We start from the raw sequence: 107,475 nt of genomic DNA on the forward strand, positions 1-107,475 counted from the left end.
TCTTCTTGGCTTGCGCAACCGGCAAGTAAAGCAACCAAAAGCCATGCTATTTTTTTCATTATTGGATAAGCCTTGTACAGTGTATGCGCACTAGTCTATCAAAAATACAACAACAGAGTAAAAATTCGATCATTTTAAAAAAAATACTTGACCAAAAATGCAAAAATATTTAAAGTTCACCCCGCTTGAGACGCAAGACTTAAGCATCCTGTATTTTAGGAATGTGGGGCTATAGCTCAGCTGGGAGAGCGCCTGCCTTGCACGCAGGAGGTCAGCAGTTCGATCCTGCTTAGCTCCACCACCTTCCTACTCTTCTTTAGGCAATCTGCCGAATCTTTAATAAAAACCAATACATTCTAAGTTAAAGCAATTTTATTTGTCTTTCTGTCGTCTTCGTTTTATAACAGACACAAAAAAACCGAGCAAAGCCTGGGCTAATACTTTATTAGGGATCTGAATACTCAGATCCCTTTTTTATTTCAACGTGAAATCAAATGCTTAGCCATCAAGATATGTCGAAAATTACATTCGAGAGCAGGTATATCCTCATTAAAAACAATAGGTTAGTAGGTCTACTGTAATTAATGGTGTGAGGTGTAGTACCAATTGTCTGCGTATTTTATTATTTGAGTTACATCTTCTTCATCTAAATCCGCATAGCTCCTTGGGTCGCCGCCGTCAGGGACATATAAAAAACCAGAATAGTTGTCCAATATCCCTCTAAAGGTGTAGAAGAAAACGTATTTCGAACCGTCGATATCTTGAACCACAATCTCATTTCCGCCCATTGATATTTTTGAATACTCAGAGCCTAGTGCTATTAACGATGAATTATGTTGTACATTAGAGACAAGCTCGCCAGAGTAAACCCTTGCGACGACTTCTTGACGTTGAGATTCATATAAGTGGAAATCTGCATTTATCCAGAGCTTCGTAAACGGAACAAACTCTAGTACAGCAAGGGCAACCAATTGGACTGCTAAGGGAATTGTTGCCAACCACCTAATTTCTTTGAACTTAAAAAGACATGAAATGCTAAAACCGAGTCCCGTTAAAAAGACAATAAATACCACAAGCATCAACGGCATCATCAAGAAAGGAGTTATCCAATCAATGATTGACCATTGAAATGCCATTATTAATATAGCGAATGCCGACACCCCGACAGCTAGCTTAGCTCTGTTCTCTATTCCTTTAATCATTGACTTCCTTATTGTAAGTTTTTAATTTTGCTCGCGACTGTAAAGTCTAGAATATCTTCTATTGTATATTTCTTATCTGTAATGCCAAGCTTTTGAGCTGGTGTTGTTGCTTCCTGATACAGTCCTTTGTTTTTAAGTGACTTTTCGTCGGTCAATACGTAGTTGTTGTAGACCCTCAATATCTCAATAATCATAACCGCCCATTTAGGGTTGTATGAAGCGTAGCCATTCCATCGTTTACTGTTTGTGGCTGATGTTATTGGTCGCTCGAACATATTGATTCGGCGGCGTATCATTTGAAAGTAGTTATCAACTCCATATGTAGATACATCTAACAAATTCTCAGATAGCGTTTGGCTAACAGATATAGCGCCATGAAAGCCTACTAATGGTTTTACTTGAACAGAATGTCTAGATTTAGGAAATGGATGAACTAACCACTCTGATTTAGCCGATCCTGATTCAATAGTACGTTTGTGCATCTCGGCAGCCCAATATTGTTGCGATATTTGAGCTAGTTTTTCTCTATCAACTTTGGCCCTCTTTATGTCGCTCATAGTAATCCCATGCTTAAGAAGAACTTGTTCTGACCAGGCACGCTTGTCTTGCATTTGGCTGGCATTGTTCCTTTCTGCTTTTACAAGCACAGGGTAGAGTTTGCTGGCCGCAATCTGTTCTTTCATCACTAACCCAATACCAAGTTCAAAGCCTTCGTCGGCATCTGCGAATAAACGAGTGTAACGCGCCTCATTTACGTACTGTTTTATCACTTCAAGGTGTGCCATGAGAGAATAAGTTTGTTGCACTAGTAAATTTTTATTTGGTGCTTTCAGAGGCAGGGTATCATCAACGTCATCAGTTTCGACTTCTTGATTGGATAGAACGTACTGACCATACCTTCTCTTGTGTTCAGGCTTCTTAAGATCACTACATCTGCTAATGTCTCTTTTAATTACTTCCCAGTCTGAGGTGGTGTCGAAGTTAACTGTACTAGCAAATACAAATCGAGTTTTATTGTCTACCGTTGAAGTATTTACCAGTTTCGTAGGGCGACTGTCCTTCTTATCACTCCAGTTAGACAGGTAGTGCTGCCTGTCCATACTAACTTCTAGGGTTTTGCCTTTTAAAGCCTGAATGTTGTTCTGTATGTGCCAACGGTCAAACTCAACACACTGGTTAAAGAAAAACTCGATACGGTGGTAAATTAAAGTGATAGGCACATCCAAAATTTCTTCCATTCTGTTGACGATACCTTTGTTAATAAGCATTCTGAACAATATTCCATTGATATCAGCTCTCTTTTGACCATACTCAGCGTTCAACGGTACGTTGAAAGGATTGTGACAGGCATTGCATTCAATCCTTTGGGCTTCTCGATACTTCAATGACTCTACTGTTGACGGTACTGTGCCTCTTAAGGTGTAACGCTTAGGCTTATCTAACCAATTTACCACCGCATTTCGACATGGCCTAGTTCGTCGTCGTGATGTTTCAAGTTTCTTATCAGGGCAACAAATCTCTTTATTGGAAAATATTTGCTTTTGCCTATTTGACTCTTCAACGAAAGCTTTGTTGTTTATCAGTTTTGTACTTGTGCCGCAGATGATGCAAGTTAACACGCGACCTATCTTTGTTTTAGTAAACCTATAATCATTACCTAACCCTCGCATTATAGAGCCATCAGCTTTGCGTTTGGGATTAAGTGCGGCTACACCATAGTTTCGGCAGTTTGGGTTCTTACAGTAGTTAAGCTGAATAGCTTTACCAGTGATAGGATCTTTGTAGGCTCTTGGGATTGGAAAGGCTGTAGGCTCGACACGTTCATTTTGATGCGGTGTCTTCGCAAGTGGTTTGTCACTCGAATAATGAAACTTCAGGTACAGCTCCGCTGTAATAAAGGCATCTATTGCGGCACCGTGTGATTTTCTTTCAGTAATGTCTATACCATAACGTATGCAAGCATTATCTAATTTGACCCATTTCCCATAGTTTTCCCTATTGGCAAAATCCCTCATCAAGCAAGATACGTCGTAATCTCTATTGAAGACAATATCTAGTCCACATCGATCAATTTCTGATTGCAGGAAATCAACATCAAATTCTGAATTGTAAAAGGAAAGTCGTGCACCATCTATGAACTCTAGAAATTCTTCAGCTATTTGGCAGAACGTTGGCTTATCAAGCAAAAATGAATCTTCAATTTGGTGTACCGCGTGGGCTTCCGACGTACTCTTCTTACCTTCAGGGTTTTAGAAGTAGTGGAAGATGCTGCCTGTGATATCGCCATCAATTATTTCTACGGCAGCAAGGTTAACAATGCGATGCTTGCCCTTGCGTGGAGACAAGCCAGTTGTCTCTGTATCTATTATTACTACTCTGTCCATTGATCCCCCTAGCGATCAATTCTAGTAATAATTAGAAAAATTTCAATTAACTACTTAAGCTATTGAATATATAGAAAATACATCTGCTCGCGAATGTTTTTTTTGCGTAAGTTTTAATGTTAACCCTATGATTTTATGTACATAAATAAAAAGGGATCTACATATGTAGATCCCTAATAAAGTATCAGCCCAAGCAAAGCCCGGCTTTTTAAACAATTTTTTAGCGATTACTCACGAATTTGACCTTCACCATTCACTAAGTATTTTTCAGTTGTCAGCGATTCTAAGCCCATAGGGCCATAAGCATGTAACTTCGTTGTCGCGATACCAATCTCAGCACCTAAGCCTAATTGTGAGCCATCAGAAAAACGCGATGATGCATTAACCATCACCACAGACGCATCTACACTACGTTGGAATAATTGCGCCGCAGCTTGGTCTTTAGTACAAATCACTTCAGTGTGGTTTGAACCAAATTTAGCAATATGATCAATCGCACCTGCAAAATCAGGCACAACCTTAATTGCGATTTCTAAATCTAAGTACTCTTCACCAAACTCGTCGTCAGCAAGTACAGTGGCATTATCAAAATACTCGGCAGCATTCGCATCTGCATTTACTTTTACGCCTTCTTGACGAAGAACAACTGCACACAGGTTTAAAAACTCATCAGCGATATCTTGGTGAACCACTAAACCTTCTAAGGCATTACACACACCTGTGCGCTGAGTTTTACCATTTAATAGTAAATTGATTGCGACATTCAGATCAGCGTCTTTATCAACATAAAGGTGACATACACCTTTAAAGTGCTGAATGACTGGGATAGTGCTGTTTTCTGTCACAAAGTTAATTAAGCCTTCACCACCACGTGGGATGATTAAATCAATTGTGTCGCGTTGTTGCATCAGCTCCATAAGTAGACCACGGTCTGGATCTGGGATCACCGAAATTAACGCAGCAGGTAAACCATGCTTTTCAAGCACTTTGTGCATCACACTCGCAATGGCTTGTGAACTACGCAGTGCTTCTTTACCACCACGTAAAATCACACCATTACCCGATTTAAAACATAACGCACCAGCATCAGCCGTCACATTCGGGCGTGCTTCATAAATCATACACACAACACCAAGTGGTACGCGCATCTTGCTGATCTTAATACCGTTTGGGCGCTCTGAAATTTCGCGTAATTGACCAACAGGATCATCAAGGCTAACAATTACTTCAATGCCTTCAGCCATTGCTTCAATACGCTCATCGTTTAGCGTTAAACGGTCAATCATAGACGCAGCAAGGTTGTTATCACGCGCTACTGCCAAATCGCTTTCGTTTTCTTTGATGATAAAGGCTTTATTTTCTCGCAATGCCTGTGCCATCTCAGTTAACACTTGATTCTTAGTAGCAGTATCAAGTAAAGCTAACTGGGTTGCAGCTTTTGCAGCCTGACTCGAAATATCCGTAATTAAACTCATGACTTCTCCAATAATGCGATATCTTTCTCTGAAACAACTGGGCCGATTGAATCTTGCATTTTTTCGCTAAATTCACTTTGCTCGTTGTCAGCAATAAAATTCAATAAACAGCTACTGTAATTCGCTGTTGCTTTTGCTAGACGCGTACCATCATCACTGCGGACTAAAATAGTATCGCCTACGCCAAATTCCCCATGTACCGCAACGATTTCATCGCTACGAATACAGCCATCTTCGGTTGATTTATCAATCGAACCTTCTACGACAACCTCACCTTGCTCATTTGCTGTGTGAGTCATCCAATGCACAGCTTCTTGCATTGGTTTGTCATATGGTTTGAAGATAGTACCCGGGTTATCACCCTCTAACAGTCGGTTAAACGTCTGTTCTTTAAAACCATTTAAGATAAAGGTTGTAATACCATGTGAAGTGGCTTTTTCTGCCGCTTCGATCTTCGTTTTCATACCACCTGTGCCAACTGCGCTGGTTGCACAGCCGGCCATGGCATAAATAGATTCATCAATGCTATCTATTTCAGGTAGCAGCACTGCATCCTCATGTAAATTCGGGTTCTTGTCATAAAGACCATCTACGTCCGAAAAGATCATCAATGCGTCTGCGTCCGCAGCGGCTGCAACCATTGCCGACAAGTTATCGTTGTCGCCAACTTTTAAATCATCGGTTGTTACCGTGTCATTCTCATTAATGATCGGTAACACACCATGCTCTAGTAAGGTGAAAACTGTTTCACGAATACTGGTGTAACGCTCACGGTCACGTAAGTCACCGTGGGTTAATAAAATTTGTGCCGATGGAAAATCAAAGAAACGATCCCACATTGCCATCATTTCTGTTTGACCAGCAGCCGCCATAGCTTTTTTCATCGTTACTGAACGTTTTTCTTGTTCAGGGAATAAATGCGAACCAGCAGCTACCGAACCCGATGATACTAAAATAACTTCGATACCTTGCGCTCGACAACGAACGATGAACTGTGCAATGGTCAGTAAATAACGTGAACGACACCCATCTTGCTCTGGTGCGATTAACGCGCTACCTACTTTTAGTACTATACGTCGCCATTTAAACTTTTGCATAACTGTTCAACTTTCCATTTTACTATCTGTTCAGTGCCAATTTGCCACTGATTAAAAGACTCGCGTTTAGTGTTACTAAACGCACTGACTATTATCACTTTGTCAAACCACTTATCTATGCACACGACTACGCCACGCAAGTACTGCGATTAGATATAGCACAACTTTTATTCAGTCAGTAGACCAAACGGTTATAAACCATAAGTTGATTAAAAAAGATAAGTGTTGTTTATGTATCGCTGTAAAAAGCTGTGTGCGGCTTTTATTAATCACAACATACATAGAGCCTATACAATCAGGTACACCAGCAGATAGGGTGTAGATTGTATGACCGAGATTTAGCCGCCACGATGGGGGCTAAACATTGACCAGATAATGAACTTATATTCTATTCAACACGTAATAAATACACACTGAACGTTAGCAAGCTCATTTCTATTTAATTAGAAAACAAAGTGTATAAAACACTAAATATGTTACAAACAACTGATTAATTAAAGATAAAACACTAAACAAGTGTAATAACACTCATAAAAACTTAGATATCAAATTGTTTGAACACGAAATATAATACGGGAAATCAGGGGCAAAGATCAAGGGCAAAAAGTAATCATAGCTTTTATACTTGCCATAAATTTTAGAAATAGACACTTTTTAACAATGAGTTAGAGAGCAAGATGCATGGCATAATGATTTTTTACCAATTAATCTGATTTTTGTTCTTAAAAGCACCCCAAAAAGTAGTAATAACGACTAAAATCGTATTTGAAGCAACAAGTTTGCTTGTGTCCATGACGGTGAGTAGGCTTTAATAGGCAAGCATTTTATTTAAAAGTTCAGCGGCTAACTATCGTCTTCAAACGCGATTATCTATGGTGTTGGTATTTTTTAAATAGTAGTAACTAAAGGATAATTCATTCTATGTCAGCAATTTATATAGCAGGGATCGCCTTGTGCTCGGTATTAGCACAATGGGTAGCTTGGGCGTTTCGTGTACCGGCTATTTTATTTTTACTACTAACAGGTCTAGTACTTGGTCCTTTCAGTGGCATTTTAGAACCCGACGCATTATTAGGTGATTTATTATTCCCTGTAGTCTCTCTTAGCGTTGCTGTGATCTTATTCGAAGGCTCACTGACCCTACACTTTAGAGAACTAAAAGGTATCGGCAAGGTTGTTCGTAATCTTTGTTCAATCGGCATGATCACAACTTGCTTAGTAATAAGCCTAAGCGCATATTGGATTTTAGAGCTTAACTGGCGGGTTGCCGCAGTGCTTGGTGCTGTACTTGTTGTTACTGGCCCTACTGTTATTGCACCGCTGTTAAACTCTATGAGACCGACCCAAGATATCGACCGAATTTTGCGTTGGGAAGGCATAGTCATAGATCCCATTGGTGCATTATTCGCGGTACTGGTGTTTGAAGCCGTCATGCTTGTAGGCCAAGGCGAAGTACTCAGTCATACCATTATCGCGCTATTTAAAACCTTAGGTGTTGGTTTAACGATTGGTGTGGTAGCAGGTTGGCTCACTACATTGCTAATACGCCGCGAATGGCTACCGTTCGAATTACATAAATTTGGTATTTTAGCGTTAGTACTGATTAGTTTTACGGTTTCTAACCACCTTAGCCATGAATCTGGTCTTCTCGCTGTTACCGTGTTTGGTATTTGGCTTGCGAACCAAGATGAGCTCGAAATTGACTCAGTGCTAGAGTTTAAAGAAGACCTGTCGATGATCTTAATCTCATCTTTATTCATTTTACTTGCAGCCCGTCTACAGCTCTCTGATTTAATGATGTTACATAGCGATGTGTTTATTTTCTTAGCCATCGTGTTATTTGTAGCCCGTCCTGCGTGTATCGCAATCTCGACCTTTAAAACCGATTTACCACTTAAGTCTCGCTTAGTTCTCTCGTGGATTGCGCCACGGGGTATTGTTGCCGCTGCAGTAGGTTCTGTATTCGCGTTAAGTATGGTGGAAGCCGGCATTGCCGATGCAGAGAAAATCGTGCCACTTATCTTCACGGTGATCATCGTGACTGTGGTATTGCAAAGTCTGACTGCAACGCCCTTGGCAAAGTTATTAAAAGTACGTCAGCCTGCGCCAAATACCATTTTGATTATTGGTGCAAACCATGTAGCCCGTGCTATTGCCTGCGGCTTAAAAGATCAAAATATTCCAGTGCATTTGTCTGATCCGGCATGGGAGAACTGTAAAATGGCCCGTATGGATGGCTTACCTTGTTACTATGGTAATCCCCAATCTGAACATGCTGAGCGTTATTTGCCATTAACGACGATTCGTAGCGTACTCGCGCTTTCGCCTAATCGCCATCATAATGCATTAGGTGTGCAGTACTTCTCGCATTTACTTGACGAAAAAGATGTGTTTTCACTGCGCTCTTCAACTAACCATGCTAAAGCAAACAAAGACAGTGCGACTTTCTTATCACGACAAATTCTATTTGGCGATAATGGGGCTTATGCGCGCTTAAGTAGCTTGATTGCCAAAGGCGGTAAAGTCAGTGCAACGCGTATTTCTGATGAGTTTAGCTGGGAGCAATACAAAGAAGTAAATAGCGAAGCTATCCCACTGTTTATCTTGCATGGCGAAAAGACAGATGATGATGATTCACCTATAAAAATTCGTCCGTTCACTACTAACATGGAGAAAACTCCGCAAGTAGGTGAGCGAATTGTGGCGCTACAACCGCCTAAATTGTCGGTGCTGAAAGACCCTAACAACGGCAAACCAAAAGAAAATAAAGAAGAGAAATAAAAAAAGGCCAGCATTAGCTGGCCTTTTTTATTGCTATGTATTTGTTTCTACATTGGTAAACGTGCGCGTGCTACGACGCTGTCTGGCATTTTCTCTGCAAGCTTTGCCAATAGGTACTCAATTTTTTTGTGGGTGGCTTTATCGGCAACCATTGAGTGGAATAACCATCGGTAGGCGTCTTCATAATCACGCGGACTACCATAGCCTTGATTAAATAGGTTAACCAAACGCATTTGTGCCTTTAAGTTGCCTTGGGCAGATGCTTCTCGTAAATAGGTGACAGCCATCGCTTTATCTTGCTGCACTAATTGGCCAACATCATAGTAACGACCAAGCTGCTCTAAAGCCGCGCCTAGCCCTTGCTGAGCGGCCTGACGCATGTAATAAACCCCTAATTCTACATTGCGGTCTACACACACTGCATACGCTAGCATATCACCATACAGGAACTGATATGAAGGCAGTGCCATTTTATTGGCTCGCGCCTCGATATCTTGCACTAACTGGCAATCATCTGCCTTTACACGTGCTAGATGGGCATTTTTATTGATCAAGCCAATTAACTCGCTCTCTGTGTATAGAGGCACTGCAGTTATGGGCTCTTCAGCCATGCTTAGGCTTGAGAAGAGTAATGTTAAAGGCAATAAAACACGCATCAAAGTCACTTAAATAAAGTCAGTCTTAGCAAATAATATACAATTATCATTCCAGAGTGAATTTCGGGCACAAAAAAAGCTGCCGAGGCAGCTTTTTTAGTCACTATGACAATTATGCAAACGGGCTGCGTAATACCATAGTTTCTACACGGTCAGGACCTGTAGAGATGATATCAACTGGAACACCAGTGATTTCTTCAATACGTTTGATGTAATCAAGTGCCGCTTGCGGTAATTGATCAACTGACGTAGCACCTACTGTGTTTTCTGACCAGCCTGGCATCTCTTCGTATACTGGTGTTACTTTCTCGTAACCTTCAGCCGCTAATGGCGTAACGTTCGTTACTGTGCCATCTTCTAACTGGTAACCAGTACAGATTTTTAATGTCTCTAAACCGTCTAAAACGTCTAGTTTAGTTAAACAGAAACCTGAAATGCTGTTGATTTGAACAGCACGGCGCATTGCCACTGCATCTAACCAACCAGTACGGCGTAAACGACCAGTCGTTGCACCGAACTCATGACCTTTTTCACCTAAGTGCTTACCTACTGGATCTTGTTTATCAAGACCGTCGTAAAGCTCTGTAGGGAAAGGACCAGAACCTACACGCGTTGTGTAAGCTTTGATGATACCTAACACGTAATCAAGGTGTAATGGACCAAAACCAGCACCTGTCGCTACACCACCAGCCGTTGTGTTTGAAGATGTTACGTACGGGTAAGTACCGTGGTCGATGTCAAGTAATGTACCTTGCGCACCTTCGAATAAGATGTGGTCGCCCGCTAAACGCGTTTGATCAAGTAGCTCAGTAACATCAACAACCATTGCTTTTAAGATATCTGCGATAGCCATTGCATCGTCAAATGTCTTTTGGAAGTCAACTGGCTCAACTTTGTAGTAATGCTCTAACGTGAAGTTATGGTATTCCAATACTTCTTTAAGCTTGCTAGCAAACTGTTCAGGGTTGAATAAATCACCTACACGTAAACCACGACGTGCTACTTTGTCTTCATAAGCTGGACCGATACCACGACCTGTAGTACCAATTGGCTTATCGCCACGTGCTTTTTCACGGGCTAAATCTAATGCAATGTGGAAAGGTAAAATTAATGGACATGCTTCGCTGATTAATAAGCGCTCACGTACTGGTACGCCACGCTCTTCTAGCATGCCGATTTCTTTCATTAATGCTTCTGGTGATAAAACAACACCATTACCAATCACACACTTAACATTGTCACGTAATACACCCGATGGAATAAGGTGTAAAACCGTCTTTTCACCGTTGATTACCAAAGTATGGCCTGCGTTATGACCACCTTGATAACGAACTACTAAAGATGCTTTGTCTGTAAGGAGGTCAACTACCTTACCCTTACCTTCGTCACCCCATTGGGTGCCTAGTACAACAACGTTTTTACCCATTGCAAATTCACTTAGAAAAAATTAGGACGAGATTTTATCAGAAAACGAGGTGAAAGATCACCCCGTTTAGCTTATTTTTTCTGCGCCTGAATTTTTATCATCTTATTTAATTAAACAACTACATGCAGAACAGAGGTTTATAAACTAGCTAAGGATAAAAATTAATCACACACAGAAACAAAAAAAGCCCCACACACAGCAGGGCTTTTTATCACACAGCAATTAATTACTGTGCTTTTGTACCTTTCATATAATTAAAGAAATCGCTATCTGGTGAAATCACCATGATATCTTGCTTATCTTTAAAGGTATTTTTGTACGCTTCTAGGCTGCGCATAAAACCAAAGAATTCAGCATCTTTGTTATAAGCGTTAGCATAGATAGCAGCAGCATCAGCATCACCTTGACCGCGAACGGTACGTGCATTACGTTCAGCATCTGCCAGCATAACAGTGACACGACGGTCTACTTCTGCGCGAATTGTTTCAGCTTTTTCTTGACCTTCTGAACGGTGCTCTTTTGCAACCGCAGTACGCTCAGCACGCATACGTTGGAAGATTGAGCTACTCACTTCTTGTGGTAAGTTAATTTGCTTAACACGCACATCAAGTACTTCAATACCTAGTTCTTGTGCACTTTCAGACGCTTGAACTAACGCTTCTTCCATCAGTTCACTACGCTCGCCAGAGACAATCTCTTTGATAGTACGAGAACCAAAGTTAGTACGAAGACCATTGTTCACCTTTTGCTTGAGGAGTGTTTCAGCATATTGCTTATCACCACGAGCACGCAGGTAGAATGCACTAAAATCGTTAATGCGCCATTTCACATAAGAATCAACGATTAAGTCTTTTTTCTCACTCGTAACGAAACGGTCAGGTGCGCCATCTAACGTTTGAATACGCGCATCTAAACGACGTACTTGGCTGAAGAAAGGCACTTTTAAGTGTAAACCTGGGCCATATACTACAGCCTTGTCGTCACTGTCTTTTTCAACTTTGCTGAATAACAGTACGATTGCCTTCTCGCCTTCTTGTACAACAAAAATCGCAGAGAAAGACATCACAACTGCAAGGGCAAGTATTACTAAACTAAAATTTTTCATCTTGCTTATCTCCCCTCATTAAAACGGTCAGTTGCGAAACGGTCATTACTTGAATTTACCGTGCTGTTACGTGATGTGTTTAGCTTATTGCGAAGATCTTGAATATCACTTGAGCTTGGTAGTGCAACACGCGTTGCTGTGCCTTGCTTTTCCATGATTTTATCAAGAGGTAAATACATCATGTTATTACCGCCTTCAACATCAACTAACACTTTAGAGCTGTTACCTAGCACTTCTTCCATCGCATCGATGTATAAACGCTTGCGAGTTACTTCTTTCGCAGCTTGATACTCAGGTAATAGTTTTTCAAAACGTGCCACTTCACCTTGTGCTTCTAGCTTAATACGCTCACGATAACCTTCTGCTTCTTGTGTCATACGGGTCACTTGACCACGAGCACGAGGTTCAATTTCACGAGCATAGGCTTCTGCTTCACGGATGAAACGCTCTTCATCTTCTTGTGCAGCAATCGCATCATCAAATGCGTCTTTTACTTCGCCCGGCGGACGTGAATCTTTAAAGTTCACATCGCTTACAATAATACCTAGATTGTAAGGCTCGATAATTTTGTTTAGCTCATCCCACGTTTGTTGACGCACAACTTCACGACCAGTTGTTAGTACTTGGTCCATTTTCACATGACCAATAACATAACGAAGTGCACTATCAAGGGCTTGTTGTAAGCTGTGATCAGCATCAGTAACGCTGAACTTGTATAGGTGTGGATCGATAACACGGTACTGTACTTCAAACTCTACATTTACCACGTTTTCGTCTTCTGTCAGCATGAAGCCTTTAGCAGATAACGAGCGAACCGCTTCGATATCAACCGGGATCACACGTTCAATGAAGGTCATTTTCCAACGTAAGCCAGGTTCTGCAATGCGATTGTATTGTCCAAATTGTAAAACAATACCGCGCTCAGCTTCTTTTACCGTGTAAATACCACTTAATGCCCATACGATGACGGCAATAATAAGGATGAAAGAAATGCCTGCGCCACCAAGTCCGCCGCCGCTTTTACCTGGCTTATTACCACCAAATAAACCGCCAAACTTGTTGCCGAACTTACGCATTACCTCGTCTAAATCAGGTGGGCCTTGATCTTTTCCGCCTTTATTATTCCACGGATCTTTATCATTGCCATTATTACCCGGTTCATTCCAGGCCATAGCTATACTCCATTGTTATCTAAATGAATTAGGTTAAATCTATCAAATCTACAGCATTTCTCATACTAAAAAAGACAAATGCTGGTGATTTTTAGTTAGTCGCTATGAAAGAGTTGAGATCCTGTCCCATCTCTTTTTTCAAGCGATTCCATTCTGCCATTGGCAAGCGTACCGATAGCAACCAGTTCCCTTGCTCATCAAAACTCTCTTGATGAACTGCGTTTAAGTTAAACAGTGCTGCACGAATACGACCATGTTGAGGTGGTAATTTTAGCTCGTCAGCAAACATTTTTTTAGCAAGTAACTCGTTAATTGCCTCACTCAGCAGCTCACAACCCACACCTGTTCGTGCCGATAACCACACCCGTACTGGTTGGCCTTCGTCATTTCTATCTATACGTGGCGCAACGTCATCGAGCGCATCAATTTTGTTATAAACCAATAATTGCGGCACTTCATCTGCTTCTATCTCTTTTAAAACAGACTGTACTTGCTCAATATTTTCTTTTCGACGTGGATCTGCCACATCGATAACGTGTAACTGTAAATCCGCTTCGCGGGTTTCCGTTAAGGTCGCTTTAAATGCTGCAACAAGGTCATGAGGTAAATGGCGAATAAAGCCTACCGTGTCAGCTAAAATAACTGGCCCAATATCACCTATATCCAACTTACGTAAGGTTGGATCAAGTGTTGCGAATAACTGATCTGCTGCGTACACATCAGAATCTGTAATACGGTTAAATAACGTTGATTTACCCGCATTGGTATAACCAACCAGTGACACAGTGGGTATTTCATTTCGCGTACGCGCACGTCGTCCCTGCTCACGTTGAACAGCAACTTTATCTAAACGAGCACGAATATTTTTAATTCTTGCACGTAGCAATCGTCTATCGGTTTCGAGCTGGGTTTCACCCGGACCACGTAAACCTATCCCCCCTTTTTGTCTTTCAAGGTGGGTCCAACCACGGATCAGGCGAGTAGAAATATGGCGTAACTGAGCTAACTCAACCTGAAGCTTACCTTCGTGAGTACGCGCTCGCTGCGCAAAAATATCAAGGATCAAACTCGTACGATCAAGAACACGGCACTGACAAACGCGCTCTAAATTGCGTTCCTGTGACGGGCTAAGTTGATGGTTGAAAATGATGACATCTGCATTGTGGATTTTGACAGTTTCAGCGATTTCTTCTGCTTTTCCGGTACCGACGAAAAGTTTCGGATGCGGTGCTTGACGACTGCCTTGCACAATCGCCAAACTACTAACACCAGCAGAAGATACCAACAACTCTAATTCGTGAAGATCTTCGCGATCCCCCTCTTTAGGTAAGTCGATATGAACTAAAACTGCCTGTTCGCCGGCTTCATAACGGTCAAACAAGCATTACGCTCCTAGTTTAAAAATTTCCAGATTCTTGCTCTTCTGAATCATCACTTCCTTGAACGCCTTGGAAGTTAACAGAACGCGCTGGAACAACAGTTGAAATAGCGTGTTTATACACCATTTGATTCACGGTGTTTTCAGGTAAAATAACAAATTGGTCAAATGACTGGATTTTACCCTGTAATTTAATGCCATTAACCAAAAAGATTGATACTGGAATGCGCTCACGACGTAACGCATTTAAAAATGGGTCTTGTAACGACTGGCCTTTTGCCATGTTATTTTCCTTCGTTCTAGGTGTTATTATAATTAAGTAGCTGAACTAATTTAACAAAGCTAAAAAACTTCCAGCTACTACTAGCTTAGCGAACTTACTACACGTTGCAAGTTTTCTTCATCACCCGTGGTCAACCAAGTTACTTCAGGCCAACCTCTTAACCAAGTCAATTGTCGCTTGGCTAACTGCCGTGTGGCTGCAATACCACGAAAGACCATCTCATCATAGTCAATTTCGCCAGCAATGTAATCCCACATTTGTCTATAACCCACACAACGAATCGAAGGTAGGTCAGGGTGTAAATCCTTACGTTTATATAGGGATGAAACTTCATTTTCAAACCCCTGATCGAGCATTATTTTAAACCTTTTTTCAATTCGCTGATGTAATTCACTGCGATCATCAGGCGCAATGGCAAATTGATAGAAAGTATAAGGAAGCTCAGGCTGCTTTTGTTTTTGCAGCTCAGTCATTGTTTTACCTGTTATACGATACACTTCTAATGCGCGATTAATACGTTGCGAATCATTTTCGCTCATTTTTTTCGCTGCATCTGGATCGATTTTCACAAGTTCTTTATGCAAATGTGGCCAGCCAAACTGCTTTGCTTCCTTTTCGAGTTCAGCACGTACTTCAGGTGATGCCTCTGGTAGCGGTGATAAGCCATCAATAAGCGACTTAAAATACATCATTGTACCGCCAACCAATACAGGTACTTTACCTTGCTTATGAAATAGATCAATCTTTTCAATTGCATCACGGCGAAAATCCGCCACTGAATAACTTTCTGCTGGGTCAATAATATCAATCAAGTGATGTGGCGCACGAGCAAGCTCTTCGGCATTTGGTTTTGCCGTGCCGATGTCCATATCTTTATAGACTAATGCTGAATCAACACTGATTATTTCTGTGTTTAAATGCTCACACAGCGAAATTGCTAAGTCTGTTTTCCCTGCAGCGGTTGGTCCCATTAAAAAAATGACGGGTAAGTTATTCAAGCCTAAATACCTTGCTTAATTTAAAAACTGAGATAGTTCTATTTTAACCGCTTTTTGACGTAAACGTTGCATAGTTTGTGGATTATTTTCTAACCGAGCCACTTGCTCCATAAAGGCCTGACTTGCGTAATAACGTGTAGGTATTTGCTGAGCTAACCAAGCTAGCCATTCATCGAGTGAACTTGGAGAAGCTTTACAGCCAGTAATAAGCCGCTCAATAGCATCACTTACATCAAGTAAATACACGCAAGGCGGAAGCTTCTTCACCATCACAAACTGTTTTTCTATTACTAAATCAAAACCAAGTAAGGTAAACCAAGACTGCTGAGTATTTAGCGCGCTAATATCATCAGCGCTTGCATTTACTCGCACGGGTAACAATAGAGCTTTGCCATCAAGGCTGCCCGCTTGTTCTACTTGCGCTTGCCAGTCGAGTGCTAATGCATGCTTAAAGTGCGCTGCAAAGAGTTGATTGTCTTCGCTAAATACGCACTCGCCTTCACGTACGTGGATGAGTTTTGCAAGCTTAGCTTGCTCAACAACAGGTGCTGCAATGCTTGGCTCTGGGCGTACTTGGTCAAAATGCGCAGCATGTTGCTCACTGATCCCTTGATAAAAAGCATTTACATCTTGATGCGATGTTTTACTGCGGCCTTGGCTGTCGCCACTAAACCCACTGCCAGAGCGCCCTGATCCTGTTGCCCCTGAATAACTCGCTGAACGTGTTGGCTGTAATTCAGATTTCGGATAATCATACTGCTCTGTTGGCGCTGATTGAATAAAACTTGGCTGCGTGCTGCTGAGGTGTGGCTCATTCAGCGGAACATGCTGAAAAGCAGTGTCATTGTGCTCGGCAAAACTGGCCTCATGCTGAAGCGGTACCACAACTTGTTTTATTGCCTGCAAAATAAAGTCATGCACTAAACGGCCTTGATGAAAACGCACTTCATGTTTAGCCGGGTGCACGTTTACATCGACCTGACGAGGGTCAATATCAATATAAATAACAAAACCGGGCAGCTCTTCTGAGCCTGCGACTTCTTCAAAGGCTTGGCGAATTGCATGCAAAATAAGTTTATCGCGCATCATGCGATTATTCACGTAGGTATATTGTGTGCTATTTGCTGAGCCCACGGGTAATACCCAACCTCGCAGCATCAAACCGGCCTCACCTGATTGAATATGCAGCCCCTGTTCACTAAATGCTTTACCCGCCACTTGTGCAACACGGCTTATCGCTTGCTCAGGGTTTGGCTTAGCACGGTATTGACGCACGACCTTACCGTTATGGGTAAGCGTTATAGACACATCAAAGCGACTCAGCGCAATACGCTTAATAAGCTCATCAATATGTGAAAACTCGGTTTTCTCGGTACGAAGAAATTTACGGCGTGCAGGAGTATTAAAAAATAGATCCTTCACCTCAATGGTGGTGCCGTCAGGGTGTGCAGTTGGCTTAACTTGTACCGCCATGTCACGGCCTTCTGCAAATGCTTGCCATGCCGCTTCTTGTTGTTGTGGTTTTGAGCTCAAGGTTAAGCGAGATACAGAACTAATTGATGCTAACGCTTCACCACGAAAACCCAGCGAGCAAATGTTCTCTAAGTCATCAAGAGATTTTAGTTTGCTCGTCGCATGGCGCGATAACGCTAAGGTCAGTTCATCTTTATTAATCCCTGATCCATTATCGCGAATACGAATTAGCTTATGGCCACCACGTTCAATATCAATTTGAATACGCGTAGCGCCTGCATCTAAACTGTTTTCAACGAGTTCTTTAACAACGGAAGCAGGACGTTCAACCACTTCACCGGCAGCAATTTGGTTCGCCAATCGCGCGGGTAGTATTTCTATGCTCATAGTGTTCCTAACACGAAAATTGACTAACTTTGGGGGATATCAAGCTCTTGACCAATAAACAGAGTATTCGATTTTAAGTTGTTAGCAGTTTTTAATTTACTAACCGAGGTGTTGTATCTGTTTGCCAAAATACTTAACGACTCGCCCGGACGAACTTTGTGTTTAGTCGGAAATTGCGATTTTAATTTCGCAAATAACGAATCATCCGGTGGATTTTGCAGATAATAACTTTTAATTGATGTGAAAATTGCTTTAGCTAAGCGCTCTTGATGCTGTGCTGTTTTTAATAATCGCTCTTCACGTGGATTCGAAATAAACCCGGTTTCGACCAAAATAGACGGGATATCTGGCGATTTTAATACAGCAAGACTGGCCGCCTGCGGCACTTTTTTATGTAGTTTGGCTACTTTCTTTAATTCACTCACCACTTCTTCTGCGACACTAAAGCCCGTTTTCATTGAGTGGTCCATCGACATATCTAATAGCGCTTGAGCTAAATATTTTTCACTCGCAGTATCTTTTAATACCCCAGCTGCACCACCTAAAAGCTCGGAGTGCTTTTCTTTATCCTCGATCCATTTACCGATTTCTGAGTTAGCACGACGAAGCGATAACACCCACACAGAGGCCCCGTTTGGCTGCGGGCTGGTAAACGCATCTGCATGGATCGAGACAAAAAAGTCTGCTTTTTTCTCTCTCGCAATACTGGTGCGCGTATTTAAATTTACAAAGTAATCACTGCGGCGCACCATACGCGAAATCATGCCCTTTTCAGCATCTATCATTCGCTCTAAGCGCTTGGCTATTTGTAGCGTGATATCTTTTTCGTAAGTGCCCGATGGCCCAATTGAGCCAGGATCTTCACCACCGTGACCCGCATCAATCGCAATAACGATATCACGCTCTTGCTGTAGCTCACGCTTTTTAACGCTGGTATTCGTTGCAGCCACAGGCTCAGCTTTCGGTGTTTTGTCTACAAGGTCAACGACTAAACGGTGTTTGTAAGGATCGGTAGGCAATAAGGCAAACACCACTGGTTTAGTGGCTCGCGCTAATTCAAAAACAAACCGTACACTTTTACTATCTTTTGGTTTTGAGTAACGCAGTTTTGAGAGTATCTGATGCTTTTTAGGGATATCAGGCAAGCTATCAAGCTTATCAGTATCTTTTAAGTCAATCACTAAACGGGCTGGGTTCTTCAGCATGAAATAGCTGTAATCTGGCTTGTCATTTAGATCAAATACCACACGGGTGCTATCTGGTGAGGGCCAAACACGTACGCTATTAATCGTATTTTGTGCAAGCGCAATCTGGCTCACAACCAAAAACATTAAAATAGTTAATAGTTTAAACGTACAACGACCCATTTTTACTCGTACACCTTTATTTTTATTTGTTTATTCTTGCGCGCTCTTAAGTTGCTTAACAATTGCCTGACCGCGGTCAGTTAAGCTGTTAATAGTAATCGCACGCGCCTCGCCTTCATAGCGTAGGGTGATATCAAGATCCGGTGTTGGGATAAATTCGCCGCCTTTTTCTGGCCATTCCACAACACAAATAGCCTGTGGTGAAAAATAGTCGCGAATTCCCATATATTCAAGTTCTTCAGGATCACCTAAGCGATACAAATCAAAGTGATAGACATCAGCTTTCGCTAATTGGTAAGGCTCAACCAGTGTATAAGTTGGACTCTTAACCTTACCTTGATGACCGAAACCTTGCACGATACCACGGGTTAATGTTGTTTTACCGGCACCTAAGTCACCGTGTAAATAAATAACAGCTCCTTGCTCCATTAATGCGGCAAGTTGCTTACCCATATTAACCGTTGCTGCTTCATCAGCGAGTGGAAAACCAACACTGTCGGTCATTATTACCTCATGAAAAACGAAAAAACATTACTTTGTTAATCATACCAGAATATTTTTGTAAGGCGAGAATCGCTCTTATGCCTAATTGGACATAAAAAAGCCGGCAAAGTTGCCGGCTTTTTAGCTTAAACAGAATTTTGTTTACAGACCTAGTTTCTTCTCAAGGTAGTGGATGTTTGTACCACCGTTTTGGAAGTTCTCATCTGCCAAGATTTTCTTGTGCAGTGGTGTATTGGTCTTGATGCCATCAATGACTAATTCATTTAACGCATTGCGTGAACGAGCAATCGCTACATCACGGTTCTCACCGTAACAGATCAGCTTACCAATCATTGAATCGTAATGAGGTGGTACTGTGTAATCTGCATAGATGTGGCTGTCCCAACGAATACCTAAACCGCCAGCAGGGTGGAATCGCGTGATTTTACCTGGTGAAGGAATGAATGTTTCTGGGTCTTCCGCATTAATACGGCACTCAATTGCATGACCACGAATAACCACATCTTCTTGTGTGAATGATAATGGCTGGCCAGCAGCAATTTTTAGCTGTTCTTTGATTAAGTCAACGCCAGTGACCATTTCTGTTACTGGGTGCTCAACCTGAATACGGGTATTCATTTCGATGAAATAGAACTCGCCGTTTTCGTATAAGAATTCGAACGTACCTGCACCGCGATAACCGATTTCGATACACGCACGTGTACAACGGTCACCGATAAACTTACGCATTTCAGCTGTAATACCTGGTGCTGGTGCTTCTTCAACTACTTTTTGGTGACGACGTTGCATAGAACAATCACGCTCACCTAAGTGAACTGCATTGCCTTGACCGTCAGCAAGTACTTGAACTTCGATATGACGTGGGTTTTCAAGGAATTTTTCCATGTAAACCATACCGTTACCGAAGAATTGCTTCGCTTCTTGTTGCGTTAGTGCAATTGAATCTACTAATTCTTTTTCGCTGCGCACAACACGCATACCACGACCACCGCCGCCGCCTGCTGCTTTAATGATTACAGGGTAACCAATACGCTTAGCGATTTGAATATTGCGCTCGTTGTCTGCGGTTAATGGGCCGTCAGAACCTGGTACACATGGTACACCCGCTTTACGCATCGCTTCGATTGCAGAAACTTTGTCACCCATTAGGCGAATCGTGTCGCCTTTAGGACCGATAAATACAAAGCCACTTTGCTCAACTTGATCAGCAAAGTCTGCATTTTCCGAAAGGAAACCATAACCTGGGTGAATAGCAACCGCGTCTGTTACTTCTGCCGCTGCAATAATGCGCGGGATATCTAGGTAACTTTCGCTTGCAGCTGGTTTACCAATACAAATTGTTTCATCTGCCAGTAACACGTGCTTAAGATCACGGTCTGCCGTTGAATGCACAGCAACAGTTTTGATCCCAAGCTCTTTGCAGGCGCGCAGTACGCGAAGTGCAATTTCACCTCGGTTTGCAATGACTACTTTATCTAACATAGAGTTGGCCTTTTGTTGCGCTATTATTCAATGATGAATAAAGGTTGATCGAATTCTACTGGCTCGCCATTTTCAACTAAGATAGCTTTAACTGTGCCTGCTTTATCAGATTCGATTTGGTTCATCATCTTCATTGCTTCAACGATACATAACGTGTCGCCAACATTTACTTTTGAACCTACTTCTACATAAGGCGCTGCTTCAGGAGAAGCTGCTGAGTAGAATGAACCAACCATAGGTGATTTAACTTGGTGACCTGTTGGTGCTGCTGGCGCTGCGTCTGCTGCTGGTGCTTCAGCCACTGGAGCTGGTGCTGCCGCTGGAGCTGGTGCTGCAAAATGTTGCGGCGCATACTGCATTGCAGGTGCTGCAGCCATGTTGCTACGATTGATGCGTACTGATTCTTCACCTTCAGTGATTTCTAATTCAGCAATACCAGATTCTTCTACTAGTTCGATAAGTTTTTTGATCTTGCGAATATCCATTGATCGACCCGCCTGTTAGTTATTTAAAAATTAATGTGTGTTTTGCAACCGGCTAACAGCAGCTTCAAGTGCCACCTTATAACCCATTGCTCCTAATCCAATAATGACGCCTTGTGCCACATCCGAAAAATACGAATGATGGCGGAATGCTTCGCGAGCATGCACATTAGTTAAATGCACCTCGTAAAAGGGAATGTTTACACTAAGCAATGCATCCCGTAAGGCTACGCTAGTATGCGTAAATGCAGCAGGGTTAATAATAATTGCATCAACCACTTGCCATGCATCGTGAATACGTTCTATTAATGCTGCTTCACTGTTACTTTGGAAATGCGTTAATTCAACATTGTGACCGGCAGCAACCTGACTAAGTTCAGCTATAATCTCATCAAGAGATTGAGTACCGTACTTTTCTGGTTCACGCTTGCCAAGCATGTTTAAATTTGGCCCATTTAGAACTAAAAGTTTGAATTTTGCAGCCATAATACGCGATATATCCTATAAGTAAGCAGTTTAACCATATTCACCATAAACCCACGCTTAACCTAAGCGTGTTGATGTAAAATAGCAACTATTTCTCACGTTAACCACCTATTATAGATATTTCGACGTAAATAGCAGCAAAATACTGGTCTAATCACTACCTATTCGCGGCAAAGGCAGGCACAGCAAGGCACACAACAAGGTCATTCTGAGCATTTTCCTGCTGATAAATTGAACTTCACCAAGTGAAATTACGACTTTTCATTGAAAACCACCATTTTTTACGAGACAGAAACAAAAACGCCACTCAGATGAGTGGCGTTTCGCTATTTTCTTGCACGTTTGCGTTTATTTAGCGCTATTTCGTACTTTTGCTAAATGCTCAGCAAAGTCTTTGGCATTTAAAAAGCCAGTTACGCGTTGCTCTAAAAGCTCATTACCTTGAGTATCAAAGAACAGAATGCTCGGTAAACCAAAGACTGTGAACTCTTCCATTAGCTCAATTGTTTTTGCATCACTTTCGGTTAAATCGATTTGGATTAACTCAAAGTGAGCAAACTGTGCTTGAACATTCGTATCAGGAAACGTGTAGTGTTCAAACTCTTTACACGCGACGCACCAGTCTGCGTATAAGTCGACCATCACTAAGCGCCCTTCGCTACTTGCAGCTGCAATTTCGTCTTTCAATTCACTTAAATTAGCAACTTGTTTAAAACCATGTGTTTGTGCTGCGGCTTCGGCAACTACCGCTTTACTCGGCCAAAAATAATTTTTCGTTAGGCTCGCCCCCGTCACCACCAGTAAAGTTGCAGCAAACCAGAGTGCTGTTTTTAGCTTGCCTTGTGATTGCGCACTTTGCCAATGGTGTAAATAAAGTGCGGTCGCAAGTGCTAATAAACCCGCCATTAACCAAATGATTTCAATATCAACAATACGCTCAAGCAGAATTAGCGGAACGACCAGCATGATGAAGCCAAATAACGTTTTCACTTGCTCCATCCAACCACCGGCTTTGGGTAGTAATTTACCGCCAGAAGTCCCCAGTAATAATAGCGGTAAGCCCATGCCTAAACTGAGTACATAAAGTGTTAAACCACCGACCAGGTAGTCACCACTTTGCGCTACATAGAGTAAAGCAGCAGACAATGGCGCTGTTGTACAAGGTGACGCAATCAAACCAGACAACACACCCATCATAAATACGCCAACATAGTTACCGCCTTTTTGCTGGTTACTTACCTGAGTAAGCTTATTCATCATGCCGCTAGGCAGCTTAATTTCGTACCAGCCGAACATCGACATCGCCAGCAATACAAACAAAATACTAAAGCTAATTAACACCGTTGGGTGCTGCAAGTACCCTTGTACTTGACCACCTAATGATGCAACCACTAAGCCCAGTGCAGCATAGGTAACGGCCATCCCTTGCACATAAACAAACGACAGCGAAAACGCTTTTTTAGTCGATAAGTTCTGCTGACCCGCTATAAGGCTCGACAAAATCGGAAACATTGGAAATACGCAAGGCGTAAAAGCCAGACCAATACCCACTAAAAAGAAGATTACTAGGTTGGTCAATAAGCCCTGCGATGCCAGTTTATCGGTATATGACTGCTCACCAGCTGGTTTTGCTACTTCTTGAGAAACATTTGTTGATGCCTCATTGGTATCAGCTGCTTGTGTTAATGCCGCTAGCGCATTCCCCGCTGACGCGGTTTGTGAAACTTGCTCGCCAGCAATGACAGATAAAGGAATGGTTCTAACTTCTGGCGGATAACAAAGTCCAGCTTCAGCACAGCCTTGAAAACGCACTTTAACAACCGCCCCTTCCGTAACATTACTAAGCTTAGTTACCACACTCAATGAGTTAAAGAAGACCTCGGTTTTGCCAAAAAACTCATCTTCTATGATTTGCCCTTTGCCAAGATCTGGGATTTCAATATCAGCGCCTTTAGCAATTATTTCGACTTTCTTTTTATAGAGGTAATAATCAGGCGCTATATCCCAGCCGATAAATAAGGTTTTGCCTTGCTGGTCAAAATCAAAAACAAAGGCCTGATCAACTGGCAAAAATGTTTGCTCAGCAGGTTGTAATAGATTTCCAAGTAAATTGTTATTACTTGCACTGGCCGGCACAAGCCACAGTGCGCACAGTAATAAAAGGAACGATCGCATTAATTAAGTACCTCATCCATCCAATTAAAATAGGCTAAATTGCCTGTTGCTACATCAACGACCTGAATTTCTGGTATCTCATAACTATGTAATTTCTTGATAGTTTGGATCACTTCATTCATTTTTTCTGACTTTGTTTTGATCAGTAACTTACTTTCTGTAGCTTGAGTTATCTCGCCATCCCACATGTAAATAGATTCGATTGTAGGCATAATGTTCACACAAGCCGCTAGCTTTTCTTTAACTAGATGTTGTGCCAACTGACGGGCTTCAGCCTCATTCGCACAAGTAGTAAAAATAAGTCGAAAATGCGTAGTCATAAGGAACCTTTGTTTGATTACGTGAGTCGCACCATAGTAGCCGATAGTAACTATAATGTGTAGCGAGCAAGGTGATCCTAGGTTCCACCTTGAAAAATGACCTGCTCACCCCTATTTATATTTCACTGACTCGAAAGAGAATGACATTTTTTAGAGAGCGTTATGTTTAGATTTTTGTTTTTGTTATTTATTTTAGTGCCGATTGTGGAGATTGCGTTACTCATTCAAGTGAGTGAAGTAATCGGCGGCTTTGCCACCATAGCGCTTGTGATTGTGACCGCGATTGTCGGTGCGAAATTAGTGAAGCAGCAAGGCATGGGCGCGATTCAAAACGTGCAATTACAAATGGCACAAGGGCAAATGCCTGCAAAAGAATTATTTACTGGTTTATGTGTGATTATCGCCGGCGTTTTATTAATGACACCTGGCATTATGACTGACTTTTTTGGCTTTTTATTACTCACGCCAGCAATCCGCAACAAACTAGCTGCAGGCCTTGCCAGCCAAGCGACAGTGCGTATGAGTACGCAAGCAAATCAAGGCTCTGCACACTTCCAATATCATAGCAAAGCAGCCGCTCATGAAGAGCCAAACCATCAACCTACAACTATTGATGGTGAATTTGAGCGAAAAGATTAAAATTTTTTAATTTTTGTACTTGGATTTTTTTAAGCCACCCCCATTAATGAAGGCAATGAAACGCAACGGGTGGCTTAGCACTCCCCTGCAATAACATAAGATTTTTTCTGTACTGTTCAGAAACTGTTAGGAGAACTAAATAAATGAACATTCGTCCTTTACATGATCGCGTCATCGTTAAGCGTCTAGAAGAAGAAACTAAGTCTGCTGGCGGTATTGTATTAACTGGCTCTGCAGCTGAAAAATCAACTCGCGGAGAAGTTATCGCTGTTGGTAATGGCCGCGTTTTAGACAACGGTGAAGTAAGAGCATTAGAAGTAAAAGCCGGTGACACTGTGCTGTTCGGCTCTTATGTTGAAAAAGTTGAAAAGATCGAAGGTCAAGAGTACCTGATCATGCGTGAAGATAACATTCTAGGCATTGTAGGCTAATCCTACTTTTCATTTAGCAACCCGTTTACAGAATTTAAGAGGAATTAAATCATGGCAGCAAAAGAAGTACTTTTTGCAGGTGACGCACGTGGCAAAATGCTAACTGGCGTAAACATTTTAGCAAACGCAGTAAAAGTAACTTTAGGTCCTAAAGGCCGTAACGTTGTATTAGACAAATCATTCGGCGCTCCAGTGATCACTAAAGACGGTGTATCTGTAGCAAAAGAAATCGAGCTTGAAGACAAGTTCGAAAACATGGGCGCACAAATGGTTAAAGAAGTAGCGTCGAAAGCGAATGACGCTGCAGGTGACGGTACAACAACTGCAACTGTATTAGCGCAAGCTATCGTAAACGAAGGCTTAAAAGCAGTTGCAGCGGGTATGAACCCAATGGACCTTAAGCGTGGTATCGATAAAGCTGTTGCCGCTGCTGTTCAAGAACTTAAAGCACTTTCTGTTCCTTGTGCCGATGCTAAAGCAATTGCACAAGTAGGTACTATTTCTGCTAACTCTGATAGCGAAATCGGTAACATCATTGCTGAAGCAATGGAAAAAGTAGGCCGTGATTCAGGCGTAATCACAGTTGAAGAAGGTCAGTCGTTAGAAAACGAACTAGACGTAGTTGAAGGTATGCAGTTTGACCGTGGTTATCTGTCTCCTTACTTCATCAACAACGCTGAAAAAGGCGCAGTAGAGCTAGACAACCCATTCATTCTACTTGTAGACAAAAAAGTATCTAACATTCGTGAGTTACTACCTACATTAGAAGCCGTAGCTAAAGCTAGCAAGCCTCTACTTATCATTGCTGAAGACCTTGAAGGCGAAGCGCTTGCAACGCTTGTAGTAAACAACATGCGCGGCATCGTTAAAGTATCTGCAGTTAAAGCGCCAGGTTTTGGTGACCGTCGTAAAGCGATGCTACAAGACATCGCCGTATTAACTGGCGGTACCGTTATTTCTGAAGAAATCGGTTTAGAGCTAGAAAAAGCAACAGTTGAAGACCTAGGTACAGCGAAGCGCGTTGTAATCACTAAAGATGACACAACAATCATCGACGGTGCAGGTGAAGAAGACGGCATCAACGGCCGTGTTGCACAAATCAGAGCACAAATCGAAGAAGCAACGTCTGACTACGATAAAGAGAAACTACAAGAGCGTATGGCTAAACTAGCTGGCGGTGTTGCAGTAATCAAAGTTGGCGCAGCAACTGAAATCGAAATGAAAGAGAAAAAAGACCGCGTTGAAGATGCGCTACACGCAACTCGCGCAGCGGTTGAAGAAGGTGTTGTACCGGGTGGTGGTGTTGCATTAGTTCGCGTAGCTAGCAAACTTGCTGAGCTTGTTGGCGACAACGAAGACCAAAGCCACGGTATTAAAGTTGCACTTCGTGCAATGGAAGCACCACTTCGTCAAATCGTAACGAACGCAGGTGACGAAGCATCAGTTGTTGTTAACTCGGTAAAAGGTGGTGAAGGTAACTACGGTTACAACGCAGCATCTGGCGAGTACAACGACATGATCGAAATGGGTATCTTAGACCCAACTAAAGTAACGCGTTCTGCACTACAGTACGCTGCTTCAATCGCGGGTCTAATGATCACAACTGAAGCAATGGTTGCTGAAATCCCTAAAGATGACGCGGGTGCTCCTGATATGGGCGGCATGGGCGGCATGGGTGGTATGGGCGGCATGATGTAATCATCCCCCTGGTAAAAATCTTTATTTAAAGATATTACCCGAAGGTACCTCCCCTTCAAAAGAAAGCCCCTATAAACAAATGTTTTTAGGGGCTTTTTTACGATTATAGAAACACAGTCTGATTTAAAATTGCTAAACTCTATTTAATTAGAGCTGCTCTTAGCTACTTACCTTTCTTTGGTTTACCTTTATCTGATTTAGCAGCCTCACTGACAATCATGTCTTTTTGCTCTTCGGTGATTAAAGCTTGATCTAAAAGCTCTTCTGCCGCTTTTGCAACACAACTGACGTATTTACCATGGTTAGCAAACTCTGATGATTCTCCACATTGTGCAGCCATATGTTGCTCAACAGAACATCCTTCATAAGTTACCGCTTCTGAAGCTGGGGTATTAGGGCAATAATCAAGATCATTATTCACACCATCGCCGTCAACATCGGCATCACATACATCGCCTTGACCATCCTGATCAAAATCTAGCTGATCAGGGTTTGCAACTTCAGGGCAATTGTCCACAGCATCAGGTATACCGTCTTGATCCATATCTTCATCAACGATACCTATCGGGTCACTGATAGTTGAAACAAGACAGTAATCATCACATGAATAAGTTAATGAAGTTGGCATCTGATCCCATACAGCCAAAATAGTACCGTGCATTGCATCATTTGTGTAAATTAGCCAATATTGCCATCCCCAATACACATCATATGATGCTCCACCATCATTAAGGATTGTATAACTGCTCGGTCTTGGTTGAATATCAAATGCGCCTATGCCTGAGCCATAGTTGAACATTTGCATTGCAAATTTTCCATCTTCAGTCCGAAAACCATCATCATACATTTGCTGCGTAGTGTAAGTTCCAAACGTTCCACCAGATACAACCTGCTCAGACGATACTGAGATTGTCGAACCATTAATACTGCCATTTGTGGGTTGTAAGTGAATAGTTCCAGTCATAGCTGTCACATCTGCAAATGCCACTGCAGACACAAAACACGAGGCCACTCCTGAAATAAGTAAGTGCTTATTCATATTTATATCCTTAAATTTGGTAGGGTTGGAATGTGCATTCCAAACATCACCCAGAAGTTTAGCGAAGCAGTATGAGGCAATTTTATAAGGTGTATAAAACATTCCCGAGACATGGCGAAACGAGCTTTTCTGAAACTGCGGCTTAATATTTGTAGACAATCCCAAAAAAGTCAATTTACAACCAGCAGTAATTTACAAAAAATTTACTGGTGTTACCGCGAAGATTTAAATTTAAAACCAAAAAACAGGATAGAAATAAAAGCAATGAAAATCAACACCTTAATAATCGACAGGATTCGAGAAGTAAGAATTTAAGATAGCATGCGAGTCCAAGTTACTTTGTCTAGATTATTTGTACCATTTAACAGAACAATAAGCTAATAACTAAGTTCACAAGCCCCGCCATACTTCTTTTTCAACGATTGGCATGTTGAATAGGCATATCCACAACGCTTTTCACCTTTAAGTATGTGGCAATATGTTTGCTTATCAGCTCGCTTTTTATTATGGCAGTGATAGCTACCATTGGAATGGTTTGTATGACAGCCTGATGCGTTAGTACGCCCCGAATGCGCACTGAGACCTGAACTTACCAAAAGAGCGACTGCTAACAATACCTTAACCTTATTCAAAACAAACTTCCCTATTACATTTGAACTAAGGTAATAATACTAGCATGAATTCACCAAAAAGCTTAAAAACCAACAAAATAGTAGTAGTTATGATGTTTTTATACTTGCGGCTTAAAACTTACAGCTTAAAAACTTACAGCTTAAAAACTTACAGCTTAAAAACTTACAGCTTAAAAACTTACAGCTTAAAACTTACAGCTTAAAGCTGCCATTAACCAACTCCCTCACTATCGCAAACAAGTCACTCGGCAACATGCCTCTTTCGCCTTCACTCTCTGCCGCTATGTCACCAGCTTTTGCATGTAATGTAACGCCCAAACACGCTGCTTGCTGAGGAGTAAGCCCCTGTGCTATCAGTGCCGCTATGATACCTGTCAATACATCGCCACTGCCGCCAACCGCAAGTGCAGGATTTCCATCTGTACACACCCATGTTTGGTTATTATCAGCAATTAAACTACCAGCGCCTTTGAGTACACAAGTAGTGGTATAGCTGCGCGCAAGCTGTTTTACTGCATGAAAGCGATTTTCTTCAATATCAACCGTGCGGCAATTCAGTAATCTTGCAGCCTCACCGGGGTGCGGTGTGATTACGGTATTCGCTAATGGGAATGACGAAGCATGCTGAGCTATTAAATTAAGTGCGTCGGCATCAATAATCAGTGGCTTGTTATTAGTGAAACAATACTGCATGACAGTTTCAAAGGTTGTTTCGGACCAATCGTCCTGACCAAGCCCTGGACCAATAGCAATACAACTCGCCCACTCTAGCGCACTAATTATATTTGTATCGGTAACCATAAGTTCAGGTCGTCCAATGCTCACTGGCAAAATAGAACTGCTATGGGTATACACTTTGACCATGCCCGCACCAGTGCGAAGAGCGGCCTCTGCAGTTAAACGAATTGCACCTGCGGTGCCAGCATTACCACCAACACACAATAATTTTCCATGACTGGTTTTGTGGCTGTTATTATTGCGCTCAGGAAGCCTCGGCTGCGTCTGATAGTTGATAAGCTCTGCAGCGGGTGATGTCAGTTTTAAAAAGGCATCTTCAATACCTAAATCAGCAAACTCTATGTTACCTGCATGTGCTCGCCCTTGCCCTGTCACTAAACCTTGTTTAATCCCCACAAAAGTCACAGTGAGTGCAGCTTTAATTGCGACTCCCTGTTCGACACCTGTGTCTGCATGAATACCTGAGGGTAGGTCGATAGCAACTATCGGCACTTGGCTTTCGTTGGCAGCTTTAATTAAGGTTGAAAAAGGCTCGCGCACCTTGCTTTGAATACCTGTACCAAGTAAGCCATCAATAATGATGTCTGCTTGCTCAATAACGCTTATATCCGCTGTTATTGCTCCTCCTGCGTCGAGCCAAGCTTGCTGAGCACTAAGGGCATCCCCTTTGAGCGGTTTGTCGGGCATGGCAGCAATAACTCTAACCTGCTTCCCCGCTTGTTTCGCTAAGCGAGCAACAACATAACCATCACCTGCATTATTACCAACCCCCGCTAACACAACGAATACATTTGCATCAGCAAAGTGATTAATAGCTTGTTGGAAAGTAGCCTGCCCTGCTCGCTCCATAAGCTCATACATACTGATACCACAGTGCTTGGCAGCGGGTCCTTCATTTTCACGAACTTGCTCTGCTAAAAATACCGACTGCGAGAGAGGTACTGACATATCAATCCTTAAATTGGCCTTTTAATCAGCATATAAGTACAGCTGAATGCAGTCAATGAGGCATAAAAAAACGGCGCGTAACTTACATTACGCGCCGTTTTTCTGAAGCTATAATAACTTACTCTGTGTCTGGTAAGTTACGACCGTAGAAGATCTCTTGCATCTCACGAGTTAGCTTAGAACGAATTTCTTCTTCTTCGTCTTCAGAAAGATCCGCGGTAGAAACACCGAATAAATAAGTATTCAAGTCAGTTTCTTTTAACATCATCTTCGTGTGGAACAAGTTCTCTTGATACACGTTCACGTCCATCATTTGGTACGCTTCTTTAGTATCTTCAGTCATGTAGTTCTGAATTGAGTTAATTGCATGGTCGATATAGTGCTTAACACCATCAACATCACGGGTGAAACCACGTACGCGATAGTCAATTGTTACAACATCAGACTCAAGGCTGTGAATTAAGAAGTTTAACGCTTTTAATGGCGAGATAATGCCACACGTTGATACTTCGATATCAGCACGGAATGTACAAATACCATCATCAGGGTGTGCTTCTGGGTATGTGTGAACACAGATGTGGCTCTTATCTAAGTGCGCTACAACTGTTTCAGGAAGAGGACCTGGCGCTTCATCAACGTCATACGTTGTTTGTTGCTCAATCGGCTCTTCTGAGATCAAGATTGTTACACTGGCACCTTGCGGATCATAATCTTGGCGAGAAACATTCAAGATGTTTGCACCAATAATATCCACAACTTCACCTAAAATATCGGTAAGGCGATCAGCACTATACTGTTCGTCGATATATTCAATATATTCTTTACGCTGTTGTTCAGTCTTTGCGTAACAAATATCGTAAATACTAAAGCTTAAGCTCTTAGTTAAGTTATTAAAGCCATGAAGCTTAATTTTATCGAAGGGTTTATTCATGCTAAACCAACCTTTAAACGAGTGAAACCTGCACCAGCAGAAATAAAAGTTCGCGGATTTTATACGAAATTTGTGCTCGGAAAAAGCGTTATTTTACCTGTTCTTGCACAACTTCATGACTATGCGTAATTTCTACTGTTTTATCAAGCATTAAGGCAACAGAACAATACTTTTCAGCTGACAGTTGAACAGCGCGAGCAAGGTGCTTTTCAGAGACATCGTTACCGGTAACCACAAAGTGTAGGTTAATCTTAGTAAACACGCGAGGCGCTGACTCTGCACGTTCAGCAGTTAGCTTAACTTGTACGTCAGAAAACGACTGCTTCGCTTTTTTCAAAATGCTAACAACATCAACTGATGAACAACAGCCTGCTGACATTAACACCATTTCCATTGGGCTAGGTGCTGCACTATCGCTACCTGCATCAAAAACTACATTGTGACCTGAATTTGAAAGGCCAATAAACGTATCACCTTCTACCCATTTTACATTCGCTTGCATGTGTTTTATCTCTTAAAGTTATTTTGCTTGATTGTAAGCAAGTCACACACAGATGCAAGGGATAAGAGGTGAGCTATAGAGGAAAGCGAGTCGCTTATTTTAAGCTGCTCGCTTAAGACGAGAGATTGTGTGGTGCTTTATAAACTAGGCGTTTTCTACAACAGCACTGTCGAATAAGTTTTTCACCAATCCGGCAAACTCATCGATAAAAGCATGCTGTTCAACGGTTACTGTGTGATTCGTGACACTACTAAGAACTTCTTGTAGGTCGTAAACAATACCGTCGACTTCGCGGACTATTTGACTACGTTGTTCAGTATTAAGCTCTGTATGTTGCTCGCAAAGTAACATGACGTTTTCTGCTATCACGTCTTCAATCAGCTCTAACACTGTTGGAGCTCCTGGTTTAATTTGACCTGGCTTCTCAAAAAGCGCTAAATTTTGAGTGAGATACATGACAAGATCATCGTACCCTTGCCTATCTAAAACCATACGACTGCACACCTAATAAAAAACTATCTCTTTAGATTTAAGCAGAAAGCGCTTTTAATTGCTACCTTTGCTAGACATCTCATACAAAAAAAGCAGCCTAAGCTGCTTTTTGTAATGATTTACGATTATTAATCGATTTTTAAGCCTGGACTCAATGTCGCTGGCATCGCTACTTTTTCAAGCTCAACTGAAGCGACTGGGTATGCACAATAGTCAGCTGCATAGTAGGCACTTGCTCTGTGGTTACCTGATGCGCCAATACCACCAAATGGTGCAGCACTTGATGCACCCGTGATAGGACGGTTCCAGTTAACGATACCTGCGCGAATACGACGTAAGAAGTGATCGTAATCAGCGGCGCTGTCGCTTAATAAACCGGCTGACAAGCCAAAGCTTGTGTCATTTGCTTTATCAATAGCGGTATCAAAATCAGTAAAACGGAATACTTTAAGCAGTGGTCCAAAGTGCTCTTCATCTGGGAAGTTCGCAACGTTTGTACACTCTAAAATACCCGGTGTTACAAAGCCGGTATTTTCTTTGTGAGTTAGCTCAACAAGTACGTCTGCACCTAGCTCAACAAGTTGCTTTTGTGCAGCAACCATACCTGCAGCCGCTGTAGCAGAAATCATCGACCCCATGAAAGGTTGATCTTCTGCGTCGTAGTCGCCCACTTTAATTGCTTTAGTTGCTTTAATAAGACCCGCTAAGATGGCATCACCTTGCTCACCTTTTGGTAAAAACAACTTACGCGCACACGTACAACGTTGACCAGTAGAAATAAACGCTGATTGGATAATATCGTGGATAGCCGCTTTAGTATCAGCAACATCAGTAACGATTAACGGGTTATTACCGCCCATTTCCAACGCTAAAATTTTACCCGGTTGACCTGCAAACTGTTCATGTAAAATATGACCCGTACGAGAAGAACCCGTAAAGAATAAGCCGTCGATACCTTTGTGAGATGCAAGCGCTTTACCTGTTTCAACTTCACCTTGCACAAGGTTGATAACACCCGCAGGTAGACCAGCCTTTTGCCATAACTTTAACGTTAACTCAGCAACTGCTGGCGTTAGCTCAGACGGTTTAAATACCACGGTATTACCAGCTAAAAGTGCAGGTACAATGTGGCCGTTTGGTAAGTGACCAGGGAAGTTATACGGACCAAACACAGCGACAACGCCATGCGGCTTGTGACGGATCATCGCACGACCTTGTGGCATTGGGTTTTCAACATCACCTGTGCGTTCTAAAAATGCTTTTTCAGAGATAGCAATTTTACCCACCATCGCACCTGCTTCAGTGCGAGTTTCCCAAAGTGGTTTACCGGTTTCTTGTGCGATAGCAATCGCTAATTCTTCGCTGTGTTCTTTAAGCGTTTCTGCGAATGTTTTTACAATCGCTAAACGCTCTGCAAATGTTTTATCAGCCCAGCTGTAGAACGCTTCACGTGCAGCAGCAACGGCGCTGTCTACTTGCTCAGCGGTTGCTGTGTTTGCTTGCCAGATTACATCGTTATTTGCTGGATTTACAGATTGAAAATCATGACCAAGGCCCGCTTGCCATTGACCATTAATAAATTGCGCTGCATGAGTCATTAATATGTCTCCTGAATTTTATAGTGTTGCAAGTGAAACTGAATCGCCAGCTTCTAGGTGAAGCGCCTTGGCAAGTTCACTTGAAATTGTGATGGTATCGGCATCACACGTAAGGCTCACTTCAGTCACGGTTGCTCTAAAATCAGCAAGCTTATCGTTTGCTAACAATACCGTGGTGTCGCCTTGGCTTTCACCAATCTCAACTTTTACTGTTCTTGCGTTACGCACTGTGGCGATATTATCGACCTTAGCTTCAACAGTTGGACCCGCATCAAAAATGTCTACATAACCATTAAAAGTAAAACCTTCACTCTTTAATAGTTCAATCGCTGGGCGTGTATTGTCATGAACTTGACCAATCACAGCTTGCGCGTCTTTGCTTAGTAAGTTGACGTAAATTGGGTATTTTGGCATTAACTCAGCGATAAATACTTTCTGACCAATACCCGTTAAGTAGTCTGCCGTCGGAAAGTCCATCGAGAAAAAGTGTTCTTCTAGCCATTGCCAGAATGGGCTTTCGCCATTTTCATCTGAAACACCACGCATTTCTGCAATCACTGTTTCAGCAAAACGCTCTTTATGTTGGTTAATGAACATAAAACGCGCTTTTGAAAGCAATTTACCGTTATTGTTTTTACGGTAGCCGTCTTTTAAGAATAAAGTGCACAGCTCAGTTGCACCTGTGTAATCATTACACAGCGTTAAAATATCAACGGCTTTATACACGTTTAGCGTACGAGATGAGTGAATCGCTTTGCTTAAATGATAATGATAAAAAGCATCATCTAAACCTACGGCAGCTTCAATACCTGAAGTCCCTACAACTTCTCCCGTTTCGCTATCTTCAAGAACAAACAAGTAACCTTCATCACCTGGCTGCTGCGCTGTTTTTGCGAATGAGCTGACAGAGTGATCGATTTTCTTTTGTAATAACTCTTCATTATTAGGCAAAGACGTAAAGCCATGTCCTGATTCATCAGCAATCTTTACTAAGGCTTGGTAATCGCTTTGCTGGATTGGGCGAAGGATCATCATAAGTCCGCTTGCTCCCTTATAAATAACGGTAAATTAAGAAATGAGGGCAAGCCTAGCTTGCCCTGAAATGACAGTTTCGCTTAGCCGTTTACGACTTTTGCAACTGCTTTTTCGAAACGAGCCATACCTTCGCGGATATCAGCTTCTGGAATAACAAGTGACGGTGTGAAACGAACAACATCAGCACCAGCAACTAAAGACATAACGCCTTCTTCAGTACCGGCAACTAGGAATTCTTTTGCACGACCTTTGAATTGCTCAGTCACCACTGCACCAATTAAAAGACCTTCGCCACGGATTTCAGTGAATACATTGTACTTTTCGTTAATCGCAGTTAGTAACTCACGGAATAACGCTGACTTTTCTTTAACACCGTTAAGTACGTCTGGCGTATTTACTGTGTCGAATGCAGCTTCTGCCACTGCACACGCAAGTGGGTTACCGCCGTAAGTAGAACCATGAGTACCGACTTTTAAGTGCTTAGCAATATCAGTTGTCGTGATCATCGCACCGATTGGGAAACCGCCACCTAACGCTTTTGCCGTTGTTAAGATATCTGGAGTTACATTAAGACCTTGGTAAGCATAAAGCTCACCAGTACGACCAACACCTGTTTGTACTTCATCAAAGATAAGTAGTGCATTGTGTTTAGTACATAGCGCACGAACACCTTCAACAAACTCAGCAGTTGGAGAAATGATACCGCCTTCACCTTGCAGAGGCTCCATCATTACCGCACACGTGTTGTCTGAGATAAGCGCTTCGAAAGCAGCTAAATCGTTGTAATCACAGTGCACGATATCACCCGGTTTTGGACCAAAACCATCAGAGTATGCAGCTTGACCGCCTACTGTTACAGTGAAGAATGTACGGCCGTGGAAGCCTTTATTGAATGAGATAATTTGTGACTTTTGCTCACCATAATTATCCAGTGCAAAACGACGTGCTAGCTTAAGTGCCGCTTCGTTTGCTTCTGCACCTGAGTTTGCAAAATATACTTTCTCTGCAAACGTTGCATCAGTTAGCTTTTTAGCTAAACGAAGTGCTGGCTCATTCGTCATTACATTTGATAAGTGCCAAATTTTTTCGCCTTGCTCTTTTAATGCACTTACAAGAGCCGGGTGACAATGGCCAAGACAGTTAACAGCAATACCACCAGCAAAATCGATAAATTCGCGACCTTCTTGGTCCCATACGCGAGAGCCTTCGCCTCGAACTGGAATAACACTTGATGGTGCATAGTTAGGAACCATTACTTGATCAAATAATTCGCGATTGACTGTCATTTTATATCCTCATAATTGTAAGCACACACAGAGTAAGGTGGCGCTCTAAAGCTAAACTAAGCCATTTTACTTAGCCGATTGAGCTTAGCGCAAAATCACCAAAATTACTCTTTGGTTCAATTTTCATTCATCCATTATTTCAGAAAATTTTCGTCATGTCTCTTAGAAAACTTTCATGTAGCCCTTGAAAATAAAGGGCTTGAGATATTTTTTCATGGATAGTGAATAACTATTTGAAGGTTGTTTTTCACTCAAAATAGAACAAAAAGGCGTGCCGCTAGTGAGCCAAGCAGAGGCTAAAGAGAAAAAGTTTGTTGCTGCGGATTGATAAACAGTGAATGAATAGTCGCAAAAAAATTAACAATTTTTTTAATTAATTTGGATATGAAAGCGATCAAAATTGCATTTTGCTAGCTGATCAAGCTCTTCTTTGCTGAAATCGAAGTGCGCAAACCAACGCTCAGTTTCGTCACTTTCGACCAGTTGATGCTCATTTAAACTTAAATACTGGGCATAACAACGGGCTTTTAAAATCACTTTGGTAAGTGGCAAATACTCATCATTTTTAGCCAGAGGCGTCGTTAACTGCTGCATGACCGCATTAAATGGTAAATACCTAAAGGCCATTTTCTCAATTACGGTCGCTGTTACCTTCATCGACTGCTTGTTTAGCAAGGTGCTTAAAAACAAAGGGTCAGGTTTTAGTTCTAATAAAGCTGTGTGCAAGTCTTTCTTTTGCTCATCACGGGCTTTTGTTACTTGGCGCTGCCAAACTAACTCGAAAATACGAAGATATATGCGAACTAGCGCTATCTTACCCACATCGAGTAGCATACCTAAGGTAAAGGCGTGCACCTCATTTACACCATTAAGCTTCGCAATCTCTTGAGCCGCGATAGCACACGCCATTGAATTATCACGAAGTCGACGTTTTAACAGCGGGAATGGTTCTGTACTGTGCGGCATCCAATGGCGTACCGCAAAGGTTGGCACCACAAACTTTAAGTTATCTAAGCCAATGTAGCGCAGCGCTAAAAGTGGGTTATCAACTTTGACTGAGGTGTGCTTATTTCGCTGTTGACGGTAAAAAGGCAAATTCACAAACGCGACAAGCTCACGACCTAACCAACTTAAGTCTTTAACTAAGGGCTCGAGTCGACCCACTGAGGCTGAACGCACAGCTAAAATATCTAAAATAGCAGGGACGCTATCTTGGATACCGATTGTTTCGTGAATCACGGCATCAATGTCTTCAAGCTGCTTATGCATGGCAGCTTCAATTACTTGGTGTAATTGCTTACTCGCTTGGGCGCGATACTTATGATGAGCAGTGCTGCTCTTTTGGCGTTTCTTCTCGGCAGCAACTTCAACCTCTAATAAAGTGCGTTGCTCCATTGATTCGCCATAATCAATTTCAAGGGTGTGAATATAGCCAATTTGACGCTGTGCAAAACTGTGGCCAAGCAAAAGATCGTGCGCGCGCTCATTAAGCACCATCGCAGTCCTTTGTTGTCGGTTTTCTTCGGTCATTTGCACAGGCGTATTGTCGATCATATTTGTTAATTCACTAGCCTAAGATTAGAAGCGAGTTAAAAAGTTAGCAAGTAATTCAAGCCCTTGTTGGGTCAAAATAGCTTCTGGATGAAACTGCACCCCTTCCAGTGCTAAATCATTATGCATGATACCCATAATTTCATCAAAATCAGAATTTTGTTCTGTCCATGCGGTAATAGTAAATTCATCGGGTAAACTTTGTTTATCAACCACAAGAGAGTGGTAACGACACACAGTCAGCGGGTTTGCCAAACCTTTAAACACACCTTGATTGGTATGTTTAACTAATGAAGTTTTACCATGCATCACTTGCTTTGCACGGATCACATCAGCACCTAGTGCCTGTGCAATGGTTTGGTGACCTAAGCAAATACCAAGAATTGGCAACTGGCCTTTTAATTGTTCAACCACTTGCAAAGAAATGCCTGCTTCGTTTGGCGAACATGGTCCAGGTGAAAGTACGATGTGCTCTGGGTTTAGTTGTTTTATCTCAGCGATACTGATCTCATCGTTTCGTTTAACTAATACATCTTGATCCAAGCGCTGAAAATATTGCACTAGGTTGTATGTAAACGAATCATAATTGTCGATCATTAACAGCATTGCGTGTAACCCAAAATTACTCAGTCAAAATAATGAAGGCGCATTTTACCCCAAGCACACATAAATGTCGGCAAAAAATGGGTTATTCCTCAGCGATTAAATGTGCTGTGAGGCCAGCCCTTTCTTGCTCATCAAGTTTTTGCGAGCATTTATTTGCAAAGTCGTAACGTACTAGTACAGTTTTACCAACGGCACAGCAGTTATCTTGCTGCCAAGCCTCTTGGCGCAGTACAAATGAACTAGAGCCGATGTGCTCAACACTGGTTTTCACTGTGACATCGTGACCATAAAACAACTCACCGACAAAGCTTACTTCAACTTTAGCAATGATCAGTTTCCACTCATAAGGGTTTAAATCGGGCGTAAAAAACCTGAAAATAGGCGCTCGGGCGGCTTCAAACCATACAGGGAGTACGGTATTGTTGATGTGCCCTAGCACATCTGTTTCGCTAAAGCGTGGTGTGATAGTTTCAGTAAACATAGTAACCCTATAAAAAATATAAACTAAAGGTAGCTCATGACGGACTTTATTCGCGTATACGAAAACGCCCTCAGCAAAGAATTTTGCGACAACTTTATCACGGTATTTGAACAAAGCCCGCATTTAAAACAAGGCATTACCTCAGGCGGAGTGGATCTAGCGAAAAAAGACAGCCGCGATTTATACCTTAATAATCATCCTGAATACGCTGAGCAACTTAAACACGTTCAACAAACGACTGCAGGTTACATCTTCAAGTACCTTGAAGAGCATATTTTTATGATGATTGGTGCCTTTGGTTTAAAAGTTTACCATCCGCAAACAGGCAAACCTGTTGACCTAACACAAGATAACTTTGAAGAAGTCGGCAAACCACAATTGCCATTACTCGTGCAGCAAATTTTCCGCATGGGTCCAATTCAAGCACAGAAATACGATATCAATAAAGGTGGCTACCCTTATTGGCATAGTGAGGTATACCCGCAAGCTGGCCACAACGAAGCTCTGCATCGCGTGCTGCTATTTATGTTCTATTTAAATGATGTAGAAGAAGGTGGTGAAACTGAGTTTTACTATCAACAACGAAAAATATCACCAAAACAAGGCACAATGGTCGTAGCGCCAGGCTATTTTACCCACACGCACCGTGGTAATAAGCCAGTTTCAAATGATAAGTATATTTTAACCTCGTGGGTCTTATTCAACCGCGCAGAGCAAATTTATGGCCAACCACAATCCTAATGCTAAGCGCTAACAATCCAAGCTAAAGCTATTAGTAGAAGGAGTGCAACGTTTGATGTCGCGCTTTTTGTTAGCATAAAAAAGCAGCCCACTCGGGCTGCTTAAAACTTATAGCTTAATTAAAACTAACAACTCAGCTTTAACCTGCCAGTAATTGATCAAATAAATCAAAAACCTTATCAAGCTCTTCAATCGTGTTGTAGTGCATACAACCAATGCGTACTACGCCGCCGGTTTCTAATACACCTAGCTGCTTACATAAGCCTTGGGCGTAGAAATTACCATCCCACACGCAAATATGTTGCTTACCTAAAAACTCAGACACAATACGTGGCTCAATGCCTTCAAATGTGAGGGCAAAAGTCGGTGTACGCTCAGTTAAACGATCTAAATCATCAATACCGAATAACTTGATACGCGGATAATTAGCTAAACGCGTTAAGAAATGCTTACTTAATGCCATTTCATGTTGTTTAGTAATAGCAAATGCAGCCGCAAGTTTTTCTCGGCGTGAATGGCTTTCGTCAAGTTCACTAATTGCAGCAATGTAATCAACAGCTGCAATTAAGCCAGCCAGTGCTTCAAAACTTTGCGTACCCGTTTCCCAGCGACCTGGCGCAACATCTTTTGCCGGCTCAACTTTGTATGGTGTGAAACCTTCAAGGTGTTCACGTTTACCATAAACAATACCAAGGTGAGGACCAAAGAACTTGTATGCAGAGCAGGCTAAAAAGTCACAATCAAGCGCTTGTACATCAACCAGCTCATGAGGTGCGTAATGAACGGCATCAACATAAACTAACGCACCAGCCGCATGAGCAAGCTCAACAATGCGTTTAATATCATTAATTGAACCCGTCGTGTTCGACGCATACGTCACTGCAACAAACTTTGTTTTGCTTGATAAAAGGCTTTCAAAATGTGCCATATCTAAGCTGCAATCAGCTTCGTTGATAAGAGCCGTTTTTACTGTTGCGCCTTTATCTTCAGCAGCTTGCTGCCAAGATGATACGTTTGAGAAGTGATCTGCATTGGTAACGATGATTTCATCATCATTAGTCCAATCACGCGAGATAGCGCGGCTAAAGCTGAACGTTAAGCTTGTCATGTTTGCACCAAACACGATTTGCTCTTTAGATGGGGCATTTAATAAATCAGCTGCAGCTTGGCGAGCATTTGCCATTAACTCGACTGTTTTGTCACTTGAGAAAAATGCACCACCTAAGTTTGAATTGTAGTAACCCAAGTAAGCAGTCATAGCACTTAAGACTGACTGTGGCACTTGAGAGCCACCCGGGCCATCAAGGAAAATAGGTGACTGTCCTGCAACTTGTTGCATAAGTGCAGGGAATTGGCGACGTAATTGCGTTAAGTTCATGAGTTACCCTTAAGCAGTGAGTACGAAGCAATCAAGGTAACCTTCTTTGCTTGCGTCTACTTTATTCATTGGCGTTGCGTTGTGCCATACTTCACGGTCATTAATCAGTGCGAACATGCCGTCTTTAATTTCCATCTTGAAACATGGTTCAGCTTGTTGGTGTTCGTAAACAAGTAGCTCACCACCTTCTAGGTTTTCGTGTGATACACCACATACACATACGTGATCAAAACCATCTTGGTGAACACCTTCTGGCGCAGCAGGTGTGTCGCTGTCGATCGCAAGCATTCTAAATTGATGAATTTCTATATCGCGATCATCGCTAATACCTGTCATATCACGGAACTGATTAACGATTTGCTTCATGCCATCCGTCGCTAATAAGCTATCTTCAAGGTTCTCATACGTGCGCTCTACATTACCCTGAAAGGTATTGATTGAGTCATCTTGCACGAATGCTTTTGTTGGTTGTAGTTTTAATTCACCATCAACAACTTTAATGACTGAATAACGACGTTTACGAAATTCACCATCTGCGTATGGGTTAGCAGGTAGGTTAGCAAACGAAGGCTTTACTGCATCAATATGCGCTTGGCTTACAAAACGAAGTTGTAAAAGGTTCTGGTTGTTTAATGTAGTCATTTCGATCTCGCCTTATTACGTTGAGAATATTGGCGAGGATTTTAATTCAATTAGCGGGGAATTTTTGCGTTTTTATGTAAACCAGCAAGGCATAATGCATAATTTTAAGATCGTTACACTTGGCTTTTAGAATATTTAATCTAAAAAATAAAAACAGCCACAAATGTGGCTGTTTTAGATTGCACAATTTACTACACGTTTAATTGCTCATAGAAAGGGAAACTTGATCTTGTGACTGACAACTATTACCTGCTAAATACTTACAGAAAACGAGTTCGGTACGATTGTTACTGATAAGCTCAAGCAGCGTGTCTTGGCCATTTTCAATAAATGACAATTTACCATCAACCAATTGAACACCCGTGATACTTTGATCTCCAATCGTCAGTGAGTAATCGTAAGACTGACTATCTTCATTATAATCCTGCTCACTTAATGACCATGTTGTGCCATCGCTTTCATATAAAGTGAAGCTATATAAGTCGTAGTCGTAGAATTTATCAACTGCTGTTGAACTAGCATAATCATGTACATATAGATGTGCAGATGATTTTTCTAGCACCCCAGTGCCATTACCATCGAACGCCACAGTACGTTCGACAAAATATCGGGCTCCATCAATAGCAATTAGCTTGTAAACAAACTCACCATAAAGGAAACATGTATCTAAGCTAGTATCACAGAAGTCAGTTGTTTCCCAACCTCCAGAGCTAGTATCTACATAAAGCCTTCTAATATAGCGGTTATTAACAAAGCTTCCCTGATATGAACTTGTACTAAAGGTAAAGAAGATTTCACCATCGTCATAAATTTGGATTTCACTCCAATGCGAATCAAGATCATGACCCTCTCTAAATCGATGACGACCAGAAAAATTACCTGTATTAATGGCTACTTCATTGCGTTTAACAAACATGCCTGCATCTACATAATCCCCTTCGCTATCATTACCCTGGTCTAAGAATTGGTAACCAACGTTGATATTTTTAGTGAAGTAGAGAGTATCTGTTGAATTATCACTGTTGTGATTAAGTACTAAGTTGCTATCAATGATCTGCCAACTAAACGTATCTTGCTCATCATTCAAAATATCTATGTAAGAGCCCGTTCCGTCAGCATTGATCTGCATATTTAATAGCACTCCTCCTTGTTCTGCGCTTACTGCCCATTGCCCTACGACATCATCACTAGCAACAGCAATTTCATCGCCATCAGCAAAAGCATAAACATTGGAACTTTCAGAGCTGGTATTCACTAAAACGTCATTCTCGTAATAGCTATATTCAACTGTTAGCCAATGCCAATTAAGCCCTTTTTCTGCCATTGGCATTAACTCAGCGTAACTGATCTCAGTTCGATACTGAACCTCAGTCATACCATCAGGGAAAGAGATATATTCTTCTACAACGATACTATCGATAGGTGATAACTCAATGTGATCATCAACTTCATACCAGTTGATATTTGAACTACCGTTGAGAGTTACAGCGCCAGTGTTATCCGCATTTAGTAATAAGCCCAAGGCTGGTGCATTATATAAATCACTGTTATTTAAAATATACTCGCCAGAAGCTAATAATGCAGGTTTAAACGTTGCGGTAATATCGCAATCAGCACCTGTGGTATAGACAAGATAATAGCCTCCTTCAATATATCCTTCGCATCCTGTAATTTCGTCAATAACATACCCTTCATCAGGGCTAATTACGAAAGATGCATATTGGTACCAATACGAAGTTTGACTGGTAGGTGAGAGGTTACCGTTCTGAGATGGATTCACAGTTAAGGTTACTTTAGGGCGCTTAGGTAAGTAACTAATTTGCGTATCAGCTGAACAACTACTTCCTTGTTGGTATCGGCAAATAGTAACAGCATTTTCATCCGCAGAAACCAGTTCAACAAACCACGTATTACCATCAACTTGATAGCTTAATACGCCATCATTGAACGTTGCTATATGCTCAACACCATCAAAACTGACAACATACTCTACTTCACCTAAGTCATTATATTGCATGTAAATCGCATCTGAAGAGCTATCATCTTTATAAAATAAAATAGAACCCTCTAATAGCTCTTCAGTAAAGGCTGAGTATGACAAGTCTTTACTGTATTCATAAATGAATACCGATTTAACTTCATCATATGCCTCACCAGCCATAGTGTAATAAGTTAGCGTTCTGATAATGTAATAGGTGCTACCAATAATGTTAATGAATTCATGTTGCATTTCACTTTCAAGGTAACAGTCATCAGCAAAGCCATCACAGCTTGAAACAAGACCATATGTTTCTGAATAAAAGCGTTTTCTAGAGAAATTGCCATCTTCAATATGACCTTGGAAACTTGAATAACCTAAACCAATAGCAACACTACCATCAGGGTAAATATTCAAATCATAAGATTGAGAAGTACCAACAAAACCATGCCAACGACCAATAATATCCTCATCGGTTGTTGTTACATTCGCTTTTTTAATCATTAAGCCTGTTAATGTATTACTTGGCTCATCAAAACTAGTGTCTAATGCTACAACTTGATAGCCCGCAGAGAGGGCTTTCGTGAACCAAAACTCAATTAGCCCAGTTTCACCATTTTCATCATAACTAATAGATAACTTAGTATCATTGAGTACCCAACTAAATACCTCACTACTTTCACCCGTTACATCTCCTGTACCATCGGCATAAAAGCGTAAAGTTTCAGGTTCATCATCAGATGACGCAGAATCGTAATCATTGTCTCTGAGGTCTAAAATCCATGTGTTTTCTGTTAACTCAGCAGTGTTTAGTGCTATTGTTTTAGTTTTATCAATCAGGTTTGTTGTATAGGTTCGAGTACTTGAAGGCTCCACAACGGGTTCACTACCATTTTGGTAGTCCAATGTTCGCTGTGTGGTTTGAGTTACTTCAATCGTTCTGAAAACCTCGTTTTCTGCTAAAACTTGAAAACTAATATCTGTTAATTTTGTTTGCGCAATATAAGATTCATTGCCATCGTTATATTCATCAGTGTAAGTCACTACACTATTTGCCAATGCTAAAGTATACACTCCTGATTCTTTACTCATTGTCAGTGTTGAGCTTGTATTTGCATTAAGTTCACCCGTACCGTCACTTGCCAGGACAAGGTGATATGCATCATTGTTATAATAACGAGGTGAGTTAACGATAAAATCACCAACAATAGGCTCATCGCTATCAGAAACTAAGTTTTCATCTTTTTTAATTTCTTCTTTCGTCTCTTCAATGAGATCAGGATCTTTCTCATTTACTTCATCTTCAAAACTCTTAGCGGTATCTTCGTCACTGACAAGATCGAGTGTATTTTCTACGCCTTCAGGGAGAACATAGTCTGCATTATCCACGATGATTTTGATAAGAGTTGCCAATAGGATTTTTTCATCAGCATCAACATTTAGTAACGCTGCGTTTAGCTCTTCGACAGATTGAGGTTCTTCATTATTACGCGTTAAAAGCGCATACTCTGCGGTCGTCACATTCGTGATGTTGACGCCAAAGTTGTCTTCACTATCAAGCGTATTATCCTCACCAGCCTGTTCCAATAACGCTTGAATTGAGCTTAACTGTGAAACGAAAACAACCCCAGGATTGGTGCTATCAAGACCTTTTGCTTTAACCAGCACAAGCTTTTCACTTGCAGATTCGTCCACAACAAGCTCTATTGTATAGCGCCCGGTTGGATCTGCATTGACCGAAAAGACATCACTACCGACATTAATCTCTAACTCTGCATTAGCAATTGGTTGATCCGTTACTATCCCGGTAATTGTCACTGTTGATACATTTCGTTTAAATATAACGCTATGCTTTGCTGAAGCTGTTGCCCCATCGTTATCTGTTACAGTGACAGTGAAGTTAACAGTTGTATCAGCATCTATATCAGGTGTTTGAAAAATAGCTTCTGCGCTTGTTAAGCCACCGCTTTGTGCAAAATCAAAACTAGCATCAGATGTCCAACTATAAGAAGCAATGCTACCGTCGCTATCACCAGCTACGGCGCTTAATTTAAATGAGGTTTGCTCTGTGCCCTCTGAGTCAGCACTAATAGAAACTGTTGGACTTTGATTAACGGGGTCTACAGGATCTGGTTTAGTTCCAGAGTCACTACTTCCACCTCCCCCGCATCCAACTAAAAATAAGGTACCAAAAACCGCGGCTAACAGCCGCTTTTGAATTAACATATCTATACTCCATTACATTCGCTTATAGCAGGGAAACTCTTAGCTATTTAAACGCTAAATCCCTTAACGTTGATAAAAAGCCACAGCGAACTGTGGCTCTTGGTTTACTCAATTAATTGCTTTTCTTACTTGCTGAAGCTGCTCTTGGAATGGCAGGCCTCTAAGGTCACCTAAGCCTGCTGCCATAGTCAGTGCATAAATTTCACTTTCTAGACTCAGCATGTGTGCTTCAACGGTGTCTTTATCAATAGCCGCTTTTTGCTCCAAGTACTCAGCATAGAGGCTATCAATACGATCTATTTGCAGTGACAATAATGCTGCTTGTTGTTTAATTTGCTCGTACTCACGATAGTTCGCTTTGCTGTATGCTTCGCCTTGTTCTAATTGCTTGCGAACGTCCTGATAAACAGTCGGAAAAATATCGACTTTTTTGGAATTAGCTAGTGCATAAATTTTTTCGATATACTGAGAAAAATAAAACTGCACAACGGCGTCTTTTTCTAAATCAATGAGTTGTCCTAATAGCTTAGGTACATATTCAGCAACTTGTTGCTCTTGTCCATCGATGAGCATTTCCTTTAATTGCTGATGTTGCTTATCTAGCTCTCGATAACGCTTCTCATAAGAGGTTTCCGCATCCAATTGATCTAAAATTGCAAACTCATCTCTTATTGGCTGTAAAACAGAAGTGATCCTTTGCTTAGCAAGCTGCGCTTCAGCAACCAACGAAATGACTTCCTGACTTTGAGACATGATTTCATCTGAAACTGTATCCGATGAAAATAGTGACGCGCTTTTTAGCGCATATTCAGGAGCTAACCGTAGTTCATTAAATTCAGGTTCTAGCACCGCCCATACTTTGCGAGCCTTAGTTACACGCTCCTCATCAAATTGCGCTAGGTTATCTGCATCTATTTGATTATAAGCACTAAGGGCTTCTTGGAAGACACTTTGGGCTTTATCAAATGCTGCACGTATTTGCTCAGGTGTTGCTTCTTCGCCGGTAATACTACTAGCTAGAGAACCTAAATCTTGCTGTACAGAATCAATAGTTTTACATCCAGATAAAGCACAAATGAATATCGAGCTAACAATGACTAACTTGTTCATTAATAGCTCCACTGTAAACCAACGGCAAATGACACATTACTATATTCAACTTCAGGCACGCGCAGACGTTGACCATTTTCAAGATTCTTGGTCACAATATCGCGAGACTTGTATTGCGCATCAATACCGCCCATTAAGCAATATGCGACATTATTTGATAACGCAGTCCCACTCTCCCCAACACTCCCCAGCCATTAAAGCTGTCGGTAAGCGTGGTTGTTTCAAATTGGGTGTTTTGAATTTCTGAGTACATTGGCGTACTCAGCTCAGCTTCGGCATACCAACTGTATTTATTAAAACTGTCTTTTAAACGGCTATCGTAACGAGCACCTAAAGTAAGCAAGATACCCATTTGATCTTCTGACACAGAGACCACAGGTCGAAGCTGAGAATTGTAGTCTTGTTGGTCACCTATATTGTTTGCATTGTTCATACCCGGCAAGGTAAAACGTGCTGGGTTATCGGGATCTGCTGAGATAGCAATTAGTGCCTCATCAAATGCAGCTGCACCAGGCTGCACAAAGGCAAAATTTGAACGTGTAAAACTCGACGTAAAAAACTTGGTACCTAGGGTGAATTGTATGGCTTTTGAAAAGTTATATGCGCCTTTAAAACCGATCTCATTCGCTTTCGTTTTAAATGCATTTTCCTGAATATCGCCAAACTCAGCCAAGTGCCAAGTTTCAGTTTCAATTTCAGTCGAAATTGTTGCTGCGCTTTCAATATAAAAGCCCCATGTATCATCAATCCCTGTATATGATATCTGTCGTATTGCGGGGTTAGTAACATCAATTGATTGACTCAGCTTGCCAAATCCCGCTACATCATTGAGTGTTTCACTGTAGCTAATCGTTTCAAAACCGAGTCGAACTTCGCTAAAAGAGGGGTTAACAGCAAGAGCCGAACCGCTGAGAGGGAGTAAAAGAAGAAGTGCTTTCATTGTTCAATTCCTTGATTTGCAAAATCTATGCAGCCAAGAAATGATGCTTACCTTCCTTGGTTACAACATTAAACACAAAGTTACAACTGTTAACTTTTCACAACAATCAGTGTAGACAAATGTATTAATTTTACAAACCAAACTGAACAAAAACTTAATAAAAAAGCCCGCTAAATGCGGGCTTTTATACTAGTAAATTAAATTATTACTAATTATACGGCTTGCTGAACGATTACTTGGTCTGCCTTTTTAGTGTATTGAGGCATACGGTGGAAGTTCAGGTAGCGATACGTATCAGCTGCAGTTGCATTGATCTTAGCTGCATACTCTTGGTACTCAGCAGGTGTAGGTAATTTACCTAGGATTGCTGCTACTGCTGCAAGTTCTGCAGATGCTAAGAATACGTTTGCGCCAGTACCTAGACGGTTAGGGAAGTTACGCGTAGAAGTAGACACAACAGTTGCTTTATCAGCAACACGCGCTTGGTTACCCATACACAGTGAACATCCTGGAGTTTCGATACGTGCACCTACACGACCAAAGATACCATAGTAACCTTCGTCAGTAAGTTGGTCTTTATCCATCTTCGTTGGTGGTGCAACCCAAAGTTGAGTTGGGATACGGCCACTGTAACCATCTAGTAGTTTACCTGCAGCACGGAAGTGACCAATGTTAGTCATACACGAACCGATAAATACTTCGTCGATTGTCTCGCCAGTAACGTCTGAAAGAAGACGCGCATCATCTGGGTCATTTGGTGCACAAAGGATTGGCTCTTTGATGTCTGCTAGGTCGATTTCAAGTACGTGTTTGTACTCTGCATCTGCATCAGCTTCCATAAGCTCAGGGTTAGCTAACCACTCTTGCATTGCTGTGATACGACGCTCAATAGTACGAACATCGCCGTAACCTTCAGAGATCATCCACTTAAGCATTACGATGTTTGACTCAAGGTATTCAGCGATAGACTCTTTAGAAAGTTTAACTGTACAACCTGCAGCTGAACGCTCAGCTGATGCATCAGAAAGCTCGAACGCTTGCTCAACTGTTAGGTGCTCAACACCTTCGATTTCTAGTACACGACCAGAGAATTCGTTGATCTTACCTTTCTTCTCAACTGTAAGAAGACCTTCTTTGATACCGTAGTAAGGGATCGCATGTACTAGGTCACGTAATGTGATACCTGGCTGCATTTCGCCTTTGAAACGTACTAAGATTGACTCAGGCATATCAAGAGGCATTACACCTGTTGCTGCTGCGAATGCTACCGCACCTGAACCCGCTGGGAATGAAATACCTAGAGGGAAACGAGTATGTGAGTCACCACCAGTACCTACTGTATCTGGTAATAACATACGGTTTAACCATGAGTGGATTACACCGTCACCAGGACGCAGAGATACACCGCCACGGTTCATGATGAAATCAGGAAGTGTGTGGTGAGTGTTTACGTCAATTGGCTTAGGATAAGCTGATGTATGACAGAAAGACTGCATTGTTAAATCTGCAGAGAAACCTAAACACGCAAGGTCTTTAAGTTCGTCACGCGTCATAGGGCCTGTTGTATCTTGTGAACCAACAGTTGTCATTTTCGGCTCACAGTATTGACCAGGACGTACGCCAGGCATGTTACATGCTTTACCAACCATCTTCTGCGCTAATGTGAAGCCTTTACCAGAATCTTCAACTAGAGCTGGTTTGCGGAAGATATCTTCTGCTTCTAAACCTAGAGATTTACGCGCTTTGTCAGTTAAACCACGACCGATGATTAGTGGGATACGACCACCAGCACGCACTTCATCAAGAATTACGTCTGATTTAAGAGAGAAAGTAGAGATTACTTCATCAGTACCGTGACGCTTTACAACACCTTCGTAAGGGAAGATATCGATTTGGTCACCCATGTTTAGCTCATCAACAGGTAGCTCGATTGGCAATGCACCAGAGTCTTCCATTGTATTGAAGAAGATAGGAGCAATTTTGCCACCTAAACATACACCACCAACGCGTTTGTTTGGTACGAAAGGAATATCATCACCCATGAACCAAAGTACTGAGTTAGTTGCAGATTTACGAGATGAACCCGTACCAACTACATCACCCACGTATGCAAGAGGTAAACCTTTAGTTTTAAGCTCTTCTAGTTGTGAGATTGGACCAACTTCGCCTGGTTTTTCAGGGTTGATACCATCACGTTCGTTCTTCAGCATAGCTAAAGCATGTAATGGAATATCTGGACGTGACCAAGCATCTGGCGCAGGAGAAAGGTCATCTGTATTTGTTTCACCAGTTACTTTGAATACGGTAACTGAGATTTTTTCAGCAACTGCAGGCTTGTTTACAAACCATTCTGCATTTGCCCAAGACGCGATCACTTGCTTAGCAAATTCGTTACCTGCTTTCGCTTTTTCTTCTACATCGTAGAAAGCGTCGAACATTAATAATGTGTTTGAAAGACCTTTAACAACGATTGGTGCTAACGCTTCGTCATCTAAAAGCTCGATCATAGGTGCGATGTTGTAACCACCTAACATAGTACCAAGTAGCTCAGCTGCTTTTTCTTTTGATACAAGTGGAGAGCTCGCTTCACCTTTTGCAACTGCAGCTAAAAAACCAGCTTTAATATAAGCCGCATCATCAACACCCGGTGGTACACGGTTAACTAGAAGATCAACGATGAACTCTTCTTCGCCTGCCGGTGGGTTTTTGATTAATTCAATAAGATCAGCCGTTTGCTGAGCATCTAGTGGCGCTGGTACGATACCTAACGCGGCACGTTCTTCTACGTGTTTACGATATTCTTGTAGCACAATATTGCCCTCTTGGTGACGTGAAAGTACTCGGTAGTATTAAGCTAAATACCAATTAAGACCCAGTACTTATAGTATTCTGACGGTTAATTATAAAGCTTTTAAGTATAGATGAAAATCCATGCTGTGGTTAGGCACTTTATATTCACTATAAATACCATGAATAGTACTAGAAAAAAACGCTATTCAAATGAATATTTATTAAGAATCATTCCTATCTACTTACTTTAAGTCTTAGAAATAAAAAAACCCAGCACTAGGCTGGGTTTTTAAAATTTTCGTAAAGGGTTAGATTAACGCTCTACTTTAACACGCTCAATTACAGTTACTTTCGCTTCAACACGACGGTTTTCAGCGTGAGCTTCTGGCGTATTTGCAGGGTTTTTAAGGCGTTCTTCACCTAAACCAACAGTAGTAAGACGCATTGGGTCAATACCGTCTTCGATTAGTTTCTTAGCAACGGCATCAGCACGTTTCTTAGATAACCACTTGTTGTAGTCAGCTTTACCTACTGATGAAGTGTGACCTTCAAGTACTACGTCAGTACCTGGGTGCTCTTTTAAGAACTTAGCAGCGCGGTCAATATCATCTAAGTATTGTTGAGATACTTTAGAAGTATTGTTAGGGAACGTGATTAGTAAGCTCTTAGTTACTTCACGATCTTCATATAATGTACAACCAGTGCCATCAACAGCGTCAGTCATTGGCGTGTTTGCACATTGGTCATCAGCATCAGGGATGTTATCGCCATCGCTATCAACTGGCTCAACTGCAACAGGAACAACTGTTGGAGCAGGTTCAACTGGCTCTGAAGCAGAGCTTTGTGCGCCAAAGATGTAGCTTAGGCCTAATTTAGCGCCAACATCTGTGTAACCACGGTCAAGACCTTGGTATAAAGATGTTTCAGCGTTAAATGCGAAATTATCTGTGAAGTAGTGTTGGTAACCAGCACCCACGTTTGCGAACATTAGATCTTCGTCAACCGCATCAAGATTTTTAAGACCGAAAATACCGTAGAATGGACCACCACCTAAGTGATATAAAGCGTCGATACCGTAACGCTTGCCGCTTTCAGAACCACTCATTGTAGTGCCATCGTTTAAATCTACGCTGTAGTCGAAATCCATATCAGCGTATTCTAAACGAGCGCTCCAGTAATCACTGAAACGATAACCAAGCTCTAAGCCCCAACCTGTAGAATCATCTACATTTAGGCCGCCAGCTGAAAAGTCACGAACGTCTTCCCAAGATGCGTCATAGTAGTCGCCAAATGCGCCGATGTAGAAACCTTGCTTTTCGGCAGCGAAGCTTGAAGCACTAGTTGCAGCAAGTGCTAAAGCAATAGTAAGTGATTTTAATTTCATTGTTTCCTTCCCATTTTCACAATTAAAATTGTAGCTAAGTTGAACCAGCTCAATCAGTTTAAACAGAGTAGTCGACTAATAGTTAATCAAAACTTAACGAACTCGGTACAGAACAAAAATCTTGCCGAGTAATTTCAGTCAATTACCCAATAATAGGTTATCTAAATAACTTTGCATAACAATGCCTTTAGATCGCTTTGTTATGATTAGGTGAAAGCCGCTTTTCAGCCCAATCTACTGACTTCAAAACCGATAAAAGTCCATTCCCAATTACATTATTATATTGGTTATTTTTAAATCAACAAGTTGAAAGCAACTTTATTTGTAAATTTTCGTTAAAAAGCAAAACTTTAGTGCTATTTTATTGATATAAATCATAACACTGGCGGCTAGCTTGCTCAATCAACGAACACTTAGATTTTAAAAAATGAGCATTTACAATTGTTATCAACCATAAAGATTAACCCTTAAGTACCACAAAAAGTTTGGTAATTACAATCACCTTCCTTCGGAGGTTGATACCATGCAGCAAATTGTTCCTCATACTTATATGGAGCTTTGATGACTTTCATAAACTCATCAAGTGAAACGCTTTGAGCTGTTTGTTCATACTCAGCCAAGATCATTTCAATATTATGATTGCGTGGAATGACTGCAGGATTAACAGCTCGCATTGTGCTGTAACTTTCAGGAGATGTTCTTAACTTCCATTTTGAAACCCACCCTTTAAGTTGAGAATCAATGGCAAAGTCTCTCACTAAAGATTCAGTAAGCGCATTGAAAGTATTGGTATAATCAAGCTGATGTTGTTTCATTAAACTCAGCAATTCTGAAACTAAAGCATGATCGCCTTCTTGCTGACCTGCTAATCCTAATTTCTGCTGCCACATAGTATTAAATGCATCATTGAATTTAGCTGCAAAGCCATTCACTACCGGCGAGAGTTTTTCGACGGCACTCTCTTGATCAGCAAATAACGGAATTAAGCTTTCAGCCAAACGTGCAATATTCCAATTGGCAATATTGGGTTGATTACCAAATGCATAACGTCCTTGATGGTCAATTGAACTGAACACCGTGTCTAGGTCAAACTGATTCATCATCGCACAAGGACCATAGTCAATCGTTTCACCACTAATCAAGGTATTATCGGTATTCATCACGCCATGTATAAAGCCAATTCGCATCCAGCTGATAACCAGCTCAATTTGCTTATCGAGTACGGCAGTTAAAAATTCAATGTAGCGTTTTTCACCCGTACTGCTAATGTCAGGAAAATGACAATTAATTGCGTAATCAACGAGCTTTTCTAGCCCTTCGATATCCCCTTGTGTGGCTAAGTATTGAAATGAGCCAACACGGATATGGCTTTTAGCTAGGCGAGTAACAACTGCACCCGGGCGAGGTGGCTGACGATATACCGTTTCACCAGTTGTAACCACAGCTAAACAGCGTGTAGTTGCGATGCCAAGCGCATAAAGCGCCTCACTCATGATGTACTCTCGTACTGCTGGGCCTATGGCGCAGCGACCATCACCACCGCGCGAGAATACTGTTGCTCCAGCGCCTTTTAGCTGCAAGTCCCACAATGTGCCATCTTTATCTGCAATAGCGCCAAGCAAATGTGCTCGGCCATCACCAAGACGCGGTGAAAAATGACCAAATTGATGACCTGAGTAACCAAGTGCAACCGGTGCAACGTCGTTATCTATCGTTGAACCAGATAACAATTTAGCTAAAAATTCGCTGTCGTGATTAATCGCAAAATTATCAGCGAGCTTGTCATTGAAGAGCAGCAATTGCGGCTCAGCAACGGCGCTAGGCATATCTTTAATCGCAAGTAGTTCACTAATATCTGTGTATCGAGTTTGCAGTTTCATAACTGTCCTTAACGTGTTGCGACACCTACGCGGTTATCACCTACACCATAAGCCACGAGCTGACTAAGTGCCTGCAGGCTGTAGCCACTTTGCTGTTGTAATTCATTGAAGAAGTCTTGCGCCGCTTGTAATGACTTTTTAGTTTGTAAGCCGCCATCAATCAACTCATGGGCACGCAAGTAGGCTTCTACATCGCGAGAAAGCAAAAAGGTATCTTTACCAAGCGCTCGCAAAGCGTAAGGGCCAGTGTTGCCTCCTAATCGAGCGCCATGTTTTTTAAGATAAGCCCACAGACCAATAATATTGTCAGTTGGCCAATCTGCGATAAATTGACTGAAGCTGCCATGTTTCTCAGCAACTTCGTGGATCATGTACGCATTTTCAGGGATCGTTTGTACTTTTTTGAAATTTCGGATGATACGTTCGTCACTGGCCTTTTGCTCAAGCATATCCGGTGGCATCATCAATAATTTTTCTACGCTGAAATCCCAAAACACATCACGGAAACCAGCCCACTTATTATTGATTACAGACCAATAAAAGCCGCTTTGAAATACTTTACGCGTAAACTCTTCTAACCATAAATCGTCATTCATTTTGGCAATATCAGTATCATCGAGCGGGTTTGATAACAGCGCATGCAGCATTTCTTCACTGCCCTTTCGAGATACGGCTCGTTGATAAATATCGTTGAATTTTTCCATCATTTTTCCAATTTATTTGGTTAACGCTAAGTGTACGTAAAAACACGGTTATACGTAACCATGTTGCAAAATCGGTCACTAAAAAACAAATCCTTCGCCTTGACACCTAGATGGCTAAAATGCTTTAATCGCCGCCAATACCCTATTTAACTATGTTGGCTTTAACCTTTAAAGCGAGCATAAAGGGCTGGAAGAGGTGCGTTATTCAGGTAGCGTATGGGAAGAGCACAGACTCTGATGATCATACGTGAGGGGAATTAACGCCGAGAAGTAACACCGTTTGTGAGGTGCTTATTTCGGGCGACTGGGCTGAATCCCAGCGACTGTCACCAACAATAGCAAAACGCTATTGATTAGTTTGGTGGAGAGCTTCTGGTCTTAGTATAATAAGGCCGTTGCGTCTTTATTATTTTAAGCCCATTCGCTCTTCGAATTATACCTTGTTCGAATGACGACATGCGGCTCCATTCAATTGCTCCCGCATAAACTCTTCGAATACCTTATAAGTTCGTGAGAGATGATCAACAATTTTGATTTAAACGACTATCCATTATGGACAGCGCTTGTCACGCCATTTTCTGAATCTGGCGAGGTCGATTACACGGCCCTTGAACAACTGGTCGCTGAGCAGCAAGATGCAAATAACGGCATTTTATTGCTTGGCAGTACCGGTGAAGGACTGGCGCTTTCACTCAAAGAGCAACAAGCCATTGTTGAGCATGTTTGCCAATTAGCACCGACTGTACCACTCATGGTTGCTGTGGGCGGCATGAACCTCAAGCAACAAGTTGCTTGGGTTGAATACTGCAACCAACTACCTATTCATGGCTATCTATTGGGCTCACCTCTGTATGCAAAACCTGGGGTTGTTGGCCAAACACATTGGTTTGAAAGCCTACTCAACGCAAGCCATCACCCTTGTATGTTGTATAACGTACCAGGACGTAGCGCAGTTGAGATCTCACCGCAGGTGATCAAAAACCTTGCTGAACACAAAAACCTTTGGGCTTTAAAAGAGGCCAGTGGCGACATTAGCAAATTTGAAGGCTTTAGAACGGCATCACCAACATTAGCCATTTTCAGTGGCGATGATGCACTTATGCCGTATTTTGCTCAAGCGGGTGCCAAAGGTTTAGTTTCGGTTGCCGCGAATGCTTGGCCGATTCAAACCCATGAGTTTGTTAAACGCAGTTTAAGTGGTCAATACCCAAATCTATTCACCGATTGGTCGCAAGCAATCCAAAGTTTATTCGCTGTAGCAAATCCAATCCCCGTAAAAGTACTGATGCACCTGCAAGGTAAAATAAATACCCCGCATTTACGTCCGCCGCTTACACATTTAGAGCTTGAGCAAACAGACAGCATCACCCACGCAAACAACACAATTTTATCTTGGAACTAAAAACAGGTTTTATCATGAGCTGGTTAGAATTATTAAACAACTTAGAATCAGGCGAAGTTCGCGCAGCAACACAAGACGAGAACGGCAACTGGCACGCCAATGTTGAAGTTAAACAAGGCATTTTAGAAGCCTTTAAGAATGGTACAAATACCGAGTTCCCGGGTGGTTTTGTTGATAAGCACAACTTAGCACCACAAGGCTTTGCAGCAGATGCAGGCGTGCGTATGGTACCAGGTGGTAGCAGTGTTCGTCGTGGCGCACACGTTGCCAAAGGCACCATTATCATGCCACCAGCGTATGTAAATATTGGCGCATTCATCGACGAAGGCACAATGGTCGACAGCCACGCATTAGTGGGTTCATGTGCACAAGTGGGTAAAAATGTTCACCTAAGTGCGGCAGTACAATTAGGTGGCGTACTTGAGCCAATTGGTGCCAGCCCTGTGGTTATTGAAGATGGCGCATTCATCGGTGCAGGCTGCGTTATTGTTGAAGGTGTGGTTGTGAAAAAAGGTGCTGTACTTGCGCCGGGTGTTCGCTTATCGGCAACCATTCCTGTCTACGATTGCGTTAACGAGCGCCAGCTAGACAAAGGTGAAGCAATTCCAGAAAACGCGATTGTGATCCCAGGCTCTCGTCCAGCTTCAAATGCATGGGGTCGTGAACAAGGTCTAAGCATGTCGTGTGCATTGATCGTGAAATACCGTGACGAACAAAGCGATGCATCATTACTGTTAGAAGAGGTTTTACGTTAATGAGCTTTTTGAGCACGCCTATCAAGCAAGCGGTTGAACAAGTTTCAACGCATCTTGATACGCCATTTTTTATCTATGATTTAGATAAATTAACTGCACATTTAAATCAACTGACTGCACAAACCGATGTAAAACTTTGGTATGCCGTTAAGGCCAACCCACTGTCTCGCATTATTCAATGTTTAGACAGCGCAGGGTTTAACTTTGATGTTGCAAGTAAAGGTGAACTTGAGCAAGTACTTGCCCAAGGCATCGATAGCGCGCGCGTGCTCAACACAGGGCCTGCAAAAAGCCCTGCACAAATTTCACATTTTATTGCTCGCGGCGTACGTACTTTTGTGGCCGAGAGCATTAACCAAGTTCGCTGGTTAAACGAACAAGCAACAAAAGCAAATTGTCAGCTGCAAGTTCTATTGCGTGTACAACTTCGTTGGCCAGACAGCGAAAAGAACCCACTTGGTGGTGATAGCCTTACCCCTTTTGGTTTGGGCTGTGATGAGTGGCAAGCACTCACTGCAAGTGATTACCCTGCTCTTAGCTTTGATGGTCTGCATATTTTCCAATGGGGCAATATGCTGAGCACTGACAAGCTCGCCGAGCTATGGCGCGCGATGATTGCGCCACTGCAACAGCTAGCACGCTCATTAAACATTAATCTTAATATTCTCGACTTAGGGGGTGGCTTAGGCATTCCTTATACTCAAGATGCTAACCGACTTGATTGGTCTGCACTTATCGAGACCCTAGCGAGCATAAAAGCAGATGCCGGTGTTAATGAGCTTTGGATGGAACTTGGCCGCTATGCGGTGGGCGAATGCGGCCATTACGCAACGCCAGTTGTTGAGCGTAAAGTAAATTACAATCAACAGCAGGTCATTTTATCAGGCGGTATTAACCATTTACTTCGCCCAGCTGTGACAAGCCAAGATTTTCCTGCATCGTTACTACGCGAATCGACGGCTGAGCCTGCAGCAATGACTTTATACGGGCCACTTTGCACCGCCCTTGATTGCTTAGGTGAGCACCAATTAGCGAGCGATTTAAATGAGCAAGACTGGTTGGTATTCAGCCAATGTGGCGCGTATGGCTTTACCGAAAGTATGCCGTACTTTCTATGCCACGAATTAGCGGCTGAATACATCCTTGAACAAGGCAATATTGAGTGCATCCGTAGCGCTGAAGATGCCAGCTATTATTTAAGGTAATCACCATGAGTAAAGAATTAATCAGCCAAGAGAATATTGTTGTTGGCGAGATTGCAAACGGCCTACCTCTAACAATCCCAGTGTATCGCTTAAAAGGCGATGGCACGGGGCCAGACGTGTATATACAAGCAAATATGCACGGCGCTGAAGTACAAGGTAATGCAGTAATTTATCAATTGCTTGAGCAGCTAAAATCACTCAAGCTGCGTGGCGATATTACCCTAGTGCCTTATGCCAACCCTATTGGTTGCAACCAAAAATCAGGTGAGTTTACTTTAGGTCGCTTCGACCCAATCACGGGCACCAACTGGAACCGCATGTACCGCTTTAATAAAGCGTTACCGTCACAGATTGCTGAACAGCATAAAGACAGTGATGATGCGACCCTTAAAGCTGCATTTAAACAGGCACTCGTTGCTGACATCGACAGTCAATTAACGGGTCCTGATTACAGCCTAACAACGGGTAAGCGCATTGCTCTTAACTTGCAAAAGCTTGCCCACCAGGCTGATATCGTTTTAGACCTTCACACCGGGCCTATCTCGAGTAAGCACTTATATTGCCCTGAATACGCCAAAGACAGCGCAAGCTACTTCAACATCGAGCATGTGTTACTGATCCCAAGTGATTTTGATGGCGCGATGGATGAAGCGAGTTTCTGCCCATGGTGGTCACTATCTGAAGAGCTTGCCAAACAAGGCCGTGAATTTGCTGTTCAAGTCGAAGCATTCACTGTTGAACTTGGTAGCCAAGAAAAAATCGATTTAAGTGCGGCTTTTGAAGATGCAAATAGCATTTTAAGTTACCTCAATCAAAAAGAGATATTATTTGATGCTGCGTACCAACCAAAAGCGATGACACGCTATGCCTGTATGCTTGAAGATTATATAGCTTACTACGCCCCTATGGGTGGCATGGTTGAATACCTTGCCCCACTGGGTGGCCATATTAAAGCAGGTGAGCCTATCGCCCGTATTTTAAGAATGGAGCGCTACCTTTCTGAGCAGCCCCTACAAACATTAAGTTTTGATAAAGACGCCATCGCTATTTTGCATTTTGCTTCAGCAAGCGTGAATCAAGGTACTGAACTTTATAAGTTTTTTACCAACGTATTTGAGCTATAAGCTCATTCCTTCTCATTGCGTGAGAGTCGACGGCTTATGCCCTTAGGCCGTTACAGCAGGGCTCCAAGCTTAGCTTGGGGCTCTCTATTTACCTAAAATTTCAACAATTCAGTACAAGTTCACGGTTACTTATGTAAAAATCGTTATAATTATACCTACTTACAAGTCTACTGAAAGGGAACTGCAATGGGATGGCGCATTTGGCTGGCAGCCGCTGGCTTATTTTCTGTACCTGTATTTGCTCAAACTGAACAACCACAAACTAACGAACAAGATGACGCGCTAGAACTCGTAAAGCAGTGTATTTTGAACGAAGCTATTGGCGGTGACGGTAAACAAACACTCGAAGAACTTCGTAAAAAATGTTCTGACTTAGACGAGAGCAAAAAGCTCACCGCTCTTGAAAAACGTAAAGCCCGTGAAGAAGTAAGTAAGAAAAACCGTAATGTGATCACCCCACATAAGCGTAACTATATATTGCCGCTGTCTTACGTATCCAATCCTAATGAGCGCCCTTTTGATGGCCTAAAAGACCTCGCTGAAGAAGTCGATGGCGAGCCACTTGATAATCTTGAAGTAAAATATCAACTATCAATCAAAGTGCCTATCTTCGAAGGCTTCTCAGATAAAGACCAAGGCGTATTTTTTGCATTTACCATGCAATCGTTTTGGCAGTTTTATAACAAAGATATTTCATCACCGTTTCGTGAAACGAATTATGAACCTGAGATATTCTGGGTGAACTACCTCGACCCTGAGCATGTGCTTTGGGGCGATGAAATGGCAATTGCAATTGGTGCCTCACATCAATCGAATGGCCGCAGCCAGCCAAATTCACGTTCATGGAACCGTATTTATGCGGATTTCTTATGGGAAAAAGATGGCTTTGTATTTAGCTTTAAGCCTTGGTACCGCATTCCTGAAGACAAAAAAGACGATGAGATCGAAGCCCGTGGCGATGATAATCCAGATATCTACAAATACATGGGTTACTTTGAGTTCTCGGGTGCATACCGTTACAACGAGCATGAATTTAGCTTTATGACCCGTAATAACTTAAATTCAGATAACCGCGGTGCAATCCAATTAGATTGGTCTTTCCCTCTTTGGGGCCGATTACGTGGTTACGCACAATACTTTAATGGTTATGGCGAAAGCTTAATTGATTACAACGCCGATATTGAACGTTTTGGTGTGGGTATTCTATTAACTGACTTACTTTAACTGATAAAGAGCGAGCTTTAGTTAGCTCGCTCTAAATAGTCGTTACTTTTTAACGATGAAGTGACCTTCAAATTCTGCTACTAACACATCGCCATCGTATACGTTTACTGGCACATGGTAGCTTGCTTTACCACTGTCTTCTAACTCCGCTAACTTGCCTTTACAACCAGCCAGCTCAACACTACCACGAGGGTCGTTATTCAGTGGTTTAAGGTATTTAATGTTGGCATCAGCTAACACGATATTCCCTTCAAGCCCTGCTTCTTTTAGTGCAAGGTAGGTTGCGCCCCAGCCTGTTAAAGTCGCTAAACTATAAATCGAGCCAGCAAACATGGTGTTATGAAGGTTTAAGTTCGCATCTAAGTCAGCGCGAGTAGTAAACTGCCAATCGGTATAGCTTTCTACCTTAATACCCATCGCATCACTGATTGGGATCGACTCACGCCACGTATTTTGCAGCACTTGTGTCCAGTTTGGATGACGGAACCACCCCGGCTCAGACGGCTTTTGTTTTACCATTTTCCAGTGCTGAACATCATCATAAGCAAGGTGCGCTTTTTCTTTTACTTCGTAGCCATGGCGCTTATAGAAATCAAGTGCTCGCTCACGAGCAAACAATACCAGCTCGTCGGCATCTTGAGTCCATGCTATTTTTTCTAATTCATGTAATAAACGGCTACCAATATGCTGGTTACGATTACCTTCAGCGACCGCCATATAACGAACTTGCGCTTGCTTGTGATTATTAAAATGCAGGCGAGCTACACCTAATACGTCGCCGTTATTATTTTTGATAAAGCGGTGCTCTGCGTCTTGCTCCAAGTCATCTTGCTCAGAACCGCGCGGCTCGCCCCAAGGTGCTCTTAAAACCTGCCAACGTAATGAATAATACGCTTGCCAATCTTCGCTGCTTTGTGGGGTGGTCACTTTAAACATAAAAACTCCTGTGATAATTCAGCCACTGTCTGTTGTTTTTCTCATGGCCTTTGGAATGCGAATTACGATACGCTATCTTCTAACAAGTTGGAATAATACTTTGGTGACCCAGCCTAAATTATTATTCTTAGCTGTAAAAACTAATGCACAATTGCACTTTATGCCTACTGGTCTATGCTGAAATAATTGTCTTATTTTTATAATGATATTGCTAAAGGCCCGAAATATGGAACATTTTCTTGAACCCAGTGGCGCAGTAAAACATAGTTTTATTGAGGACTGTCACCGATTAGGGCAACTCATTTATTGGCATAAGCAAGGCAATTACAGTATTCAAGTTAGGCAAATGAACCAATTACGTTGGTTACTGATCAACGAAACCCTGCAATCCGTTATCGAAAAACGCCGCCCTGCTAGATTACTTTTCCCACACTTACAATACCTTGCAAAACTTTGGCAAGACCTAGACGAACCTCAAAAGATTTTAGAACTAGGGCTAGGTGGTGGTGCTATTCGTAATTACTTACAGCACACCTACCCTGATAGCCAACTGACATCAGTAGATAAAAACCCCGACATAATTCACTGCTATAAACGCTATTTTGGGGGCGATCACGCTAATAACCTACACTGTTTTGATGCTCAGCAAGTGTTAGAGCAAAACAACGAATACAATTGGATTATCCTAGATTTATTCAGTGAGGTAGATGCGCCATTATTTTTATACAAACACCAGTTTTACACCAAACTAAGAGCAGCGATGGCCAAAGATGGCTTGTTGTTCATTAATTTTTTATCTAATCACCCATCGCAGCTAAAACAACTTGAACACCTACTGATCACTGAATTCGGTAAACGGCCAAGCATTGTAAAAATCCCCGACTACGTGAACCACATCGTGATGATAAAAAAGTAGCTGTCTGTTACACAGATAAATTAAAAGTAACGGGACCATCGTTACATAGGCTTACTTGCATATCAGCACCAAATTGCCCTGTAGCCACTGTTAAGCCTGCTTTTTTAGCTTCTGCGATAAAATACTCATAGAGCGTATTAGCTTGTTCTGGCGTGCCAGCACTTGAAAAGCTCGGACGCATGCCCTTTTTAGTGTCGGCTGCTAACGTAAACTGCGAAACCACTAAAAGCTCACCTTTGATATCATTCAAACTTAAATTCATCTTTCCTTGTTCATCGGTGAAAATACGGTAATTACTGACTTTGTGTAAAAGCTTTTGAGCGCTTTGCTCGGTATCCTGTTTTTCAACACCTAATAGCAGCAAAATACCTTGTGAAATTTCACCGACTACTGCGCCTGCCACTTCTACTTTTGCCTGTTTTACTCTTTGAATTAAGCCTTGCATTGATCCCTCGATAACTTGATATACATTAAATCTGCGGCACGTCGCATTGCCGCCAAATATACCTGATTATCGCTACTGTGCCCAATGCCATCTAAAATCAATAATTGCGCATTTAACTGTTCAGCAAGCTGCTGTACGGCACTATAGCGACAGATCAAATCGGCACGGCCATGAATAAACCACATGGGTAGATGCGTTAAGACATGCGCATTTTCTGCGATATAGCCCTCTTCAATAAAACAGTGATGACGAAAATAATGCACCGTTAACCTTGCTTGATTTAGCCCAACATGAGGCTCTTGTAACCCCCAGTTTGTTAGGGGCTCACCATGACATAACACCTGCTCCCAATGACACCACAGCTTGGCAAATTTACTGGCTTTAATTTGATCATCACTGTTTAGTTGTTGCTGATAAAAGTCGAGTAAGGCATGCCAATCAGTGTAATCATGTGCAAATTCATTAAAGCATTCAGGATAGAAATGCGCGCCGGCTCCTTTTGTTGTGTAAAGCCATTCAAAATCACTGTTACAAGCTAAAAAACTGGCACGTAAAATAAGCCCCGAAATGTGTTCTCGGTGCTTAATTGCATATACGAGCGCTAAGGTTGCCCCCCAAGAATCACCACACACTAGCCACTTTTCAATGCCCAACTGATTGCGTAAAAACTCGAGATCGGCGACTAACTCTGAGGTGGTATTTTGAGAGATATCATGAGGAGTTGAGTGACCACAGCCACGCTGGCTGAACATGATCACCCGAAAACGTTCTAAATCGAAAAAGCGGCAATTTTCAGGACACAAACCCACACCGGGCCCGCCATGACATAGCACCACAGCGATACCTGTCGTGGCCCCATACTCTTGCACATGAATTTGATGACCATCGCCAACACTCAAATGATAGTCACGGTTGGCAATATAATGTGGATGTAACTGCACCTCGCTCTCCTTAGGTGCAGTATATTTAAACTTCTATATCAGGCGTGTCTTCAATGTTTTCAGGGCTGATACAAACAGTAAATTCTGCACCGAGTAATACGACAACCCATGACAAATACACCCATACAAACAAAATTGGGATCGTTGCCAGTGCACCATAAATTACTTCGTATGATGGGAAGTGGCTGATGTACAAAGCAAAGCCTTTCTTTGTCAGCTCGAACAACATAGCTGCAAACAAAGCGCCTGGAATTGCCGCTCTAAATGGAACTCGTGTGTTAGGAACTAAAGTATAGAGCATAATGAAGCCAACCATTGAAATTATGTAAGGTAATAATTTCAATAAAAAGCCACTAAATCCCGGTATTCCTTGATCAGCAAATGACACTAAAGACACGATGTATGAGGTAACACCAATGCTTGCCCCTAATAGCACAGGGCCTAAGCTTAGTACCATCCAATAAACGGCAAACGAAATCATCATTGGGCGTTTTTTCTTGATTCGCCAAATCCGGTTTAATGTGGCATCGACATTGCGAATAAGCAGCAAAGATACCGCCGCTAAAAAGCCCACACCGACGGCAGTCATTTTATTCGCATTACCGGCAAAGGCGCTAATATGCTCTTTAATGACATCTGACGAAGTTGGCACAAGATTAGTAAACAAAAAGTTTTCTATGGTTACCAAGGTGCTTTCGAAACCCGGAAAAGCAGAAAAAATAGCCACACCTACCGCCACTAAAGGCACAATTGACAATAAGGTTACATAAGCCAAATAACCCGCATTGACAGTGATTTGATCGTCAATACAACGATTAAGATACTGCATCCACCAAGCAGGCTGTTGCTTTAAGAAAATGCTTATTTGCAGCTTATAACGAGTGAGCTTCTCATCCATAGAATCTAATTTCTGCTAAAATGTTTTGATAATCATAGCAATCCACCACATAATTTGAAATGACAGGTACCTAAAAAGGATTCTCAATGAAAAAACTGACACTTTTAAGTGCACCACTATTTGCAGTAACAATGGCATTATCAGGCTGTCAGTCAGCTTATTACTCAGCCATGGAGTCTGTCGGTGTGCATAAACGCGACATTTTAGTGGACCGCGTAGAAGAAACAAAAGAAGCACAACAAGAGTCACAAGAAGAGTTTCAATCAGCATTAGACAGATTAACCACGCTTATCAATTTTGATGGTGGTGAACTACAAGATGCCTACAATCAACTTAATGATGATTACGAGTCGAGCCTAGCGGCAGCAAACGACGTAACAAGCAACATCAATAAAGTTGAAGATGTAGCCGAAGCGTTATTTGAAGAGTGGGCTGATGAGCTTGAGCAATATAAAAGTGCTTCACTAAAACGTGAAAGCAGCAAAAAGCTCAATGCAACTAAACGCCAGTTTGACCAACTGCTACGCTCAATGCGCAGCGCTGAAAGCAAGATGGAACCCGTGTTATCGTCTTTACATGACAACGTTCTGTATTTAAAACACAACTTAAACGCGCAAGCAGTTTCTGCCATCAAAGGTGAGTTCACTAATCTTAAACGCGATATTAAAGTGTTAATGGACGACATGAACAAATCTATTGAAGACTCTAATAAGTTCATTGAGCAAATGAATAAAGCAGGTTAATTAGCCCGCACTATTTTTTACTAAGCCTACTTAAACGTAGGCTTTTTTGTGTAATCTCTTGTTACTTTTTAATGATTTATCTTAAATCTTATTTTGCTAAACTCACGGCAAAGAATAAAAAGTAAGCATGGTATGCATTTAAAAACACTCTCAACACTTATTGCAGCAGCACTTTTAACAGCCTGTAGCAGCCCTAATAAGGTCAATGTTATTGCCGGTGAAGGCACCATCACGCCATTAAAAACCGAGGGGGAGTACGAAGGTCGCTACCACAACCTTTACCCCGGGGATAAAGAATACCCAACAACCTGCACTGATAATTGCTATGCAGAATCAGACCTGCTTATTTGCGACGACAGCAACTCACAATGCCAGTTTCAAGCAGAGCAACATGTGCCAGAAATCAACTCAGGGTTTACAGTTCGCTGGCTAGGCCATGCTGGTTTTTATATTCAATCACCCAATGGTGAAAAGCTCTTGTTTGACCCAGTCAAAGAACAATTTGATTCGCCCGTAGACTTGGCCTTTAAGCTCGCTGGGGGTATTTATCGCAAGCCAGGTTTTTGGCCCTCACAAGCTGAAATTAATGACTTAGATGCGGTACTGTATTCACATATTCACTATGATCATTTTAACAAAGCCGATATTGAAGAAATTGGTAACAAACCACGCTATCTAGTGCCGTTAGGATTTGCCGATAACTTCCCAACAGGTGGCTTTGATATTTCAGAAATGGCCTGGTACGCAAGTACACAGATTAATGATTTAACGATTCATGCAGTGCCAGCTCATCATTTTAGCAGTCGCATCATGGTGCCTTTCATCTACGACGACCACAACAAAGATTTATGGAGTGGCTGGTTACTTGAGCAAAATGGGAAAACATTATATTTTGCTGGCGATACTGGGTATTCAAAACATTTTCAGGATATTAAGCAAAAATATGGCGAGATTGATATATGTTTAATGCCCATCGCTTCTTATTACCATGAGGAAAATGGTAAGTGGTATCGCTATGTCCACACTACGCCAGAAGACACTTTAAACGCTGCTGAGGAGCTAAGTTGTAAAGTGATGATCCCATGGGGTTATGGCAATTCAAGCTGGCAAATGGGCGACCATTCAAGTCACTCTGCATTATTGAGATTACTGCACATGCAAAAGCAGATGAACAGCCAAGTTCCCCTTTACATATTGAATGAAGGTGAGCAAGTGTCACTGTAGTGACACTTGCAAGCATTACATAGTATGTGTGAGCAACGAGTCCCGTAAAGCCAGCATAAGTTTATGGGCGCTTCCAGCTGACATGGCCAATGGATTAAATTCGCTGCTACCAGAGTACTTTAAGTTTAATGGGGTTGTAAGTTTTGAATAAGGTATATAGCCCATCGACCAATTCTCAAATTCACGCTCTACTATTTCACAGTAATTAAGCATGATGATATTGCGATGGCGAGTGTCATTAAGAATACGATGATAAGTGTCATTGACCGCTTTACGAGATCCTTCTAAGCACTGCAAAAAGTGTGTGCTATTAAAACACAGCAACCCAGTTACATTGCATTCAGCATTATTCTTTTTCGCTTTCTCAAGAATCTCTTCGATGTCATTAGGCCCAAACCCATCGCTAATTTCACTTGTGTAAATCAGTCTAACTAAATACATCTTACTCTCCTGCAAGTTGGATTTAGAAAAGATAGTACAGATGACATGTTTAGCAAAAAGAGTTAGCGCTTAGCGCAGGCTAAATACTGACTTTTACCAAGACCCCCCTCTCGCTCTGCTTAAAAATTTGAACTGCCCTAATAAACTTGATCCAAATCAACTATTAAATCGGCTTATTTAGCATCAGGAAAATTGCTTGATCTGGATCATATCAGCCGTCCTCAAGCCAGCCTATGATTAACCCATAGACATTAGGAGGCACAACCATGAACGTATTCTTCAGAGATTTTTTTAGCGACCCAGTTTTATTTATGTCATTCGGCATTTTGGCAGTTGTTATCGTTTTATGCCTTTTCTACGTTGGTTTCTTTATTAAGAAAATTCACGACGCAGAAGTTCCTAAATAAGAATTAAGCACGACGCACAAAGCCCCTATCCAATTTATTGTTTAGGGGCTTTTTATTTACATTCAGCTAAAATCTTGTAGCGGTTCTCAAAAAGCAAAAACTTGCTACAATAGGCGCTTATTTTGTTTCGAAAGTGTCAGCTATGTTACCTGAGTTTAAGCCTGCGTGGTGGATGCGCAATCGCCATTTACAAACCATAATGCCGCGCTTTTTTCGCCCTTTTCATAATACCCGCTACGACTTATCGACAATCGATACTCCTGATGGTGACTTTTTAGAACTGGCTTGGGCAACACCTCATAACGAACAAGCCCCCCTCGCTATTGTATTGCATGGCTTAGAAGGCAACATAAATAGCTTTTATGCTAAAGGCATGATGAAAAAACTTAAGCAGCAAGGCTTTGCTGTGGTCTTAATGCATTTTCGAAACTGCTCTCGCGAAGTTAACCGTTTGGCACGTGCTTATCACAGCGGTGAAACTGAAGATCTGCGTTTTTTCATCAACCATCTTAAGATCAAGTTTCCAAAACGCCCGTTATTTGCAGTGGGCTTTTCATTAGGTGGTAATGTGCTGGCAAAGTATTTAGGTGAGCAAGGTGCTAAATCGAACTTAACAGGTGCTGCCGTTGTATCTGCACCGTTTGATTTATCTTCATCTTGCGAAGTTATTCGTAAAAGCTTGGGTAAAATTTATCAAAAATATTTGCTCGACCGGATGAAAAAGTCGATGCAAAGAAAGCTGCCACAAATCGAACAACAAATTAGCCTAACGCCAGAAAAACTTATGGCGATTGATGACTTATGGCAATTCGATAATATGCTCACGGCACCATTGCATGGCTTTGCGGGCGCTGAAGATTATTATCAACAAGCGAGTGCTAAGCCGTTTTTAAAAAGCATTGCAACACCTACACTGATTGTGCACGCCAAAGATGACCCAATGTTATCAATAAAAGCCGTGCCAGATAGCGTAGATGTCAGTGAACATGTTACGCTGCGCATCTCAGAACAAGGTGGCCATGTCGGCTTTATTAGCGGTAAAAACCCTTTTAAACCCGAGTATTGGCTTGAACGAATTGTGCCTGAGTATTTTCAACAATTAGTTAAAAAAGAGCAGCTATGATCATTCCTCACGACCGCCTCGATAAAGAGACTCTGTATAATTTAATCGAAAGTTATGTGTTACGTGAAGGCACTGATTACGGCGAACAAGAGTTTAGTATTGAAAGCAAAGTAGCGCAGGTTCATCAACAGCTTAAAAGTGGTGAAGCCATGGTGTTTTTTTCTGAGTTACATGAATCAGTGACTATTATCTCAAAGGCTGAATTCATTGCCTTGCAGGCAGATCCAGAGTACCAAGCGTCGTTTAACGACTAAACTTGTAAGTTAAACCGTATCCCTTCACAATGGCTTTTTAACTTAAAGAGCCATTAAAAATGAAAAAACTAAGCTCATTGGTTGCCGCTGTGTCTTTGGCCTTGATTGGCCAAGCAAGCGCAGATCAGGTTACTGCATCAGATAAAGCCATTAAACTGGCAAAAGACACTATTTTAATCGATACGCATATCGATGTGCCTTATCGTATTCATAACAAGTGGGCTGACGTAACAAAAGCCACAAGCGACGGTGATTTCGATTACCCGCGTGCTGTGCAAGGTGGTTTGAATGCCCCTTTCATGTCAATTTATATTCCTGCAAACCTAGAATTTGAAGGCAAAGGTAAAAGCTACCAATTAGCAAATCAGCTGATCGACTCGATGGAAGCGATTGTGCAACGCGCGCCAGATAAGTTCGCTATTGCAGACTCGACTGCTGATATTAAAGCGCAGTTTAAACAAGGCAAAATGTCGATTGCTATGGGTATGGAAAACGGCTCACCTATCGAAGGCGACATTAAGAACCTTAAGCATTTTTATGAGCGTGGCGTACGTTACATCACTTTAGCCCACTCGCAGAGTAACCACATTTCTGATTCATCTTATGATATTCGTCGTAAGTGGAAAGGCCTGAGCCCATTTGGTAAAGAGCTGGTAAAAGAAATGAATAACATTGGTATGCTGGTTGATGTATCGCATATTTCTGATGATGCGTTTTATCAAGTGATGGAAATTTCAAAAGTACCTGTGATTGCTTCACACTCGTCACTGCGTAAATACACCCCCGGCTTTGAGCGTAATATGAACGACGAAATGCTGTTAGCGCTTAAAAAGAATGGTGGCGTTATTCAAATTAACTTCGGTTCAAGCTTTGTTACAGCTCAAGCAGGCTCTTGGTATGATCAACTTAAATCAGCAAAGGCTGAAAAGAAGAAAGACGGTACTAAACTAAGTAAAGATTTTGATGCTGCTTATCGCGCTAAAAACCCGTTTCCATTTGCAAGCTTAGAACAAGTACTTGATCACATTGATCATGTCATTGAGCTAATTGGCATCGATTATGTGGGTATTGGCTCAGATTACGATGGTGTCGGCGACTCTCTACCTACTGGCTTAAAAGATGTATCTAGCTATCCTAACCTAGTGCAAGGTCTAATGGACCGTGGGTATAGCGATAAAGACATTAAAAAGATTTTAAGTGGCAATATGCTCCGTGTATGGCAACAAGCTGAAGCATACGCAAAAGCCCATTAATCGACATAAACTCTCTTTAAAAGCGCAGCTAACTAGCTGCGCTTTTTGTTTTTATCATCATAAGTAATTGATAATACAAATGGCTTGTTTTAATCTGCTGATATTACAAACAACTTGGATGATGTGATATGTCAACTTGGCAAGGGAATACTGCGCTGGCATTTGCAAGCATTGCACTAGGCTTATCTATTTATAGCCACACAAAATCAATCTCGACGGACAAGCCTGTCGCGATTCAGCAGGCAAAACCCACCTTAAAAAAGCTGGCCATTCCAGAACAAGATAGAGAAAACCTAGTCGCCTTACATGGCTATATTTTAGATCTCGAAACACGCATTCACGAGCTTGAAAATCAAGCGCCTGCCATTGATCCCGAACTGCTAGCAACATTGGTTGAACAAGCGATAGAAAAGCAAGAAAACGAGCGACGTGCCGAAATTGAGAAGAGAAATCCAGCGCTTGGCTGGCTAAGTAATTTACCTGATGACTACCGAGAACGCATCAAAGCAGACCCACAATATGCCGACAGCTCAATAAATGAAGCACTTGCTATCTTACTCAATTTGAGTAAGTCCGAAAATGAGCGCTTAGCAGCTTACGGACAACTAAAAATGACCCTAAGCATGCTCAGACGCGACTTGGACGACAGCCAAGCAAATGCTGTAACCGATGCCATGATAAGCATTAGCGAATACACGAATGACCCTAAGATTCGTATCAGTACATTAGAGAATTTATCTCGCCAAAATAACGTCTCGCCTAAGCTCGCTGAGCATTTTCAAAAGCTGTTACAGACTGACGATAATGATTATGTTCGCAATATTTCTGCCACAGCCCTCATCGGCCAATTTTTCCGTGCCACAAGAGACGGCAACAACAGTTATGCCAGTGATTTAGCAGAGCGCATTATCGCTCTTGAAAATAGTAGCAACGCAAAAGTTGCCGAAATCATGGCTGAAAACCTAAAAGGCCCACGCCTTAGAGAAGAACTAGATAAAGCATTGGGGAAATGATAGAAGGTGCTAGGTGCTAGGTGCTAGGTGCTAGGTGCTAGGTGCTAGGTGCTAGGACACACTAAATCCAGTTTACCCTCAAGCAACAATTAGTTCCTGTGAACCGAAAGAAAACAACCCGCTTAATCTACTTAAAACTTATAGCTGAAAGCTTAGAGCTTCCAGCTAGTCTCTGCCATACCTATCATCAAATCGCTCGATGTCGCTTTCATCTAGTATCGCACCGGTTTGTACTTCAATAACGATCAGTGGTGTGTTTTGTTGATTAGCAAGGCTATGTAATTGCTTTGCCGCAATATAACAAGATTGGTCAGCTGTTAATTCAAATTCGTTATCGCCAACTCGGACATTTGCGACTCCTGATACGACGACCCAATGTTCTGCACGATGTTGATGGCGCTGAGTTGAGAGTTTTGCACCACGGTTTACAATTATTTTTTTCACCTTGAAGCCCGTGCTTTCAATTAAAGTTCGGTAGTTACCCCAAGGCCTAAATACCGCTTGGTGATGGGTCAATTTGTCATTATCAACTAAAGCAAGCTGTTTAAGTAAATCAGGGAGCTTATCGAGTGCACTTTTATCTGCCACTAAGGTGGCATCATGAGTATGTATAATGGCTTGATTAGTCACACCGAGCGCCGCAATGGTGTGATCGGCTTCGCTAATAAGTAGATTATTTTCGCTATCTAAACTCACTCCTTGCGAGGCTAAATAGTTACCATGGTGGTCTTTTTCAGCGATTTTCGACAGCGCTGAAAAACTACCTACGTCACTCCAATTTAAATCAACAGGGATAACAGCAACGTTAGCGCTACGTTCCAAAATAGCATAATCAATAGAATCACTGGGGCATGCTGCAAGCGAATTAGCAACGGGCCGTTGAAAACCTAAATCTGCAGTGAAACTTGCCGCTTTGGCGACACTGTCAGCAATCTTTGGTGCAAAGCGAGTAAGCTCGCATAAATACACATCTGGCAGAAATAAAAACATGCCACTATTCCAGCTATAGTCACCACTAGCAAGGTACTTTTTGGCTAATTGTAGTGCTGGTTTTTCTTTGAATTCAGCCACCTTAAAGCAGCCTTCATGGGCTAACGGCTCTCCTTGGCGAATATACCCATAGCCGGTATGAGGCTCTGTAGGAGTAATGGCAAAAGTCACTAACTGTTGTTGCTGACAAAGTGCTATAGCATTATCTAAGCAGGCAATAAGCTTCTCAAAGTCACTAATGTGGTGATCAGCAGGCATCACCAGTAAGGGATCCGTTAGGCCATTTTGCAATGCAAATTCAGCCGCTAACGCAATCGCCGGTGCAGTATTTTTACCTACGGGTTCAAGAAGCAACGTAAAGCTATCAGTGATTTCTGCAATTTGCGCTTTAGCAATAAAACGATGTTCTTCATTACAAACTAAAATCGGCGCATTAAATCGTGAGTCAGCCACACGTAAAAGCGTGCTCTGTAAGAGTGACTTTTCGCTAAGCAAAGATAAAAATTGCTTAGGCATCGCTTTACGCGACAAAGGCCATAAACGAGAACCTATGCCACCAGCAAGAATAACGGGGGTAATTTTGCGACTCATGATTGCTTAAAGTAAATAATCCAACCATGAGTTTAACAAATTTTTGAGTGTGTAGCTTAGGGCAATTACATGTTAGAGTTCAACACATCTAAATGAACATACAAATAAAATGGCTTTTATAACCCATGCCATACGCACCGCGCCAAATTGCTATTCGTCATAAATTTTCTTTTTAGATAAGAAGGAGACCCTCCTTATCTACATTATCATCTAATCGTCAGTTTCTATTGGTGAAGGTAAGTGTGGCATGCCAAACCCAGGTTTATCTTCCTTTATAAAATCTCCTTCATTAACTGCTCTATTCGATAGTACTCCACCATAAACCACTTGAATTTCAATCAAATTTAATTGACGCATTATATACTCTCCATGTATTCACATTTTTTGTTGGGTAGTTAATAGGTTAGCCGCTTTTCTTTAGAAGAATTAACGTGCCTAGCCATTGATTTAGTAGCTTGTTAAATACAAGTTACTAAATTCATATTCGATTACGCAGTTTCATTTTTAACTACTTTGTTTGTTAAAGCACCACCTTGCAACTCAAACACTTTATCCGCCATATTGATAGTCTCTTGCCTGTGAGCAATCATTATTCGCGTCATCTCTAGGTGCTTAATTTGCTCACTGATTTTTGCTTCGTTCTCTTGATCTAAATGACTCGTTGCTTCATCCAAAAATAGGACGCTGGGAGATTGGTACAGCGCTCTGGCAAGTAATAACCGTTGAAGTTGTCCACCGGATAAATTAGAACCCATATCGCCCACTAATGAGTTATAACCCATAGTCATTTTAGTAATATCACTATGAATTGCTGCATGACGAGCGCACTGTTCTATTTTTAAGTAATTAGGTTGTGGGTCAAAGAAGCTAATATTATCGGCGATTGAGCCAGCTAATAGCGTGTCATCTTGCATTACTGCGGCTATTTGTTTGCGGTAATTTTTAAGGCCAAGTTGGGTAATATCCATGCCATCAAGTAACACTTTGCCTGATGTTGGTTGTAATAAACCCAACATGATTTTCATTAACGTCGTTTTACCCGCGCCAGACGGGCCAGTAATAGCAATAGACTCGCATGAATTTAGCGTTAAATTTATATCTTTTAAAATAGGTGCTTGATCATCGCTATAACTAAAACTGATATTTTCAAGGCTAAGCTTACCTTTCACTTTATTGTCGCTACTCCCTCTGTAGGCCAAGTCACCATCGCGATTCGCTTCTTGCTTAGTAAGCGCAATATCAGCGATACGGTCAAGGTGTAAGCGCATCATTTTAAATTGGATTATTTGCTCGATGAAATTTGCAAAGCGACTTGTAAGCTGATTTTTATAGGCTATGAATGCCAACACCATACCGACAGATAAGCTATTACTCATAACCAAAAGTGCAGCAAGGTAAATAACCACTACATTCTCAAGACCAAACAGTAGTTTATTAAAAGACTCAAAACTAATATTTAATCGCCCTAAACGTATTTCACTATTTATTACCTCAGCATAACGGTTTTGCCAAATACCTTGGCGCTGCGCTTCATTACCAAACAATTTAATTGTTTGCATACCACGAATGTTTTCTAAAAAGTTTGATTGCTCTTTAGCGGAGTTTTGAATCATTTCTTCTGTAGCTTGATGCAGTGGTCGATACAGCACTAAGCGTACAAGCGTATAAAGGGTAATTGCGCCTACAACAACAGCTGTCAACTTAAGTGAATAAATCAACATCATAATCAATACGGTAATAGCCATAACACCATCAACAAATGTTTCTACAAACCCTGTGGTAATACGCTCACGTATTTGCGCTAGTGAGCCAAAACGGGAAACAATATCGCCAATGTGGCGGGATTCAAAGTAGTTCATAGGGAGGCGCAGTAAATGACGTAATAGATTAACCCCCATTTGCATGTTTAGCAGACTCGAAAGCCTCAAAATCAACCAGCTCCGCACTGCATTAGTAATAACTGAAATGATCGCAATTAATGCAAAACCTAGCGCAAGCACCGTGAGCAAAGACTCATCAAAGCTAACCAACACTTCATCCACGACCCACTGCATATAATAGGGTGTCATCAGTGCAAATAGCTGTAAAACCAGCGACAGCGCAATTAATTTTATTAAGCCAGTTTTTAGACCAGTAACAGCACTCCAAAGCTGACTAAACCTCATTCGTGCCTGTTCTTGTTTAGCTTCAAACTTACTGGTTGGCGTGAGCTCCAAACAAATACCGGTAAAGTGCTTACTAAATTCCTCGCTATTTAGATTCCGCTTCCCAAGGGCTGGATCATTAATCGCTAATTTGGCTGATTTTCCCTTCCCAGAAACTTTGGTCAAAACTACAAAGTGATTCATATCCCAATGCAATATACAGGGAGTCTGCAGCTTATGAACCTCTTCAAATGGACACTGTAACGCACGACTCGCTAATCCTAAGCTATCCCCCAACTCAATTAACTGCTGTAAATTCATCCCCTTTAGGTTCGCCGCAAAGCGCTTTCGCATTGCAGGCATATCAAGCTTGTGACCGTGATAGCATGCCACCATGGCCATAGAGGCGAGACCGCATTCAGCAATTTCGGATTGAAGTATCAGAGGGGTTAAGAATTTAATATTAAAATTAACTAAAGCCATAATAACTCCGTACAACTCTTCAAAGTCAAATTAAAATAGTCATAAAAAAGCCTATTGATAAACCTATAAAGAAACCTGAAAAAAACATTCCTTTCTTAGTTACATTTTTATTAAACCAACCATTTTCGGGATTACTACCCCATCCATTATCCATAATAACTACCCCATAAAATATAATAGAGAGTGTGAATTCACACTCTCAAATTATGTTAATGCTCTAAAAAATATGAGGTTGTTAAAGATATACTAACCCCGATCATCGCAGCTCCAAACCAAATAGGGGCTGTTGCTCCTGCGGCAAGAATCCCAACTCCAATTGCTATAATTCCCAGGTTTCCACCAATTGCAGTACTTTGGTCTACACCACCTTTAACTTCTTTAATTTCAATAACGTTTAATTCACGCATGATATTAACTCCTTGTTTCCTGTGATTTACTACCAACAGGATTTATCAACCCAAATCTATGGGATTAAATTTACTGACTATGGTTAACGAAAATAAACAAAGTCAGCTTCCTTTTAGAGATCCTCAAATGAGTAACTCTAAATTCTATGAAACCCTTCCTTTTAAGCTATATAAAGGCTCTAGTAACCACTCAATTAATGTGCGCTGTTCTAACATTATGTCTGCCTCAAACAGCATGCCGCTTTTTAACTCAAAGGCCTTTCCATACGCAGACATTTGCTGCTGACTTAAAGTAGCCCTAAGTCGATATACAGGCTCTTGCAATGTAATAGGTAACCGCACTTCGTTTGGTGTAATAAGTGCCTTATCAATACGGCTAATTGTGCTATTGATAAAACCAAATCGTTGATATGGAAAAGCATCAAAACGTAACCGAGTTTCGTTGCCTATTTCTATAAACCCTGCGGAGCGCGTTGGTAATAGTAATTCAGCAACTAACTCAGAACCCTCAGGTATAATATGCAGTAAAAGCTTTGCTTGGCTTAACACCTCTCCTTCGACTACTTGAATGCCTGTAACAACACCATTATTGCTAGCCGTAATTGTGTAGCTATAGTTGCTTTTTAACTGCGATAGTTGGTTTTGTGTATCTGAAATTTCTCGTTTTAAGTTACTGATGCGAAGTGCATATTGTTGTGGAACGTTAGCAAGATTAAAGCGTAATTGACTCAGCTGGTTATTTTGCTGCATCAGTATTCGAGCTAAGTTTTGCTTTTCTTGCTTAACATCGAGTAAAGCTTGTTGTTGCTGCTCACGTTCTATATTCGATAAAAAGCCACTCTTATTAAGCTGGTTGAAATTAACTTGTTGACTTTGCAACAGGGCAAGCTTTTCATCTGCGAGTGTTAATTGACTTTGTAATGCAAGCTTTTCTTCATTTAAAAGCGTTTGCTGCGCTTCAAGGTTTAGTATTTCTTGTTTTTGCAACACTTCCGTTTGCATAACCTCATGATTCAAAAGTTTAATTTGCTCTGTTAATTGTTCAACTAATTGTGAACTGAGATCTAAACCTTGACTATCATTTTGCTGAACAACAATTGAAGCAAGTGCTTGCCCCTTAATGACAGAGTCGCCTTCTTTTACATGAAGCTTTTCAATTGTTCCGCCTTGATTAGCAAAACTTTGAATGACGCCTTTACTAGGCATGAGAAAACCACGTACGGTTTCTTTGCGGGAATATTCTGCTGTAAAAAGAAATACTATAACCGCAGCAGCAACAGAGCTTAAGGTTACAACTGTTAATTTAATCGATAATGGTTGCGCTAAGGTAATTACGCCAGTTAAACGTTCACTTTGTTGTGCAACCGCTTCCTTTCTAAACAAGCTCATAACAAAATCCTTTTGCTATATCTCTTGAATTTAAAATTAGCGGGACATTCTAATTTTTGTAAATCAGAATTTTCCTAAAAATAAAACAAAGCACAAATTGAAGGTTTAATTAGTAAAATCAATTAAAATATATTAATTAAATTTAAGCACCAAGCTGTATATAACTTAGTGCTTAAATATTATTTAACTTGCTAGAATCTTCATTGGTAAGCTTAGGATTGCGCTTTCTGAATCAGCAAAGTGCATCATCACTGCAACGTGACCTGCAACAACCAGTGCGTACATTACCGCTGAAAAGCCTTGCCCGTATGTATCAAGAGGAATGAGATGTGAATAGTGACGTCCGCGCCACTCAAAGATAATCTCAAGAGCCCCTACAAATAAGAAGAACACCAGTAGCATCAAGCCAAAGGTATAACTCAGCCACAAGCCAAATAACACACCTAATAAACACACACTTAGACCTATCCATGAACGCATCGAAAAACTAATACTTTTAAGTACATGGCCGCCATCTAAGGGCAAAATAGGCAACAAGTTAAATAGGTTTAGCAGTGCGCTGAGTACTGCCACACCAGCGAATATTTCCATTTCAGTGGCGTAGTAAAGCACGACTCCCAGTACTGAGGTAATCAAGCCAAAAGCAGGCCCCATGAGTGAGATCACTACGTCTTGCCATCGCGTGGTAATTTTATCATCGGAAACAGCCAAACCACCGACAAAGGGAATAAGGTAAATACCTTTAGTTTTAATGCCGAAGTATTTCATCGCACGTACATGACCATATTCATGCACCACCAAGCAAGCAATTAGCATCAAGGCAAATTCAATAGAAAATAACCAAGCATAGCCTGCCACCGAAGCACCCGCTAAAGCCGCTTTAACTACTTTTGCACTTTTAAATAATTTAAAGCCCAGTGCCAGCAAACCAATAATGCCGCGTTTGGGTTCGGCTTCTTGTAACTCCGGTAAAGCAAGCTGGCTCACCTGCTGCTGATTAACAAAAATGGCTAAGCTTTTTTCGTGCACTTTGCTGGTATCAAGACCAATGCGTTGCCCCTGAAAATCAAATTCATAAAGTTCTGGCTCTGGGTTATCGAAAGCAATTGCTTGTTGATGATGAAAAAGCTGAATTAACTGTGAGCCATTTAAATGCAAAATAAAGGTTTCGTCTGCGAGACTCAGCTGAAGTCTGACCATAGTTCTTATAAATACGAATAAAAAGTGCGGCTATTATACTGAGACCTTGCAAAATTACGAATTTCCTTTAGGTACAAGACTGTGTATTTTTCGCACTATAAAACAAGCAAAAAACATGACTAAATAGGGTTTATCTACTACTTTTAACTATAGCGTTCTTGTTCAAGGAGTGAATATGGTTAAGTCAAATAGACACATACTCGTAGTGGATGACTCAAAAGCTATCCTGATTGTTATGCATGCCATCTTGAATGAGCTTGAGGTTCCACACATTACAACCTGCCTAAGTGCAGAAGAAGCCTTAGAAAAAGTTAAAAAAGCCCCTCGCTTTTTTGATGCCATTTTTACCGATCTCAATATGCCAGATATGGATGGCATGGAGCTTATTCGTCACTTAGGCGCCATGAAATACCAAGGTGCAATTGCCATAATTTCTGAGATGGACCCTAAAGTCATTGACCTTGCAGCAGACCTTGCTCGTAAGCATAACGCTCACTTAATTGGTAACGTCACTAAACCAGTGCAACTTAATCAAGTGTACTTACTACTGCAAAAGCTTGAGCACTTTGCTATTCATGTTGAGCGTACAAAAACCCCTATTTCTGAGTCATTGTTACTACATGCCATCAGTCATAATGAGATTATTCCGTTTTATCAACCTAAGATAAATCGCCATGATAATCGGGTTGAAAGCATTGAGGTACTTGCCCGCATCAACACAAGCCAAGAAGACGAAATAATTTTACCTGATCGCTTTATTTGTATTGCTGAAGACCTAGATTTAATAAACCTTATTACTTTCCAATTATTTGAAAAGGCCACTAACGATTTTGCAGAAATTAAAGAGCAGTTTGATCCTAACTTAAAGCTCGCATTTAACTTATCTCCCTCGCAGCTTGAGGACTTAAGTTGTCCAGATAAACTGGCTTTAATACTGCACCTTAACAAGCTCACGCCTAGTGAAGTTATATTAGAGATTACCGAACAGTATGCGCTGCGTAGTGCATCGCAACTTGAATCACTCAACCGCTTACGAATGCGCGGTTTTGGTATTTCACTAGATGATTTTGGCACTGGCTTTACTAATGTGCAGCAGTTAAAAACACTACCCTTTACCGAAATAAAGATCGATCGCACCCTGATCAGTAATATTGAAACCGATCAGTTTTCCCAAGTGATTGTTAGTAGCTTGGTGAATATAGCGATACAAGAAGATCTCGCTATCGTTGCCGAGGGTATTGAACGCGTTGAAGAGCTTGAATACCTCGACCGCTACAAAGAATTTATTTTAATGCAGGGCTTTTTGCTGTGCCGCCCAAAAGCCAAAGAAGACTTTTTAAATTGGTCACTCTCTTGGCGGCAAATGGTAAAAACCGCAGCGGGGCATCGCCGCTAAGGTTTACGCTTATCGTCACTGACAATGGTATTACTCGATGCTAAACGCTGTCGCCAACGCTGTTTGGCGACTTTTTGCATATTGGCTGATTGATCATGCTCATCAACAATCTCGAGCCCCATTAATGCTTCAATTAAATCTTCAAGGGTGACAATACCTTGTACATCACCGTATTCATCCACGACTAAACAAATATGCGTGCGCTCAGACAGTAAGGTTTCGAGCAAGGTCGGCACATGCAAGGTTTCTGGTACGGTGTAAATAGGCTTAACGAGCTTGCTAATTTTATAGTCTCACCCAGACGATGATAAGCCAGCATAATGTCATTTTTATGCACAAAGCCAATAATATCATCACCATTTTTGTCATAAACCAATACCCGAGAGAACGATGAAGAACCATGCTCCGACAAGTATTGGTTTACGGTTAAATCTTTATGGACTTTAAAAAGCACCGTACGTGGTGTCATTAAGGTATCGAGTTTGGCATGACGAAAATGCAGCAGGCTGCGTATGATTTCAGATTCATCTTGCCCAAGGGCTCCTGATTCAGTGCCAATATCAGCCATGGCTTCAATCTCTTGGCGAATATAATAGGCCTCATCGTAATTACGCCCTAAAAAGCGCGTTAAAATGTCAGCAAACCACACGAAGGGTTTTAGAATAAACACCAACCAAATTAAGCTCACACTAACAATGGGTGTTAATCCTCGCCAATAATTAGCCCCTAATGTTTTAGGAATAATTTCAGAAAGCACCAGTACCAATAACGTCATAATTGCGGAGGCTACGCCAACCGCAGCATCTGAAAACACCACTGCAGCTTGTGCGCCAACGCCAGCGGCACCCGCCGTGTGCGCTATGGTATTTAACGTGAGTATTGCCGCCAACGGTTGGTCTATATTGTCTTTGAGTTTACCTACCCGCTTTGCTAATTGCGGTTGTTGCTTTCTTAGCATGGCAACATAACTTGGCGTAATACTTAACAGTACCGCTTCCATCACTGAGCACAAAAACGAAACCGCAATGGCAACAAACATATAAACAAGTAGCAATGTCACGCTGAGCCCTCTTAAAAAAGTTAACCTGCTCACCATAGCAATTGAAAACCACAAGCTCAAACCCGACTGCAATCTAACGCAGAGCACTTTTTGGGTAATTTGCAGCGTGCTATATTGGTTTAAATTACCTTCAACAGGCGAAACTATGACACTTTCAACTACTTGGCTAAGCCAATCAGCCAAGCTAAAAACAACATTTAGTGCATTAGCGTTATGTGCGTTAAGTAATACAGCAATGGCCGCTGCCATTGATAAATCAGCGGTGCAATTTATTGGCCCTCTTGGCGAAGATATGCAACTTAAGCCATATCAAACGGATCATCGCGATGCCATTATTGCTAACCTACTACCTAGCTTGCAAAAAAGCGGCGATAGCATACGCGTATTTGGCGATGAGCTTGACTGGCAATCATTCGATAAAGTGAGTGCGCTAACACTAGGTGGTTTACAGGCACTCAAATTTACCGCTTCAACTGAACGCTTTAGCCAAGGCTCATTAACGCTTAAAGGCATTGAAAACGCACAGCTATTTATTGATGGTGAAAAGCAAACAGAAAAAAATAAAAGCTATGAGCTAGCTTTAAGCCAAGGCGATCACCAGTTTGTTATCATCACTGAGCAAGTAGCTAACTGGAATGAGGTTGAGCTTGATTTTACGGCTAAGTCTGAACTAGATGCTGTGCAATTTAGTGCTAAGCAACAACACGGTTTGTCGGCTAAGCAATTATTCGATGCGCCAACGGTCAGTTATATTTCAATGGCACCAAATGGCGATTACTTCATTACTAGCCAACGTCATTACGAAGATGCAACCGCTAATCAAGCACAATATGTTACTGAGCTTAAAGACGCAAAAAACAATACGCTTTATCGCTTTGAATCAGCCCAACCGAGTAACATTACTTGGAGCCCAGATAGCAAAAGCTTAGTGTATTTATTAAATGGCGAGCTTAAACGTTTAAACCTGAAAACCATGCAACTTAGCATCATTGCTAAAAACCTCGCGGGTGCAAATGGCTTTCAGTTTTTCGATAACAACAGCTTAATTTTTAGTTGGTCGAAGTCTCCAACAGACAATGGCAAGCTCACTAAACATTATCAAGGCCTGCAAGATCGTTGGTCTTATGCTCGTACCACGTCGCAAGTCTATTTACTCGATATCGCAACAGGTTTAAGCAAAATATTAAGCCAAGGCCCGCTTAGCCATTCACTTGAAGATTTTGATGCTAAAAGCGGCCACGTTTTGATGAGCCGCTCAGCACAAGCAATGCAGCTATCACCACAGCCAGCAACAGAGCTTGTTGAGCTAAACCTAGCTTCATCGGCTATCAAGGTACTTGGTCAATACAATACCTTTAATCAGGCTAAATATACTGACGACGGAATTTATGTCACTGCCGGTCCAGATTTTAACAATGGCTTAGGTCGTAACCTTCCTGAAGGGATGCTTGCGAATAACTATGACGGTCAACTTTATTTACTCAGCCGTGACGGTAAACAAGCCAGCGCTCTGAGTAAGGAGTTTAACCCAGCTATCGGCCAGTTAAATGTGCTTGAAAACGGTGATGCGCTTATTAAAGTTACCGAGCAAGATACCGTACAACTTTATCAATTCGACTTGAGCAAAAAGCGTTTTAATAAAGTGAATACGGGCTTTGATGTTGTGGAGCAATTTAGCTACTCAAACGAGCGTACCCCACGCATTTTGGTTACCGGCACCACAGCGTCAACACCTCAGCAGTTAAAACAACTCAGCTTAGGTAAGGGTCGCGCTAAAGTAGTGTGGGATTCTAAACCAATTGGCTATGAAAATACGCAAGTAGCCTCACTGGAAGAGTTTAACTTTACTAATAAAGATGGCATTGAAATAAAGGGGCGAGTTTATTTACCCCATGATTTAGATAGCAATAAACAATACCCTGCACTGGTTTATTATTATGGTGGTACATCGCCAGTAACTCGTGGCTTTACAGGCCGTTACCCGTTTAACTTATGGGCTGAGCATGGCTATGTTGTTTACGTTGTGCAACCTACTGGCGCAACAGGCTTTGGCCAAGAGTTCTCGGCTAAACACGTCAACGCATGGGGTGAATACACTGCCAACGATATCATCGACGGTACTAAAGCCTTTTTAGATAAATATAACTTTGTAGATAGCAAACGTGTGGGTAATTTAGGGGCCTCTTACGGCGGCTTTATGACCATGCTACTCGCAACTAAAACGGATATGTTCAGTGCATCGATTGCCCATGCAGGGATTTCAAATATCACCTCGTATTGGGGTCAAGGTTGGTGGGGTTACTTATACTCAGCTGAGGCATCTAAAAATAGCTACCCGTGGAACAATCCTACACTTTATAGCCAACACAGCCCGGTGTTTCATGCTGACAAAGTAACAACGCCGCTATTACTCCTTCATGGTGATTCGGATACCAACGTACCGGTTGGTGAAAGCCACAATATGTACACCGCATTAAAGTTATTAGGTAAAGATGTTGACCTGATTGAGTACAAAGGTGCAGATCACCAAATTTTTGCTCGTGATAAACGCTTCGACTGGTGGAATACCATGTTGGCTTATTTCGATAAAAACTTAAAAGATCAGCCACAATGGTGGCAATACCTTTATCCTGAAAAGTAGTTTAATCATTTGGCTGGGCACGATGTGAGTGCTCAGCTGCCATTCTTTTCAACTATTGCTAAGCCATTAAATTGTAAGAAATAGTTACAAACCTCGCTATGACACTTCTCAGCCTTTGCCATACAGTGCTAACATAACAACAAATCAAGTGTGAAATTAAAGCGAATGACTATTCAAGTTTTATTGGTTGAAGACGACGAACTACTCGTTAAGCGCATTCTTAATCATTTTAAAGAAACTGAGTTTAATATTGAGGTAGATTCAACGGGGGCCGATGCATTAAGCATTGTGCAATCGCGTGCGTCATCAAAAGAAGCAATTTCTTTAGCCGTTATCGACATTGTGTTACCAAAACGCGATGGGCTTTTGCTTGCCAAAGAACTTAATGCACTGACGGATATTGGCGTTATTGTGCTGTCTAGTCGTGACTCGCAAGCTGACCGTATTGCTGGTCTTGCACAAGGTGCCGATGACTACATTTGCAAGCCGGTTGACTTACTTGAACTTGAACTGCGAATGCGCGCTCTTTTTAAGCGCATAAAAGGCTCTCAGCAAGATGATGAGAGTGAAGAGTTTATTGAATATGCCGACTTTAAACTACACCCAGATAACCGCACCTTGATCACCCCTAATGGTGAAGAATCACGTCTTACCGAAGCAGAGCACAAGGTACTTATTTGCCTTATTGCAAATGCCGGTAAAGCGACATCACGTGAAAAAATTTCCGAAGAAATTGGCCAGCCTGACTGGAGCCCAAGCGATCGTACCGTTGATGTGTTGATTGGCCGCTTACGTAAAAAATTAAGCGATGAAAAAGACCAAAAACGTATCGTTACCGTTCGCGGCAAAGGCTACATGCTGTCTATTTAGCAAACTTGCTAGTACTGCGTTAATTGGCTAATTAACCGCTCAAAGGCGCGATAATTCAGCGCCTCTTTTAATTCATTTAAGGTAATTGCTGGCTGTGCTTTTAAATCGCTAATTGTGCGTGCCACCTTGATAATACGGTGATACGAGCGTGGTGATAACGCCAGTTTTTCACTGGCTTTTGCTAAAAACTGCAGCTCAGCTGCTGCCAACTCACAATGAATACTCATTTCTTTATTATTCAAGCGCGCATTCACTTTGCCTTGTCGGTTAAGTTGAATTGCATAAGCTCTTTCGACTCTGGCTCTTACTTGTTCACTGCTTTCTTCTACTTGCGTGCTCTGTAATTGGCTACTGGTGAGTCTCGGCAGCTCAATTTGTAAATCAATCCTATCGATAAATGGTCCAGACACCCGAGATAAGTACCGCAATACTTGATCTGGCGTTGCACGCTTATCAGTATGGCTTCCTGTGGGGCTAGGGTTTAATGCGGCGATTAGCTGGAATTGCGATGGAAATTCCATTTGTCGCGCCGCTCGCGATATAGTCACCACGCCCGTTTCCATTGGTTCACGCAGTGAATCGAGCACCTTTCTTTCAAATTCGGGCAGCTCGTCTAAAAACAATACGCCATTATGAGCAAGGGAGATTTCCCCCGGTTTAGGGTTCGAAGAGCCACCGACAAGAGCAACAGCAGAGCAAGTATGATGTGGATTTCTAAAGGGCCGTTCACGCCAATTAGATAAATCAACTGACTGACCAATTATCGAATATAGCGCAGCGGTACTAATTGCTTCATCATCCGACATGGTTGGCATAATCGTTGGCATACGCTGGGCAAGCATTGACTTGCCAGTACCTGGAGGGCCAAGAAACAGTAAATTATGGCCACCAGCAGCGGCTATTTCGAGTACTCGTTTGGCACCTGGTTGGCCTTTCACGTCACTTAAATCGAGTAGCGATTCGCGCTGCGACTGTTGCTCTGGATAGCTAATATTAAGTGGAAGGGGTTGCTGATTTAATAAATCATTCCAAACATCTTGTAAGGAGTAAACGGCTTTTCGAGAAACGCCCGACACAAGGCTTGCGAGATTATCGTTTTCAGCAGGTAAGAAACAACAGCGCCCCTGCTCTTTCGCTCCTAACACCGAAGGCAAAATAGCATTTACCCCTCTTACCTCACCATTTAAAGCCAACTCTCCGTAAAACTCATAACGATGAATATCAGGGCAGTTTATTTGCCCAGAGGCGACTAAAATACCCACAGCAATAGCCAAGTCAAAACGGCCACCTTCTTTAGGTAAATCAGCGGGCGCAAGGTTGACGGTTATTCGTTGATCTGGAAAACCAAACTGTGAGTTTTCGAGTGCGCTACGCACTCTGTCTTTTGACTCTTTGACTGACGCTTCAGGCAAGCCAACGATATGAAAAGCAGGTAAGCCGTTTCCTAAGTGTACTTCTACAATTACTTCAGGAGCTTGCACGCCCACTTGTGCACGTGAAAATATTCTAGCTAAAGACACGATCCATGATGTCCCTATCATTCATCCTTAGGTTAAGCTTAGTCGGGATATTTAAAAACGTGTAATGTCAGCTGCCATTTCATTGCAGCTAAACGCAGTGATAAGGTCATTAGCATGGCTAATACCATGGCCATTTCGGTCACGAAACCCAGTGAGATACTTAGCGTGTAAACAATTCCACCTGCGATACAGGTAATAGCATAGAGCTCGCCCTTTAATAGCATCGGCATATTTCCAGCGAGCACATCACGGATAACGCCACCAAAGCAGCCTGTGATCACCCCCATAATAATTGCGGTGGTATCAGGCATGCCTGCGAGCATGGCTTTTTGTGCGCCCATCACCGCAAAAAATGCTAAACCAAAAGCATCTGCCACTTGTAGTGCATTTAGTGAAATCGATCGCTGTTTATTGATTAAACGAGTGGTAACAAATACAGAAAGTAATATAGCCCAGAAGTAGCTTTGATCATGTAGCCAAAATACGGGTACATCTAAAATTACGTCGCGCACAGTCCCACCGCCGATAGCAGTGACTGTGGCTAACACAACAACCCCAAAGCCATCCATTTTTTTGTCGTACGCCAATAGCGTTCCAGAAACAGCAAACACGGCTACGCCGATTAAATCAAACCAATGGTAAAGTTCAGTCATGTTTGTAACTAAAAAGTAATGTTAGTGTCGTTGTAACATAAACTTTTCAATCTTTTAAGCGAAGTTTCGATTACTCGCCTTTTTCGACCAGCTCAATAAACTTTAAACTCTGCATCATAACGCTGTCTGCAAGTGTGGAGTCTGAAAAGTAAGATTCCTTCTCAGTGGCTTTACTTGGCGCAGCTAATAAGATGTTGTAATCATCTTCTAACTCGACCCATAAGCTTCGTTCTTGAGCATTTAATTGCGCATGTTTCTTACGAACATTGTCGGCTTCATAAAATGCCTCTTGTGCTTTTAAGAATGCATCTTGTGATTCTTCGCTCATATCTTCACTTGAAAACAAACTATTACTTAAATCGCTAATGTCTTCTTGCATTGCATCCATCGTTTGGCACCCACTAAGGGTAAGAAGTAATACTGAGAAATATAACGCTTTCATAAACTAACTCCTCAAAAAAGCCCAGTAGCATTGCTGCTACTGGGCTCAGAAAATTACTGCTTAATTAAACTGCCCGATACAAAAGTATGTAGTTCGGGATCATCATTATCATCATAGATTTCAGGTACTTCAAAACCTAGCGTCGCTACACTAAAGCCACCATCAATGGTTATCACAGGCGTCATGATGACACCGTAGCCATAATTTTGTGTAGCTGTTGGTTCGCTATACATCATCAACGACCCAAGATCTAATACCCACTCTGCAGAGCGTACTTCACCATCTAATTCAAATGTTGCAGTACCATCATTGCTTATAACGACATTAGAGGTTTCTAAACCACTGCCATCATCCGCCATAAAAGTGAATACATGTGAGCCAACGAGATCTGCTTCAGTAAAGGTTGCTTGGTCAATCACTCGGGTCACTCGTTCAAAGAGGCCAAAATCATCGCCATCTTTAAACTGCATAAAGTTACCTTGTGGTTTAACAATAAAGTAAGGGTCAGCTTGAACAATGGGATCACCATAGGTTTTCACATAGAAATCAACCTCTACCTTTTGAGTTTCTGGATCATAGGTGTAGTAACCACCTGAGATACCTAACTCATCAAACTCTGTATCATGAGCAAGCTCTAAGAAAGTACCGTCTTCTTTAAATACGCCAATAAAGAAATCACCATCGTAAGAGCCATATGTATAACCCCCTATCAACGGATTTGATTCGCTGTAGATTCTACTTAAAGTGATAATACCCTCACCTTCAATATCGAATGTCAGCGTATCCCCATCCACACTGGCAACGATACTACCGGCATCATCAATACCAAAGCTACCATTGGTATCTTCTGTAATAGTGACAACAAATGCACCTGTTGTTTCATTCCAAGTAAAATCACCAATTTCATAGCCTGGGAATGCGGTATCGTCATCAGGGTCGTCCATTGCTTGAATTTGTAACCACTTTCCGTCACGAATAATCACCGCAACATCAGGTTCATCAGCAAGCTGCCAAGCCCCATCTAATGGATGATCCGTTGCTGGGCGCTCTATAACAACTTGCTCTTCAGCCATTGCCTTATCAAAGTACCAAGCTTGTTTAGCATCTTCAGTACATGTACCTGCTTGCTCATAAACACAAATGGTTAAGAAGTGTCGATCAAAATCACTCACTTCTGCTTGCATGCTACCAAATAGTAACTTGCCTGATGCTAAACTGTAGTCGTATTGATTGACCACACCAAGATAAGTAAAGGTGATTTGATGGCTATACTCAGCCGTCATCTCATCATAAATAGTCGCTATTTTAATGGTTTCTACACCGAGCTCTCTTGCTGTATAGAGTTCAATGTAGTTAGTTGTAATTGGGTAGCCATTATCATCATAACTTGCGTTTTCTTCTAACCAATAAGGTGCGAATTTGGTTACCCCATACTCATCTGATACAGAAAAATTACGTAGGTGAGATGAATAATCTTCGACACGCTCCGAACCATCGTAGTTAAAAAAGCGATATTTGCGATAGGTAAAGTTTTGGCCATTATTAGTCGCTAATAATCGCTGCGAGAATTCACTGTATACTTGGCAAACTTCGCCTTCAGGGCAGATTGGTTGAACGCCATTACTTGTATAATAGTTGTGGCGTAAGAACACTCCCTCACTACTCACTTGCCATGAACGGAAGTTCTGATTCAAGTTAAAATTCATTAAACCATCATCATACACATCATAATGAAGGTCTGTTTGTGGTGAGTTATAGCCCTGATAAACAGTCCATTTACCCAATAGATCAGCTTTAGTAAATGAAAGCTGATTATCCTTCACCATTAAACCAGTGACAGTACGCGAGCTATCATCAGCTTTCGCTTCAAGTGATGCCGCAAATTGATAGCCAACTTGTACATTTTTAACGAGCCAAATTGCGATGTCATAACTGATATCTTCTGCGCTATTGGTTATTAGTAGTTGATTTCCATCAACTTGCCAAGCCACACTAACAGGCGCGTTATCATTATCTGTGAGCGTCCCTGTACCACCAGAAACTAGCTCAATGCTGACAGCACTACTGTAACCACCAAACTCACTTAAGTTATCTATAACCCAAGTACCAATAAGTTCATCAGCCGTCACAGCAAGTGTTTGCTGTTGTTCAATAAGGGTCGCGTTATAATTCGATTCTGTGGTTCTATACACGACATCTGAACTGGTTAGGCGAGTTTCGCTTTTGCGGAAAAATTCGACCGTTCTGTTTGCGTCGTTCTCTAAAAGAATCGTTAGATCTAACTCAACTAAGTACTCACAGGCATCTTGCTGTTCATTGTTTGCATCAGTAATCACAAAGCAACTCATCAATGCCGGCTCAGCTAGCGTAATCGTAATGTCTTGATCTTGTTGCGACCAACTAAAGTCAGTATCAACATCCAGCAAACTAACATATCCGCTACCATCAGTATTAAACTCAAACTGCCCAACTGAGGTGCGATAGTATTGCGGCTGCATTAATAAATAATTGCCAGTAAGATTATTGATTGTTTGATCAACAAGTTCATCATCATCTTTAATCTCTTCTTTTGTACTGTCGATTAATCCAGGATCTTGGCTTTCAACTGTATTTATAAAGTCATCAATTTGTTCTGCACTGGATATTAAATCAAGGGTCGTATCGACCCCCTCTGGTAGTTCATAGTCATCATTATCGACAATGATCTTGATTAACGCTGCAAGTAGCAGTTTTTCGTCAGCATCAACGGCGAGCAAAGCGTCATCTAATGCCTGTTCAGAGTCTATGTCTGTACCATCGCGGCTTAAAAGTGCAAACTCTGCAGTACTAACATTAGTAATATTTACACCGAAGTTTTCATCTTTGCTTAATGTGCCATCCGCCCCCGCTTGTGAAATAAGCGTTGCGATTGATTTCAACTGGGATACAAACTCAACACCTGGGTCAATGGCGTTATTACCTAGCGCCACCAGCTTAACCAGTTCAGCGGCATCTGAGTCATCAACCTCAATGTTTACGCTATAGCGACCTTCTGCATCAGCGGTAATCGCAAATTGTTCATCGCCAATTTGTACCACTATACTTGAGTTAATAATCGGCTCATCCGTTACAATACCGGTAATCGTTACACTGAGCACTTTACGTTTCAGTTCAATCGTTACCTTAGCTGTGGCGGTAGCACCATCATCATCAGTAACAGTCAATGAAACAGCAACATCTGCATCTTCTTCAATTTCTGGTGCGGTGATCGTAAGTTTACTTGTATCGCTTCCGCTAAGTGTTAACTCTGGACCTGATGTTTGCTGCCATGCATAACTTGCAATTGTGCCATCACTGTCTGTTGCCGTCGCTTGTAGGACTAACTCGCCGCCTTCTGTTACGCTGCTATCACTACTAATAGATACCGTGGGATTTTTGTTTGTCGCGACAGGAGGGGTATCATCATCGTCATCACCACCTCCACCGCCTCCACCACAAGCGGTTAAAGCGACAAGACTTGTCGCTAGTAATAATTGTTTTAAATACTTTATGGAGTGAAAATTAGGGGGGCTCATCATGCTAATCCTTACATTGAGTGCTGTATTTCCCTAAAAAGAGGCAACTGCTTACACAGTTGCCATAACTCAAGGGAAGCAAAACCTATTTTGAACATGAAATAAAGGCGGGATCTCAGTGTCGTCCTTAACCATAATCTGAGTTCAGTCATGTTTGCCCGTCAAATATGAACACCAGAGATCCCATCAAAGCGATTCATTTTTCGTTAAGGTTCAAGGGTAGATTAGTTACAAGAAATAAGTATGCTGAATGCCGACAAAAATGTACTCAAATACGACATTTCAATAATAAACAACGAGTTATACATAATGGCATTGATATTCTTTCGCCGTCATACCATATTTTGCTTTGAAAAATTTAGAGAAATAGGAACGTGAAGAAAAGCCCACATCGTCTATTACTAAGCTTATTTGTCGCCCTTGCCTTAGTAATTCAGCAGCTTTACTCAGTCGATAATTACGTAAATACTCACTGGGTGTGATGTTGAGTAACACTTTTAACTTACGTTGTAATTGACGCTCACTAAGCGCTAACTCTTTCGCACAATTCATCATAGAGAAGCCTTGTTGCTGGTAATGCTCGGCAACATACCGTTCAAGGTTTTCAAGTAACTGTTTGTCACGAGGATCAACCGCGATTGATTGCTCATCCTCCACATGTTCTGGTACAGCCAAAATTTGCTGCTGAGAGTATAAGTTGACCCACTGTATCCAATTCTCAACTTTTAAAAATAGCTCTTCTCTATCAAATGGTTTGGTGATCACATCTAATGCATGCTGTTGCAAACTACTTACTCTGGTCTCATAGTCGCCCTTAGCGGTCAAAATAATCACTGGAATGTGGCATGTAACAGGCGAATTATGTAATGAATCTAACACAGTAAAGCCGTCGACCTTTGGCATCATTAAATCAGTAATAATTAAATCTGGTACTTGGCTCAGCGCTATTTGTAAACCGGCTTGACCATCTTCAGCTAATAATACTTGATAACGGTGTTGCAGCTCGGTTTTCAGGTAATGGCGCAACTCGTCATTATCTTCAATAATTAGTACACTCGCTTTGTCATGACTCACTTTTGACTTTAGACTTGTGTTATCGACAGGAACTTGATCTGCAAATTGTGCAGTTTTAAAGGCGAGTTTAAAACTGGTTCCTTCTCCTAAACGGCTTGCCAGCATAATAGTGCCTTTGTATTTATCGACCAAACGTTTAACGATAGCTAAACCAACGCCACTGCCTTCTACATTTGCATGACTACTTACTCTGTAGAATGTATCAAACACCTTGTCTTTTTCAGCGTCTGCGATGCCTTTGCCTGTGTCTGTTACTTCTATGTTGGCAAGCTCACCTGATGCGCTTACGGTTAAGCTGACTTGACCTTGTTGAGTATATTTAAAGGCATTACTTAATAGGTTGGTAAGAATCGTGATCACTCCTTCTCGGGTACTTTCAATAAATACAGCCTCTTCAATATCAACCTGAAAGTCGATGGACTTTTCACCTAACACAGCAAACTGCCCCGCGACCTCTCTGGCTATTGCCGATAATGACACTACTTTAATAATCTCTTCATGGCGCTCATCATAGCGAGTCAAGGTTAATAGCTTATCGACCAAGTTTTCTAAGCGCCGGCTATTACGCAATACCAAGTTCAATTGCTCACGCTTTTCAGTATTTCGTTCATCTGCGATTAGCTTTTGCAACGGCGCAATCAACAAACTCAAAGGAGTGCGTAATTCATGAGATGCATGAGTGAAAAAACGCACTTTATTTTCGAGTGAGTCACTCAGAGCATCAGCTTGCTGTTCGATTAGCATTTTTTGCTCTGCGATTTCGTCAGTGCGTTCGGTGACGATTTGCTCCAGATAATATTTTTGTTTGCGTATCCGACGAGTCCAAAGCACTGTGAATAACCACACCGTCGCCAACATCAGCATAACTGTTAACAGATAAAACTCACTTGTTTGCCACCAAGGAGCAAGAACGGTTATGTTTAACAGTAATGGGGTAAGTGCATTAGCACCATTTTCACTACTGGCATTTACAATCAACTGATATTCACCTGCAGGAAGGTTAGTGTAGTCAACAGCCAAATTCGGGCCAGTTACCTTGCGCCATTGCTGCTCAAAGCCAGCTAACTGATAAGAATACTGATTAGTTTGCGGCTCAGAGTAGTGCAGATAACTTACCTGGAAATGAACCCGTTTTATGCCCGCAGGAATAGTCACTGTACGGCTTTTTTCTATTTGATATAAACTGCCTAAACGACCTTCACCTTGATTTACCACATTCTCATCATCAAATTGCAAACTAGTAAGTGCCAATTGCCCGCCAATAGTATTAACTTCAAGGTCAGCAGGATTAATCACACTAACCCCTTGTGTGCCACCAAACATCAAGCGGCCATCACGGGTTTTTAAATAAGCACCGGCATTAAATTCATTACCTTGTAAGCCATGGCGAGCTTTATAGTTTTTAATGCTCATGGTTGCAGGATCTATTTTAGCGAGACCGTTATTAGTACTTAGCCAGACCCAATCTTCGTTGTCTTTTAACAACGCATAAACGACTTGATTAGGAAGGCCTTGAGCGACATTAAACTGATGAACTTGCTGGTTGCTCAAATCAATAATATTTAAGCCGTTCGACGTTGCGAGCCACATTTGCTGGTCAATTTCTAAAAATGCACGCACTGTATTATCAGATAAAGCCAGGTCCCCTTTACGATAATTAGTGAGGGTATCGGTTGCAGCATTGTAATGATAAGCCCCATCACCATCTGTACCTATCCACAGATCTGCTTGCGAGGTTTTATATAAACTCGTCACCCGCGCCGTTGGAATTACCAGTTGTGTACTAGCTACAGGCTGTGCAAAACTAATAAATTTGCCGCGCTTCCTATCAAAACAAAACAGTCCTCCTCCATTCGTGCCGACCCAAACATTATTTTTCTCATCAACTAAAAGGGCATATATACTGTTTTCAGTTAAGCCATGCTCACCTTCATCTGCTCGAAAGTGACTGATGCTGCCATCGGTATGCAAAACATCAATCCCTTGCTGCCAGCTGCCAATCCATATATCGCCATTACGATCTTCGGCGATGGCTTTAATTGCATTACTGCTTATTGAGTACGGTGAACTTTCGGTGGTTATGCGATCTAAACGATTTAATTGCTGATCAAGAATATCGATACCGCCACCCCAGCTGCCATACCAAATACGTTGCTTTGAGTCTTCAAATAACGCCCACGCATCGTTACTTGAAAGTGGCGTTGGCTTTTTTAACTTACTAAATTGTAATGATGCGGGGTCGAGCTTACTGATCCCATGTGCAGTACCAAACCACATGATGTCACTACTGTCTCGATAGATACTATATACCCGGTCATGGGCAAGACTATATTTATCAAACGGGTCATGCGCTAAAACGGTGAAACTTGCATCAATGGGGTTGTAAACATTAATTCCGCCGCCTCGCGTTGCTAGCCAAACTCGGCCCTGGCTATCAAACTCAATATCACGAATTTCATTGCTACTAAGCCCAGAATTATCATCATTAGAAGTTAACCACTGCGTTATTGTTTTGGTACTAAGCTCAATCTTATATAAACCGCCGCCCTGACTTGCCAACCAAATACTGCCATCGGCGGCCTGTTTGATTGCAAAGATACTGGCATGAATATTTACTGGCTCAGCAAAGCCAGAAAAAACAGTATTAATTTGTTGTTTATTAATAAGATCATAATGAAGTAGCCCAGCTCCATGCGTTCCTATCCAAAGTATGTCAGCGATTTTTGATAGCGCATAAATAGGCTTTTTTAACCCTGTTATTAAGGTTTCAAGTTGCTCTGTTCGCTTATCGTAACGAAACAGGCTGCCGTCGTAAGTGCCAATATAAACTTGCTGTTGCGCCACCAATAAACTGGTAATGCGGTGCTCTTTTAAAAGCGGCTCAGAAAATTGATAATTATGTAATGCGAGTTGGTTTACGCCACTATTTCGAGTACCTATAAACAGCTGTGATTCGCTATCAAGTGCCAACGGATAGATATAGTTATTCGCTAGGCTATTTGTCTCATCAGATGCTGTGAATACAGTAAATTCATTACCATCAAAACGATTTAAGCCTGCCTGTGTTGAAAACCACATAAAACCTTGCTGGTCTTGCACAATATCAAATACAACACTTTGCGATAGACCATCATCAATATCGTAGTTTTGAAATGCAGACCAAGCTGAAGGCAAAAACAGAACTGCTAAGAGCACTATAAAAAAACGGATCATCCCTAAATCTACACATTTATTATTAGTTATTAATCAAGCGTAGTTCAGTTCAGCTAACATTCATAATCATTTCCCAATTTAGGGATGAATAACTAGGAAAGATATCAAGGAGTTGGATTTAGATGTGAGTTAGCGAGTTAGCGAGTTAGCGAGTTAGCGAGTTAGCGGGGTAAAGGTGCTAGGTGCTAGGTTCTAGGTGCTAGGTGCTAGGTGCTAGGTTCTAGGTGCTAGGTTCTAGGTCAAGCCTATCGCTCTGATCAACTGACGTCTGACGGCTGAAAGCTGATAGCTCTGTTTATGTTGGGTTTCGCTGCGCTCAAACCAACCTACCCGTAGAATTAACGGGTGAATTTTGAGAGCGAACCGACGACCTTCGGGCTCTGAGCCTGAATTCCAGACATAAAAAAACACGCTTTCGCGTGTCTATTATATAATTTCAGTTGGTTGCGGGAGCCGGATTTGAACCGACGACCTTCGGGTTATGAGCCCGACGAGCTACCAGGCTGCTCCATCCCGCGCCTGAAATTATTAAGTTTATTTTACTTCTCACTTAATTTAAGAAGTTGGTTGCGGGAGCCGGATTTGAACCGACGACCTTCGGGTTATGAGCCCGACGAGCTACCAGGCTGCTCCATCCCGCGCCTGTATGTTTAGAGTCCCAGAAGCCGGATTTAAACCGACGACCTTCGACTTCAGGTATTAGCGAGTCCGACGAATGATTTATCATTCTGCTCCATCCCGCGCCTGTAATCTCTTAGTAACATGAGCATGTTAACGACGCCCTGTTTCAAAGAGAGCGCTATCATATAGCAATAAGATTAGAAATCAAGGGTTATAGTGATAAATTTAACTCAAACGAACAAAAAGCACACAAAACAAAGCTAAAATGCACGCTGATGAGGACTAATCATTTTTTGCCATTCCCAATCCGGGTGACCCATCACAATAAAATCAGGATTTTCAGTGCTTTCTCGTTGATTGTAAGTTAACGGGTTAAATTCAGCATCTGTAATGCAACCACCGGCTTCTTCTACAATCACTTGTGACGCGCCGGTATCCCACTCACCTGTTGGCCCGATACGTAAAAAGCAATCCGCTTTACCTTCAGCGATAATACACGCTTTTAATGAACATGAGCCTAATGCCACTGTCGCAAACTGAGTATTTAGATACTGGCTGACCGCTTCAATTTTTTGTCTGCGGCTTACAGCTAAGGTTAAATTATCGGGTGTTGCTACCGAAATTTGCTGATCTTGGCCATTTTCACGTTTAAACGCGCCATTTTGATAACTTGCAAAATAAGTCACTTGTTTCGCTGGCCAATGAATAACACCCAGCACTGGGCGATTATTTTCAACTAATGCGATATTAACTGCAAAATCACCGCTTTCCAGAATAAACTCCCCAGTACCATCCATAGGATCAAGCAGCCAATAACGGTGCCAATCTTTTCTGTCTGCCAGCGCTGGAATGGGTGTTTCTTCTGACATAATTGGAATATCAGGGGCTAGGGTCTTCAAACCTGCCATTAATACGTCATTTGATGCTAAGTCAGCCTTGGTGACCGGAGTATGATCTGACTTTTGCTCAGCACCAATATCATCCTGCTGATAAATGGCCATAATGGCATCGCCTGCTTGCTCAGCTAACCGAATACACGGTTCTAAAAAATCATTCATTGCCCGCTCCCGACTCTAAGTACTTTGTTAATAATAGCAAAGCTGCGACACTTCGTGCTTCAGTAAAGTCTTCTTGTTGCAATAATGATTGCCAATCAGTTATTGGCCATTTAACAACGACAAGCGGTTCAGGCTCATCACCAGGTAAGGTTTCAGTGTAGAGATCTTCAGCATACAAAATATGCATAGTGGCATTAAAGTAACTTGGCGCCATGCTAACTTTTTTAAGTTCAGCGAAATGTTTAGCACCAAAGCCAACTTCTTCTTTCAGCTCACGGTCTGCAGCTTGCTGAGGTGTTTCGCCTGGGTCAATTAAGCCCTTAGGAAAGCCCAACTGATAATCATTGGTACCTGCACAATATTCTCGCACTAATAACAGTTCGTTATCGGCCGTTACTGGCACGATCATAACAGCCCCCCTACCACCGCCACGAATTCTTTCGTATTGCCTTTGCTCATCATTTGAGAACTTCAATTCGAGCGATTCAACAGTAAATAGTCGACTTTTAGCGACAACTTCATTAGACAAAATTTGCGGTGGTGTAGGATGCTTTTTCTGTGTCATTGGCATTAATTTGCTATCATGGCAGTTATGCTCATCATAAATCTTTTAAAGTGAATTGCCTATGTTAAATTGGTCAAAAATCGATACTGTGTTGTTAGATATGGATGGCACCTTACTCGATTTGCATTTTGATAATTATTTCTGGCTTACTGTTATTCCCGAGCAATATGCACGTAAACATAAAATCAGTTTAGACGCAGCAAAAGCTGACATTTTGCACCGTTATCAACAAGTTCACGGACAAATTAATTGGTACTGTTTAGATTATTGGCAACAGCAACTTGATTTACCAATTATGGCGCTAAAACGTGAGATTCAACATTTAATCAGAATTCGTGAAGATGTTCCGCCTTTCTTAACTGAACTGAGAAAAGCAGGCAAGCAATTGATCATGCTTACTAACGCGCACCCAGATTGTGCCATGTTAAAGTTTGAACATACTGCTATCGATAATTACTTAGACGGGGTGATCTCAACTCACCAATATGGCGTGAGTAAAGAGCATCAACCATTATGGCAACAAGTCCACCAAGAATGGCAGTTTGATAAGGAACGGACTTTATTTGTGGACGACAGCCCTGCCGTACTAGATGCGGCAAAAGAGTTTGGTATCGGCCATATACTTGCGGTTGCCAACCCTGATAGTCAGCAACCGCATAAGCAATTTGATGGCTTTTTATCGACCATCGATTTTCGCGAGTTTATCCCCGTTAAATAATTACTTCGGGTAACGCTGCTCTAAGCCTTGGTATACAAGTTTTGCAAAATCTGCATGCTCTGTATCGAGGCTTTTTACCACTTCAACTAAGTGCTCGTTATCTTCTTGGCCATTCCACACTTTGATATAACTACCGTCTTTGTAGCCATGATCTTGGCGGAAGAAGTTCAAGGTATTTTTACCAACGTAGCCACGGTATAAATCATCGATATCCATACCAATTTGCGCCATACAACCTGCAAATGCAGCGGCATTAAAACTCTTTTCAGCAACAGCTGATGCGGCTAATAATTCGAGTGTTTGTTTAAAATCATCGGCTTGAACTGGTGCACTTAACTCAGCTTCAAGTTGCGCAGCCAACTGCTCATAGCTGGTTTCACCATCAATACGTAAAGATAAACCAAAATGGAAAATATCAACTAACTCTAAAATAACTTGTTCTGTATCTGGGGTTTGTTTTTTCCACCACTTCCAACCGTAGTGATCAAGCATTTCAGCACACTCAACCCAAATTGCACGATACCATTCAAAACCTTGGCTAAACCATTGCTCATGAACTTTGGTATTCATCGCATTTTGCATTTCGAGCATAACAACGAGTTTTTGTAAATTAGCAGACATTCTTTATCCCAACTTGCATTTTTTATTTGCCTATATACTACAGTTAAATTTGAGTTTGATGTAGGTAAAGATGAAATAAATCCCGCAACAATCAGGTCATCTTTGCAGTTGATAAAAATAACCGAGGAAGCCCATGTTTAAATCCCTATTCATTAGTGTACTGTTTGTACTATCAAGCCACGTTATCGCTGCAACTGCGACCAATATTGCCGAGTCAGCAGAGCAAGTTAGTCCGTTATTACCTGGCTTAACGGTGCCAAATGTTGAATTGAAAGACCAATACGGTAAAACCGTCTCGCTCGCTGAGCGCTTTAAAGAGAAAACCACTGTGCTGATTGTTTATCGTGGTGGCTGGTGTCCATATTGTTCAAAGCAATTGGCCAGCGTGCAAAAAATTGAGAAAGAATTAGCAAATTTAAACGCGCAATTAATTGCCGTTTCACCAGATAGCCCTGAAAAACTCGCTGAAACAAAAATTACAGCTCCTAGCTATCAATTGCTTTCTGACGACAGCCTCACTTTGGCGCAAACGTTAGGTCTAGCGTTTTACTTAGATGACAAAACAGCAAAGATTTACCGCAATAAGCTTGGGGTTAACTTTGTCTCGTTAGAGGGTGAAGCGAAAGTAGCACTGCCAGTACCCGCAGTATTCGTGATAGATACAAATGGGTTAGTTCATTTTCAATACGCCAACCCAAATTACAAAGTCCGCTTAACAGAAGATTTATTACTAGCCGCTGTTAAATCAGTGAGCGAGCAATAATTTAGTAATCGATAAGCAGACCATGCGTCTGCTTATCGGCCTTGTGTAAATTCTTGCCAAGATTCAATTAAATCAACAAAGTCTTCAAAACCACAGCCACTGCACAGGCCTTCTTCTTCAAGCATTAAATCATCATCTTGGTAGGCAACTAAGTCTTCGTTGTCTTGATGTAATGCATGAGCTTCGAATAGCGCTTCGTCTTTACTTAAGATCAAATCAATTTCTTGACCCTGTAAGGTTAAAGGCTCATGACTGCTCTTAACCGCAGAGATCAACGCTTGCACCATCGCGATTTTTTCTTTGCCGACTTCTTCATTTAGCCAACGGCCAATAACTGCATGCTCAGAGGAGATTTTAATGCGTAAACCGCTAATAGGATCGCGGATAAATTGATATTCCATGGAGGGTACTCATAATACGTTATCTGCTAATTATACCGTTTGCAGCTAAACGTGGCGAGTTTTGTAGCTTTAAAGCAGCACGAGCGCCAACGTGGCGCTCGTGTTTATGCTATTTAAAATAGCTAGACTCGCGATTTGAAACGCGCAGCATCAATAATCGCCCATAGGTATACGATTGGTACTAACACAAAACCTACTAAAGCGTAGACAAGGGCATAGCTGATAATAATGGCTATAGCAAAAAAGATAGCTGCCATAATTCGGCCTTGTACCAATTGCCCTAAGCCTGGAAAAAAGATATTACATATTGCTGCGATTACATTACCGCCAGAACCTTGCTCTGCCATACTAACCTCTGTAGTTTTTAATGATTATACTTTTAGTAAACACACTTTATGCCAACTTATTATGGCTTACAAATCAAAGTGTTAAAAAGTAGCGTTATTTTGATTTTAGTTTTTTTTGCTAAAAATCGGTCAAATTCACAATTTTTATATCGCAATTTTAATGACTTGCCAAATAGCTGTTTATAAAAACAGTATTTTATTTAGCCTTGAATAAACACCTGTTATACTCCACCCATTATAGATTGAAAAGGCGTAACGATGGACGTTTCTGAATTACTCGATGGCTTAAATGACAAACAACGGGATGCAGTCGCAGCCCCATTGCAAAATATGCTAGTACTTGCAGGTGCAGGTTCTGGTAAAACTCGAGTACTTGTTCATCGCATCGCATGGCTCATGCAAGTTGAGCAAGCTTCTGCATACAGCATCTTTGCGGTAACCTTTACTAACAAAGCCGCGAAAGAAATGCGCACTCGTGTAGAAGAAACTTTAAAAGCACCGGTTGGTGGTATGTGGATTGGTACCTTCCACGGCTTATCTCATCGTATTCTGCGCGCCCATCACCGTGAAGCGAACTTGCCTGAAAGCTTTCAAATTTTAGATTCTGACGATCAACAACGTATGATCAAACGCTTACTTAAAGCGATGAACATCGATGATAAAAAGTGGCCAGCAAAACAATTTGGTTGGTATATCAGCGCGAAAAAAGATGAAGGTCTGCGACCTAAAGACATTCAAGCCTACGATATTAATGAGCAAATGATGCTGAAAGTCTATGCTGCATATCAAGAGGCTTGTGACCGTGCAGGTTTAGTCGACTTTGCAGAAATACTGCTGCGCTGCTACGAAGTACTTAAAAACCACCCAACACTTTTACGTCACTATCAACAGCGTTTTGCCCACATGCTGGTAGACGAGTTCCAGGATACCAATACAATCCAGTACGCTTGGTTAAAATTACTCGCAGGTAACACCAACAGTATTATGATCGTAGGTGATGATGACCAAAGTATCTATGGCTGGCGTGGCGCAAAAATTGAGAATATCAAACGCTTCTTAACTGACTTCGAAGCCGAAACTATTCGCCTTGAACAAAATTACCGTTCAACGGCAACAATCTTAAAAGCATCAAATGCGCTGATCAAAAACAATGCTGAACGCATGGGCAAAAGCCTTTGGACAGACGGCAATGATGGTGAGCCTATTTCTGTTTACGCTGCGTTTAATGAATTAGACGAAGCGCGCTTTGTCAGCAGCAAACTACGTAGCTGGCTAAATGCAGGTAATGCATTACAAGATGCCGCGATTTTATACCGTAACAATGCGCAATCTCGTGTACTCGAGGAAGCGATGCTACAAGAAGGTTTAAAATATCGTATTTACGGCGGTATGCGCTTCTTCGAGCGCCAAGAGATCAAAGATGCTCTTTCGTATTTACGTTTAGTGGGTAACCGTCAAGATGATGCTGCTTTCGAGCGCGTTATTAACACCCCTGCTCGCGGCATTGGTGATAAAACACTAAGCCACATTCGTGATTGTGCGCGCAATGAGTCATTGCCACTTTGGTATGCCGCAAAAGCTATTATCGAGCAGCAGCACTTATCTGGTCGTGCAGCGAGTGCCGTCACTAAATTCTTAGAGCTTGTTGAGCATATCGAAGATAAGATCAGCAATCTCACCTTAGAAGAGCAAGCGAAATACGCCATTCAAAGCTCGGGGTTAATGGCAATGTATCAAGCTGAAAAAGGTGAAAAAGGCCGTGCCCGCGTAGAAAACTTAGAAGAGCTAATTAGTGCTTGTGGTCAATATGAACTCCCAGAAGATGAAGAGTTCAGCTCACCACTACAGGGCTTTTTGGCTTATACCTCATTAGAGTCTGGCGAAGGTCAAGCTGACGAGCACGAAGACGCGGTGCAAATGATGACTCTGCACTCAGCAAAAGGCCTAGAATTCCCACTGGTATTTATGGTTGGTGTTGAAGAGGGCATGTTCCCATCACAACAAAGTAATGAAGAGTCTGGTCGTTTAGAAGAAGAACGCCGCCTCTGCTATGTTGGTATGACTCGCGCGATGGAAAAACTATATATTAGCCATGCAGAAAGCCGCCGCTTATACGGACAAGAAAAATACCATAGCCCATCACGCTTTTTACGCGAAATGCCTGAAGACTGTATCGAAGAAATTCGTATTAAAACACAGGTTTCAAGACCACCTGCGGCAGGTCGTTTTAGTCCCTCAGTAACACATGCAGCATTTGAAGATAGCGGCTTTAACTTAGGACAACGCGTATTACACGCTAAGTTCGGTGCAGGAACCGTACTCAATTACGAAGGTAGCGGCGCACAGTCACGTATTCAAGTGAACTTTGATGACCTAGGTAGCAAATGGCTTGTAACACAGTATGCAAGACTTCAAGCCTTATAATGAGTATTTAACAGCACTGTGTAATGAGCTGGTGATTGCAAAGCATCGCCAGCTTGTCATTGTGCAAGGCAGCGAAACTTGGTGCTATCAGTTTGCAAACCAATTAGCGCTTAAAAACACCTATGTTTTCAGTAGCAACTCATTATTAGCAAATAGTGAGTTTCCAAAACATGCTCACCAAATTCTTGGTCAAGAGTTTCATCACGCAATTTTTGATGGTTTTAGCGGTTTATATGCCGATAAACTCGCAGCGCTTGCAGGTACCGTAAAAGCAGGTGGTGTACTGATACTGTTGCTGCCCGATGACCGCAAGTGGCAAGACCCAGCACTCACAAGTATCAACTCTTATGGCGAAGAGATTAAACACAGCTTTTTTAATCAGCGCTTTTTCGCCAAGCTAAAATTGCAGCCACATTATTTTACTGAGCACTCGCTTCCTACTTACCAATCAGTATCGTCAGCAACTGCTGAGATAAATTATCAGCAACAACAAGCATGTGTTGAGCAAATTATTAAAACCGCGACAGGGCGAGCGAATCGTCCTTTAGTGATCAGTGCAGACCGAGGTCGTGGTAAATCAGCTGCTTTAGGGCTTGCAGCAGCATGTCTTCAAGATAAAAAAATCCTTATTTGTGCCACCCAAGCCAAAGCCGTACAAACAAGCTTTAAGCATTTAGCCGCTGAGCTTGGTGTTAGCAAAGAGCAAAACTGTAAGCAGCTAGCTAACCTTAGCTATATTGCGCCAGATACACTGCTAAACGAAAAACCTGATTGCGATCTGTTATTTGTCGACGAAGCAGCAGCGATTCCGGTTCCTATGCTATTGCAGATCCTAAAAAGTTATCCACGGATCGTATTTGCCAGCACTATGGTTGGTTATGAAGGAAATGGGCGTGGTTACACGTTACGTTTTTTACATTACTTACGTAGCCAATATAAATCGCTAAAGGCAGTTACTCTGGATGAACCTATTCGTTTTGCTAAACGTGACCCCCTCGAAAATAGCCTACGCGAACTATTACTACTCGATGCAAAGTACCTAGAAGCGCAAAGTGGTAATTCTTACCAATTTGAAAGCATAAGCAAAGAGCAACTCATTGATGATGAGCAGCTGCTTAGCCAAATTATGGCGCTATTGGCGTTAGCTCATTATCAAACTACGGTAAACGACTTACGCCAATTGCTTGATGCCCCAGAGTTACAACTATCGATCTGCAAACAAGAAAGTACATTAAAAGCCGTTTGCTTAATTGCTATTGAGGGTGGCTTAACACCAGAAATCGCAGAGCAGGTTATAAGAGGAAAGCGTCGGCCACATGGTCATTTAATGGCGCAAACTCTGACTCAATTGAGCCGAAATACAGAAGACTTGTGTAAACACTCAGCGAGAGTCGTGAGAATAGCTGTTGCACCTGAATGTCATCAACAAGGTATTGGCTCAGCCCTGTTAAACTACTGCGAAAGCCAATTAAATAATTGCAGTTATTTTGGTGCCAGCTTTGGCGCCAATGCAGCGTTAGTTAAGTTTTGGCAAAGTAATGGCTTTAATGTTGTTAAGCTTGGATTTAGTCATGACAAAGCAACGGCTGAACATGCTGCTTTAGTGATTAAAGCGTTAGATAAGCAAACTTCAGATAGCGCAGAACTCTTTATAGAGGAGTTTAAGCAAGACCTGTCTTTGCAACTCCTTGGTCACTTTAGCTCGCTTCCTTGGCAGCTTATTGCAGAGCTATTCAAAAGCTTACCAAAAAGTGACTATTCTCCTGCCTTAGATGCAAGAGCTGAGCGACTGTTAATTGGTGATATTAACCTCTTCCAAGTGCAGCCATTGCTATGGCAAATGATTTGGAGCACACCAATTAGTCTAAATTTATTAGATGAACATACAAAATTCATCCTTATTCGACTAGTATTACAGCAAACCTCTGTAAATAGCTTAATCGATGAAGCCGGTTTTACAGGTAAAAAAGACTTAGACTCACAGTTCAAAACCGCAGTGCAAGGTTGGTATGCTCACTATAAATCACTTCAAAATCACAGCCATTAAGTGTTTATGTATTTATACCTTGCTGCTATCTCAGATAGCTTTAGCTGAACACGCACAGCCTACCATTAAACTAGGCATGTCCACTGCACTCACAGGACCGGCAAAGCAAATAGGCGAACAACTGGCGCTTGGCAGTAATATTTACTTTAATAAAATCAACAAAGAAAACGGTATTAATGGGCAAAGTATCGATCTGATATTAGCTGATGATGGCTACGAGCCAAAAAATACCGTAGTGAATACCCGCGAGTTTTTATTTGATCGAAAGATCCATGCAATTTTTGGCTCTATGGGCACACCAACAGCTCATGCAATTAAACCTTTACTGGATAGGCACCGCATTCCTTTTCTAATGCCATTTACAGGTGCTGATTTTTTACATAACAGCTCAATGCCAAATGTATTTAATCTTCGAGCGAGCTACCAAGATGAAGCCATAGAGCAGATTAATTATTTCGTGAAAGAGCGTAAGCATGAAAAAATTGGCTTGATGATCCAAGCAGATGAGTTTGGCTATATGGTAGAAAACAACCTTGTTAATGCATTAAAAATACATGGTATTAAACCTGTAGAAGTCGCTCGGTTTAAGCGCAATAGTGATGATATTTCAAAAGCTTTAGCGCTTCTAAAAGAAAGTAAAGCAACCGCAATTTGTTTAGTCGGCACCTACGAGCCTCTCGCTGAATTCATTAATGCAGCAAACAAACAAAGCTTCAACCCAGATTATACTTCGGTGTCTTTCGTTTCGAGCCATGATTTATATCAGCGAGTTAAACAGCCCGCCAACATTATGGTCACTGAAGTGGTTCCCGACCCTAATAACTGTAAAAACCCTTGGTGTAAGCAGTTTATTGAAGATATCGAGCCTTATCACACGAGTGCAAATAGAATTATATTTGAAGGTTATTTGAATGCCGTTGCTTTGGTTAGCGCTGCCCAAAAATGCCCAACGCCACTAAACAATCAATGTCTGCTAACAGAGCTAAATCATCTCTTTACTGACACATCAGATTTCGCTGATCTATTTAACACTCACACTGCGGGAAATAACAAAAAAATCTACCGCTCATATTTTAAAAGTAATTAGGTTAAACTACGACTAAATTACAATAATGTTCTATGCTATAGAGACTTAACAAGGCTTTGAGGGAAATATGGATCTGATTAATTTTCGAGTTGGCCAAAAGACCATTTCACTAAAAATTCTCGATATTCTTCTAACTGAGCGTTACGAAGGAAATTTAACGTCGTTGCCAAATGAAAATAAAAGCTTCATTGGGGTTAAAGATTATATGGAAACCCCAACGCCTATCTTTGATTTAGGAATTGTATTAAACAATCACTCAACCAAAGAAACCAATAGCGAATTATCTGACCTTTTAGTCGAAAGAGAAAAAGACCATTTAGATTGGCTAGATGCCTTAGAAAATAGCCTAGTAACAGGTGCACCTTTTACAAAAGCCACAGATCCAGACAAATGCGCTTTTGGTCGCTGGTATAACAATTTTGAAACCGATAACGAAGATTTACAAAGTATCTTAGCCAAGTTTGATAAGCCACACCGTGAATTACATGCCATGGCCGGTGAATTATTAGAATTACAAAAGAGCCAACCTCACGACAAAGTAATCAGCTTATTTGCAGAGAAAAAGCGCCAAACATTCAACCAACTTATTAGACTGTTTGAATCGGCACGTGAGCAGATCATTCTTGATTATAAGCCTATCATCATCTTCACCACAAAAGATGGCGTAACACCTCATATAGGCCTTCTAGTCGACAAAGTAGAAGACAACATCAACGTGAAGAAAGAAGATATCAAACCATTAGACCAACTTACCTCTGTGGGTTTTGATGTTGATCCGCAAACTAAAAACATGATGCGCGGACTAATCAAAATGAAGCATAAACACAGCTTATTATTAGACCCAAGCGCCATTTTCCGCCCTGAGCACCTCATGCGCCACGAAGCAGAAGAAACCGAAGAGTATGGGCTTTTTTAGTCGCTAGTTAGCAAGTTTGAAAGGGTAAAGTTAGCGAGTTAGAAAGAGTAAAGTATTAAGTTCTGGCGTAGGTTGGGTAGAGCGAAGCGAAACCCAATACAGAGCTATCAGCCGTCAGCGATCAGCCGCGCGGTAGAGGTGTTTGGTGCTCCGTCTCCCTCTGGCTCTGTCTAGGCTCTAGGCTCTAGGCTCTAGGCAAAGTAAACTTGTAGGAATGGCTTTAGCCGTGAATGAGTTTTTTATGGTCTAGATTCGGCACTGAAGTGCCTCCTACGGGGGTTGTTGCTGAGGGTGACTCAGTTACATAACAACCCGGAAGATCAACTAACATCTATTATCTGACGTCTCTTGTCTATTTGGCACTGAAGTCCCCCTACGGAGTTTGTTGCTGAGGGTGACTCTGTACTAAACAAACCAACAGTTCAACTTTACCCTTGCTAACTAACAACTCGCTAACTATTTAGCCGTGAATGTATTTGTTATGGTCTGAATTCGGCACTGAAGTGCCTCCTACGGGGTTTGTTGCTGAGGGTGACTCTGTACTAAACAAACCAACAGTTCAACTTTACCCTTGCTAACTTACAACTCGCTAACTGACGTTGGGTTTCGCTTCGCTCTACCCAACCTACCTGGCGAATGAATAGGGCACGTTGATGGACAGCTACAAACGCAAAAAAGCCCGACTCTTTCGAATCGGGCTTTCTTTAATTTGGAGCCTGGCGATGTCCTACTTTCACATGGCAAATGCCACACTATCATCGGCGCTGTTTCGTTTCACTACTGAGTTCGGCATGGGTCCAGGTGGGTCCAAAACGCTATTGTCACCAAGCAAATTTGGTTTTAATTCGCTCTTTTGAGCAAATTAATAAATCTGGAAATCTGATATTTTCTTACAGCTTAAAGCTTATGGCTTACAGCTTCGTAAAATCTACTTTAGTAACTTAACTTCTGTCTGTTACGCTG

Annotated in this window: 89 protein-coding genes, 3 tRNA genes, 1 rRNA gene, 3 pseudogenes and 1 riboswitch (1 of these 97 running past the window's edge); of the genes and pseudogenes, 28 read left to right on the forward strand and 68 right to left on the reverse strand. The window is 41.7% G+C overall.

From position 1 onward, the window contains the following. Positions 1-59: the start of a hypothetical protein gene (locus tag C2M33_RS17635; RefSeq protein WP_063701886.1), read on the reverse strand. Its footprint begins 328 nt before the window's first position; the window shows 59 of its 387 coding nt (coding positions 1-59); the start codon lies at positions 57-59; its stop codon lies beyond the left edge, outside the window. Positions 60-225: 166 nt separating this feature from the next. Between C2M33_RS17635 and C2M33_RS17640 the strand changes: the two genes are divergently transcribed. Next, positions 226-301: transfer RNA gene (locus C2M33_RS17640), tRNA-Ala, on the forward strand. 280 nt (positions 302-581) lie between these two features. Here the strand turns inward: C2M33_RS17640 and C2M33_RS17645 are convergent. The 4 genes and pseudogenes from C2M33_RS17645 to proB form a co-directional block, all read right to left on the reverse strand. Beyond that, on the reverse strand, positions 582-1,202 hold the full coding sequence (locus C2M33_RS17645) for a hypothetical protein (RefSeq protein ID WP_058584966.1): 621 nt from the start codon (positions 1,200-1,202) through the stop codon (positions 582-584). Positions 1,203-1,210: 8 nt separating this feature from the next. Then, positions 1,211-3,586: pseudogene (locus C2M33_RS17650) on the reverse strand (exonuclease domain-containing protein). Between the two features lie 227 nt (positions 3,587-3,813). Next, a complete protein-coding gene (locus C2M33_RS17660; RefSeq protein WP_063701636.1) occupies positions 3,814-5,061 on the reverse strand; it encodes a glutamate-5-semialdehyde dehydrogenase in 1,248 nt (415 codons plus the stop codon). Beyond that, positions 5,058-6,158: a glutamate 5-kinase gene (gene proB, locus C2M33_RS17665; RefSeq protein ID WP_063701634.1), complete on the reverse strand. Its 1,101-nt coding sequence runs from the start codon at positions 6,156-6,158 to the stop codon at positions 5,058-5,060. The genes C2M33_RS17660 and proB overlap by 4 nt, the downstream gene beginning before the upstream one ends. A 921-nt stretch (positions 6,159-7,079) precedes the next feature. Between proB and C2M33_RS17670 the strand changes: the two genes are divergently transcribed. Further along, positions 7,080-8,939 carry a cation:proton antiporter gene (locus C2M33_RS17670; RefSeq protein ID WP_105175062.1) on the forward strand — a complete coding sequence of 620 codons (1,860 nt, stop codon included), beginning with the start codon at positions 7,080-7,082 and terminating at the stop codon, positions 8,937-8,939. Positions 8,940-8,986: 47 nt separating this feature from the next. Here the strand turns inward: C2M33_RS17670 and C2M33_RS17675 are convergent, their stop codons facing one another. The 15 genes from C2M33_RS17675 to cutA all read right to left on the reverse strand — a co-directional run bounded on the left by C2M33_RS17675 (position 8,987) and on the right by cutA (position 24,633). Next, on the reverse strand, positions 8,987-9,595 hold the full coding sequence (locus C2M33_RS17675; protein ID WP_105175063.1) for a tetratricopeptide repeat protein: 609 nt from the start codon (positions 9,593-9,595) through the stop codon (positions 8,987-8,989). 112 nt (positions 9,596-9,707) lie between these two features. After that, positions 9,708-11,021: an adenylosuccinate synthase gene (locus C2M33_RS17680; RefSeq protein ID WP_063701628.1), complete on the reverse strand. Its 1,314-nt coding sequence runs from the start codon at positions 11,019-11,021 to the stop codon at positions 9,708-9,710. A gap of 226 nt (positions 11,022-11,247) precedes the next feature. Further along, entirely contained in the window at positions 11,248-12,126 is an 879-nt protein-coding gene (gene hflC, locus C2M33_RS17685; RefSeq protein WP_063701626.1) for a protease modulator HflC, read from the reverse strand. Positions 12,127-12,131: 5 nt separating this feature from the next. Beyond that, on the reverse strand, positions 12,132-13,298 hold the full coding sequence (hflK, locus tag C2M33_RS17690; protein ID WP_063701624.1) for an FtsH protease activity modulator HflK: 1,167 nt from the start codon (positions 13,296-13,298) through the stop codon (positions 12,132-12,134). 91 nt (positions 13,299-13,389) lie between these two features. Beyond that, complete coding sequence (hflX, locus tag C2M33_RS17695; RefSeq protein ID WP_063701622.1) at positions 13,390-14,679, reverse strand: ribosome rescue GTPase HflX; 1,290 nt, start codon at positions 14,677-14,679, stop codon at positions 13,390-13,392. Positions 14,680-14,695: 16 nt separating this feature from the next. Continuing rightward, entirely contained in the window at positions 14,696-14,959 is a 264-nt protein-coding gene (hfq, locus tag C2M33_RS17700) for an RNA chaperone Hfq (RefSeq protein ID WP_105175064.1), read from the reverse strand. 80 nt (positions 14,960-15,039) lie between these two features. Next, the gene (gene miaA / locus C2M33_RS17705) at positions 15,040-15,957 is read right to left on the reverse strand and encodes a tRNA (adenosine(37)-N6)-dimethylallyltransferase MiaA (RefSeq protein ID WP_082873991.1); all 918 of its coding nucleotides are present in this window, start codon (positions 15,955-15,957) and stop codon (positions 15,040-15,042) included. Positions 15,958-15,972: 15 nt separating this feature from the next. Further along, positions 15,973-17,817: a DNA mismatch repair endonuclease MutL gene (gene mutL, locus C2M33_RS17710; RefSeq protein ID WP_063701618.1), complete on the reverse strand. Its 1,845-nt coding sequence runs from the start codon at positions 17,815-17,817 to the stop codon at positions 15,973-15,975. Between the two features lie 23 nt (positions 17,818-17,840). Then, the gene (locus C2M33_RS17715; RefSeq protein WP_233999260.1) at positions 17,841-19,148 is read right to left on the reverse strand and encodes an N-acetylmuramoyl-L-alanine amidase; all 1,308 of its coding nucleotides are present in this window, start codon (positions 19,146-19,148) and stop codon (positions 17,841-17,843) included. 66 nt (positions 19,149-19,214) lie between these two features. Continuing rightward, on the reverse strand, positions 19,215-19,688 hold the full coding sequence (tsaE, locus tag C2M33_RS17720; protein ID WP_063701614.1) for a tRNA (adenosine(37)-N6)-threonylcarbamoyltransferase complex ATPase subunit type 1 TsaE: 474 nt from the start codon (positions 19,686-19,688) through the stop codon (positions 19,215-19,217). Positions 19,689-19,829: 141 nt separating this feature from the next. Beyond that, entirely contained in the window at positions 19,830-21,170 is a 1,341-nt protein-coding gene (accC, locus tag C2M33_RS17725) for an acetyl-CoA carboxylase biotin carboxylase subunit (RefSeq protein WP_063701612.1), read from the reverse strand. A gap of 23 nt (positions 21,171-21,193) precedes the next feature. After that, the gene (gene accB / locus C2M33_RS17730; RefSeq protein WP_063701610.1) at positions 21,194-21,655 is read right to left on the reverse strand and encodes an acetyl-CoA carboxylase biotin carboxyl carrier protein; all 462 of its coding nucleotides are present in this window, start codon (positions 21,653-21,655) and stop codon (positions 21,194-21,196) included. A gap of 30 nt (positions 21,656-21,685) precedes the next feature. Next, positions 21,686-22,138: a type II 3-dehydroquinate dehydratase gene (gene aroQ, locus C2M33_RS17735; protein WP_105175065.1), complete on the reverse strand. Its 453-nt coding sequence runs from the start codon at positions 22,136-22,138 to the stop codon at positions 21,686-21,688. A gap of 348 nt (positions 22,139-22,486) precedes the next feature. Next, positions 22,487-24,313, reverse strand: a complete 1,827-nt coding sequence (locus C2M33_RS17740; RefSeq protein ID WP_105175066.1) for a protein-disulfide reductase DsbD — start codon at positions 24,311-24,313, stop codon at positions 22,487-22,489. Continuing rightward, entirely contained in the window at positions 24,313-24,633 is a 321-nt protein-coding gene (gene cutA / locus C2M33_RS17745) for a divalent-cation tolerance protein CutA (RefSeq protein WP_063701604.1), read from the reverse strand. The genes C2M33_RS17740 and cutA overlap by 1 nt, the downstream gene beginning before the upstream one ends. Positions 24,634-24,795: 162 nt before the next feature. Here cutA and C2M33_RS17750 point away from each other — a divergent pair, with 162 nt between their 5' ends. From C2M33_RS17750 to groL, 3 genes are all read left to right on the forward strand, one after another. Further along, positions 24,796-25,272 (forward strand): FxsA family protein, encoded by a 477-nt coding sequence (locus C2M33_RS17750; RefSeq protein WP_063701602.1) that lies wholly within the window; start codon positions 24,796-24,798, stop codon positions 25,270-25,272. Positions 25,273-25,415: 143 nt separating this feature from the next. Next, positions 25,416-25,703, forward strand: coding sequence for a co-chaperone GroES (locus C2M33_RS17755; RefSeq protein WP_063701599.1), 288 nt, complete (start codon positions 25,416-25,418; stop codon positions 25,701-25,703). A 51-nt stretch (positions 25,704-25,754) separates the two neighbouring features. Further along, positions 25,755-27,401, forward strand: a complete 1,647-nt coding sequence (gene groL / locus C2M33_RS17760) for a chaperonin GroEL (RefSeq protein ID WP_105175067.1) — start codon at positions 25,755-25,757, stop codon at positions 27,399-27,401. 163 nt (positions 27,402-27,564) lie between these two features. Here the strand turns inward: groL and C2M33_RS21555 are convergent. The 12 genes and pseudogenes from C2M33_RS21555 to C2M33_RS17820 form a co-directional block, all read right to left on the reverse strand. Then, positions 27,565-27,948: pseudogene (locus C2M33_RS21555) on the reverse strand (thrombospondin type 3 repeat-containing protein); the annotation flags it as partial. An 869-nt stretch (positions 27,949-28,817) separates the two neighbouring features. Continuing rightward, a complete protein-coding gene (locus C2M33_RS21505; protein WP_105175069.1) occupies positions 28,818-29,072 on the reverse strand; it encodes a YHYH domain-containing protein in 255 nt (84 codons plus the stop codon). Between the two features lie 192 nt (positions 29,073-29,264). Then, a complete protein-coding gene (locus C2M33_RS17775) occupies positions 29,265-30,758 on the reverse strand; it encodes an NAD(P)H-hydrate dehydratase (protein ID WP_105175070.1) in 1,494 nt (497 codons plus the stop codon). A gap of 118 nt (positions 30,759-30,876) precedes the next feature. Next, positions 30,877-31,689, reverse strand: a complete 813-nt coding sequence (gene speD / locus C2M33_RS17780; RefSeq protein WP_063701590.1) for an adenosylmethionine decarboxylase — start codon at positions 31,687-31,689, stop codon at positions 30,877-30,879. 88 nt (positions 31,690-31,777) lie between these two features. Next, positions 31,778-32,191: an OsmC family protein gene (locus tag C2M33_RS17785; RefSeq protein ID WP_063701588.1), complete on the reverse strand. Its 414-nt coding sequence runs from the start codon at positions 32,189-32,191 to the stop codon at positions 31,778-31,780. 144 nt (positions 32,192-32,335) lie between these two features. After that, positions 32,336-32,683, reverse strand: coding sequence for a DUF3802 family protein (locus tag C2M33_RS17790; protein ID WP_063701586.1), 348 nt, complete (start codon positions 32,681-32,683; stop codon positions 32,336-32,338). 128 nt (positions 32,684-32,811) lie between these two features. Then, positions 32,812-34,281, reverse strand: coding sequence for a succinylglutamate-semialdehyde dehydrogenase (gene astD, locus C2M33_RS17795; protein WP_105175071.1), 1,470 nt, complete (start codon positions 34,279-34,281; stop codon positions 32,812-32,814). An 18-nt stretch (positions 34,282-34,299) separates the two neighbouring features. Beyond that, positions 34,300-35,316, reverse strand: a complete 1,017-nt coding sequence (gene astA / locus C2M33_RS17800; protein WP_105175072.1) for an arginine N-succinyltransferase — start codon at positions 35,314-35,316, stop codon at positions 34,300-34,302. Between the two features lie 80 nt (positions 35,317-35,396). Continuing rightward, a complete protein-coding gene (locus C2M33_RS17805; protein WP_063701580.1) occupies positions 35,397-36,602 on the reverse strand; it encodes an aspartate aminotransferase family protein in 1,206 nt (401 codons plus the stop codon). A gap of 369 nt (positions 36,603-36,971) precedes the next feature. Further along, a complete protein-coding gene (locus tag C2M33_RS17810; RefSeq protein WP_063701648.1) occupies positions 36,972-38,132 on the reverse strand; it encodes an HDOD domain-containing protein in 1,161 nt (386 codons plus the stop codon). Between the two features lie 48 nt (positions 38,133-38,180). Next, positions 38,181-38,759 (reverse strand): anthranilate synthase component II, encoded by a 579-nt coding sequence (locus C2M33_RS17815; protein ID WP_105175073.1) that lies wholly within the window; start codon positions 38,757-38,759, stop codon positions 38,181-38,183. Positions 38,760-38,841: 82 nt separating this feature from the next. Beyond that, complete coding sequence (locus tag C2M33_RS17820; RefSeq protein ID WP_105175074.1) at positions 38,842-39,240, reverse strand: acyl-CoA thioesterase; 399 nt, start codon at positions 39,238-39,240, stop codon at positions 38,842-38,844. A 36-nt stretch (positions 39,241-39,276) separates the two neighbouring features. Here C2M33_RS17820 and C2M33_RS17825 point away from each other — a divergent pair, with 36 nt between their 5' ends. Beyond that, entirely contained in the window at positions 39,277-39,981 is a 705-nt protein-coding gene (locus C2M33_RS17825) for a 2OG-Fe(II) oxygenase (protein WP_105175075.1), read from the forward strand. Between the two features lie 139 nt (positions 39,982-40,120). Here C2M33_RS17825 and C2M33_RS17830 read toward each other — a convergent pair whose 3' ends face one another. The 10 genes from C2M33_RS17830 to C2M33_RS17870 form a co-directional block, all read right to left on the reverse strand. After that, positions 40,121-41,359, reverse strand: a complete 1,239-nt coding sequence (locus C2M33_RS17830) for a cysteine desulfurase-like protein (protein ID WP_105175076.1) — start codon at positions 41,357-41,359, stop codon at positions 40,121-40,123. Between the two features lie 9 nt (positions 41,360-41,368). Further along, positions 41,369-42,001, reverse strand: a complete 633-nt coding sequence (locus tag C2M33_RS17835) for a 2OG-Fe dioxygenase family protein (protein WP_063701569.1) — start codon at positions 41,999-42,001, stop codon at positions 41,369-41,371. Positions 42,002-42,200: 199 nt separating this feature from the next. Next, complete coding sequence (locus C2M33_RS17840; protein ID WP_105175077.1) at positions 42,201-46,205, reverse strand: PKD domain-containing protein; 4,005 nt, start codon at positions 46,203-46,205, stop codon at positions 42,201-42,203. Between the two features lie 108 nt (positions 46,206-46,313). Next, entirely contained in the window at positions 46,314-47,315 is a 1,002-nt protein-coding gene (locus C2M33_RS17845) for a hypothetical protein (RefSeq protein ID WP_105175078.1), read from the reverse strand. After that, positions 47,315-47,449 (reverse strand): hypothetical protein, encoded by a 135-nt coding sequence (locus C2M33_RS21425; protein WP_267894582.1) that lies wholly within the window; start codon positions 47,447-47,449, stop codon positions 47,315-47,317. Before C2M33_RS21425 ends, C2M33_RS17845 begins: the two co-directional genes overlap by 1 nt. Further along, positions 47,449-48,255, reverse strand: a complete 807-nt coding sequence (locus C2M33_RS17850) for an autotransporter outer membrane beta-barrel domain-containing protein (RefSeq protein ID WP_233999246.1) — start codon at positions 48,253-48,255, stop codon at positions 47,449-47,451. The genes C2M33_RS21425 and C2M33_RS17850 overlap by 1 nt, the downstream gene beginning before the upstream one ends. A 212-nt stretch (positions 48,256-48,467) precedes the next feature. After that, entirely contained in the window at positions 48,468-51,065 is a 2,598-nt protein-coding gene (acnB, locus tag C2M33_RS17855; protein WP_063701561.1) for a bifunctional aconitate hydratase 2/2-methylisocitrate dehydratase, read from the reverse strand. Between the two features lie 293 nt (positions 51,066-51,358). After that, the gene (locus C2M33_RS17860; RefSeq protein ID WP_063701559.1) at positions 51,359-52,429 is read right to left on the reverse strand and encodes an OmpA family protein; all 1,071 of its coding nucleotides are present in this window, start codon (positions 52,427-52,429) and stop codon (positions 51,359-51,361) included. A 467-nt stretch (positions 52,430-52,896) separates the two neighbouring features. Beyond that, complete coding sequence (locus C2M33_RS17865; RefSeq protein ID WP_105175079.1) at positions 52,897-54,309, reverse strand: protein adenylyltransferase SelO; 1,413 nt, start codon at positions 54,307-54,309, stop codon at positions 52,897-52,899. Between the two features lie 8 nt (positions 54,310-54,317). Beyond that, positions 54,318-55,013, reverse strand: a complete 696-nt coding sequence (locus C2M33_RS17870; protein ID WP_105175080.1) for a DNA-3-methyladenine glycosylase I — start codon at positions 55,011-55,013, stop codon at positions 54,318-54,320. Positions 55,014-55,196: 183 nt separating this feature from the next. Then, positions 55,197-55,393, forward strand: a riboswitch (Lysine riboswitch). A 137-nt stretch (positions 55,394-55,530) separates the two neighbouring features. On the opposite strand from C2M33_RS17870, the gene dapA reads away from it, so the two are divergent. The 5 genes from dapA (at position 55,531) to C2M33_RS17895 (ending at position 60,723) form a co-directional block, all read left to right on the forward strand. After that, complete coding sequence (gene dapA, locus C2M33_RS17875) at positions 55,531-56,415, forward strand: 4-hydroxy-tetrahydrodipicolinate synthase (RefSeq protein ID WP_063701553.1); 885 nt, start codon at positions 55,531-55,533, stop codon at positions 56,413-56,415. A gap of 14 nt (positions 56,416-56,429) precedes the next feature. Further along, positions 56,430-57,170: a 2,3,4,5-tetrahydropyridine-2,6-dicarboxylate N-succinyltransferase gene (locus C2M33_RS17880; protein WP_063701551.1), complete on the forward strand. Its 741-nt coding sequence runs from the start codon at positions 56,430-56,432 to the stop codon at positions 57,168-57,170. After that, positions 57,170-58,375 (forward strand): PLP-dependent decarboxylase, encoded by a 1,206-nt coding sequence (locus C2M33_RS17885; protein ID WP_105175081.1) that lies wholly within the window; start codon positions 57,170-57,172, stop codon positions 58,373-58,375. Before C2M33_RS17880 ends, C2M33_RS17885 begins: the two co-directional genes overlap by 1 nt. Positions 58,376-58,380: 5 nt before the next feature. Next, positions 58,381-59,499 (forward strand): succinylglutamate desuccinylase/aspartoacylase family protein, encoded by a 1,119-nt coding sequence (locus C2M33_RS17890; RefSeq protein WP_105175082.1) that lies wholly within the window; start codon positions 58,381-58,383, stop codon positions 59,497-59,499. Between the two features lie 186 nt (positions 59,500-59,685). Further along, a complete protein-coding gene (locus tag C2M33_RS17895) occupies positions 59,686-60,723 on the forward strand; it encodes a phospholipase A (RefSeq protein ID WP_063701543.1) in 1,038 nt (345 codons plus the stop codon). A gap of 42 nt (positions 60,724-60,765) precedes the next feature. On the opposite strand, the gene C2M33_RS17900 is transcribed toward C2M33_RS17895, so the two are convergent. Further along, the gene (locus tag C2M33_RS17900) at positions 60,766-61,659 is read right to left on the reverse strand and encodes a bifunctional GNAT family N-acetyltransferase/hotdog fold thioesterase (protein WP_063701541.1); all 894 of its coding nucleotides are present in this window, start codon (positions 61,657-61,659) and stop codon (positions 60,766-60,768) included. Positions 61,660-61,885: 226 nt separating this feature from the next. On the opposite strand from C2M33_RS17900, the gene C2M33_RS17905 reads away from it, so the two are divergent. Then, positions 61,886-62,575 (forward strand): spermidine synthase, encoded by a 690-nt coding sequence (locus C2M33_RS17905; RefSeq protein ID WP_105175083.1) that lies wholly within the window; start codon positions 61,886-61,888, stop codon positions 62,573-62,575. Positions 62,576-62,582: 7 nt separating this feature from the next. Here the strand turns inward: C2M33_RS17905 and dtd are convergent, their stop codons facing one another. The 3 genes from dtd to C2M33_RS17920 are packed head-to-tail and all read right to left on the reverse strand — an operon-like array spanning position 62,583 to position 64,859. Then, positions 62,583-63,020, reverse strand: coding sequence for a D-aminoacyl-tRNA deacylase (gene dtd, locus C2M33_RS17910; protein ID WP_063701537.1), 438 nt, complete (start codon positions 63,018-63,020; stop codon positions 62,583-62,585). Beyond that, positions 63,008-63,961, reverse strand: a complete 954-nt coding sequence (locus C2M33_RS17915) for an alpha/beta fold hydrolase (RefSeq protein WP_105175084.1) — start codon at positions 63,959-63,961, stop codon at positions 63,008-63,010. Before C2M33_RS17915 ends, dtd begins: the two co-directional genes overlap by 13 nt. 25 nt (positions 63,962-63,986) lie before the next feature. Further along, positions 63,987-64,859: a virulence factor BrkB family protein gene (locus C2M33_RS17920; RefSeq protein WP_063701532.1), complete on the reverse strand. Its 873-nt coding sequence runs from the start codon at positions 64,857-64,859 to the stop codon at positions 63,987-63,989. Between the two features lie 86 nt (positions 64,860-64,945). On the opposite strand from C2M33_RS17920, the gene C2M33_RS17925 reads away from it, so the two are divergent. Then, complete coding sequence (locus C2M33_RS17925; protein ID WP_063701530.1) at positions 64,946-65,602, forward strand: DUF2959 domain-containing protein; 657 nt, start codon at positions 64,946-64,948, stop codon at positions 65,600-65,602. A gap of 132 nt (positions 65,603-65,734) precedes the next feature. Next, complete coding sequence (locus tag C2M33_RS17930) at positions 65,735-66,826, forward strand: MBL fold metallo-hydrolase (protein ID WP_105175085.1); 1,092 nt, start codon at positions 65,735-65,737, stop codon at positions 66,824-66,826. 15 nt (positions 66,827-66,841) lie between these two features. Here C2M33_RS17930 and C2M33_RS17935 read toward each other — a convergent pair whose 3' ends face one another. Continuing rightward, positions 66,842-67,267, reverse strand: coding sequence for a BLUF domain-containing protein (locus tag C2M33_RS17935; RefSeq protein ID WP_105175086.1), 426 nt, complete (start codon positions 67,265-67,267; stop codon positions 66,842-66,844). A gap of 266 nt (positions 67,268-67,533) precedes the next feature. Here C2M33_RS17935 and C2M33_RS21140 point away from each other — a divergent pair, with 266 nt between their 5' ends. From C2M33_RS21140 to C2M33_RS17955, 5 genes are all read left to right on the forward strand, one after another. Continuing rightward, the gene (locus C2M33_RS21140) at positions 67,534-67,674 is read left to right on the forward strand and encodes a DUF3149 domain-containing protein (RefSeq protein ID WP_119852677.1); all 141 of its coding nucleotides are present in this window, start codon (positions 67,534-67,536) and stop codon (positions 67,672-67,674) included. A 142-nt stretch (positions 67,675-67,816) separates the two neighbouring features. After that, positions 67,817-68,797: a hydrolase gene (locus tag C2M33_RS17940; protein WP_105175087.1), complete on the forward strand. Its 981-nt coding sequence runs from the start codon at positions 67,817-67,819 to the stop codon at positions 68,795-68,797. Continuing rightward, on the forward strand, positions 68,794-69,051 hold the full coding sequence (locus tag C2M33_RS17945; RefSeq protein WP_063701522.1) for a YheU family protein: 258 nt from the start codon (positions 68,794-68,796) through the stop codon (positions 69,049-69,051). The genes C2M33_RS17940 and C2M33_RS17945 overlap by 4 nt, the downstream gene beginning before the upstream one ends. 59 nt (positions 69,052-69,110) lie before the next feature. Continuing rightward, positions 69,111-70,304, forward strand: a complete 1,194-nt coding sequence (locus tag C2M33_RS17950; RefSeq protein ID WP_105175088.1) for a dipeptidase — start codon at positions 69,111-69,113, stop codon at positions 70,302-70,304. A gap of 128 nt (positions 70,305-70,432) precedes the next feature. Beyond that, positions 70,433-71,317, forward strand: a complete 885-nt coding sequence (locus C2M33_RS17955) for a hypothetical protein (protein WP_105175089.1) — start codon at positions 70,433-70,435, stop codon at positions 71,315-71,317. A 165-nt stretch (positions 71,318-71,482) separates the two neighbouring features. Here C2M33_RS17955 and C2M33_RS17960 read toward each other — a convergent pair whose 3' ends face one another. The 7 genes from C2M33_RS17960 to C2M33_RS17980 all read right to left on the reverse strand — a co-directional run bounded on the left by C2M33_RS17960 (position 71,483) and on the right by C2M33_RS17980 (position 78,521). Continuing rightward, positions 71,483-72,898: a mannose-1-phosphate guanylyltransferase/mannose-6-phosphate isomerase gene (locus C2M33_RS17960; protein WP_171038331.1), complete on the reverse strand. Its 1,416-nt coding sequence runs from the start codon at positions 72,896-72,898 to the stop codon at positions 71,483-71,485. Positions 72,899-73,108: 210 nt separating this feature from the next. Then, positions 73,109-73,255, reverse strand: a complete 147-nt coding sequence (locus C2M33_RS21145) for a hypothetical protein (RefSeq protein ID WP_158685603.1) — start codon at positions 73,253-73,255, stop codon at positions 73,109-73,111. 131 nt (positions 73,256-73,386) lie between these two features. Then, the gene (locus tag C2M33_RS17965) at positions 73,387-75,525 is read right to left on the reverse strand and encodes a peptidase domain-containing ABC transporter (RefSeq protein WP_105175091.1); all 2,139 of its coding nucleotides are present in this window, start codon (positions 75,523-75,525) and stop codon (positions 73,387-73,389) included. 25 nt (positions 75,526-75,550) lie between these two features. After that, positions 75,551-75,679, reverse strand: a complete 129-nt coding sequence (locus C2M33_RS21430) for a hypothetical protein (protein ID WP_267894583.1) — start codon at positions 75,677-75,679, stop codon at positions 75,551-75,553. Positions 75,680-75,734: 55 nt separating this feature from the next. Continuing rightward, positions 75,735-75,932, reverse strand: coding sequence for a hypothetical protein (locus tag C2M33_RS17970; RefSeq protein ID WP_105175092.1), 198 nt, complete (start codon positions 75,930-75,932; stop codon positions 75,735-75,737). A gap of 144 nt (positions 75,933-76,076) precedes the next feature. Further along, entirely contained in the window at positions 76,077-77,321 is a 1,245-nt protein-coding gene (locus C2M33_RS17975) for an HlyD family efflux transporter periplasmic adaptor subunit (RefSeq protein ID WP_105175093.1), read from the reverse strand. A 183-nt stretch (positions 77,322-77,504) separates the two neighbouring features. Next, positions 77,505-78,521 (reverse strand): metalloprotease, encoded by a 1,017-nt coding sequence (locus C2M33_RS17980; RefSeq protein WP_063701516.1) that lies wholly within the window; start codon positions 78,519-78,521, stop codon positions 77,505-77,507. 175 nt (positions 78,522-78,696) lie between these two features. On the opposite strand from C2M33_RS17980, the gene C2M33_RS17985 reads away from it, so the two are divergent. Then, entirely contained in the window at positions 78,697-79,917 is a 1,221-nt protein-coding gene (locus C2M33_RS17985; RefSeq protein WP_063701514.1) for an EAL domain-containing response regulator, read from the forward strand. Here C2M33_RS17985 and C2M33_RS17990 read toward each other — a convergent pair. Next, a pseudogene (locus C2M33_RS17990) lies at positions 79,914-80,977 on the reverse strand (hemolysin family protein). The gene C2M33_RS17985 and the pseudogene C2M33_RS17990 sit on opposite strands and share 4 nt — an antisense overlap. A gap of 145 nt (positions 80,978-81,122) precedes the next feature. Here C2M33_RS17990 and C2M33_RS17995 point away from each other — a divergent pair. Next, the gene (locus tag C2M33_RS17995) at positions 81,123-83,618 is read left to right on the forward strand and encodes an alpha/beta hydrolase family protein (RefSeq protein ID WP_105175094.1); all 2,496 of its coding nucleotides are present in this window, start codon (positions 81,123-81,125) and stop codon (positions 83,616-83,618) included. Between the two features lie 165 nt (positions 83,619-83,783). Further along, positions 83,784-84,488, forward strand: coding sequence for a response regulator transcription factor (locus tag C2M33_RS18000; protein ID WP_063701510.1), 705 nt, complete (start codon positions 83,784-83,786; stop codon positions 84,486-84,488). 8 nt (positions 84,489-84,496) lie between these two features. Here the strand turns inward: C2M33_RS18000 and C2M33_RS18005 are convergent, their stop codons facing one another. The 9 genes from C2M33_RS18005 to nudE form a co-directional block, all read right to left on the reverse strand. Next, positions 84,497-86,008, reverse strand: a complete 1,512-nt coding sequence (locus tag C2M33_RS18005; protein WP_105175095.1) for a YifB family Mg chelatase-like AAA ATPase — start codon at positions 86,006-86,008, stop codon at positions 84,497-84,499. A 38-nt stretch (positions 86,009-86,046) separates the two neighbouring features. Further along, complete coding sequence (locus C2M33_RS18010; protein WP_063701506.1) at positions 86,047-86,661, reverse strand: trimeric intracellular cation channel family protein; 615 nt, start codon at positions 86,659-86,661, stop codon at positions 86,047-86,049. Positions 86,662-86,731: 70 nt separating this feature from the next. Beyond that, positions 86,732-87,103, reverse strand: coding sequence for a hypothetical protein (locus C2M33_RS18015; protein ID WP_062564682.1), 372 nt, complete (start codon positions 87,101-87,103; stop codon positions 86,732-86,734). A gap of 53 nt (positions 87,104-87,156) precedes the next feature. Then, positions 87,157-90,660 carry a PKD domain-containing protein gene (locus C2M33_RS18020; protein ID WP_158685604.1) on the reverse strand — a complete coding sequence of 1,168 codons (3,504 nt, stop codon included), beginning with the start codon at positions 90,658-90,660 and terminating at the stop codon, positions 87,157-87,159. A gap of 297 nt (positions 90,661-90,957) precedes the next feature. Then, the gene (locus tag C2M33_RS18025; protein WP_105175097.1) at positions 90,958-94,944 is read right to left on the reverse strand and encodes a hybrid sensor histidine kinase/response regulator transcription factor; all 3,987 of its coding nucleotides are present in this window, start codon (positions 94,942-94,944) and stop codon (positions 90,958-90,960) included. A 441-nt stretch (positions 94,945-95,385) separates the two neighbouring features. Then, a tRNA-Met gene (locus C2M33_RS18030) sits at positions 95,386-95,462 on the reverse strand. 46 nt (positions 95,463-95,508) lie between these two features. After that, positions 95,509-95,585, reverse strand: a tRNA-Met gene (locus C2M33_RS18035). Between the two features lie 240 nt (positions 95,586-95,825). Then, positions 95,826-96,623, reverse strand: coding sequence for a 3'(2'),5'-bisphosphate nucleotidase CysQ (cysQ, locus tag C2M33_RS18040; RefSeq protein WP_054563939.1), 798 nt, complete (start codon positions 96,621-96,623; stop codon positions 95,826-95,828). Continuing rightward, the gene (nudE, locus tag C2M33_RS18045; RefSeq protein WP_171038326.1) at positions 96,616-97,188 is read right to left on the reverse strand and encodes an ADP compounds hydrolase NudE; all 573 of its coding nucleotides are present in this window, start codon (positions 97,186-97,188) and stop codon (positions 96,616-96,618) included. Before nudE ends, cysQ begins: the two co-directional genes overlap by 8 nt. A gap of 61 nt (positions 97,189-97,249) precedes the next feature. Between nudE and yrfG the strand changes: the two genes are divergently transcribed. Then, a complete protein-coding gene (yrfG, locus tag C2M33_RS18050) occupies positions 97,250-97,906 on the forward strand; it encodes a GMP/IMP nucleotidase (RefSeq protein WP_063701496.1) in 657 nt (218 codons plus the stop codon). Here the strand turns inward: yrfG and C2M33_RS18055 are convergent, their stop codons facing one another. Next, the gene (locus C2M33_RS18055) at positions 97,907-98,527 is read right to left on the reverse strand and encodes a dUTP diphosphatase (RefSeq protein WP_055199370.1); all 621 of its coding nucleotides are present in this window, start codon (positions 98,525-98,527) and stop codon (positions 97,907-97,909) included. A gap of 133 nt (positions 98,528-98,660) precedes the next feature. Between C2M33_RS18055 and C2M33_RS18060 the strand changes: the two genes are divergently transcribed. Further along, entirely contained in the window at positions 98,661-99,290 is a 630-nt protein-coding gene (locus tag C2M33_RS18060; RefSeq protein ID WP_063701494.1) for a peroxiredoxin-like family protein, read from the forward strand. A 32-nt stretch (positions 99,291-99,322) separates the two neighbouring features. Here C2M33_RS18060 and C2M33_RS18065 read toward each other — a convergent pair whose 3' ends face one another. Continuing rightward, positions 99,323-99,691 carry a YacL family protein gene (locus tag C2M33_RS18065; protein WP_063701492.1) on the reverse strand — a complete coding sequence of 123 codons (369 nt, stop codon included), beginning with the start codon at positions 99,689-99,691 and terminating at the stop codon, positions 99,323-99,325. A 122-nt stretch (positions 99,692-99,813) separates the two neighbouring features. Beyond that, complete coding sequence (locus C2M33_RS18070; protein ID WP_105175098.1) at positions 99,814-100,038, reverse strand: hypothetical protein; 225 nt, start codon at positions 100,036-100,038, stop codon at positions 99,814-99,816. Positions 100,039-100,296: 258 nt separating this feature from the next. On the opposite strand from C2M33_RS18070, the gene uvrD reads away from it, so the two are divergent. The 4 genes from uvrD to C2M33_RS18090 all read left to right on the forward strand — a co-directional run bounded on the left by uvrD (position 100,297) and on the right by C2M33_RS18090 (position 106,512). Next, the gene (uvrD, locus tag C2M33_RS18075) at positions 100,297-102,462 is read left to right on the forward strand and encodes a DNA helicase II (protein ID WP_105175099.1); all 2,166 of its coding nucleotides are present in this window, start codon (positions 100,297-100,299) and stop codon (positions 102,460-102,462) included. Further along, positions 102,440-104,509, forward strand: a complete 2,070-nt coding sequence (locus C2M33_RS18080; protein ID WP_105175100.1) for a GNAT family N-acetyltransferase — start codon at positions 102,440-102,442, stop codon at positions 104,507-104,509. The genes uvrD and C2M33_RS18080 overlap by 23 nt, the downstream gene beginning before the upstream one ends. Then, positions 104,472-105,596: an ABC transporter substrate-binding protein gene (locus C2M33_RS18085; protein WP_105175101.1), complete on the forward strand. Its 1,125-nt coding sequence runs from the start codon at positions 104,472-104,474 to the stop codon at positions 105,594-105,596. Before C2M33_RS18080 ends, C2M33_RS18085 begins: the two co-directional genes overlap by 38 nt. Before the next feature lie 67 nt (positions 105,597-105,663). Further along, positions 105,664-106,512 carry a CZB domain-containing protein gene (locus tag C2M33_RS18090; RefSeq protein ID WP_063701484.1) on the forward strand — a complete coding sequence of 283 codons (849 nt, stop codon included), beginning with the start codon at positions 105,664-105,666 and terminating at the stop codon, positions 106,510-106,512. Between the two features lie 714 nt (positions 106,513-107,226). On the opposite strand, the gene rrf is transcribed toward C2M33_RS18090, so the two are convergent. Next, a 5S ribosomal RNA gene (gene rrf / locus C2M33_RS18095) occupies positions 107,227-107,341 on the reverse strand. Positions 107,342-107,475 lie beyond the last annotated feature (134 nt).

It is taken from the genome of Pseudoalteromonas sp. T1lg122, assembly GCF_002964825.1.
GTDB classification, from domain to species: domain Bacteria; phylum Pseudomonadota; class Gammaproteobacteria; order Enterobacterales; family Alteromonadaceae; genus Pseudoalteromonas; species Pseudoalteromonas gelatinilytica.

Bases quoted from the DNA above. Each gene is read 5' to 3' on its own strand.
- C2M33_RS17820 (WP_105175074.1), bottom strand. From the start codon at position 39,240: ATGTTTACTGAAACTATCACACCACGCTTTAGCGAAACAGATGTGCTA.
- accC (WP_063701612.1), bottom strand. From the start codon at position 21,170: ATGTTAGATAAAGTAGTCATTGCAAACCGAGGTGAAATTGCACTTCGC.
- dapA (WP_063701553.1), top strand. From the start codon at position 55,531: ATGATCAACAATTTTGATTTAAACGACTATCCATTATGGACAGCGCTT.
- hflC (WP_063701626.1), bottom strand. From the start codon at position 12,126: ATGAAAAATTTTAGTTTAGTAATACTTGCCCTTGCAGTTGTGATGTCT.
- C2M33_RS18080 (WP_105175100.1), top strand. From the start codon at position 102,440: ATGCAAGACTTCAAGCCTTATAATGAGTATTTAACAGCACTGTGTAAT.
- C2M33_RS17845 (WP_105175078.1), bottom strand. From the start codon at position 47,315: ATGAACAAGTTAGTCATTGTTAGCTCGATATTCATTTGTGCTTTATCT.
- mutL (WP_063701618.1), bottom strand. From the start codon at position 17,817: ATGAGCATAGAAATACTACCCGCGCGATTGGCGAACCAAATTGCTGCC.
- dtd (WP_063701537.1), bottom strand. From the start codon at position 63,020: ATGCAAGGCTTAATTCAAAGAGTAAAACAGGCAAAAGTAGAAGTGGCA.
- accB (WP_063701610.1), bottom strand. From the start codon at position 21,655: ATGGATATTCGCAAGATCAAAAAACTTATCGAACTAGTAGAAGAATCT.
- C2M33_RS17850 (WP_233999246.1), bottom strand. From the start codon at position 48,255: ATGAAAGCACTTCTTCTTTTACTCCCTCTCAGCGGTTCGGCTCTTGCT.
- astD (WP_105175071.1), bottom strand. From the start codon at position 34,281: ATGACTCATGCAGCGCAATTTATTAATGGTCAATGGCAAGCGGGCCTT.
- C2M33_RS17970 (WP_105175092.1), bottom strand. From the start codon at position 75,932: ATGCGTGAATTAAACGTTATTGAAATTAAAGAAGTTAAAGGTGGTGTA.
- hflK (WP_063701624.1), bottom strand. From the start codon at position 13,298: ATGGCCTGGAATGAACCGGGTAATAATGGCAATGATAAAGATCCGTGG.
- nudE (WP_171038326.1), bottom strand. From the start codon at position 97,188: ATGACACAGAAAAAGCATCCTACACCACCGCAAATTTTGTCTAATGAA.
- C2M33_RS18000 (WP_063701510.1), top strand. From the start codon at position 83,784: ATGACTATTCAAGTTTTATTGGTTGAAGACGACGAACTACTCGTTAAG.
- C2M33_RS18070 (WP_105175098.1), bottom strand. From the start codon at position 100,038: ATGGCAGAGCAAGGTTCTGGCGGTAATGTAATCGCAGCAATATGTAAT.
- C2M33_RS18065 (WP_063701492.1), bottom strand. From the start codon at position 99,691: ATGGAATATCAATTTATCCGCGATCCTATTAGCGGTTTACGCATTAAA.
- hfq (WP_105175064.1), bottom strand. From the start codon at position 14,959: ATGGCAAAAGGCCAGTCGTTACAAGACCCATTTTTAAATGCGTTACGT.
- C2M33_RS17740 (WP_105175066.1), bottom strand. From the start codon at position 24,313: ATGCGATCGTTCCTTTTATTACTGTGCGCACTGTGGCTTGTGCCGGCC.
- C2M33_RS17905 (WP_105175083.1), top strand. From the start codon at position 61,886: ATGGAACATTTTCTTGAACCCAGTGGCGCAGTAAAACATAGTTTTATT.
- C2M33_RS17840 (WP_105175077.1), bottom strand. From the start codon at position 46,205: ATGTTAATTCAAAAGCGGCTGTTAGCCGCGGTTTTTGGTACCTTATTT.
- C2M33_RS17935 (WP_105175086.1), bottom strand. From the start codon at position 67,267: ATGTATTTAGTTAGACTGATTTACACAAGTGAAATTAGCGATGGGTTT.
- C2M33_RS18020 (WP_158685604.1), bottom strand. From the start codon at position 90,660: ATGATGAGCCCCCCTAATTTTCACTCCATAAAGTATTTAAAACAATTA.
- cysQ (WP_054563939.1), bottom strand. From the start codon at position 96,623: ATGAATGATTTTTTAGAACCGTGTATTCGGTTAGCTGAGCAAGCAGGC.
- groL (WP_105175067.1), top strand. From the start codon at position 25,755: ATGGCAGCAAAAGAAGTACTTTTTGCAGGTGACGCACGTGGCAAAATG.
- uvrD (WP_105175099.1), top strand. From the start codon at position 100,297: ATGGACGTTTCTGAATTACTCGATGGCTTAAATGACAAACAACGGGAT.
- C2M33_RS17870 (WP_105175080.1), bottom strand. From the start codon at position 55,013: ATGGAAAAATTCAACGATATTTATCAACGAGCCGTATCTCGAAAGGGC.
- C2M33_RS17985 (WP_063701514.1), top strand. From the start codon at position 78,697: ATGGTTAAGTCAAATAGACACATACTCGTAGTGGATGACTCAAAAGCT.
- C2M33_RS17660 (WP_063701636.1), bottom strand. From the start codon at position 5,061: ATGAGTTTAATTACGGATATTTCGAGTCAGGCTGCAAAAGCTGCAACC.
- C2M33_RS18025 (WP_105175097.1), bottom strand. From the start codon at position 94,944: ATGATCCGTTTTTTTATAGTGCTCTTAGCAGTTCTGTTTTTGCCTTCA.
- yrfG (WP_063701496.1), top strand. From the start codon at position 97,250: ATGTTAAATTGGTCAAAAATCGATACTGTGTTGTTAGATATGGATGGC.
- C2M33_RS17960 (WP_171038331.1), bottom strand. From the start codon at position 72,898: ATGAGTCGCAAAATTACCCCCGTTATTCTTGCTGGTGGCATAGGTTCT.
- C2M33_RS18085 (WP_105175101.1), top strand. From the start codon at position 104,472: ATGCTCACTATAAATCACTTCAAAATCACAGCCATTAAGTGTTTATGT.
- C2M33_RS17955 (WP_105175089.1), top strand. From the start codon at position 70,433: ATGTCAACTTGGCAAGGGAATACTGCGCTGGCATTTGCAAGCATTGCA.
- C2M33_RS17645 (WP_058584966.1), bottom strand. From the start codon at position 1,202: ATGATTAAAGGAATAGAGAACAGAGCTAAGCTAGCTGTCGGGGTGTCG.
- C2M33_RS17880 (WP_063701551.1), top strand. From the start codon at position 56,430: ATGAGCTGGTTAGAATTATTAAACAACTTAGAATCAGGCGAAGTTCGC.
- C2M33_RS17860 (WP_063701559.1), bottom strand. From the start codon at position 52,429: ATGAAATTAAAATCACTTACTATTGCTTTAGCACTTGCTGCAACTAGT.
- C2M33_RS21425 (WP_267894582.1), bottom strand. From the start codon at position 47,449: ATGGGCGGTATTGATGCGCAATACAAGTCTCGCGATATTGTGACCAAG.
- C2M33_RS18015 (WP_062564682.1), bottom strand. From the start codon at position 87,103: ATGAAAGCGTTATATTTCTCAGTATTACTTCTTACCCTTAGTGGGTGC.
- C2M33_RS21430 (WP_267894583.1), bottom strand. From the start codon at position 75,679: ATGGATAATGGATGGGGTAGTAATCCCGAAAATGGTTGGTTTAATAAA.
- C2M33_RS17750 (WP_063701602.1), top strand. From the start codon at position 24,796: ATGTTTAGATTTTTGTTTTTGTTATTTATTTTAGTGCCGATTGTGGAG.
- astA (WP_105175072.1), bottom strand. From the start codon at position 35,316: ATGATGATCCTTCGCCCAATCCAGCAAAGCGATTACCAAGCCTTAGTA.
- C2M33_RS17830 (WP_105175076.1), bottom strand. From the start codon at position 41,359: ATGAACTTAACGCAATTACGTCGCCAATTCCCTGCACTTATGCAACAA.
- C2M33_RS17925 (WP_063701530.1), top strand. From the start codon at position 64,946: ATGAAAAAACTGACACTTTTAAGTGCACCACTATTTGCAGTAACAATG.
- C2M33_RS17775 (WP_105175070.1), bottom strand. From the start codon at position 30,758: ATGTCAGTACCTCTCTCGCAGTCGGTATTTTTAGCAGAGCAAGTTCGT.
- C2M33_RS18010 (WP_063701506.1), bottom strand. From the start codon at position 86,661: ATGACTGAACTTTACCATTGGTTTGATTTAATCGGCGTAGCCGTGTTT.
- C2M33_RS17825 (WP_105175075.1), top strand. From the start codon at position 39,277: ATGACGGACTTTATTCGCGTATACGAAAACGCCCTCAGCAAAGAATTT.
- proB (WP_063701634.1), bottom strand. From the start codon at position 6,158: ATGCAAAAGTTTAAATGGCGACGTATAGTACTAAAAGTAGGTAGCGCG.
- C2M33_RS17835 (WP_063701569.1), bottom strand. From the start codon at position 42,001: ATGACTACATTAAACAACCAGAACCTTTTACAACTTCGTTTTGTAAGC.
- C2M33_RS17940 (WP_105175087.1), top strand. From the start codon at position 67,817: ATGTTACCTGAGTTTAAGCCTGCGTGGTGGATGCGCAATCGCCATTTA.
- C2M33_RS17965 (WP_105175091.1), bottom strand. From the start codon at position 75,525: ATGGCTTTAGTTAATTTTAATATTAAATTCTTAACCCCTCTGATACTT.
- C2M33_RS17715 (WP_233999260.1), bottom strand. From the start codon at position 19,148: ATGTTTTTGGTTGTGAGCCAGATTGCGCTTGCACAAAATACGATTAAT.
- C2M33_RS17675 (WP_105175063.1), bottom strand. From the start codon at position 9,595: ATGCGTGTTTTATTGCCTTTAACATTACTCTTCTCAAGCCTAAGCATG.
- C2M33_RS17810 (WP_063701648.1), bottom strand. From the start codon at position 38,132: ATGACCGAAGAAAACCGACAACAAAGGACTGCGATGGTGCTTAATGAG.
- cutA (WP_063701604.1), bottom strand. From the start codon at position 24,633: ATGACTACGCATTTTCGACTTATTTTTACTACTTGTGCGAATGAGGCT.
- C2M33_RS21145 (WP_158685603.1), bottom strand. From the start codon at position 73,255: ATGCGTCAATTAAATTTGATTGAAATTCAAGTGGTTTATGGTGGAGTA.
- C2M33_RS17900 (WP_063701541.1), bottom strand. From the start codon at position 61,659: ATGTTTAAAGTGACCACCCCACAAAGCAGCGAAGATTGGCAAGCGTAT.
- C2M33_RS17670 (WP_105175062.1), top strand. From the start codon at position 7,080: ATGTCAGCAATTTATATAGCAGGGATCGCCTTGTGCTCGGTATTAGCA.
- C2M33_RS17980 (WP_063701516.1), bottom strand. From the start codon at position 78,521: ATGGTCAGACTTCAGCTGAGTCTCGCAGACGAAACCTTTATTTTGCAT.
- C2M33_RS17975 (WP_105175093.1), bottom strand. From the start codon at position 77,321: ATGAGCTTGTTTAGAAAGGAAGCGGTTGCACAACAAAGTGAACGTTTA.
- C2M33_RS17680 (WP_063701628.1), bottom strand. From the start codon at position 11,021: ATGGGTAAAAACGTTGTTGTACTAGGCACCCAATGGGGTGACGAAGGT.
- C2M33_RS17895 (WP_063701543.1), top strand. From the start codon at position 59,686: ATGGGATGGCGCATTTGGCTGGCAGCCGCTGGCTTATTTTCTGTACCT.
- C2M33_RS17790 (WP_063701586.1), bottom strand. From the start codon at position 32,683: ATGGTTTTAGATAGGCAAGGGTACGATGATCTTGTCATGTATCTCACT.
- C2M33_RS18060 (WP_063701494.1), top strand. From the start codon at position 98,661: ATGTTTAAATCCCTATTCATTAGTGTACTGTTTGTACTATCAAGCCAC.
- C2M33_RS17920 (WP_063701532.1), bottom strand. From the start codon at position 64,859: ATGGATGAGAAGCTCACTCGTTATAAGCTGCAAATAAGCATTTTCTTA.
- C2M33_RS17930 (WP_105175085.1), top strand. From the start codon at position 65,735: ATGCATTTAAAAACACTCTCAACACTTATTGCAGCAGCACTTTTAACA.
- C2M33_RS17815 (WP_105175073.1), bottom strand. From the start codon at position 38,759: ATGCTGTTAATGATCGACAATTATGATTCGTTTACATACAACCTAGTG.
- C2M33_RS17785 (WP_063701588.1), bottom strand. From the start codon at position 32,191: ATGCAAGCGAATGTAAAATGGGTAGAAGGTGATACGTTTATTGGCCTT.
- C2M33_RS17890 (WP_105175082.1), top strand. From the start codon at position 58,381: ATGAGTAAAGAATTAATCAGCCAAGAGAATATTGTTGTTGGCGAGATT.
- C2M33_RS17995 (WP_105175094.1), top strand. From the start codon at position 81,123: ATGACACTTTCAACTACTTGGCTAAGCCAATCAGCCAAGCTAAAAACA.
- C2M33_RS18055 (WP_055199370.1), bottom strand. From the start codon at position 98,527: ATGTCTGCTAATTTACAAAAACTCGTTGTTATGCTCGAAATGCAAAAT.
- C2M33_RS17885 (WP_105175081.1), top strand. From the start codon at position 57,170: ATGAGCTTTTTGAGCACGCCTATCAAGCAAGCGGTTGAACAAGTTTCA.
- speD (WP_063701590.1), bottom strand. From the start codon at position 31,689: ATGAATAAACCCTTCGATAAAATTAAGCTTCATGGCTTTAATAACTTA.
- C2M33_RS21140 (WP_119852677.1), top strand. From the start codon at position 67,534: ATGAACGTATTCTTCAGAGATTTTTTTAGCGACCCAGTTTTATTTATG.
- tsaE (WP_063701614.1), bottom strand. From the start codon at position 19,688: ATGACCGACAGTGTTGGTTTTCCACTCGCTGATGAAGCAGCAACGGTT.
- C2M33_RS17755 (WP_063701599.1), top strand. From the start codon at position 25,416: ATGAACATTCGTCCTTTACATGATCGCGTCATCGTTAAGCGTCTAGAA.
- C2M33_RS17865 (WP_105175079.1), bottom strand. From the start codon at position 54,309: ATGAAACTGCAAACTCGATACACAGATATTAGTGAACTACTTGCGATT.
- C2M33_RS17945 (WP_063701522.1), top strand. From the start codon at position 68,794: ATGATCATTCCTCACGACCGCCTCGATAAAGAGACTCTGTATAATTTA.
- C2M33_RS17805 (WP_063701580.1), bottom strand. From the start codon at position 36,602: ATGACAGTCAATCGCGAATTATTTGATCAAGTAATGGTTCCTAACTAT.
- C2M33_RS17950 (WP_105175088.1), top strand. From the start codon at position 69,111: ATGAAAAAACTAAGCTCATTGGTTGCCGCTGTGTCTTTGGCCTTGATT.
- aroQ (WP_105175065.1), bottom strand. From the start codon at position 22,138: ATGGCTGCAAAATTCAAACTTTTAGTTCTAAATGGGCCAAATTTAAAC.
- C2M33_RS18090 (WP_063701484.1), top strand. From the start codon at position 105,664: ATGGATCTGATTAATTTTCGAGTTGGCCAAAAGACCATTTCACTAAAA.